We start from the raw sequence: 115,343 nt of genomic DNA on the forward strand, positions 1-115,343 counted from the left end.
GCTGCACCACGTGACCGGACTGTCGGGCATCGGCGGCACGGAGCGGCCCGGCATCGTGCATCGGCTTGATCGCGGCACGTCTGGCGTGATGGTGGTGGCGAAACACGACCGGGCCCATCGCGCATTGTCGGCGCAGTTTCACGATCGACTGGTGCGCAAGGAATACCTCGCGCTGGTGTGGCATGCGCCGCCAGTGGGGCTGCATATCGACGACCCGCTGGGGCGTGACCCCAACCATCGGCAGCGGATGTCAGGCCGGGCCAAACGGGGCCGCTCCGCCCTGACAGATGTGATCGCCGTGGAAGCGCTCCGGGGTGTCTCGCTCGTGCGCGTGTCGATCGGCACCGGGCGCACGCACCAGATTCGCGTGCACTTGAGTGAACATGGTTTTCCGCTGGTGGGCGACGCCCTTTATGGCGGCGTCCACAAGCGCCTGCCAACGCACCTCGCGGCGGTGGCGCGACTGACCCGGCCATTCCTGCACGCCGCGCGCCTGTCGTTTTCGCACCCGTCAGACGGACGCATGATGACGTTTGAGGCGCCATTGCCGCCCGACCTTCATAGTGTGATTACCGCCCTGCGCCACACCGCGGCCAGGGCGTGACGGAAGGGTACTGACAGTGGCAGCCGACAACCCTGTTGACGTGATGTTTCAAGGGCGTGTGATTCGCGTGGAGCGCGAGCAGGTCACGCTCGACAACGGCCGCACGGTAGCGATCGAGGCCGTGCGCCATCGGGGCTCTGTGGTGATCATTGCCCGGCCCGCGCCAGGCCACGTCGTGCTGATTCGCCAATACCGCCCGGTGATTGGGCAGTGGATCTGGGAACTGCCGGCCGGCAGCCTCGACGAGGGCGAATCACCCGACACGGCAGTGGTGCGTGAGTGCGAAGAAGAGATCGGCCTCACACCGGGGCGGGTCACCCTGCTCGCATCGTGGTACCCCACGCCGGGCTTCTGCGACGAGATCATGCACTTCTACCTGTGCGACGACCTGTCCGTCCCCGCCGGGCCGATTGCCCGGGATGAGGACGAACAGATTGAACCGGCGACGGTCAGCCTCGCCGACCTCCGGGCGATGATCGCCGACGGCCGCGTGAAAGACATGAAGACCGTCGTCGGCCTGTCGCTCGCAGACGCTAACGGCCTGGCCGATTCTTCGGCACGCTGACCGTCACCGACGTTTGCGTCGTCTGGCCCGCAACGTCCGTGGCAGTGATGGTCACGGTGTAGACGCGGCCTGCCCCGCCGCTCGCGCGCTCCGCACGCAGGAACACGATGTGGTTGGTCAAGACCAACCAGTCGGGCGACGTGTTCCCGTCCCCAGGGCCATTCACCGGCTCGTTACTGGTCACCGACAGGCTGGTGGTCACGGGACCGCACCCGTCAGTGGCCGTGTGACCCATCCACACGGGGATCAACCAGTGATTCGCGGGCCACAACACGGTTGAGCTGGCCCACACGCCGGAGATCGTCGGTGGGGCATTTACCACGGTCACGGTGGCTGTCGCCGAGTTGTTGTCAGGGATCAGGTCGCTCGTGTCGGAGGTGACCGATGCCGAGGTGTCAAGCGGAGTGCCGTTCGCCACCGCACAGCCGATCGTCGCGGTGAACGCAAACGACTCGGACGCACCCGCTGCAAGGGAGGCGAACGTCGTGACCGTGGCGTTGGCGGACACCGCGACGTTCTGCGCCAGGAACCCACCGTTGTTGGTCACAGTGACGGTGTACGTCACCACGTCCCCCGCAGACGGCGTCGGGACATCTGCCGAGATGGTCACCTCGAGGTCCGCAGTCGGCGGCGGGAATCTGAAGTACGCCACCGGCATGTCGTGGTCGGACGCCCCCTCGGGCCGCGTGGCATCGTCGGTGAACACAGGACCGCCCGGGAAGTCTGAGTTGCCCCGCGCAATGGCGTATCGCTGCAGATAGGAGGCGGCCACGGTATTGACCAGCACGTGATCGAGCGCCTGCGGCGTTCCCTCGAAGATGAAGCTGTACCGATCGGTCAGGGGCAGACTGTCGGTCAGGTTCAGGAAATCCGGCGTGACGAAATCCGGGCTGAGGTCGACCACGATCTGGTCGTCTGGTGTTGGCAGACCTTTGATGACGGCAATGGGATCCGTGTAGCCATCGTTGAACTCGTACGCGTTGTAGTCGCCCACCGAGATGACGGCCGTGCCTGGGTTTCCCACCTGGAGGCTCTGCAGCAACTGGGCGACCGATTCGGCCTGTGCCGTGCGTTTGGCGCGAACGCGGTCTCCCTCGGTTCCGATCAGGTCCACGTCGATAAACGATCGGAGGTGGTTGACGACCACGATCACCGGCCGTGGGTTCACGCTCAGGGGATCGACCGTGGCACGCAACACGAGTGGCGGACGGTCGTGCAACAGCGAGGACCCGCCGCCTGGCGGCGTGAACGTACCGGCCGGCTCCGCCGTGACCGAGTCAATCTGCACGCGAGACGTCTTGACCAGGAAACCGACGTTCTGTGACGAAGGCGTGACGCCATCGGCGAGCATGGCCACCACGAGCCGGGCCTGGTAACCAGGGTTCGGTTCGCCGGCTGCCACGGCGTCGGCGTTGACCTGATCCGCCAGTGCCTGTAGCGTCGGCTCGTCGAGAATCTCGATGTGGCCGATGACATCGGGCGACTGCATCAACTGGCGGATAGCGAGTGCCGCCTTCCGCCGCCGGGTCTCGTTGCCCGCGAAGTTTTCGATGTTGAAACCGGCCACTGTGAACTCGCCGGCCACAGGAACGGGCACCGACACGCCGGCCATGTTCGGTCCGGCCACAATCGGGGCCTCGGGCAACAGCTTGTAGGCTCCGAACGAATAGTCGAGTGGACCGACCACGCCGCCGATCGTCACGTTGGAGGTCACCAAGACCACGACCGAACCCACCAGACCATCGGTGTCGATGAAGATCCGCTCAGGGTTCCCGTCGAAGCGCGGGATACAGCAATCGACCAGACCCGTAGTCGGATCGGCTGGGACCGGGTCGGCGATAGGAATGCCCGGCTCACGCATCGGCCTCGTGACACCAGGCAGTACGGTGGCGATTTCGCCAAAGTCATCGGTCGGCGCGACCGAGACAAGTTCGGCCGCCTGCATCCGCATCCCTTCGAACGACTCGAGCTGGTCCGGTGCCCCATTCGGGTCGAGCATCGCGGTGGTCAGCGTCACTGGGGCAGGAAGGGGGTTTCCACTGGACTGCACCACCACATCGCCCGGCAGCGAACTCTCCAGCTGCGTGAGGCTGAAGAACTCGCCAGCTGTGCCCTGGACGATGACCGCATCTCCGGCTGCGACAGCGGGAACCGCGCCCGTGAACACAAACAGCGCCTGCGAGGTCGCCGCGTTGGCATCACCGTTGTCAGGTGTCTGCACAAAAAAGCCGTTCGACTTCCGGGCGGTCACGATACCGGTGGTGGTGACGTCAAGGCCCAGGTACGGTGTGACGGTGGAAGCGCCCTGAATGTCGTGGATCGCGGCGGGAGCGAAGGTGCAGCTTCTGGTTGGTGATGCGCTGTTGCGAGGGTTGGGGGCACCGCTCGCGAAGTCGACGTTGTTGTTGTTCGAGTCAAAGCACCCGCCGCGCTTGCGCAGGGACGCCAGCGTATTGCTGAGCGCAGAGGCCGGTCCCGCGCCTTCGTCGCACGTGGCCGTGGACCCGTAGCCGACCAGGTCCGCGGTACCGGTCAAAGGACATGATCCGGCAATCGGCGTGATGTTGGTCTGCAGCGCGACTTTGCCGGAGCCCGCCGCCATGGCAATGGTACCGGTCGCGTCCTGCGTGGGCAGCGGCGTTGATGGCGTTGTGCCGGCCGCCTGCTGAATCAGATAGTAGCCGCCCGGCGCAATGGTCCCGCTGAGCGGCGTCACCGCCCAGGTGCCGCTGCCCGTCGCCGACGCGTACTGCACCGACCATCCGGTCACGTTGATCGGCGCGGCGCTGCGATTGAACAATTCGACGAAGTCGTTGCTATATGGCGCACCGGAGTTGCCGCCTCCGCCATAGACCTGGCTGATGACGACATCCGAGGTCACGGGAGGCGGCGGCTCGTCGTTCGTGATGGTCCCCACGCCCTGGCCATCCGATACCGTCGCGCCAACCACATTGCTGAGCGCCACCGAGAACTGCTCGTTGGCCTCGAACGTGAGATCCCCGTTTACGACCACGGTGAACGTATAGGTGGTCTCGGCTGGAGGGATCGAGACCGCGAACTCCGAACGCGCCTGATAGTCGGCATCAAGAATCGTCGCGGTTCCGTCTGCGGTGGCGATATCAAACGTGACGCCGGAATGTACGCCCGTGACAGTGACCGTGAACGTCGCATCGACCGTACCGCCGCTGCCTTCAGTGACACTGACGTTATCGATGGCGATAGTTGGCCCCGTGATCCCGACAAACGACTGGCCGGTGTTCACGCCCCCTGGCGTGGCCGCCGCAGCCGCGCTCCAGGTGAAATCGCTGTACGTCGCGCCCGTCCCCACGAGCTGCATCGACTGGCCCACCGCACCGCTACCATTCTGCAAGACGCCAATGTCCGTGCTCGTCAGCCCATTCGCCGGACCGTTCGTGGCGGCGAAGGCGCCTTCGTAGCTGAGAAACTGAATGACCGTCGTGCCCTGCACGAGGGCCACGCCGTCGGGGGCGCCGTTCTGGATCCCGACGGTCGGGAACGAAATGGCGCCGAAGCCATTCTGCTGATCGGCGATCACGCCCGACAGCGGCACCGTGCCATAGCTGGCACCGCCAGACCCGTTGTACAGCACGATCGAGTAGCCCGTCAGATCAGTGCCGGCGGGTCCCGCTATCTCGACTAACTCGCCGGTGTCGGTGCCGGTGTTGTCGTAGTGAATCTCATTGATGAAGACGGTGGGGGCACCTTGAATACTGGAACTGACGGCGAACGCACACAGGACAGTCGCCAGCAGACACTTGAGGAGTCGGGTCATAGGGTGGAGTGTACGCGCAGGGTATGTCACTGGAGTCAGGTGTACGTAAATTCTTCGAGTCAGCCTGGCGCTGGCGCGATGCGAACTCCGGGCCTATAGTAAGCACCATGACGCACGACCATCCCGAAAACGAAAAGAAGCCGACCGACGCCGACTCGACCGACCAGATCGCGGAGATCGACCTGGAACGGGTCTCAGGCGGTGCCGGCATCCAGCCTCAGGAACTCAAGACGCCCACCAAGCTCAAAACGGAGTGGATCACCTCGATCAAGGGCGAGTAGAGCGCACTGCACAACGGCCGTAAAGCACGTCAGTGCTCTCTTCACCATGAAGATCCATGAAGGTCCATGAAGTTTTTTGACGGGCCGTCAGAAGCGCAGGCTTGGGGTGCCGCCTTCGCCTTCATGGATCTTCATGTTCTTCATGGTGATAGCACTGCCCATCACAACGGCGACAGATCCGGCACTATCGGGACTTCGGGTCGAGCTTTGCCGCGAGTTTGGCAAACCGCGGCGTCGGACCAGTCCAGCGCAGGTCGTCAACAGTATCGAACACGGGGATGTCGGTGCGCAGGGTGGCAAGATCGCGGAACAGGTAGGCGAGTTTTCGATCGCGTGACAGCGTTTCGGCCAGCCGCGCGGGGCTCGAGGCGTTGGCGTGCCATTCTTTCCAGTCATCGGGAATGGCTTCAAGCGTGCCGAAGCGGGCCAACACGGCCGCACTCGATTTCGCCCCCCATCCCGCCAGACCCGGATAGCCGTCAGCGGCATCACCAACGAGCGCCAGATAGTCGGGGATCGACGTGGGCGGCACACCAAATTTCTTCACGACCCCGGCTTCGTCGAGCGTCACGCGCGTGCGGCGATTCAACTGCACGACCCTGGTGCCGCGCACACACTGCGCCAGGTCCTTGTCTGGCGTGCAGATGATCACCTGCTCGACCGCCGGGTCCTGTGCGGCCCTGGCTGCGGCGGCGGCAAGGGCATCATCGGCTTCGAACTCCACCATCGGCCAGACCACCACGCCGAGGGCGGTCAGCGCGTCTTCAAGCACCGGGAATTGCGCCATCAGATCGCGTTCAACGCCGGCGCTTGTTTTGTATCCGCGCCACAGGCGGTTGCGGAAGGACTCAATCACATGATCGGTCGCCACCCCCACGTGGGTGGCGCCCTGGGTGATCATCCCCATGACGGAGCGCAACACGCCGCGAACCGCGGCCACCTCGCGCCCGTCTGCATCCACCGCCGATGGCAAGGCGTGGTAGTGCCGAAACAGTTCGTACGTACCGTCAACGAGGTGGACGACCATGGGACGGCCGCACACCGAAGTGACGCCGATACGTCGTCACGAAATGACTGAGGGAGCCGAATCCGACGCTGTAACAGGTTTCGGTCACGCCCGCGCCGTCACGAAGCCGGCGGCGCGCCTGCGCCAGCCTCACGTCCCGCAGCCGGCGATGCGGCGTCTGCCCTTCCAGTTCCTGAAAGACGCGGGCGAAGTGGTAGACGCTCATGCCGGCATCGCGCGCCAACCTCGACAGCGAAAGCGGCTCGGCGTAGTGAGACTCCATCAGTGCCTTCGCGCGATCGATCCGCGCGGCGTACCACGAGAGCTGATGGGCGCGAAACAGCGGCTTCGGCGTTCCTCCACCGGCGCCACCTTCGGCCCGCTCGCCTCGCATCGACCAATACAGCGCACCGGCAATGGCCTCCGAGCGCGCCTCATCGCCGGCGGCCGCGTCAGCCAGCTGCAGCCTGAGGTAGCCACGTCGATTCGTCAGCGGCGCCACCGGAGCTCCCGCCACGGCTGCGCCTTCGCGACGCAGGCTTTCAACGGCTTCATCGGTGTAACGAACAGACAGGCAGCAATCGTCGGGATACTCACTCTCGTGCGCGCACGAAAATTCCATGCCCGTTGATGTCACAAACATGTGGCGAGGCGTGACGTCCTGCCAGGCGCCGGCGACGCGTACGCGAAAAGCACCAGACTCCACAAAACTCAGCGCATGGCTCGACGCGCGCTCGACGTCAGGGTCGCGATGCGCGACATGAGGTTCATGGTCGAACCGCGCCAAGGCGATGGCCTCAGTGCGCACGAGCGGTGTCACGCGATTCACCTGCTGATTTTGGCACATTGCCAAAGTCGCAAGAAACCGCAAGTCTCTGCGCGGCTGGGCGTTCTACATTCCGTAAATGATGAATCAGGACGTATTGCCCCTGCGCGAGGCCGCGTGGCGGGCGTGGTTTTCCGGAGACGAGGCCGCGCTGCGGCGCATCCTTCCGCCAGACTTTATCGGCATCAGTGCCGACCCGGGGCCGCTGCTGTCGCGCGACATGGTGATTGCGCAGTCGCGCGCCTTCCGAGCCGCCGGTGGCCGGCTGGTAAGCCTCGAGTTTCCGGAGACACAATTCCAGTGCGACGGCGCCGTTGTGGTTCTCTACGGTCGATTTGAATCGGTCATCGAGTCGGGCGGTGCGCAGAAGACCAGCCGAGGCCGGTTGACCGAGATGTTCGTCACCCGCGACGGTGTGCTCGTGCACACCGGCTGGCACCTGGATGGCGTAGCACCGTAACGGCGGTGCCCGCGCCTACACCAGGCTGAGCTTCTTCGCCGTACCGGCCGGCGTCAGCGCGAGCGCCAGCACTTCGTCCACTTCGGTCACGAAGTGCACCGTCAGTCCGGTTCGGAGCTCATCGCTGAGATCCTCGCGCACATTGGTCTCATTCTGTTTGGGCACGATGACCCGGTGAATGCCATACCGCCGCGCGGCCAGGACCTTTTCCTTGATGCCGCCGACCGGCAACACACGCCCCGAGAGCGTAATCTCGCCCGTCATCGCCACATCGCCGCGCACCGGGCGACCTGACAGCGCCGACGCGATCGCCACCACCATCGTCACGCCCGCCGATGGACCATCTTTCGGGATGGCGCCAGACGGCACATGCAGATGGATCTCCGAATCCTTGTAGAACTGTGGATCCACGCCGTACGACGACGCGTGGGTGCGGAACCAGGACAAGGCGATGCGCGCAGACTCCTTCATGACGTCGCCGAGTGACCCCGTCAACGTCAACGCGCTGCCGCCGGCCATCCGCGAGGCTTCGATGAAGAGGACGTCGCCGCCGACCGGCGTCCACGCGAGGCCAATCGCCACGCCGGGGTCCTTGGTGCGATCCTCGAGCGCCTCATCAAGGTGCCGCGCTCCGCCCAGCAACTCCTCCACGACTTCGGGGGTGACGATCACGGGCGTCCGGTCCCCTTCCGCGTGGCGGCGGGCGATCTTGCGGCAGACCGAACCAATCTCACGCTCGAGGTTGCGCACGCCCGCCTCTCGTGTGTAGCCCCGCACGATGGACGCGAGCGCGGCGTCGGTAAAGCTGATGACCTGGCTGTCGAGGCCGTGATTGGTGACCTGACGGGCCACCAGGTGGTCCCGGGCGATGTCGAGCTTCTCGCGCTCGGTATAGCCCGCCAACTCGATCACTTCCATGCGGTCGCGCAACGGCGGCGGCACGGTGTCGAGCACGTTCGCCGTGGTGATGAACAGCACCTCGGACAGATCAAACGGCACATCGAGATAGTGATCACGGAATGTGTTGTTCTGCTCGGGGTCAAGCACCTCGAGCAGCGCCGACGCCGGGTCCCCACGGAAATCGTTTCCGAGTTTGTCGATTTCGTCGAGGATGAACACCGGGTTCCTCACACCGGCACGGCGGATGCCCTGGATGATCTGCCCTGGCAGCGCGCCGATATACGTGCGTCGATGGCCGCGGATCTCGGCCTCGTCGCGCATGCCACCAAGCGACACGCGCACAAACTTGCGGCCGATGGACTTGGCGATCGAACGCGCGAGCGAGGTCTTGCCCACGCCGGGGGGGCCGACAAAACACAGGATCGGCCCCTTCACATCCGGCTTCAGCTTGCGCACCGCCAGGTACTCAAGAATGCGGTCTTTGACCTTCTCGATGCCCGAATGATCCTCGTCGAGGATCGCCTTCGTGCGCGCGAGTTCAATCACGTCGTCGCTGTGGGCCGTCCACGGCACCGCCACGAGCCAGTCGATGTACGTGCGCGCCACGGTGTACTCGGCGGCCGCCGGGGGCATCTTCGAGAGCCGGTCCAGCTCGCGTCTGGCTTCCTTGCGCACGTCCTCGGGCATGCCCGCCGCCTCAATCTTGGCGGCAAGTTCGTCCACTTCCTTCGCCTGGTCGTCGCCCTCGCCCAGCTCGCGCTGAATCGCCTTCATCTGCTCGCGCAGGAAATACTCGCGCTGATTCCGGCCCACTTCGGACTCAACCTGCGACTGAATCTTCGACCCGACCTCGAGCACTTCAAGCTCCTTGGTCAGCACGCGATTGAGTGTCTCCATGCGGCTGCGCACATCGGTCGTCTCAAGCAGATCCTGCTTGACGTCCGTGGACACCGTGCTGAGGCTCGACGCGACGAAGTCGGTCAGCCGGCCGGGGTCGGTGATGTTGGCCACGACCGACGCCAGGTCCTCGGACAGTACCGGAGAGAGCTGGACAATCTGCTGGAGGTTCGCGCGAATGTTCCGGACGAGCGCATCGGTCTCGACCGACTCGGGGTCCGAGACCACGTCCAGCACTTCATGCACCTGCGCGCGCAGGTACGGCGTCGTCTGCGTCACACGATCCATGCCGATACGGGACATGCCTTGGACGATCAGGCGCAGGCTGCCATCGGGCAGCTTGAACATCTTGTGGATGTGCGCGAGCGTGCCGGTGGGAAACAACCCGTCCTGCCCCGGGTCTTCCTCGGACGCCGTGCGCTGGGTAAACACGCCAATCTGTTTGTCGCCCGCAATCGCCGCATCAATCAACGCGACTGAACTTTCGCGCGCCACGGCGAGGGGCATGAAGGAATTGGGGAACAGCACCGTGTCGCGCAGGGGCAACACCGGCACTTCTGCTGGCACCAGCGGCCGCTCTGCGACTGCCGTCACAGTCGTGTCTTGTTCTGCCATGGGACGCCTCCAAACGAATCAGGCCCCGCCTGACGGCGGAGCCTGCAAAGATACCGCGAACACACCGGCCCGGGGCCGGCCGGAAGGGTCAGTTCATGTCAAGCAGCAGGCCCGACGGCCGCCGCGAGGTGGACATGCGCTCACGCCGCTCTGCCAGCTCACGGGCTTCTTCGCAATCCTTGCAGCGGACGGCGAAGGGCAACGCGCGGAGCCGGCGCTCGGCAATTTCGTCGCCGCACTCGAAGCAGTTGCCGAACGTGCCTTCGTCGAGTCGCACCAGCGCTTCCTCGATGCGGTTCAACGTCTCGGACTTCATCTGAATCAGCGCAAACTCGATGTCGTCCTGAATGTCGGCTTCCGACGACTCGGCCGCATCCAGCACGCCCTGGCCTTCACCGATGCCACCCTCGGCCCGAACATCCCGCATCTTTTCCTGCACCTGGGCGAGAATCTCGCGGCGGCGCTCTTCGAGGATCCGCTTGAGTTCGACGTATCGCACCCGCGACGAATCGCTCTTGGCTCGTTTCTTTGAGGTGGTCACTTGTGCCTTCATGATTTTGCTCTCCCTATCCGCTCTGCCGTTGCAGGACGCCCTGTGCGGTTCTCGTCCTGCAAATAAAATGCCAATAATAACTCAACCCGGAACAATCGCAAAGAGCCAGCCCCGGCCTTTCGACCACACCGGAACCGGTAATTTTTACTACGCCGGAATCAGGTGTTCAGCTACACCTGGCAACCCGCTGGCCGATGGTAACTGCTTGAGGAAACGCGTGTTACACCGGCGTGGCGCCAGGCGGGACCATTTTGGTCCGCTTTTTCAAGTGATTAGACGATGGCAGGGGTGGTTTCGGTTCTCCACTCTTTTGGACTCCCGTTGTCACCTGGCGGTACCAGTGGGGTGAAGTGCTATACTTTGGGGTTTCGAGGGTAGATCATGGCAAAGCAGTGTGAAGTGTGCGGCAAGAAGCCCGTCGTCGGTCGGCAGGCCAGCCACGCCAATAACGTGACCGCGCGCCGGTTTGAACCGAATCTCCAGAAGATCCACGCGGTGGTTGATGGCGCCACCCGACGCGTGCGCGTGTGCACCCGCTGCATCCGCTCCAACAAGGTCACCAAGGCCGCCTGACGTGGGCGCCCCGCTGACGCCTGTTTCGACCCCGGACGCGCCAGGGGCGATCGGGCCCTACAGTCAGGCCATCAAGGCGGGCGGGTTTCTGTTCGCCTCCGGCCAGATTCCGCTCGATCCGACCACCGGCACCATTACGGAGGGCGGCATCACGGCCCAGGCCCACCAGGTACTCCAGAATCTTGGAGCGGTGCTGAGGGGTGCGGGGATTTCGTACGACCGTGTGGTAAAAACCACGGTGTATCTGGCGGACATGGCCGATTTTCCAGCGGTCAACGAGGTTTACGCCACGTATTTTCCGGCCCCGTCGCCGGCCAGAGCCACCATTCAGGCCGCCGGCCTGCCCCGCAACGTCCTGGTGGAAATCGACCTCGTCGCCTACCTCGACTAGGACGTCCTAGCGGTTTCCGCGCTCGACGGCCAGCACGCCATCAATCGACTTCAAGGCCTTGATCACCCGATCGAGGTGTTTCAGATCGACAATTTCCACCGTGATCCGGATGGACCCGCGGTGGTCTTCGTCGGTCGTGGCTTCCACATCTCGGATGTTCGTATTGATCCCGGCGATCCGTGTGCTGACGTCGGCGAGAATGCCTTTGCGATCCGCCACATGAATCTTCAGGCGGACGACGTACGGACTCGAATCCGCGCCTTTGTCCCACTCCACCTCCATCCGCCGTTCCGGATCGTAGAGCAGGTTCACGACATTCGGGCACGTCGCGGCGTGGACAGACACACCCTTGCCGCGGGTGATGTAGCCGACAATTTTTTCGCCGCGAATCGGATTGCAGCACCGCGCGCGGAAGACCATCAGGTCGTCCACGCCGCGCACTTTGATCTTCGCCTCGCCTGACCCGAGCACGCGCTTGACCACACTGGCGATTGCGCCATCGGGCGCACGTTCGCGCAGCGCATCCTGGCCCGCCAGGCGCGTCAACACCGCACGCGCGGTGGCCTTGCCGTAACCAATCGCGGCGTAGAGGTCATCGGTCTTCTGCGCGCCGTAGTCGGGCGCCACCTTCGCCAGTGCCTCGGGTGTGACCAGCGCCTTGTCGATGTTGAAACGGCGCACGTCTTTGTCAAACAGGCGTTTGCCCAGTTCGATGCTGCGCAGCTTCTCTTCGCTCTGGATGAAGTGTTTGATCTTGTTGCGCGCCCGCGTGGTGGCCACAAACGTGAGCCAATCGCGGCTCGGCGTATGCCCCGGCTGCCTGAGGATCTCGACGATATCGCCATTGGCCAAACGCGTCCGCAACGGCACCATGCGGCCGTTCACGCGCGCGCCCACGCACTGATGGCCCACATCGGTGTGCACGTCATAGGCGAAGTCCACAGCGGTCGACCCCTGCGGCAGCGATTTCACTTCGCCCTTCGGCGTGAAGAGATACACCTCATCCGGGTAAAGTTCGATGCGCAGGTTCCGCAGGAACTCGGCCGGGTCGCGCACGTCCTGTTGTGTATCGAGCAACTGGCGCAGCCAGTGGAAATACTGCTCGTCGCGGGCAGCGCCGACGCGACCTTCCTTGTACTTCCAGTGCGCGGCAATCCCCTCGTCCGCCACGCGGTGCATGTCTACGGTGCGAATCTGGATTTCGAAGGGGGTGCCGCGCTCGCTCACGACCGACGTGTGCAGCGACTGGTAGCCGTTCGGTCTGGGCATGGCGATGAAGTCTTTGAACCGGCCCGGCACCGGCGACCACGTCTGGTGCAGAATTCCCAGCACGCTGTAGCAGTCCTTGACCGACTGGGTCACCACGCGCAGGGCGATGAAGTCATACACCTGGTCCAGGCTGACCTTGCGCCGTTCGAGTTTCTGGTGAATCGACCACAGGCGCTTGATGCGGCCATCGATGGCGACCACGGGAATCTGCCCTTCCGCGAGTTTCAGGGCCAGTTTCTGTCGCAGTTCCTCCATCAGCCCTTCGGTCGCCTTGCGTTTGGCCTCCACTTCGGTCCGTAGCGCCTGATAGGCCTGCGGGTCCAGGTGACGGAACGCCAGTTCCTCGAGCTCGTTCTTGATCTTGCTCATGCCCAGCCGGTTCGCGATCGGGGCATAGATGTCGCGGGTTTCCTGGGCAATCCGCTGGCGCCGGTCCTCGGGCAGGTGCTGCAGGGTGCGCATGTTGTGGAGCCGGTCGGCCAGTTTCACCAGGATGACCCTGATGTCGTCCACCATCGCCAGCAGCATCTTCCGGAAGGTTTCAGCCTGCCGCTCCTCGCTGGACGCAAACTGGAGGGCAGACAGTTTGGTCACCCCCTCCACGACGTGGGCCACTTCCTCGCCAAAAAGCTCCCGAATCTTCTCAATCGTGTTCGGGGTGTCCTCCACGATGTCGTGGAGCAGGCCGGCGGCCACCGCCACCACGTCCAGGCGCATGTCGGCCAGCAGGTCGGCCACTTCCAGGGGGTGCACCAGATAGGGCTCCCCGGACCGGCGCACCTGGCCCTTATGTTCGTAGGCCGAAAAGACATAGGCCCGCCGCAGCAGCTCGGTATCTGCGTCCGGGGTGGCGCTCCGGATCTTGTCGATGAGATCTTCGAACCGAATCATGGTGCCGGTGTCTAACCTGAGAGGAAGGATACCGGAAACGGCCCCGCGCCTCCTTGACGGGCCTTTTTTGGGTTCACTATACTGGCGCCACATGAGGATCTACATGCACGCTCCCTTTAAGCTGATTCGTGTCGCCGCCCTGGTGCTGGCGGTCGGGTTGTCCACCACGGCCTGCGGTAAATACGAGATCGGCAATCTCCGATCCCTCATGGCGTTCAAGGAAGCCAACGAGGCGTACAAACGGCAGGAATTCCCCAAGGCGATCGAGGCCTACCAGCGGTCCATCGGCCACAACCCGGATTTCGGCATCTCCTATTTCTTCCTCGGCAATTCGTACGACAACATGTACAAGCCGTCGCGAAAGGGTGAGCCCGAGAACGACGGGTACCTGCTGAAGGCCGTCGAGAACTACACGAAGGCGACCGAGGTCATCAAGGACACCGACCCCCAGGGCGCCGAAATTCGCAAGCTGTCCTACGAATACCTGATTGCGGCGTATGGCGACGACAAGATCGGCGATTTCGCCAAGGCTGAACCCATCGCCCTCAAGCTGATTTCGCTCGAGCCCAACGAACCCGGCAACTACCACTCGCTCAGCAAGCTCTACGAGGACCAGGGGCGATACGAAGAGGCCGAGGCCATGGCCAACAAGGGAATCGAAGTTCGTCCGACCGAGCCCCTGGGCTACATGCTGCTCGCCGGTTTCCACAACCGCCAGGGCGACGCCGACAAGGCGTTGGAGGCCTGGGAAAAGCGGGCCAAGATCGAGCCGAACAACCCCGAGGCGCACCACACCATCGCGACTTATCTCTACGAGAGGGCGCTCAAGGACTTCCGCCTCTCGGCGGCCACCAAGCGCTCATTCGTCGAACGCGCCCTTGAAGCGGAGAACAGCGCCCTCGCGCTGCACGCCGACTACTTCGAGGCCCTGACCTACAAAAACATCATCCTGCGCCTGAAGGCCACCATGGAGCCCGACCTCAAGAAGCGCAAGGCGCTGATTGACGAGGCCGACGTCATCTACAAGCGCGCGATGGAGGTCCAGAAGAACCAGGCCTCGGGCGACGCGAAGAAGCCGGCCAAGTAGTTCCGGTCAGCCCCAGCCGGGGCCAACCAATCGTTTTCCTTCGGGCGCGGCCAGCAACACACTGGCCGCGCCCGTTGTCTTTGTACGGGTGCCCCTCAGGAGCGTCCTGAACCCGCCCACACGGGGTCGCCACTGAGCGCCAGGGGCGATGGTCTTCCTCCGCGACGTCGCCCGCTGACGGGCCGCCACGTGCGGCCTGCACCCCAAACCAAAACGACCTCTGAGACCAAAACGACCTCTGAGGTAATTGCCGGCAATTGCCGAACGGTAATGACCTCAGAGGTCGTTCTGCCCTACCCTGCGTACAAAGAAAAACGCGACCGGGTGACCCCGGTCGCGTTTTCCGTAGAACCTGTCGTGTCGACGGGCGGGTGTTACATGCCGCCGAGTGCGGCCTTGCGCATGCCGTCGGTGACAATCCCGACCTTGGTCACCCCGGCGCCCTGAGCGGCGTCAATGATTTCCACGATCTCGCCGTACCGGACCGACCCGTCGCCGATGACGAAGATCGTCTTGTCCTTGCGGGTCTCGTAGATGCCGCGCAGGTGCTCGAGCAGCCCCTGAATCGACACTTCCTGCTTGTTAACGGTCAACCGGCGGTCAGCTGAGTAGTCCACCACAATCTGGCTCAGGTCAATGGCAGCCGACGCGGCCTTGTTGACCTCCAGCGGCAGGTTGATATCCACACCCTTCTGCGTCAACGGCAGCGCAGCGATGAAGATGACCAGGAGCACGAGCAGGACGTCGATGAGCGGCGTCACGTTCATGTCCGACGACGCTTCAGCCTTGGAGACCTTGACGATCTTGTCTGCACCGTGGTGCATGTGTGCGTGAGACATTATTGATTCCCTCCCACGTTACCGCCCTTTTTCTCCGTAATGAGACCCACGGTCTCAATGCCGGCGCCGCGGAGCGCGTCCATCATCTGCATGATGGCGCGGTAGGGTGCGTCCTTGTCGCCCTTCAGGTAGACCGTCTTGTCCGCCGAGTTCTCCAGGATCCCCTGGAGCTTGGTGATGACATCGGCTTCGGTCACCGGCAGCGAGTTGACGTACAACCGGCTGTCGGGGCCGATATGCACCACCGTCTGGTCGGCGGTGTCGGGCTTGTCACCCGTGAACTCCGCCTCAGGCAGGGCAATGTCGACGCCCTTCTGCAGCATCGGCGCAATCAGCATGACGATGATCAGCAGCACGAGCATGACGTCGACGAGCGGCGTCACGTTGATGTCTGCTTTGAGGCCGCCTTTGGCGCCCCCGACGTCCATTGACATAGGACTAGTCCTTTTTGGTTACAACCGGCGTGGCCGTGTTACGCGGTCTTCTTGATGAAGAAGTCCACGAGTTCCGACGACGAGTTATCCATCTCGACGTTGAAGTACTCGAGGCTTCCCGAGAAGTAGTTGTAGAGCCAGACGGCGGGAATGGCCACGACCAGCCCGAGAGCCGTTTCGATGAGCGCTTCCGAAATACCGGCCGAGACGGCGCCGAGGCCGGCTGAACCGGTGCTGCCGATGCCGGCGAACGCGTTGATGACGCCGACGACCGTGCCAAGTAGACCCACGAACGGTGCCGTGGCGCCGATGGTGGCCAGGGCCGGGATGCCCTTCTTGAGGTCGTTGGCGGTCAGCGCGGTGGCGCGCTGAATGGCGCGGCGCACGGTGTCGACCATGTCATCGCGGGTCAGGTTGGCGCCCGAGTCCAGCTGGAACTGGTATTCCTGCAGGCCGGCGAGCACCACCTTCGCCAGATGGCTGTACTGATACGGCTTCGACTGCGAGACGGCCAGTGCGTCCTTCAGCCGATTGTCCTTGAGGTGCTTGGCCACCTGCGGCGCGTAGAGCTTGGACTGCTTTTTCGCCTGCGAGAAGGTGTAGTACCGCTCGATGGCCACACCAAACGACCACATCGACATAAAGACCAGAATGAACGCGACGGCCTTCGCAACGAAGCCCATCTGTTCCCACATGCGCACCAGATCCATCTCACCCATTACAGCCTCCGAAACACTTGACCAGCGAAAAAGTGACCACTACGTTTTAGGAAAACCAGCCGACCTTACCAGGGACTACCGCAGAGTGAAGTTCACCGTGACCGTCATGATGACCGGCACCGCCACGCCATTGAGCGTGGTCGGCGAGAACTTCCACTGCCTCACGGCATCAAGCGCCGCCTGATCGAGCAGCGCCACCGGACGAATGACGCGCGCATCCGTCACGCTGCCGTCAACACCAATCGTGGCTTCGATGATGACCACACCCGACACTCGCGCGGACTGCGCAATTGGCGGATAAATCGGCAGCACGTCCTTGATCTTGGTCGGCGGCTTGATGTTGCCGCCCACGCGTACGGGCGCCTGAGGCGGAGGAGGGGGGGCGGGAATGCCGCCCACGACGCCGCCCATGGTGCCGCCGGGAATACCGCCCGCCACACCACCCACGACACCGAACGAGCCCGTAGACGGGCGAGGTGGCGGCTCGGGCTTCACTTCAGGCGGGGCTTCCAGGGGCGCAGCCGCGGGATTCACATCAACCTGTGGGGTCGGTGGCGCCGGGGCAGAAGGTGGCGGGGGCGGCGGAGGCGGCGGGGGCGGCGGCGGGGGCACCGCCACAAACGCCATCACCGACTGCGGCGTGGGCAAAAGGTCAGACGCCAGCAGCGGCACAATCACCATGGCGCCGAGCAGGATCGTGTGAACCAGGATCGAGAGCGGCACGGTGTACCACTGCTTCGTTCCTAATTTCACTGACGGGTCGGTCACGTCGCTGAACATTTCACGCGGCACGTTTTGATCCTCCTGCCCTGAGCATCCTCGGGACCGAGATTATAGTCAGGGCCAAAAAATAGTGTCAACAAAACGGACACCTGCAGTGTTTGACACCGTTTCCGGGAAAACGGCCCCGCCTCGCCCCCGAGGCGCCATCATCTCCCGGACTCGCCCCCGGTGTCGAGTACCGAATGCGCATGGGCCCTGATCTTTGCGGGTAACCCCATCCCTCCGGTCAGAAAAACCCGCACACCCTGCTCCACGGTCATATCGGGGAACAACACCTGGGCCGGTCGGCAGACAATGACGTCGCCCAGATACAAATGGTTGGTGGGCACATACACCGCATACACGGGCTCGGGCCCTTTGCCGCGGTCCAGGGTGAACTCTTTCGTCAGAAATCCCAGCGCAAAGCCGCGCGCCTCCTGCTCCACCAGCACCACGCGTTTGAAGCCCGACTCGTTGTCGGGCGAAAACGCCACAATCAATTGCTTCACCGGCGCGTACACGGTGCGAAACACCGGCACCTGCATCAGAAACGCCTCGCCCCGGCCCAGCACGCGCCGCCCGATCACGTTTGTGGCCAACGCGCCAATCCCCAACACCACAATCGCCGTCGTCACCAACCCCAGACCGGGGGGATGCGCCTGGGTCCCGAGCCACCGCGCGTACATGCCATGGGTCAGGCCATCCACCACACGGAACATCCAGACGATGGCGGCCACCGACACCACGAGCGGGACCGTCACAAAAAAACCGGTGATGAACGACCGTCGCAGCCACTGCATCGGCAACACCCTTCCGCTCAGAGCCAGATGAGAATGGCCACGGCCACCGCAATGCGGTACCAGGCGAAGACATCAAGCCGGTGACTGACCAGGAACTTCAGCAGGTAGCTCACCGCCAGATAGCCCACCACGCCGGACGCGACGAACCCGACGCCGAACAGCGCCCAATCGTGCCCGGTCAACACCACATCCCGCAATTTGAGCCCCTCATGGGCCGCGGCCGCACCAATCGCGGGCACGCTCAGCAGGAACGTGAATCGCGCCGAGGCCAGCCGGCTGAGGCCCAGCAACATGCCGGCCGTGATCGTGGCCCCGGACCGTGACACCCCGGGCACCAGAGCCATCACCTGCGCCACACCGATGAGCACAGCGCCAACAAGGGTCAGGTTGGCTTCTGTCCCCGTGCGCGCTGAGAGCCGCTCCACCAGAAAGAGCAGGCCAGCCCCAGCCATCAGGGCGATGGCCGTCAACCGCGGCTGGTCGCGCGCCATCTCTACATAGTCACTCATCGTCAATCCCACGATGATGATGGGGAGCATCGCGGCCGCCAGCAGCCAGATGCGGCGTGCGGCGGCGTCAGGGTGCCGGGTGAAAGCCCTGGGGATGGACGCGAACATGGCGGAAATATCACGGGTGAAAAACGCGATGACCGCCACCAGAGTGCCCAGATGGCACGCCACGTCGAATGCGAGATTGAGTTCGCCGGCGTCCCATCCAAAGACGGCGCGCGCGAGGATGAGGTGGGCGGAACTCGAGATGGGCAGGAACTCGGTCAGTCCCTGCACCACGCCGAGCACCGCCCCCTCGAAGAGCGTCATTGTCTCCGGGGTCGCCAGGGCCTACGCCTTGGCGCGCGCCCGGCTCGCCCCGGTCGTCGCTGGCGCGGGGGTCTTCTTCGTCAACAGGATCGCAATCGCGGCCGCGATGAAAACCGTCGAGTAGGTGCCGCTGATGATGCCCACCAGAAGGGTGAAGGCAAACCCTTCGAGGACCTCGCCGCCAAACATGTAGAGGCCGAAGACGGCCAGGAACGTCGTGCCGGCGGTGATGACCGTGCGCGACAGGGTCTGGTTGACGCTGGTGTTCACCTGCACTTCCAGGTTGTCCTTGCGCAGCATGCGGGCGTTTTCACGCACGCGGTCGAAGACCACGATGGTGTCATTCACCGAGTAGCCGGTCATGGTCAGCAACGCCGCCACGATATTGAGCGAAAGCTCGTAGCCGAACCAGTTGAGAAAGACCAGGGTCACGACGACGTCGTGCAAGGTCGCGACAATGGCGCCAAACGCGAACGTAAATCGGAACCGGAATCCGATGTAGATCATGATTCCGGCGATGGCCGTCAACGTCGAATAGATCCCTTTGCGCTGCAAATCCTGGCCGACGACCGGGCCGACGATTTCCGTGCTCTGCCTGCTGAACGCGCCGATTCCGGCTTTGCGAATCAGCGCATCGACCTGTTCAGCCGCGTCATCAAGCGTGGTGCCTTCCTCAACCGCAACCAACTGCGGCAACCGGACGAGGACCTGGTTTTCGGAAGGCTGACCAAAACGCTGAACGGTTTTGGCACCCGGCATGCTCGCCAGCGCGTCCCGTACTGCGTCTTCGGTGACCGGTTGGTCGAACTTGAGGACCAGGGCCGTGCCGCCAGAGAAGTCGACGCCCAGCTTGGGCCCCCCCTGCGCGATAATCTGGCCCAGGCCGGCGACGATGATGACGGCTGAGACGGCAATCGCGTGCCACCGCCATTTAATGAAGTTGAAGTTGGTCGATCCAAGAATCTGCATGGTGCTCCGTCCGGCGAATCAGATGCTCAGGCGGGCCGTGCCGGGCCGCCGTGAGAGCGAAATTTCAAACAACGTGCGCGACACGAACACGGCCGTGAACACGTTGGAAATCAAACCAAAGAACAACGTCGTGGCAAATCCGCGGATGGGCCCGGTGCCGAACTGGAACAGGAACCCGGCGGCGATGAGTGACGCCACGTGTGTGTCAAGAATGGTGACAAAGACGCGGTCGAACCCGGCGGCCACGGCCTGTCGCGCGCCCTTCCCGTTGGCGATTTCTTCACGGATGCGCTCGTAAATGAGCACGTTGGAATCCACGCCCATGCCGATGGTCAGGATGAAGCCGGCGATGCCAGGCAACGTCATGACCGCGCCCATGTACGCCATGAAACCCATCAGGATCATGAGGTTGAGCGCGATGGAGAGCACGGCGTTGATGCCGGCCAGTTTGTAGTACGCGAGCATGAACAGGCCGACCAGGATGAGGCCGGCAATCGAGGCCCGTACGCCTGAGCGCACCGACGCTTCGCCCAGCGTGGCGCCGACCGAACGTTCTTCCATGTAGGTCAGCGACGCCGGCAGCGCGCCGGACCGGAGCACGAGCGACAGGTCCGCCACTTCCTGCTGGGAGAACGTGCCGGTGATTTGCGCATCCGCCTGGGTGATGGGTCCTTCAATGACGGGAGCCGACACCACCCGGTTGTCGAGGATGATCGCCAGGTAGCGGCCCACGTTCGCGGTGGTGACGCGGCTGAACTTCGTCACGCCATCACTCTTGAGCGAGAATCCGACGGCCGGCTGCCCAATCAGGTCGATCGTGGACTTGGCATTGCGCAGGTCGTTGCCGGTGATGACCGGCACGCGGCCCACGAGGTAAAACGAAGCGCCGGCCTGCCCCGCCACCGCCGCGCCCTGCACCACTTCCTGGCCCTCGGGCGCCTTGCCCCCGAACGGCGCAAGCAAGGTCGCTTCGTCGGGCGCCGGTCCGGATTCCACGAGCTTGAGTTCCAGCACCGCCGTGCTGCTGATGAGTTCCTTCGCGCGGGGGATGTCGGTCACACCCGGCAACAGCACCACGATCTGGTTGCCGGCGCTGCCGTACTCGGCCACTTCGGGCTCCGAGACGCCATATTCATTGACGCGGCGCTCGATGGTCTGGATGGCCTGCGTGACCGCCTCCCGCCGCCGATCGACATCGATGTTCGGCTTCATGCGGTAGATGTACGACCCGCCCACGCCGGTCTCGCGGTCAAAACTGAGGCCCACCTGATCCTGCGCCAGCTGCCGGAACTGCTGGTCGCGATCGGGCGGCACACCATCAACCTGGAATGTCGTATTGCTCGTCGCCCGCACACTACCGACCGTCACGCCGGCGTCCTTGAGCGCGACGCTCAACTGCTCCGAGCTGGTTTCGGTCTCAAGTTCCAACGCGTCCTGCGTGTTGACGCGCAGCACGAGATACACGCCGCCCTGAAGGTCCAACCCGAGCTTGATCTTGTCCTTGGGTGGATAAAACGACACCGCAGCCAAGATGGCCACGGCGACGATTGCGATCACTTTCCAACGAAGGTTCTTATACATGTTCTAAAGTCCGCCAGAGTCCTTGACCACCGGATCCTGCCCCTGATACCCGCCCACCGACGCTTTGGCCACCTCGATCTTGACCTTGTCGGCGATCTGGATCTGCACAGAGGCGTCCGAAAGCTTGGTCACCTGCCCATAGATGCCGCTGGTGGTAATGACCTTGTCCCCCACCTGAAGCGCGTTCTGGAACTCCTGAATCTTCTTCTGCCTGCGCCGCATTGGCAACAGGACGAGCAGGTAAAACACGCCCAGCATGAGGGCAAATGGGAAAAGCTGGACCCAGATGCTCGGCTGCCCCGCCTGGGGCGGAGAGGCCAGGGCAACGACGGTCGGGAGGGATAAAAAGTCAGTCATTTACATCACTTGTCGGCGGGAAAACGTCCGATGGAACTCTTGTCTGAATTTGTCAAAGGTTCCGAACTCAATAGCCTTCCTAATCGCCCTCATGGTGTCAAGGTAAAAGTGGAGATTGTGGACCGTATTCAGGGTGGCCGCCGTCATCTCGCCCACCATATATAGATGACGCAGATAGGCCCGTGAGTGGCGGCGGCAGGTCGGACATTCGCACTCGGGATCGGGCGGGTTCAGGTCCTCGGCGTATCGGGCGTTTTTGATCGAGATCAGGCCGTGGCGGGTCAGGAGCTGGCCGTTGCGCGCGTTGCGCGTGGGCAACACGCAGTCGAACATGTCGATGCCGCGCGCCACACATTCGACCAGGTCATCGGGCATGCCGGTGCCCATCAGGTACCTCGGCCGGTCTTCGGGCAACTGCGCCGCGGTGTGGCCGACCACCTCGTACATCAGATCGACGGGTTCGCCGACCGAGAGTCCACCAATCGCGTAGGCCTCGAAGTCCATCGCCACGGTGCCGGCAACGCTGCGGTCGCGCAGGTCCAGGTGTGTGCCGCCCTGGATGATGCCAAACTGCGCCTGCCCTGGTGTGGCGCGTGTCACGTCGGGGGCCTCGCCCGTCTGCACCGCCAGAAACCGATCGCGGCCGCGACGGGCCCACCGCAAGGTGCGCTCCATCGCCGCTTCCACCACGCCGCGATCGGCGGGCCATGGCGCGCACTCATCGAAGATCATGGCCACGTCGGACCCGAGCCGCGCCTGGATGTCGACCACGGACTCCGGCGTGAGCAGGTGCGCGCTGCCGTCAATGTGTGAACGAAACGCCGCGCCTTCCTCGGTGATCGTGCGCTGGCCGGTGAGGCTGAAGACCTGGTAGCCGCCTGAGTCGGTCAGGATGGGCCGCTCCCATCCCATGAACGCGTGCAACCCGCCGGCGCGGCTGATCAACTCGTCGCCGGGACGCAGGTGCAGGTGGTAGGTGTTGGCGAGGATGATCTCCGGGTCAAGCGCGATGATTTGATCGTGCGTGAGGCCCTTGACCGCCGCGCGCGTACCGACCGGCATGAACACCGGCGTCTCGATCTCGCCGTGCGCAAGGCGCACGCGGCCGCGGCGGGCGCGGCCATCGGTGGCGATTACGTGGAACCCGAAATCGGCTGGCACACCGATAGCCTATAATGGCCCTTCCGTGAAACGTCTTCGAATCGGCGTATTACATGGTGGACGATCGGGCGAACATGAAGTGTCGATCGCCTCTGCCGCCGCAGTGTTCGCGAACCTGGATCGCACGCGGTATGAACCCGTCGCCATTCGGATCGAGAAAGACGGCCGCTGGGTGCTCGCCGATCGGCCGCCCACGGCAGCGTCGGCCGCCGACGTCATCAGCCAGATGCGCGAGGCCGACGGCCCTTCGGGCGGACGCGAAGTGTTGATGCCGGCGCGCCCGGGCGACGACACGCTGCTGCTCGTGAACCAGGATCGGTCCGCCGTGACCGGCCTCGGACTGGACGTCATCTTCCCGGTGTTGCACGGCCCCTACGGCGAAGACGGCACCGTGCAGGGCCTGCTCGATCTCGCCAATGTCGCGTACGTGGGCTGCGGCGTGCTGGCCTCAGCCACCGGCATGGACAAGGACGTGGCGAAAACATTGGTTCAGGCGCGCGGCCTGCGCGTGGCGCCGTGGGTGGTGGTGCGTGCGGCGCAGTGGAACGCCGACCGCGACGCCGTGGCGCGCCGCGTCAACGACACACTCACCTACCCCGTCTTCGTCAAGCCCGCGAACCTGGGCTCGAGCCTCGGGATCTCGAAGGTGCAGACGCCGGACGGCCTTGGCGCCGCGATCGATCTCGCGGCAGGGTTTGATCCCAAAGTCGTGGTGGAGACCGGCGTCACCGGCGCGCGCGAAATTGAATGCGGCGTGCTCGGCAACGACGCACCCGAGGCATCGGTGCCGGGCGAGATCGTGCCCTCGGGTGAGTTCTACGACTTCGACGCGAAGTACTTGAGCGGCGCCTCCCGTGAAGTGATCCCGGCCGAGTTGCCGCGCGCGATCGCCGACGAAGTGCGCCGCCAGTCACTTGTGGCCTTTGACGCCATCGAAGGCACGGGTCTGGCGCGCGTGGACTTCCTGCTCGCCTCATCCGGCGAATTGTTTCTCAACGAGATCAACACGATGCCGGGCTTCACCACCATCAGCATGTACGCCAAGCTGTGGGCCGCAAGCGGCGTGACCTATCCCGCACTCATCGATCGCCTCGTGGCGCTCGCGCTTGAGCGCCACGCACGTCAGCAACAACGCCGCATCAGCGCGTTCTGACCCTCGCCGCGCACGTCCGCCGGCCAATCGCGAAGCGGCACACCCTGTCAAGTTTTGACAACAAATCGCATTTTGTGCTTGACAGAGTTTTCATCTCATCCATAATCTACATCTTGCGTGACGACGGACGGCTCAGCCCATCTATTGGGTACGGAGGGTCCGAGTTGAGCGACTTGAGAGACGAGATGCCAGGTGCGTGACGTTAACCGCGCCTGCCACGGAGCGAGGGGCACCCCACAGCGGGTCATGCGAGTCGAAAGACCGCGACGGCTGCGGTGAGGACGAGCCCACGCGATCCCTAATGAAGGGGGGGAAAACCACATGGCCAAGAAAGCAGCCAAGAAGGCAGCGAAGAAGGGCGGCAAGAAGCGCTAGTCGCTTTTTGCACCACAAAGGAAAAAGGGGGCGACTGTCGCCCCCTTTTTTTTTATCTGAGCTCTTTCCCGTCCCAGATGCGCACGCGGTCGATGACGTCGTGCAGCGAGAGTTGATCCACCAGCTCCATCCCCTTCACCACCTGGCCAAACACCGTGTAGCGACCGTCCAGATGCGGTTGTGGTGAATGCGTGATGAAGAACTGACTGCCCCCGGTGTCGCGCCCGGACAGCGCCATGCCCACCGTGCCCCGCAGAAATGGCAGCGAACTCAACTCGTCAGGAATCGAAAACCCCGGGCCGCCTGCGCCATCACCCCGTGGGTCGCCGGTCTGCACCACAAAGTTCGGCACCAGCCGGTGAATCTGCAATCCGTTGAAAAACCCTGCCTGCGCGAGCGCGACGAAGTTCAGAGTGGTAAGCGGCGCTTCAACCACGTTGAGGGCGATTTCAATGGTGCCGAGCCGCGTCTCGATCATCGCGACGGGCGTGACCGTCGGGTGCAGCAGCGCGGCCGACTCAAAAAACTCCGGCGCGTGGCGCAGGGGTGCGGGCCGGCTGGGCGCAGCCGTCGCGTCCCCCAACCCCTGCAGCAGTTCCGCCGCGCGCAGGCGCACCGGCCAGTCGCGATCCGCCAACGCCCGCGTGAGCACGGCCAGCGCCGGCTCCCCGCCGATCGCGCCAAGCGCGCCCAGCGTGGCCACGCGCGCATCCGTGGCCGCGTCGCTCAGGCTCCGGTCATAGGCCTTCGCGAGTGCGGCAGCCGACGCCGCGGTCTTGCGTTCGCCGATCAGGCGCGCCGCGGTGGCACGCACCACGTAGTCGGGGCTCTCAAGCGCGGCAACCAGCCGCGCATCAAGATCAGGCGCGCCGGCCCGCGCCAGCGCCGTCAGCGCCGGTCCGCGCACGCGCTGGTCCTGGTCCTCAGTCAGTTCGATGAGACCCGACCGCACGCGGTCCGGTTCAAGCGTGCCAAGCGCGGTGGCCAGCGCCGCCCTCACCCTCCACTCGCGATCGGCGCCGAGGCTCGATCCCACGAGGAGGAAGCGATCAGGGTCGATGCGCGCGGCGCCTGCGATCGCGGCGGCGCGCACGAGAGGGCGGGCATCGGCCAACCGATCGATCATGGCGTCGAAGCCGCTCGGGTCTTCAGTGGCGGCGAGCGCCGTCAACACTTCCAGGGTCATCATCAATGGGAATTTCGGCGTGGCGAGCAGGCGCAGCAACGCCGCGGCCGCCGGTGCCGACCCGCGGCGGCCAAGCGCACGAATCGCTGCCGTTCGCACACGCACGTCCACCGCAGGATCCAGCGCGAGTTTCTGTGCGAGCGCCAGTCCGTCCGGCGTCGCCGCCACACCGCGCAGCGCGAAGACCGGCGTATACACACCGGCGCTGTGGGCCAGCACCTCGAGCGCGGGCGCCGCGCGCGGGTCACCCACCCGCTGCAACGCATACGCCACCGGCCACCAGGCCGTGGCCGGCCGGCCGTCGGCCGTCAAGGCGACGCGCGCCAGCGCGTCGAAGTCGCGCAGACGCGCCAGCGCGAAGATGGCCAGACGGCACGCTTCCAGTTCGGGCGTTCTGGTATACGCCTCGTCATCGGGTGCGAGTGCGGCCATCTGCGGAATGCACGGAGCGAACGCGGCGGCGATGGCGGCCGCCGCGGGTGCGCGGAACGCGCTCGCCGCCGGGTCAGTCAGTTGTGCGCCGATGAGGCCCAGGCCCTCGGCGGCTCGACCACGCACCGTCGGGTCGGCATCAGCCAGAAGCCGTTGCAACGGCTCGGACGCTTCGGCACGACCAATGAGGCCCAGCGCAAACGCCGCCTGCCCGCGCACCGCGGGCTCGGCATCCAGCAACGCGGCCGCAAGCGCCGGTCCACCTTCGGCGATCCCCACGCGGCCTATGGCCAGTGCCGCGCGACCGCGCACCACCGGATCAAGATCAAACAGCAGCGACACCAGATCCGCCTGCCGCGCCGGCCGCGGCACCACCGGAGTCACCACGGCTTCGGCCGTCACACCCGGATCACGAAGCACACGCTGCGCCTCAAGTCGAAGCAGCCACGAAACCCGTTGATCGAGGGGCACCGGAGGCACGACTCGCTCGGGCGGAGCCACGACAGGCGCTGTGGCACACGACGCGGCGAACAACGACAACAGAAGGAAGTTGGCGATCTTCACCACCCTATCGTAGCCGCTCGCCGTAAACCCGGCTGGTATACTCCCGCACACCGTGGAGTTTCGCTACCTCGCGATTGAAGGACCGGTCGGGCTGGGCAAAACGAGCCTCGCCGATCGGCTGGGCGCGAGGCTCGACGCCACCGTCGTGCTCGACGAGGTCGAGAACCCCTTCCTGGCAGACTTTTATGCCGGCCGCGCCGGGGCCGCCTTCCAGACACAGCTCTTTTATTCGCTGGCCCGCCACCGCCAGCAAATGGATCTGCGGCAGGGCGATCTCTTCAGTCAGGTCACGGTCTCCGACTACATTTTTGACCGCGATCGCATCTACGCCCACCTGAACCTCGACGACAACGAGCTCTTTATTTACCAGCGCCTCTACGAACTCCTGGCGCGGGACCTGCCGCAGCCCGACCTGGTTGTCTTTCTGCAAAGCCCGACCGACGTGCTGCGCCGGCGTGTGCGCGGGCGCGCGCGCCATGCCGAAGACGACCCGGCGCCTCCGTCCGAACGTTATCTGTCGGAGCTGAACGAGGCCTACAACCACTTCTTCTTCCACTACACGGCCACTCCGCTCCTCGTGGTGGAAACATCCCAGTTTGACCTGTCGTGGGGTGACGACGCGATTGACGACCTGTTGCGTCAGATCAAGTCGATGTCCGGCGGCACGCGGTACTACGTGCCCCGCGGCTGACGCCCGGCGGCTGATGCTAGAGTGATCCTATGGCGTGGTTCAAGAAAACCCGGAAACCCATCGAGCCGCAGGGCGACAAGTCCAGCCGCGTGCCCGAAGGGCTCTGGGTCAAGTGTCCGTCCTGCAGTCAGGTGATCTACAACAAGGAACTGCTCGCCAATCAACAGGTCTGCCCCAAGTGCGCGCACCACTTCCGCATGAACGCCGCCGACCGCCTCGCGCTGCTGTTTGACGATGCGCGGTGGACCGAATACGACTCGGACCTGAAATCGACAGATCCCCTGAAGTTCACCGATACCAAGCCCTACCGCGATCGACTGGCTGCCAGCATCCGCGCCACCGGACGCAAGGACGCGGTGGTGACGGCCAGCGGCAACATCGACGGCCTGCCTGCGATGGTGGCCGCCATGGAATACAGCTTCATCGGCGGCAGCATGGGCGTGGTGGTGGGCGAGAAGATCACGCGCGCCATCGAACTCGCCATCACCCGCCGCGTCCCGGTCATCGTCATCTGCTGCTCGGGCGGCGCGCGCATGATGGAAGGCACGCTGTCGCTGATGCAGATGGCAAAGATCAGCGCGGCGCTGGGCCGGCTCGACCGCGCCAGTCTGCCGTTCATCTCGGTGATGACCGATCCCACCACCGGTGGCGTGACCGCCAGCTTCGCCATGCTCGGCGACCTCAACATCGCGGAGCCAAAGGCGCTGATCGGTTTTGCCGGCCCGCGAGTGATCGAGCAGACCATTCGCCAGAAACTGCCGGAAGGCTTCCAGCGCAGCGAGTTCCTCCTCGAAAAAGGCATGATCGACGTCATCGTCGATCGGCGCGACTTGAAAGCGGTGCTCGGGAATGCCCTCCGCATCATGTCGGGCATGGCACCGGGCGCCGAGCCCGCACCGGCGCAACTCGACGCCTGATTTGGCTGGTACCGTCCGCCACTGGCTGTTCGGCCTCGAGGCCGCTGGCACCATCACCCTGGGGTTGGCGCCGATTCGATCGCTCCTTGCCAGCCTGGGACATCCCGAACAGTCGTTCACGGCCATCACCATCGCCGGCACAAACGGCAAAGGTTCCGTGTCGGCCATGGTCGAACGTGGGCTTCGCGCCGCGGGCTGCCGAACCGGGCGCTACACATCGCCGCATCTCGTGGATGTGACCGAGCGGGTGGTCGTGGACGGGCGGCCCGTCTCCGACCAGGCGTTCGACCATGCCACGGCGATGGTGCGCGCGGCCGCGGCTTTAGAGCGCACGCCGCCAACCTTCTTCGAAGCCACCACCGCCATCGCGTTTGTCGCGTTCCGTGATGCCGGCGTTGATGTGGCGGTGCTCGAGGTGGGTCTGGGGGGCCGCCTTGACGCCACAAACGCCGTTGACGCGCCCCTTGTGGCCATCACCAACATCGGCCTTGATCATCAGGAGTATCTGGGGCACACCATCGAAGCCATTGCCGCAGAAAAGGCGGGGGTGATCAAGCCCGGCGCGTCGGCCATCCTGGGCCGCACCGGCCAGGCGGCGATCGACGTGCTGTCGCGCGCTGCCGAACGGGTTCATGCCTCCGTGACGTTGGCGCCGGACGGGGTCGTGGCGCACGCAGTCATCGGTCTGCGCGAAACCACATTGGACCTCACCACTCCGGCACGCGCATACGGACCGCTACGGCTCTCACTGCTGGGCCGGCATCAGGTGGACAACGCCGTGACGGCGGTCCGCACGCTGGAGGCGGCGCAGGCGCTTGGTATTGCGCCTGTGGGCGTTGACGCGGTGCGCGCGGCGCTGTCGGATGCGCGCTGGCCGGGACGGCTCGACTGGCGCACGTGGCGGGGCCACGACGTGCTGGTGGATGGCGCACACAATGCGGACGGTGCGCGCGCACTGGCCGCGTTCCTACGCGAAACCGTCCAAAGGCCCGTCCCCATCGTCATTGGCATCATGCGGGACAAAGCGATCGCGGACGTCATCGGCGCGCTGGCGCCGTCGGCGTCGGTGTTTGTGTGCACGACCTGTGCGGCTCCGCGCGCGGCAACGCCCGAACAACTCGCCGACGAAGCGGCTCGGGTGGCGCCGGGTGTGCCACGAGTGGTGGCCGCCAGGCCACTGGAAGCGCTTGCCGAAGCCGCCCGGCACACAGAGCCGATCGTGGTGGCCGGATCACTGTTTCTGGCAGGAGAGGTACTGCCGTTGCTCGCGTGATATTCTGGCCCACCGCATGTTTCGATCCCTCACTGTTTCGTGTCTGTTGGGTGCGGCGTTGGCGTGGTCAGCGCCCGCGGCCGCGCAGGTCACGATCGGTGGGTGCGTGCTGGTGTTCACGAGTGCTGATGAGGTGCAAGGCCGCCGGGAACTGCGCGGCCGGCCGGGCAATCCGGTGGAAATTACCTGTGGCGACCTCCTGCTGATTGCCGCCGAAGTTGACCATGTCGTTGCTGAAGACCGCCTCATCGCCCGGGGCAACGTCGTCTTTCAACAGGAAGGCACACGGATTGCCGCTGACCGCGGTGAAATGAACCTCAAGACGCGAACGGGCTTCTTCGAGAATGCCAACGGCACCCTGCAACTGACCGACCGGAAGATCGACAAGACACTCTTCGGGACGCAGGAACCCGAGGCAATTTTTTCGGCCAACCGCATCGAAAAGACCGGCCCCCGGACGTACAAACTGACCGGCGCCGTGTTTTCTGCGTGTGTGCAGCCCAACCGCCGCTGGGAACTGACGGCGAGCCACCTGACTTTCACCGTGGACAAGTACGCGATCCTGCGCGGCGCGGTGCTGAAGGTCAAGGAAGTGCCGATCCTGTACCTGCCGATTTTTTATTACCCGATCCAGGAAGACAATCGCGCCACGGGGTTCCTGATGCCTTCGTACGGTTCGTCGTCGTTCCGGGGCTTCACGTTGAGCAACGCGTTTTTCTGGGCGATCAACCGCAGCCACGACGCGACGATTTACCACGACTGGTTTGCCAGCAGCGGACAGCAGTTCGGCGCGGACTACCGGTACGTGGCCGGCGCCAACTCGCGGGGCGATGCGAGCGTGTCCACGATTCGCGAGAAAGAGCAGGTGGGGGTCAACGGCACGGTGACGTCTGCCGCGCGGCAGTCGTTTGCGGTGCGCGGCAACATTTCGCAGACACTGCCAGGCCGCATCCGGTTCCAGGCACGCGCCGACTACTTCACCGACGTGACCGCGCAGCAGTTGTACCAGGTGGACCTGGCCGCGTTCTCGAGGCGGTCGCGGTACTTCGGTGCTGACGCCAGCGGCAACTGGGGCCGCATCAGGTTTTATGCCCAGGCGGAACGCAGCGATGTGTTCTACGGCTCCTCAGCGGCCAGTAACCGCTTCAAGCCGCGGGCCAGCCTGAGCCTGTCCGAGGCGCCCATTGCGGGCACGCGGATCACGTTGGGCGGTTCGCTCGACACCATCAACGCCGAGCGGTTCGACGACCTGGACCGGCCCGAGACCCGGGTGGCGGTCAAACGCCATGACGGGCAGATGACGCTGCGCATCCCGCTGGCGATCGGATCGGCGCTGTCGTTCAACGGCAGCGTCATGGTGCGCCGCACGGAATGGAACACCTCGCGCGACCCGGTGACGGGCAAGTTCGTGGACATCCCATTGCGGCGCAACCTCGTCGAGATGCGGGCCCGGATGACGGGACCGAAGTTCACGCGGGTGTTCAACACGCCTGGGAACGGATACTCCGATCGTTTCAAACACGTCATTGAACCGTCGGTGACCGTCACGCGGACGTCGGCCTTCGATCAATTCAGCCAGGTGGTGCAGTTCGACCACGTGGACACGATCCTGGGTGGCGACACCAAGGTGACCTACGGCATCGTCAACCGCCTGTATGCCCGTGTGCGACAGGGTGAAGGACCGCGCGCGGCACACGAGATGATGAACGTCGAAGTCAGCCAGACGTACTACAGCAACTCGCTCGCGGCGTCGTACGATCAGAACTACCAGTCGAGCTTCGGGAATCTGTATTCCTACCAGCCGCCGCCCAGCAAGTTGTCTCCCCTGAGAGGCACCATCAACGTCATGCCGACCGCCGCCATGGGCGGAAAATTCACTGTGGAGTACGACACGCAGTATCGCGCGGTCCGCAATTACAGTGCGTCGGTGAATACGTCAGGTTCGGCCCTTGATCTGAACGCCAACTGGACGAAGCGGCAGGTCATCCCCGGGCTGGCGGGATACAGCAACCCGCTGAACGCCGACCACTTCATCTCGGTCTCCACGCGCGCGAGGAAGCCCAGTGGCGGCGCGTCGTTCGGCTACAGCATGACCTACGATGTCCTGCGCGAACGCATGCTGCAGCAGCGCATCGGCGTGGTCTACAACGCGCAATGCTGCGGCGTGGCGGTGGATTATGCCGTGACGAACCTGAAGCACCTGGGTCTGCGGAATGATCGGAAGTTCAGCTTGTCGCTGACGCTGGCCGGTGTCGGGTCGTTTTCGAACCTGCTGGGCGCGTTCGGGAATAATGAGATGGAGCGATGATTCGAGTGCTTGTCACCGGCGGCGCCGGTTTTATCGGTTCCAACTTTGTGCGATGGGCTCACAACGCCCACCCCGACTGGCACATCACGACGCTCGACAAACTGACGTATGCCGGCCGGCTCGAGAACCTCGCGGACGTCATCGATAGTCCCCGGCATCAGTTCGTGCACGGCGACATTGCCGACGCCGCTGTGGCCGCTCCTCTGGTCCGCGAGTCGGAACTTGTGGTGCACTTCGCCGCGGAAACGCACGTGGACCGCTCCATCCAGTCGGCGGCCGACTTCATTACGACCGATGTCATCGGCACGTTCGTGCTTCTCGAAGCCGCGCGGCAGGCGTCGGGGCTGCGCCGATTCATCCAAATCTCCACCGATGAGGTGTATGGCAGCGTGCCGGAAGGCGCCAGCACGGAAACCGACGAGCTCCGGCCGCGCAATCCGTATTCGGCCAGCAAGGCCGGTGCCGATCGGCTGGCGTACAGCTACTGGGCCACGTACGACGTGCCGGTCATTGTGACGCGCGCGTCGAACAACTACGGTCCCAACCAGTTTCCCGAAAAGGTCATCCCGCTCTTTGTGACCAACGCCATCGACAACATCGCCCTGCCCCTGTACGGCGATGGCCTGAACGTGCGCGACTGGCTCCACGTCGACGACCATTGCCGCGCCATCGACCTGGTGATGGCACAAGGCACCAACGGCGAGGTCTACAACATCGGTGGCGGCAATGAGGTCAGGAATGTGGATCTGACCAAACGCATCCTCGACCTGACGGGCCGACCCGGCTCGCTGATTCGGCCGGTGGCCGATCGTCCGGGTCACGACCGCCGCTATGCGCTCGACACCACAAAACTGCGCCGCCTCGGATGGGCTCCGGCGGTGGAGTTCGAAGAAGGCCTGGCCGCCACCGTGGATTGGTACCGCCGGAACGAATCGTGGTGGCGGCCAATCAAAGAGAAGGACCAGGCCTTCCGCGACTACTACAAGACCCAGTACGGCAACCGCGCAGGCGCCTGATTGGCGATGACGGGCCGGCCGACACTGGTGACCGGTGCCGCGGGATTTGCCGGGCGGCATCTGATCGCCCACCTCAACGTATCCACCCCCGAACGGCCGCTGCTCGCGTGGGGCCGTCGCCAGGTGGACATCACCGACAGAGATGCGGTGCGGAACGCCGTGGCCGACGCGCGGCCAGACCGCATCGTGCACCTGGCCGGCGCGCCGCACGTGGGCGACTCGTGGCGCAGTTCCCTGCTGCCTCTGCAGACCAACGTGCTTGGCACCCACTACCTCCTGGAGGCGGTGCGCCAGCACTGCCCCGATTGCCGAATCGTTGTTGTCACATCAGCCATGATCTACCGCACCTCAGATGCGGCGATTGACGAAGACGCCCCGCTCGAGCCGTCGAGCCCGTACGGGCTGTCGAAGCTGGCACAGGACCAGCTCGCGCTCATCGCGGCCCGGAATGACGGCCTGAATGTGGTGGTGGCGCGGCCGTTTAATCACATCGGGCCGTACCAGAATTCCAGCTTCGCGCTCTCGAGCTTTGCCCGTCAGATCGCACTCATCGAAGCCGGCCTGGTACCGCCGGAGATTCATGTGGGCAATCTCGACGCCGAGCGCGACTTCACCGATGTGCGCGACGTGGCGGATGCGTATGCGCGGCTCCTTGATGCCGGCCAGCCCGGACGCGTCTACAACATCTGCTCGGACACGCCCCATCGCATTGCGGATTTGCTCAACCGGCTGATTGCCATCGCCCACGTGCCGGTCACCCTGGCGACCGACCCCGCGCGGCTGCGCCCGAGTGACCAGCCGCGCATGGTGGGCAACAGCGCGCGGATTCGCACCGAACTGGGCTGGCGGCCACAATGGTCGATCGACGACACGCTGACCGATCTCCTGCAGTGGTGGCGCGGCGAAGTGGCGGCCGGCCGCGCCACGGCCTGACACAGCCACCGCATGGAAGTCAGCCGCCAGCTGGTGCACATCGGCGTCGGAGCGTTCGCGCTGCTGTTGCGCGACCTCACATGGCCCCAGGCCGTGGCACTGGCCTCGATCGCCATCCTGTTCAACGCCTTCGTGCTCCCCAGCCTGGCGCCGGGCGTCTTTCGCGACACCGACCGCGGCCGTCGCTGGACCTCGGGCATCGTTTTGTACCCAGTGGCCGTGCTGACATTGCTGCTGGCGTTTCCGGCCCGCCTTGATCTGGTGGCCACCACATGGGCGATTCTGGCGGCGGGAGACGGCATGGCGACGCTTGTCGGCGCGCACGTACGCACCCGCGCGCTGCCGTGGAATCGCGAGAAGTCGGTGGGCGGACTGGTGGCGTTCATTGTCTTTGGCAGCGCGGCCGCCGCGGGCATCACGTGGTGGTCGGCGTCGTCGGCCCCTGACGGCTGGCTCTTCGTGGCGCCAATTGCCGCGGCAGTCCTCGCCGGTTTCGCCGAGACCACGCCCATCACGCTTGATGACAACATCACGGTGCCGGCCGTGGCATCCGTGGTGCTCTGGAGCATGAGTGACATGACGCCCGAGGCGCTGCGCGATCACATGGCGGCGCACGGACCTGCGACGGTGGCCCTGGTGACGTTAAACGTAGCGGTCGCCGCCGCAGGCTGGGCCGCGCGCACCGTCACGGTCACGGGCGCAGTCACCGGCGCCTGCATCGGCGCAGTCATGATCCTGGGCAGCGGCGTTGCGGGATGGACCATGCTCATCGCGACGTTCGTGGCGGCATCGTTCGCCACGCGCGTGGGGCATGGGCGAAAGGTCCGAGCGGGCATCGCCGAAGATCGCGGGGGACGCCGCGGTCCAGGCAATGCCATCGCCAACACCGGCGTGGCGGCATGGGCCGCCTTTATCGCCGCCGGGTCGGCCAATCCCGCACTCGCGCACCTGGCACTGGTCGCCGCTCTGGCGACGGCCGGCAGTGACACCGTGGCGAGCGAGGTGGGCAAAGCGTGGGGACGCACCACGTGGCTGCTGACCTCACTGAAACGCGTGGCCCCGGGCACCACCGGCGCCATTTCCCTGGAAGGCACCGTCGCCGGCATCTTGTCTTCGGCGCTGCTTGCGGGGATTGGCGCCTGGGCCGGCCTCATCTCCGCCAGCGCCGTGCTGCCCGTGATTGTGGCGGCCAACGCGGCGTCGATCGTGGAAGGCGTGATCGGCGCCACGATGGAGGCTCGGGGTATGCTCACCAACGACGTCGTCAACTTCGTGAACTCCGCGATGGGCGCGGGCGTGGCGATGCTGATCTGGTCAAGTCTCTAACCTGCGATGGCGGATTGGCGCACCTATTCGGATCTGGCCCGGCCCTTCACGCTGGTGGCGCCCGCGCTGGGTTTTTTTTCTGGCGCGGTCACGGCAATCGGCGCCGCGCCCCAGGACGCGTGGAGCCTTGAAATACTGGTGCCGGCGATCACCGGTGCCGTCATGGCCGCGGTCTTCAACGCGGGCAGCAACGCGCTGAACCAGATCTACGACCTGGAGATCGATCGCGTCAACAAGCCCCGGCGCCCACTGACCTCGGGTCGCATGACCATGCGACAGGCGTGGTGGTTTACGGGAATCGCCTACGCCCTGACGCTGCTGCTGGCCTGGCTTGTGGCGCCTGGTGGACGCCACGAATGTTTCTGGATCGTGGCGGTCGCCGTGGTGGCGACGATCATTTACTCGGTGCCGCCCCTCCGCACCAAGCAGCGCGGCATGTGGGCCAACGTGACGATCGCCATTCCGCGCGGCGTCCTGCTCAAAGTGGCCGGCTGGACCGCCGTGAAGTCGGCCATGGGCCTGGAGCCGTGGTTTATCGGCGGCATTTTTGGACTGTTCCTGCTCGGCGCATCCACGACCAAGGACTTTGCCGACATGGCCGGCGACGCACGGGGCGGCTGCCGCACGTTGCCCATCATCCACGGCGCCAAAAAGGCCGCATGGCTGATCTCACCATCCTTCGTGCTGCCGTTTCTGATGATCAACCTTGGCACATGGATGGGCATCCTGACCGGCGAGGCCGTGTTGTTGCACGCCCTGGGGGCCGGAATGACGCTCTACGGCGCGTACGTCTTGTACCTCATGCTGCGACGGCCCGAAGAGCTCGCCACCGACGAAAACCACGTCTCGTGGGCGCACATGTATCGGATGATGTTCGCGCTCCAGATCGGCTTTGCGCTGGCCTATGTGCTCTGACAGGGTGCACATCATCCCAGCCATGCACATCGAGATTCGTCCCTACCGTTCCGACGACGATATCGACGAACTCACCGGCGTCATTCATCGCGCCTACGCAGCGCACTTGTCTACAGGCCTCCGCTACTGGGCGACACACCAGCCGGCCTCTGACACGGAAAAACGCCTTCGCGCGGGGCAAGGCCTGGTCCTCCTTGTCGATGGCGTCTACGCGGGCACCGCCACGGTTCGCCCTCCAATGCCGCACTCCCGTGTACCGATCTACCGCGAGTACAACGTCCGTGCGCTCTCACAGTTTTGTGTCGCGCCTGAGCACAGGGGCAAGGGCCTCGGCCTGCAGCTTCACCACCACGCGCTTCAGGTGGCGCGGCAGTCCGGTGCGGCGGTCATGGCGCTCGACACGGCGAAGCCAGCCACTGGCCTGATTCGGCTCTACGAAGCCTGGGGCTACAAGGTCGTGGGCGAGTGCGACTGGAGGCCAGATACCAACTACGAGAGTGTCGTCATGGCGAGGTCGCTTGCCGGGGGGCACCACGGAGGCACACCGTTTGAGAGTTGAGTTCTACCTGGTGGACGCGATGGAAGTGGCCAATTTCGCTCCCATCCTTCAGGCGCTCCGCGCAAAGGGCGTGGATGCGCGGATGGTGGCGGCGGACGCCGACATCAATACCGCGTCTTCTGGCTGGTTCGACGTGCAGAACGCGCGGGATCTTCTTGCAGGGCAGGGTCTGCCGTTTTCAACAGCGCCTGACTACGGTTCCGAGGCTGCCGTCACCACCCAGCGGTCCGTCCATCTTCGTGGGTACCGGGGCCGCAAGGTGCGGCTGATGTATACGATCGGGCCCTATGACAGCGAAAACCTGCAGGCATCGAGGGCGCAGGGCTTCGATGCTGTCTTGCTGCAGGGACCCTATGCCCGTCCGTTTCTCTCCCGCTGGCTCGATCCGTCTCGCGTGATCGTGACGGGCTTTCCCAAGTACGACGACTTCTTCGCGCACCGTGTCGACGCGTCTGCCGTCAGGCACGCCCTGAGGTTGAACCAGACGGATCAGGTCGTCGCCTACGTCCCAACCTGGGAGTCGAGATCGTCGATAGACCTCTTCTTTCAGTCGATCGAGGCACTGGCGGGAACGGACGGCATCCAGGTGTTGGTCAAGCCCCACCATTGCACGCCGCGCTTTGAGCCGGAGCGCTACGAGCGGCTGCAGCAGGCCGCCAACGCCCGGCTGCTGCCCGCCGGCTTTCCGAGTGCGGAACTGTTCAGCATCTGCGATCTGGCCATAGTCGACGCTCTCAGCGGCGCGCTCGGCGAGGCCATTCTGACGAATCCGGAACGCGCCCTGATCTGTCTCTGTCCGGATTCTGATCTGCTCAGATCCCAGCCGACCCCGCTCCCACAGGAGATCGGCCCCATGATGACGCACCCGCAGGAGCTGCCTGGTGTGGCGCGAGCGGTATTGGCAGGCGGTCGCTCACGCGCGGCACAGATCAGCGCCCGGCGCGCCCTGAGGGATCAGCTCTTTGCGCACACCGACGGCACGGCCGCCGCCCGGGCGGCGTCCGCGATCATCGATCTGATCACCGGCGACGCGTAGGCACCGCGCAGCCCCTCAGGACAGGAACATCGCCTCGGCTCTGGCGAGGTCGTCCGGGGTGTCGATCTCAGCCCATTTCCTGCCGGTGACATCAACAGCCGTCACGCGGACAGCGCCGGCGTGAATGCAGCGGCCGAGCGCGTCTTCGTAGAAGTGATTGAGTGCGCCCGCCTCGATGTATTCGCGCATGGCCGGCTCGAAGTGCTCGCACCACGTGGACCGAGAAAAGGAGGAGAGATTCACCGTCTTTCGCAGACTCGTTCGATCCTCGCCCGCCATGTGCGCCCCGAGGACAAGGCGCGTGACCTCGCCGTGGGCGGAGACCTCGACCCCCGTGCCGTTCATCTCTCCGGTGTAGGCGGACACAATCAACCGATCGGGCTCGACGAGTGGTTCCAGGACGGCTCGTTCCACGAACAGATCGCTCTCCAGCAGCATGAACGGCGGTGCGATCAGCTCACGGGCGAGCCAGAGCGAGTAGATGTTGTTGGTGGTCCGGTAGTCCGGGTTTTCGACGAAGCGAAACACCAGGCGCCGGTTCATGCGCCGAAGGTGATTGACCAGGACATCGTGAAGATGGCCGGTGACGACCACGAGCTCTTCGACGCCGATCGACTCCAGGATCTCGCACAGGTTATCCACGATCGGAGTCCCGGCAACCTCAGCCAGGCACTTGGGTCTGGAATCCATGCGCCGGCCGAGCCGCCTGCCCGCGCCCGCCGCCAGCAGAACGGCCTGCCTGCACGTCATCGTGGGCGCGGCGCCCACGGACTCGCCGGCGAAATTCACTGAAACTGCAAGCGCATGAGCGCGTCGACGCGCGCCTGGGTGGGCGGGTGGGTGGAGAACAGCGAACTGAACCCCTTGCCCGTCAGCGGCGACACGATGAACATGTGCGCTGTGGCCTGGTTGGCGTCCATCGGAATCTGCTTCGACCCGGCTTCGAGGCGCTTGAGGGCCTGGGCGAGGCCGACGGGCGACCCGGCGATTTGCGCGCCCGTGCGATCGGCCACAAACTCCCGCGACCTGGAGACAGCCATCTGAATCAGTGACGCGGCAATCGGCGCCAGCAGCATGGTGGCGATCAGTGCGATCGGGCTCGGCCCGTTCTCGCGGTCGCGGCCACCGCCGCCAAAAAACATCGCAAACTGCGCCAGCATGGTGATCGCAGCGCCGATTGTGGCCGCCACACTGCTGATCAGGATGTCGCGGTTCTTCACGTGGGCCAGTTCGTGGGCCATGACACCTTCGAGCTCGCTGTCAGACAGAAGCCGCATGATGCCTTCGGTGGCCGCGACGGCCGCGTGCTGCGGATTCCGGCCGGTGGCAAACGCGTTCGGAGACATGTCGGGGATCACGTAGACCTTGGGCATGGGCAGTTCCGCGCGGCGGGCCAGACGGGCGGTCATGTCGTACAACCGGTGCCCGGCCTGCACTTCCTGCGCGCGATACATCTTCAGCACGATCTTGTCGGAAAACCAGTAGCTGCCGATGTTCATCACCACCGCAATGCCAAACGCAATCACCAGGCCGGACTGTCCACCCAGCACCGTACCCACGGTCAGGAACAAGCCACTCAATGCGCCCAGCAACACGACCGTCTTCAAACCACTCATGTGTGCCACTCTCCAAGTTGGTGTAGAGCCTCAATTATGCCACGCGGACCAAACCGGTCCGAATGGCGTCTTGTTATACTGACGACTAATGCGGATGACACGTTTCATCGCCTGGGGTTGCGCGACTGTGTGTGTCGTGGCGGGCGAAGCGCGCATGGGCGCGCAGGTGCCGGTGCCGTTCCCGGGCGCCGGCCGTGGCGCCGCGCCGGTACAGACCGCTCCGGATCTGTCTGCGGGGGTGCCGCTCTATCCAGCCGCGCAGTTCCTTGAGACGTTTGATGCCGGCAAGGGCCAGCAATACCACCTGTATGGCACCGACGCGCCGTTCGGGGAGATCGTGACGTATTACAAGACCACGCTCAAGAACAGTGGCCGCGTGATCTTCCAGGGGCCGCTCATGCACCAGTTCGACCTGGGCCGCTTCCAGGAAGACACGATGGCGTATCCGCCGAGTGTGGTGGTGAAGGACTACACCTGGAACGGGCAGGCGGGCTACCTGCACGTATCAGGCACGACCAGCACCCGTTACAAAACGATCATCCAGATCGTCAAGCCGCCCGAGCGCTGACGCGGTTTTTGTTGGAGGTCGCGGGGGGCTGTCCGGGAACCGGCTTGGAGCCGGGAGCGCAGGACATCCGCCTGCGCCCCCGAAGCCGGCCGGACAACCCAGCCGCGAACACTGTAAGCATCTCCTGGCCGCATGACGTCCGGATGTCGGACCAGGAACACGCCGGTTAAATCAGAATCGCACCTTCACACCCAGCTGCACCTGCCGGGGGTCATATGTGGAGGTGATGGTGCCGAACCCCGCCGCGCTGCGATTGCCATTGGGCGCGCGGAAGTTTGCGCGGTTCATCAGGTTGAACACCTCCAGGCGGAACTCCATCTGGCTCGCCCGCCACGGCATCGTCACATTCTTCGACAGCGCCATGTCGATCTGCCACACGGCGGGTCCTCGCACGTTGTTGCGTGGAGCATTGCCGAACGGCTGGCTGGGGTCGGTGGGAATCACCACCGCGTCCTTGTTGAACCAGTTCGTGATGGACCGCTGGCCTTCAGGCGCCATCGGATCCCCCACCAGGTTCGGCCGATAGATGTTCGCCCCGCGGAAATCCTGCTGGATGCCCGACACCGCGAACGCCGTGCCGGCCGTGTACGTGAACGTCACCGGGTCGCCGGCATACACGCTGTTGATGGCCGCGAGCTGCCATCCACCGAGCAGCACATCCAGAGCCGGCGAGATGCCGCCCAGGAAGCGCCGGCCACGACCCACCGGCACTTCCCACACCAGACTGGTCGTGCTGTTGAACGGCTGGTGATACCCCGAGAGGCCGTAATCGGCGTCCATGTTGTAGAAGTCCTGCGGCGCCGGCGCGTTGCCATTGGCGTTCTCGAGCGACCCCGCGCCATTGTCCTTGCTCTCCGAGAGCGTCAGCGAGCTGAGGAACATCAGGCCACCGCGAGCACGCCATTCCAGCTTGGCCTGAAGGGCCTTGTACGCCGACTTGCCGCCGTTGAACGCGTACGTGATGTCCGCAAACTGCGGAATCGGCCTGCGCGCCTGCAGCGCAATCGTTCCAGCGGCGTTGTTGGGCGTGGCCTGGTTGTAGTTGGCGAACAGCAGCAGGCCGTCAGCCTTGTTGCCGACGTACGCGAGGTCCACCACCACGTTGCGGAACAATTCGCGCTGGACGGACACGTACCAGCTCTGCACGCGACTGGACCGGTAGTCCTCGGGCATGTAGGTAATGTTGGCGGCCAGCGGATTGAACTTGCTGGGGTCGGTCAGGTCGGCCGGGTAACCCTGCTGGGTGGTCCGGAACGTCGGGTCGAGAGGATTGCCCTGCACCACAACCGCGTTGACCACCTGCGGGCCGTTGATGGGCAGAATGTTGGCGCCGCCCGCGCGGTGAAAGTGCACGTAGCTGATGCCGTACCCGCCGCGGAACACCGTTTCAGGTGTGAGGGTGTACGCAAGACCCAGACGAGGCCCGAAGTTGTTCCGGTCGGGATTGATCGTGGACCGGTCCTTCAGGCTGCCGTCGCGGGCCATCACCATCTTCAACCCGGCGGGATCAAAATTCGAGAGCACGTTGTTCTTCTCCCACATCGGCGTGGCGTATTCGTACCTGAGCCCCAGGTTGACGGTCAGGCGGTCGCTGACGCGGATGTCATCCTGGGCGTACAGGAAGTGCATGTTCTGGCGCATGTCCGCCACCAGGATGTTGCTGAGGGCGAAGGTACCCCGCATCCCGAACATGAAGTCGGCCAGGTTGAACACGTTGTTGGCCGCCGCGCCGGTGGGACGCGAGAACTGGCTCGCGTACTGGTCGCGGCCGTAGAGCGGATTGACGTCCTGGACCTGCGTCTGGATGTGCTGGAATTCGTATCCGGCCTTCGCGGAGTGACGCCCCCAGCTGCGGGTGTAGTTGATCTTGGGATTAAAGACGGTCGGCCACTGCCACTGCGGATTGGTCGCCTGACGGCCAAGCGTGGTGTAGCCGGTAATGAGCTGTGAAGGCAGGCCGCCGGCGACCCTGGGGTCGGTCGGCAGGCCACTGATGCCGTACGCGTCAAGCGCGGACGCTGATCCCAGGGCCGGTGGATTCTTGCCGGCCTCAGTCCGCGACCACCCGAATCTGAACTCGAGGAGCGAACTGCTATCCACCACGTAGGTGGACCCCACGGCAATTTGGAGGTTGTCCGCGTAGGTGGTGCCGTTCCCGTCGCCTCCGGATGGCCCGGGTATTCCGGCCTGATCGAGAATCTCGGCCGATCGCCATCCGAACCGTCCAAACGACGTCCAGTTCGGGTTGATCACCACATCAATCTTGCCGCCGGCCTTGTTGCTCACCGTCTTCTGCGTCGTCAGCGCCACGTAGTTGTTGGCCGTGCCTGACGATGTGGGTTCGGGAAGATCTCGCAGGACCTTGGCCGCAAATGCCGACATCGGCACCGGAGTGCCGGCCGGATACACCTGGCCCGTCTGCGGATGGCGAACCGCCACGGTGAACACACCATTCCGCTGTTCCATGGTCGGAATCGTCGAGGTGGACACGGTGGTGCGGTTCTGACGCAACCCCTCAAAGTCCCCGAAGAAGAATGCCTTGTTGCGCGCCAGGGGCCCGCCGATGACGCCGCCGAACTGATTGCGGTCGAAGGTGGGCTCCTGTCCGGCTGTAGGTTTGAAATAGCCTTCGGACGTCAGGGAGCTGTCACGGAAAAATTCCCAGGCGCCCAGGTGAAACTGGTTGTTGCCGCTGCGATACGCGACATTGACGGTGGCGCCGGCCGCGCGGCCGTACTCCGCACTCATGTTGTTGGTCACCACCTGGAACTCGCCGACCGCGTCAGGTGCAGGCTGCATGACCTGGTTCGAGAATCCCTGGTTGCTGGTGCCGTACGCATTGTTGTCCACACCATCAATCAGGAAGTTGTTGAAGGTGCTGCGCAACCCGTTGACGTTGAACGACCCTTCCCGCGACGACGAGAGGGCCGAGGGGCGCACACCGGTCGTCAGGAGCGCAAGGGCGGAATACTCACGATTGATGACCGGAAGCTTTTGCAGGTCGCCGCCCCGAATCGTCTGGCCGCGCTGGCTGGTGTCGGTATCGAGGACGTCGGTGCCGGCGCTCACGGTCACCGTTTCAGTTAACGCGCCGATGGCCAGCGAGAGGTCCACGCGCCGCCGCGAGCCGATGCTGACTTGCACGTTGTCGGCCATCGCCAGGGAAAAGCCGGCCTTCTCTGCGGTCACCACGTAGGTGCCGATGCGCACCGTGAAAAATTCGTAGGTGCCTGACGCATCCGTCATGGTCGTGGCGCTCACGCCGGTTGCTGCATTCGTCAACGTCACTTTCGCAGCCGCCACCACCGCGCCGGACCCGTCGGACACGATACCTACCACGGCCGCGGTCTCGAACTGCGCGTACGCAGAGACCGGAAGGCACCACATCAAGACTGCACACACACTCAGACGAACCACTCGCTTCAACATGCTCATTCCTCCGCGAACGAAGCTAACGGGCGGGCGAGACGACCGTGTGAGGACGTTGCAGCATTCTGGTAACGACACGTGTCACGCGATTGTCATGACCGGCGGGTAGCGTGATCGCCATGAACGTTCGTACTCGCGTGATTTGCACAGTCCTCTTGTCTGCCACCTTCCTGGCGGTGAGCTCCGAGGCCCGCCAGCCGTGGATTACCAAACGCGTCGTCGCTCACCGCGGCGCGTCCTCTTACGCGCCGGAACACACGGCGGCCGCGTACAGGTTGGCGATGTCGCAAGGAGCCGACTATGTCGAACAGGATCTGGCGGTGACGAAGGACGGCGTGCTTGTGTGCCTCCACGACGACACGCTCGAACGCACCACGAATGTTGAAGAAGTGTTTCCGGATCGTTCGTCAACCGACGGGTCAGGCCGGACCCAATGGCTGGTCGCCGACTTCACCCTCGCCGAGATCAAGCAGTTGGACGCGGGCAGCTGGTTTGACCCGAAGTTCGCCGGTGAACGTGTGCTCACGTGGGACGAAGCCGTGGACCTGGTCTGGGACAAGGCCGGAATGTTTCCCGAACTCAAGGCGCCGTCGCTTTATCGCGAGCGTGGCGTCGACATCGTCGCGTTGTTTGCCTCGGCGGTGCGGCGACGGAATATGGATGTCCGGACGCCTGCAGGGTCAATGCCGAGACTGAGGGTGCAGTCGTTCGACGAGCAGGCGGTGCGGGAACTGGCCACTGCGCTTCCGAACATCCCAAGGACGTTCCTCTTTGGGCGCGGTGCGCTCGTAGAGCGGTGGTTGTCGTCCGTCGAGCGGGTGAAAGAAGTGGCGCAATTCGCGAGCGACCTCAGTCCCACCAAGGCCATCGTGGAAGCACAGCCCGCAGTGGTGGACTGGGCCCACGCCGCCGGGCTCACGGTCACGCCCTACACCTTTCGATCTGGCGCCACCGGCCGGTTCCCCAACGTTGAGGCCGAGATGCGGTACTTCCTGTATGAGTTGCGCGTGGACGCGCTGTTCACCGATAACCCGGACAAGTTTCCGCGGCGCTGAGTTCAGCCTTTCAGCACTGGTCGTCGACCGCCGAGGCCGGTAGCGGCTTCGATCACCCGAGCGACCACGAGCAGCCCCGCCTCGTCGTACAACCGGCCCGCAAGGGTAAACCCCGTCGGCGTGCCGTTGTCGCGGAACCCCGTGGGCACCGCGATGGCCGGGTGGCCCGTCAGACTCGTGATGGGGTTGAGGCTGGTGGGATCAAGCGTGACCGGACCTGAGACCATGACGTCCACGTCCTTTGTCGCGCGCGCGTAGGCTTCCATCAACCTCAGCCGCACGCGGTTTGCCTGCAGGTAGTCCACGGCCGTGACCAGGTGATACGCGCGCAAATCGTTGCGCACGCGCTGTGCGCGCAGGCCGGCATCGGCGCCGGTGGTCACCACCGTCTCAAAACCCGCCGCGCGCTCGGTGTATTCGATGAAGTACGTGAGGTCGCTCGTGGGCACCTTGACGGTGCGAATCTCGAGCCCGGCCGCGCGGAGCGCATCGAGCGCCCTCGTGTTGTTCGCGCGCACCGCAGGGTCCTTCTCGAGTTCGAGCATGCCTTCGACGACACCGACGACCCTGCCCTTGGCGGATTCGCGGCTGTCCCAGGCAAACGGCAGGCCTTCGGGCACGGAGAGGTCGTAGCCGTCGGGACCGGCGATGGCATGCAGCACGATCGCGCAGTCTTCGACCGTGCGGCAGATGGGGCCAATCTTGTCGAGCGTCCACCCGGCGGCCATGACGCCGCGCCGGCTGACGCGGCCGAAGGTGGGACGCAGGCCCACCACGCCGCACCGCACCGCGGGCGACAGGATCGATCCTCCGGTGTCGGTGCCAATCGCAAAAGCCACTAGCCCCGCCGCAGCCGCCGCGCCCGATCCGGCCGACGATCCGCTGGAGCCCTGCGCGGGATCCCAGGGATTGTTGGTGCGTCCGCCGAACCACTGATCCCCGAACGCGAACTCACCCGTGGTCAGCTTCGCCACGAGCACTGCGCCCTCGCGGGTCAACCGCTGCACCACCTCCGCGTCTTCATCGATGACCCGCCGCTCGAACGGCGCCGCGCCCCATGTGGTGGGCGCGCCTTTGGCCGCCACAATGTCTTTGACGCCCCAGGGGATGCCATGCAGAAGCCCGCGGTACTTCCCCCGCGCCAGTTCCCGATCGAGTTCACGCGCCTGCGCCATGGCGCGCTCGGCCGTCAGGTTCACCACGCAGTTCAGCGACGGGTTGTACCGTTCCAGCCGGCGCAGGTACATCTCGGTCAGTTCTTCAGACGACACCACGCGCCTTCGCACCAAATCCGCCAGTTGCGCGATTGAGCGAAACGCAAGGTCATCCAGATTCGATGGCCTTGTCTGCCGACCCGGCGCCGCCGGACGATGCACCCGCGCTGGTACGACCACGGGAAAACCCGGCACGCGAGGATTGAAGAGGATGGGTGATGGGACGTCGTTCTCGGGCGGCGCCAGATGCAGTTCTTCCGCGCGCGTCAGAATCCGATTCAGCGACGCGACCATGCCTTGCTGCTCGGCTTCGCTGTACTTCAGTCCGGCCAGCTGCACGGCCTCGCGGACCATGGCCGCGGTGACGCGTGATTGCGGCGCCTGAGCCGCCTGTGCGAAGAGCGCGCGCGCGAACGGCTCGGAACCAATGCCGATCGCCGCCAGCGCTGCAAAAAACTGCCGCCGGTTTGGTATGTCGCTCATCTACTTCCCCCCAGCCCGCGCCCGCAGTTCGTCGAACCAGTGGGTAATCACGGTAATCGTCGGGCGCTCGGTGCTGTTGGCGGTGACGGGAATGATCGCCAGGAAGCGACGGCCGTCGGCGGAGATGTCGAAGGGGCGCCCGACGATGGCGCCGCCCCATCTGCTGGTGTCGAGCGCCTGCGCGGGTGTGCCGTAGACAAAGTCCGGGCGGCCGGGAGTGGCCTGCACCGGCACGGTCATCAAACGACTGCGATCGATCGTGCGGAAGAAGAGTTCCTTGCCGTCCCTCGACCACATGGGGATTCGGCCGCCCCCGGACGAGATCTGCCAATGTCCGCCGCCGGCATTCGGAAACGGCCGAACGTGGATCTCGTCCACCGTGCTCCCCTCCGGCGACTGATACGCGATCCAGCGACCATCGGGCGAAATCTCGGCGCTACCCACTTGCCGGGAAGACCCGGGAATAAGTGGTGTCGCGATGCCGTCACCACCGGGTGTGTGCACGTAGAGGAACGACGCTCCGCCGTCAGCGGACAGTGCGAGCACCCGGAGGTCCTTCAGCACCTGAAACGGTGTGTCGAATGTCCGTGGCGTTGTCGTCACCTGCTCCGCAGCACCGGTACCGTCGGCCATGCGACGGAAGATGTCGCCCTGAGCACCCTCGGTGATTCTGTAGAGCACCTGGCGACTCTCTGGCGTCCAGACAGGGTAGTTGTCCTGGTCTAGCCCAGACGTCAGCCGGCTCATCGTTTTGCGTGCGAAATCCCAGATCCAAATGTCCTGTTCGCCATCCGAGGCACCCGCGGCCACACGGGTACCATCGGGTGAGATTCTGGGGTATGTGTATGCGCGCGACGGAGCGCCCGACTTTTCCTCGCGACCTTCTCGATCGACCCACACGAGGTCGCTCACGGGATCGCCCGTGCCTGACAGAAACGCAATCATGCCGTTGTCTGACACCGCGAACTTCCCGGCACCGGTAGCAGCTGTAGAATCCACGCCCTCGACGACGGGCACGGGCCCGCCCGAGAGTTGCGCCGATGCGCTCGCCGGTTGTGCAAAGAGCGTGTTGTCCCGCACCCAGAGCAGGTGACCGCTCGACACCAGCCGCCCGTCAGCACCGCCGTGCACCAGCACACGCCGCGCGCCGCCGCCGATCGGTTGAATCACGATCTGGCCGTCGTTGAAAAGGGTTCCCGGTTGGCGCACCGAATAGATAAGGTCCTTGCCTCCGTTCACCACTTGGGGCCGAGCCATCTGCTCGTTGCTGTCCTCTGTGGCTTCCACCAGCGCTTCGACGGTTCCCCCGGTATCGGCCACTGACAGAATCCGTTGGCCCTGACTGGAGACGATACGGCCGCCGCTCCAATGGAGACCGAAGGTCGGGGTGGTCTCACAGATCGTGACGGGCGCGCCGCCGGTCACGGCAATCTTCTTGACGAGGCCCAACCCCACACCGGTGCCTCCTGACTCCGTCGTCGCGAACGCGATCGACTGACTGTCTGGCGAAAAGACGAGGTCCCGTGGATCGATGTCCGAGCCGCGTAGGGGCTGCGCCTCGAGTTCGCCCATCCGGCGGATGTAGATCTGACTGTTGGCGGTGAACGCGATCATCGTTCCATCGGGCGACAGCGCAAGGTTCTGCCGGCCCGTCCGCGTGAACTCGACGCCTTCGGGCAACGTGTAGAAAAAGCGCGCCTGGACGTTGGGGACGACGGTGGCGGTTCGCCAGGGTGCCCACAGGACGACGGCGGCACCGAGGCTGGCCGCGGTTAGCGCCCAGGGCAGGAGGCGCTGCCATCGCGGGATCGGTGGCGCCGATGCGGCCCGAGCGGAGTCGAAAGCGCCGGCGCCTGGCTGCGCGTCCGTGTCGGGTGTCGCGATCGCCGGATCTTCGAGCACCAGCCGCGCCTCGCCGATGTCGCGCAGCCTCCGACGCGGGTCCTTCTCCAGGCAGCGCCCGAGCAGTTCCCGCACCCGCCGCGGTGTCGTCCCCGGCAGCGTCGTCAGATCCACCGGACGCGTCATCACGTGCGCCAGCGTTTCGGGAATCGTCTCGGCGACAAACAGCGAGCGCCCTGTCAACATTTCGTAGAGCACGACGCCGAACGAAAAGATGTCGGCGCGCTTATCGACCGGCTTGCCTTTGGCCTGCTCGGGGGCCATGTAGGCGGCCGTGCCGAGGATGACGCCCATCTGCGTCATGCGCGCGGTCAGCGTCGGCGAGTTCATCGGGTCCAGGATCCCGGGTCCAGAGTCCAGGGTTCGATCGATCGCCTTCGCCAGCCCGAAGTCCAGCACCTTCACCATGCCATCCGCGCGCACCTTCACGTTGGCCGGCTTCAGGTCGCGATGGATGATCCCCTGTTCGTGCGCGGCTTCGAGCGCGGTGGCGATCTGGCGCGCGATGGCAAGCGCGTCTTCGAGCGGCAGGGCGCCATTCCCAATCAACTCCGACAGGTCCTGCCCCTCGACCAGTTCCATGGCCAGATACGCGCCGCGCTCGAACGAGCCCGCGTCGTAGATGTGTGCGATGTTCGGGTGGTTGAGGGACGCGAGCGTTTTGGCTTCGCGTTCAAACCGCGCCACGCGGTCGGGGTCGCCGGCAAACACGTCCGGCAGAATCTTGAGCGCGACGTCGCGATCGAGCTTGCCGTCTCGGGCGCGATACACCTCGCCCATTCCGCCTCTGCCCAGTTCGGCAAGGATTTCGTACGCGCCAAGGCGCGTTCCGGGAGACAAACCACTCATGTCAGACACGGCGACATTGTGGCCCAGATCGGCTCACAGCCAAGCGCCCAGCTCCCCAGTTCCCCAGTTCCTAAGTTCCCCATCTCCCCAGTTCCTCACTTCACCATTTTCATGAGTGAGGTCCAATTCGTGACCACCGTCAGCGGAATGGCCGGCGCGAAATTGCCGAGACCACCGGGAGCCACCGACAGCAGGATGCGCTGGCCGTCTGAAGATACGTCGTATTGGTACGCGCCAGTGGCCCCGGGCTGCACAGTGCCATTCAACCCGAACAACGGCCTTGCGGTGCCGGGCACCAAGCCCGGATTCACAGTCACTGGCACGGCGACCAACATCGCGCCGTTGAGATAAAACAGCTCTCGCCCGTCCCGGCGCCACCGCGGGTACGCACCACCGCCCGCGGAGATCGGCCACTTCCCTCCCGACGGATCCGGGAACGTCTGCACCACTACCTCGTAGTTGCCGGACTCGTTGGTCGTGTAGGCCAGCCACCGGCCATCGCGCGAGAGCGAGGCATGAGGATGATCGAAGCCGTCTGCGAGGTAAGGCACCACCTTGTTGTCAGCTTTCGACAACACGTACAGACCTCGAATGCCGGAATCCGTTCGCGCAAATACCACGCGCGTGCCGTCACTGGATTCGTCGAGTGCCGAAAGATCCTGGCCGGCCTCGCGGTGCAGCGTGGTCATCGCCGTGGCACCATTCGCCAGTCGTTGCGCAATCTCGAAACGGCCGTCGTCGGCCTCCGATCCGAATATCAGGCGCGTGCTGTCATCCGACCACGTCGGGCTGCCGGCCCGGCGGTTCGTCGTCAGCGGTGCTTTGACGTTGCGGCCGAGGTCCGCCACCCACAACTGACGGCCGGTCACGCTGGCCATCAGCTCCAGCAGCGCGACACGAGCGCCATCGGGAGAGAGCCGGAGGGTGAACGCGGATACTGGTGGCCCGACCGTCTCCACGGGCTTGCCGCTGCGATCGACCCACGTCAGCCGCCGGTCCACCATCCCCACGGCCCCCTGGTCGGGGTTGCTGCTGAAGGCCAGGACACCTGCGTCCGACACCGTGAATCCCGCACGGCCATTCCCAATCAAGCTGGCCAGACCCGGAGCGACCACCACGGGGTCGCCAGTCAGTTGCCGCGTCCGCATGTCCATCGTCTGCGCCAGCAGATTGTCGCCCTTGGAATAGAGCAACAGGTTCGGCGCAGCGAATCTCGCGTAGTCCGATTGCACTACTTTGTGTCGATCCGGCGAATCTATGGAACCCGCGAAGATGGCCCAGTCGCCGCGCGCCGCTGTCTGCGCCTGATAGATGAAGTGGCGGCCATCGGGCAGGAACTGCGGCCACAGATGCGCCACTTCGCTCGTTGATGCGTCAAGCGTGGTCACCTGCGTTGGCACGCCGCCGGTGGCAGAGACGCGCTGAACACCTTTGGTGCCCTGCGAAGAGACCACCAACACGCCTTGGGCATTCCAGCTTCCGCTGGCGTTGTTTGAGGGCAGTTCGCAAATCGTCCGCACGGCGCCACCCGTGACGTCCACCGTCTGCAATCGACTGCCGCGCGACAGGCCCCCCCCTGTCATCCCACCGGTCTGCATCAAGAACGCGAGGTGCCGGCTGTCAGGAGACCAGAAGGGTGACTGAGGCGCCGTGGCGTCTGGTGTGCTCTGCGTACCCGAGACGGCGACCGCCTCCATTGCGTCGAGCCGCCGAATCCAGAGCTGGTCCTGCTCCGCGGCCTTCGACGTGGCCGCAAAGGCCAGCATCTTGCCGTCCGGGGAGATCGCCATGCGCGGCGTCCCACCGATGAATTGCCCTTGACCTGGGGGGCTCACCGAAAAACGCGCCATCAGGAGCGCGGCTTCGTTCTTCGTCCCGGACGACATCGCGAACACGACTGCCGCCACGGTGGCGACGACCGCGAGTGTCGCCCAGATCGCGCGCTCCCATCGACCGACGCCCGAGCGCGGGGCCGCGACTAGGGCCGCGACGGGAGGCGCCTCCGATGGCGATGCGGCTTCGTCGAGTTCGAGCCGGGCACCACTGATCGCGCCAAGCCGGCGCTTGGGATCTTTCTCGAGGCATCGGCGAAGCAGGCGACGGATGGGCGCGGGCAGGTCCGGCGGCAACGCATCAAACGTCGGCGTCTCTTTGATGACGTTCGCGAGCGTGACGCTGATGTCCTCGCCTTCAAAGGCGCGTCGCCCCGTGAGCATCTCGTAGAACACCACGCCGAACGCCCAGATGTCCGCGCGCCGATCGACGGCGCGACCGCGCGCCTGTTCAGGCGCCATGTAGGCGGCGGTGCCGATGACCATGCCCATCTGCGTCGCCCGCGCGGTGAGTGTGGGCGAATTATTGGAGTCCTGGGGTCCCGAGGTCCCGGAGTCCATCGCCTTCGCCAGGCCGAAGTCCAGCACCTTCACGGTGCCGTCCTCGCGCACCTTGATGTTCTGCGGCTTGAGGTCGCGATGCACGATGCCCTGCTCGTGCGCGGCTTCGAGCGCATCGATGATCTGGCGCCCGATGGCGATGGCGTCTTCCGTACGTAGGGCGCCCTGTTCGCCAAGGGCGCCACGGCCGATCAACTCCGACAGGTCCTGCCCTTCGACCAGTTCCATGACAAGCGCGCGGGAAACGACCTCAGAGGTCGGTCCGGCACCACTCACACCGCGACCGACCTCTGAGGTCGTTTCCGCTATCCCGTAGATCTGCGCGATGTTCGGATGGTTGAGCGACGCGAGCACTTGTGCTTCGCGCGTGAAGCGCGCGAGGCGATCCGCATCGAGCGCGAAGGCCTCGGGCAGCACCTTGATCGCGACGTCACGATTGAGCCTCGTATCGCGCGCGCGATACACCTCGCCCATTCCGCCCTCGCCAAGCTTTGAGACGACCTGATAAGAACCTATGGACTGACCAATCATCTCGCCCCTCCGCGCCAGTTGAGCAGCAGCGTAATCGGCGCTGTGACGCCCGCGTTCTGGGCCCTCGCAGTGTTGATCAGAAACCGTCCGCGCCGATCGACCGCGTACTGCGCGCGTGAGTTCCGCTGCGCGAACTGCTGGTCGAAGAGCTTGACGGGTGGCGTAAAGCCGAACGAACCGCCGCTCGGGCGAACGGTGGCAGCCATCATCGTGGAGTCAGAGATGAAATACAACTCCTTGCCGTCGGGGCCCCATTGAGGCGAGTGCCCACCGCCGGCAGACACTTGCCACTTGCCGTTGGCCTTCGGGAACGCCTGCACCATCACTTCGTCGCGGCCTGATTCCGAGGTGGTGTACGCCACCCACGCACCATCGGGTGAGATCGCTGGCTGGTTTTCGGCAAACGGTGTCGTCGCAAGTGGCGATGGCGTCTGGGTGCCGCCCACGGGCAGCGGCATGGCCCAAAGATCTCCACTGTTTTCTGCATCGAAGTAGACGAGCCACTTGCCGTCCGGGGAGATCTCATGCGGCCACTGATTGCCCTGCCGTTCCAGCCAGACTTCCTCAACGCCGGCGCCGTTGGCCGACTTCGCGTAAATGTCGAACCCGTTCTTGCGGCCGCTCTCGAACACGATGGTGCGGCTATCCGGCGACCACGCGGGGAACCCATCGACGGCAACATCGAACGTGAGCCGGGTGAGGCCGCCACCGGCCAGGTCTTTGATCCAGATGTCGCGATTGCCGTTGATGGTGGCATCCACCGCGAGGCGCGTGCCATCGGGTGAAAACACGGCGCTACTCACTGGACCATCCATATCGAGGAGCGTGCCCGCTGGCGCACCTGTGCGATCGAACCAGACCAGATGTGCACCCGGCCGCTCCGTTTGGGGGCGATACGCGATGAGGCCGTTCCTCGAAATCGAGAACCCCCCGTGCCCCACCGTACTGCCCTGACCATCCGCGAGGGTCCGGGAAGGTCCCATGAGCGCTCGTTTGTCCAGATCGATCTCGCGTACGACGAGCACTCCCTGTGCCACGAAGGCGATCGAGCGTGGCGGCAGCCAACGGCCGGTCGAGTCGGCTGGAGCCAGGAACGTCGATGTCCCGTCCAGCGATCCGAGATAGAGACCCGAACTTTCGCCGTTTCCCGTGTATTGGAAATAGACGAAGGTGCGTCCGTCAGGAAGGAACTGCGGTGCCTGAGGCGCCAGTCCCAGCACGCCTTTGGTGACCATCTCAAGTCCGCCTCCGCCGGCGTTCACACGCATCAGCCCGCTGGCCGTCCTGAACAGGATCACATCGTCAAGCCCCCAGGCGCCTCCCTGCGAAAAACCAGCGAACCCGGTCACTCTGGTTGACGTACCGCCAGCGGCCTCGATCCGCTTGATATTGCCGCCCGCGAAGTAGCCGATGGTCTTCGAGTCCGGAGACCAGAAGGGCTGTCGCGCGTCCTCGGTGCCGGTCAGCATCTGTGCCGCGGCCTGGTCGAGGCGGCGGAGCCAGAGGTGCAGCACGCCCTTCTCGTTCGGCGCCACGAAGGCAATGCTGCTGCCGTCGGGCGAGAGTTCGAAGTCGGAGACCCACGGCGTTGACGGAGTGGTGATGTCCACGCGCATCTCGGGAGGAGGCGCCGGCGGTGTTTCGCCGAAGTGCATGGCCGCCAGAGCCACGGTTGCCACCACCAGTGCGCCGCATGCGACGAGGAGTGGGAGCGACCAGCGCGACCGTGCGGTCGCGGTCGGCGCGGCTCCCGCTGCCGATATGGCTGCCGACGCGGGTTGGTCGAGCATGTAGCGGACGACGGAGAAGTCCGGGATGCGCGCCTTGCGATCCTTGACGAGGCAGCGCGTGAGGATCGTGCGGATGTTGGCCGGCAGATCCGCTGGCAGCGCCGTCCAGTCCGGCTCGGTCTTCATCACCGCCGAGATCATTTCGGTGACGTCTTCTCCGTCGAACGCTTTGCGGCCTGAGAGCATCTCGAACAACACACAGCCGAATGCCCACACGTCCGTGCGCTTGTCCACTGGGCGGCCCCGCGCCTGCTCGGGCGACATGTACGCAGCGGTACCGAGGATCATTCCCATCTGGGTGGCACGGGCCGTCAAGGTCGGCGAATTCGCAGCGTCCTGAGTCCCGGGTCCCGAGGTCCCGGAGTCCATGGCCTTCGCCAACCCGAAGTCCAGCACCTTCACGGTGCCGTCGTCCCGGACCTTGATGTTCTGCGGCTTCAGATCTCGATGGATGATGCCCTGCTCGTGCGCAGCTTCGAGCGCGTCGATGATCTGGCGCGCGATTTGTAGGGCGGCCTGGACCTCAAGGCCGCCGATCATCTCCGAGAGGTCCTGCCCCTCGACCAGTTCCATCACGAGTGCTCGGGAAAAGACGTCGGGTGTCTTTTCCGAGAGGGCGGAACCGGAAAAGACACCCGACGTCTTTTCCCGGAACTCCTCGATCCCATAGATGCCCGCGATGTTCGGGTGATTGAGCGACGCCAGCGTCTTCGCCTCGCGCGTGAAGCGCGCCACGCGATCGGCGTCAGCCGCGAATGACTCGGGCAGCACTTTGATCGCGACGTCCCGGTCGAGTTTCGTATCGCGCGCGCGATACACCTCGCCCATTCCGCCTCTGCCCAGCTCGGCGAGGATCTGGTACGGACCCAACGTTTGGCCGATCATGACAAGACCCTCGCTCCCTGCGGAGTAACCACTACTTCGCCGGCCTGACGCGCGCCCGCAGTTCCTCGATCCAGTTGACGACCACGCGGTACTCCACGCCGCTGCCGTCGCTACCGGACTTGATCACCGCGAAACGCTTACCGTCGGGCGCCAGGTCGTAGTTCATGGTTTGATCCGATCCGATGAGGGTGAAGAGTTCTTCAGGTTTCCCGGCCTTGAAGTCGGGCGACGTGGTGACGTTCACACGGAAGTACTTCCCGCCGTTGCGATAAAAAATCGCGCGGCCGTCGATCGACCAGACCGGTGATGTGCCGCCGCCCGCCGACGCTTGATACTTCTCACGAGCGGTCTCCGGATACGGCCGGACGTGAATCTCGGGAGGCCCCTGTTCGTTCGTTCCGTACGCGAGCCAGCGCCCGTCAGGTGAAATGGCCGGTCGCCGTTCGTCAAAGCGCGACGTGACGAGCGCCCGCGTTGTCCGGTCGCCGGTCATCGGCAACGCCCAGATGTCGTTACTGTTCTGTGGGTTCTGCTCAACGAAGAACAACGTCTGCCCGTCCCTGGACCATGAGAACGGTACCCGCAGATTCGGGCCAGTCGTCAGCTGCTCCTCTTCGCCGGAGCCGTCGGCCGCCCGCCAGTAAATGCTGGACTGGCCTCCCGTCCGGGACGCGTTGTACGCGATGCGCCTGCTGTCGGGCGACCAGATGGGCGACGTTTCGCCGCCGGCTTCCTTGGTCAGCCGGATCTTCGAGTTCCGCGCCCAGTCCAGGACGAAGATATCCCGGTCGGCGCCCGAGGACGCGGTGTACGCGACGCGCGTGCCGTCCGGTGAGACGCGCAGGTACTGATAGGCGCCTTTCTCCGACGTGATCGGCTGCTGCGCGCCTTTTATGTCCACCCACACCAGTTCCGCGTTGTCGTCGGCCGAGCCGGACACGTACACGAGAGCGCCGGTGGCAGAGACGGCGAAGTGAGCGATCGCTGCGCCCACGTTCGCTCGCACCCCGCCCAGGAGGGACACCGGTGTGCCGGTGACTTTGAGGGCCGCGAGGTCGATCGGCACTCCAAGGATCTCTCCCGAGCGGCTGTACACCAGGTACCCGCCGTCCGAAGCCAGATAACGTCCGTCCATCCCGCCCCTCAGTAACACCGTGCGCGACTTCGTCCCGATCTGCTCCACGATGATCTCGCCGTCGTTGCTAGACCCGACGTTGGCTTTTGTATAGAGCACGGCCTGCCCACCCGGCAGGAGCTGGGGACCGGTCAACTGCTCCGACCCCTCGCGCGTTACGATGAGCTCCGGCGTCCCGCCGGTCGCGGGCACGCGATAGATGCCTTTGGTATCGCCGAACACGATCGTGTCCCCGGTCCAACTGGCGCCATTGGGCAGGACGGAATCACAGAGCGGTTGAGGGGCGCCGCCGGAGAGCGCCACCTTCAGCAACCTCCCTGCGGAGAAGTAGGCGATCGAGGCGCCGTCCGGGGAGAAGACCGGCTCGGCGGGATCGGCCACGCTCACCACGGCAACAGCTTCGAACTGATCGAGCCTGCGAACGAAGAGCTTGCTGTCAGCGACGTAGGCTACGTGCGTGCCGTCTGGCGAGATCGCGATCAGGTGCCGGCCGGCGCGTGTCCATTGCATGCCAGTGGGCAGCGTCACAGCGAAGCGCGTGACGGCCGGCTGCGTCGGGACCGCCCCCGGCTTGAGCCACCAGGTCAGACCGGCCGCAACGATCGCCACGCCGATCGCTCCTGCGGTCACCGCAGGTCGCGAGCGACGACTGGGCACCGCCGGCGGCGCGGCGGTGGGCGCGGCCGCAGCGGGCTCTCCGGCGATCGCCTCTTCGATCTCCAGCCGCGCGACCGCCATCGAGTCGAGCCGCTTCGCGCGGTCTTTCTCCAGGCAGCGCCGCAGCAGTCTCCTGATTGACGACGGCACGTCCTCTGGCAGCGACGCCATCGACGGCGTGTCTTTCAGTACCGACGCCAGCGTCTCCGACACGTCGTCTCCCGCGAACGCGCGCCGGCCCGTCAGCATTTCGTAGAGCACGACGCCAAACGCCCACACGTCGGCGCGCTTGTCCACGGCCTTGCCCTTCGCCTGCTCGGGGGCCATGTACGCCGCCGTGCCGATGATCATGCCCATCTGGGTCGCGCGCGCGGTCATGGTGGGCGAGTTATCGGAGTCCTGGAGTCCTGGGGTCCCGGGGTCCATCGCTTTCGCCAAGCCGAAGTCCAACACCTTCACCGTGCCGTCCTCGCGCACCTTGATGTTCTGGGGCTTGAGGTCACGATGCACGATGCCCTGTTCGTGCGCGGCTTCAAGGGCATAGGCGATCTGTTTCGCGATCGGCAGGGCTTCAGACAGGGGAATCGCGCCGCGAGCCATCGGGGCCGACAAGTCCTCGCCCTCGACCAGTTCCATGACCAGGGCACGGGAAACGACCTCAGAGGTCGGTCCGGCACCACTCATCCCGCGACCGACCTCTGAGGTCGTTTCCTCTATCCCGTAGATCTGCGCGATGTTCGGGTGATTGAGCGACGCGAGCGTCTTCGCTTCGCGGGTGAATCGCGCGACGCGGTCGGCGTCGGCCGCGAAGGACTCTGGCAGCACTTTGATCGCCACATCGCGGTCGAGCTTGGTATCGCGGGCGCGATACACCTCGCCCATTCCGCCTGCGCCGAGCTTGGAAAGGACCTGATATGGACCTATCGTTTGACCAATCATCGGCAGATCCTTGCCTGGGCGACGGCGGCGTAGAATGAGTTCATGACACCCTCGCAAACGAAGGCCATTGCCAGCGTGCTGGATGCCGATGCGCGGATTGCGTACGGCCTCGTGTTTGGGTCGACTGGCCGCGGTGATGCGCATACCGGCAGCGATCTGGATGTGGCGATTGGGCTCGCACCGGACGCGGAATTCGACGCGCTCGGCCTTGGCCGTCTTGTGAGCGACCTCGAACGGGCGTCAGGCCAGACGATTGATCTGGTGCTGCTGCACGAGGCCTCGCCGGCGCTCGCCTACCGTGTGTTCCGGGATGGCGTCGTGGTGTGCGTCCGCGATCGGCCGGCACTGGTCGAACGCCGCGTCCGGGCAATTCTGGATTACCTCGACTATCGTCCGTTCGAGTCCGCCTTTGTGCGGGGAGTGCTGCAGGCTCGTGGTTGACGCAGCCGTACTCGCGTGGAAGGTGGCGGCCATTCGCGATGCCGTCGGCCGCATCCGCGAGGTGTTGCCCGAGACGCCGCAGGCCTTTCTTGCCGACCGCACCGCACGCGAAGTCGTCACGTTCAACCTGTTCTTGGCCCTTCAGGACACCATCGCGTTGGCGACGCATTGGCTGGCTGACGAGGGAGTGGCGGTGCCTGACACCTACGGCGACATCTTTTCGACTCTGGCGGGGCGCGGCGTCATCGATACCGCGCTGGGTGATCGGTTGCGCGCCGCCGCAGGCCTGCGCAATCTCGTCGCGCACCAGTACGGCGTGTTGGACTTTACACGTGTCCATGCGGTGGCCCGGGCCGAACTCGACGACCTGCTGACGTTCTGCGACGAATTGGCCACACGCGTGCGCTTCTGACCCGCTCATCGCTCCTTCTCCGTCTTCTTCAGTAGACTCGGCCAGTTTGCAATCACCGTCATGGGTGACTGCCCGGGGCCGTCTTTGAGAAGCACGAGCGCGAACGACTGCCCATCAGGTGCCACGTCGAAGTGCCCGGAATATGGGCCGGGCCCCGCCCAGTTGCCGCGCCGTTCATTGGTGAACAACGCCGTCGGCGTCCCGATCCGAAGCGTCGGGCCTGGTGTGATCGGCACCACGTAGACGGTTGGGCCCGCGACGTAGAACAACTCGCGCCCGTCGGCCCTCCAGCGCGGCATCTCGCCGCCTCCGATCGACACCATCCGGCGCATCTTGTCGTCAAGAGTGGACTGGACGTACACCTCGCGCCGACCCGAGTCCTGCGACATGTAGGCCACCCACTTGCCATCGGGCGAGTAGCGGCCGTGGACGTCAGGCGCCGGGGTCGAGACGACCGATAGGGTGCTTTTGCGAACGACATCAAACGCGTCGATCTCCGAGCCGAAGCCAGGCCGTGAGGTCGTGAACAGCACCTGCGCGCCGTCGGGTGACACGTCGTAGGGGAAGCCCGAACGGGTCAGCGTGGTGAGGAGTTCGGCGGGCGTCGTCGCATTGACGCGCTGTCGATAGAGTCCCCACCCGTCTTTGGCCGGAGCGCCAAAGACGATCAACTGGCTGTCTCTTGACCACGCCGAAGACGCGTCGGTCGGCACACTGGGCGCCAGAGGCGCAGCTGCCCGCCGTTCGAGGTCGTACACCCAGATCCCCGTGTCGCCCTTCGTGCGCTCGAACCGATCGACGGCGATCGACCGCCCATCCGGTGAGAACACCGGATTCACGTACGTCTGTCCATCGTCAACAACCGACCGGGTCACCACGCCGCGCCGATCCACAAGGACGAGTTGAGAGGGCTGCATGCTGATCGCCTGATACTCGACAAGGCCGGTCTGAGACGCTGAAAACAGACTGGGAGGACGCTGTATCGACGAGCGCGCGAAATCGTTGGCAACGATACGGGAGGAGCCAATCATTGCGGGGCGCTCGAGGTCAAACGCCTGCGCCTCGAGGTGGCCATCAATCGCAAACAGCAGGTAGTCGTTGGCATAGGTCGCGTGGGAATCCACGTCGCGCAGGTAGACCGGCTCGCCGCCATCGAGCGATGCCACCATCAGCCGCGTAGCCAGAGAAGCATTCGTGCGGAGACCGTAGAGGAAGTGCCGGCCGTCTGGCAGGAAATCAGGCAGCCCGAGGCTGTACTCACCCCGCGACGGATCGGGCTCACGGACCACCGTCGGCTCACCTCCATTCGCGGACAGGCGCATGAGGCGGCGGCCATTCGGGCCGTTGAGTCCAATGACGATGTCCCCGTGCTGATTCCAGGTGCCTCGGTGACCACCGGTGCCGACCTTGGCGATCGTCCTGATGGCTCCGCCATCAGACGCGACGGCTCGCAACTCATCCTGATAGATGAACGCGATCGACTGACTGTCCGGCGACCAGAATGGCCACGAGGCGCCGAGGGTTCCTTCAAGCGGCTTCGACTCGAGCGTGTCCAGCCGCCGAAGCCAGAGCGTCCGTACCGCATTGTCACCGATGGCATTCACGTCCAGGCCGTCTGTTCCGGTTGCCACGCCGTAGACCAGCATCCGGCCGTCGGGCGAGAGCATGGGTGCCGCGTCGGTGCCGCCGGCCGACGCGAGCCGGCCGCCTGCGGGAGGCGAGACCGTGAAGCGTATCGGCGCCAGTGAGTCGGTGTTGGAACCGGATCCCGATCGGTAGAGCGACACGCCGAGCGCCCCGGCAGCGACGACCGACACCGCCGCGACGGCCCAGGCCACACGCGCGCTGATGCGCGAGCGGTCCGGCGCTGCGGCTGCGCCTGCTGCTCCAGGCTGCGGCGATCCACTCATCGTCTGTGGATTGCTCAGGAGCAGTCGCGCCTCGCCGATGTCGCGCAGCCGTTGTTTCGGATCGCGCTCGAGGCAGCGGCGCACCCGGCTCGCCACCGCGGGCGGCGTATTCGCGGGCAACGCCGTGAAGTCCGGCTCCCGCATCAACACGGCGGCCAGTGTCGTTGAAATATCCTCGCCGTCGAAACAGCGGCGGCCTGTGAGCATCTCGTAGAGCACGACGCCGTACGCCCAGATGTCCGCGCGCTTATCGACCGGTTTGCCCTTCGCCTGCTCCGGCGCCATGTACGCGGCCGTGCCGATGATCATGCCCATCTGGGTCGCGCGTGCGGTCATCGTGGGCGAGTGGGATGGGTCCAGGGTCCCGGGTCCAGGGTCCAGGGTTCGGGCGAGCCCAAAGTCCAGCACCTTCACCGTGCCGTCTTCGCGGACCTTGATGTTCTGCGGCTTGAGATCGCGATGGACGATGCCCTGCTCATGCGCGGCTTCGAGCGCGTCGGCGATTTGTCGCGCGATGGCGATCGCGTCGGTGAGGGGGATTCCTCCGGCCGCAATGATCTCCGACAGATCCCGCCCCTCGACCAGTTCCATGACAAGGGCACGGGAAACGACCTCAGAGGTCGGTCCGGCACCACTCACCCCGCGACCGACCTCTGAGGTCGTTTCCTCTATCCCATAGATCGCAGCAATGTTTGGGTGGTTCAGCGACGCCAGCACCTGCGCTTCGCGCGTGAAGCGGGCGAGGCGATCCGGGTCGGCCGCGAACGCCTCCGGCAGTACTTTGATCGCGACGTCGCGATTGAGCTTCGTATCGCGCGCGCGATACACCTCGCCCATCCCGCCTTCGCCCAGTTTAGCCACGACCTCGTACGATCCAATTCTTCGCCCGATCATGGTCGTGGCCTCTTCTGGGCTACGGCGAGGCCTCGCCATAGCTGCGACCGAAGGTCGCGTTCAGCGGAGGCGGGTCCGCCAGCTCCGAGGGCGCCGACGATTTCATATGAGCCGAGGCGGGCACCTGGGACGAGTGTCACTTCCTCACCTCCCCAGTTCCCCAGTTCCCCAGTTCTGCAAGTGGCCGAAAATCGCTCACACCCTACACGGCGACAGCCGAGCCGGGATTGGCTCACGGCCGGGTTAGAATTTCAGCCCGTGGGCGGCGATGTCACCGAATTGCTACAGCGTTGGGCCGAAGGCGACGAAGAGGCCTTCCGCTCGCTGACCCCGCTCGTCTACGACGAAATGCGCAAGCTCGCCTCGGCGCAACTGAAAGACGAACGCACGAACCACACCCTGGAACCCACAGGGCTGGTGCACGAGGCGTACATGCGTCTGGTCCATCGCCAGACCGGAAACTGGAGGAGCCGGGCGCAATTCTACTCCGTCGCGAGCCTGGTGATTCGCCGGATTCTTGTGGAACACGCCCGCGCCCGCCTTCGGCTGAAACGCGGTGGCGGCACCATCAGCATCTTTCTTGATGCCACAGTGGACTGGCCCATCGAGCGATCGGTGCAACTGACAAATCTCGACGATGCGCTGGACGCGCTCGCGAAGCTGGATGAGTCGCAAAGCCGCATTGTGGAACTGCGGTTTTTCACTGGACTCTCCATCGAAGAAACCGCAACCGTGCTGGAACTCTCACCGGCCACGGTCAAGCGGCGCTGGGCGTCGGCGCGCGCCTGGCTCCTGCTCGAACTCGGCGCACCACCTGTGAGCACTGACGCTGCCGGGGACGCGCCGGCGGAGCCCACCAGCGCATGACGCCTGAGCGCTGGCGGCGCATTCGCGACGTGCTGGAACCCGCGCTCGAACTCGACCCTGCGGAAGCGTCGGCGTGGCTCGACGCACACTGCGAGGCCGAACTGCGCGCAGAGGTGGAGGCGCTCGTGGCCGCCGGCCAGACCGAATCATCGTTCATTGATCGCCCTGTGCCGCTGGCCGAAGCGATCCTGCCGCCCGGCGCCACGATTGGTCCGTACGTGGTGGAGAGCGCGATCGGCGCCGGCGGCATGGGCGTGGTCTATCGCGCCCGCGATTCGCGGCTGGGTCGCACAGTGGCCATCAAACTGCTGCCCTTCGGCGCGCGCACCACGGCGGCATTGGCCGAAGCCCGCGCCGTCTCCTCGCTCAACCACCCCAACATCGTCACGCTGCATGACGTGATCGAACATGACGGCGCGACGGCGCTGGTCATGGAGTGCGTGGAGGGGCGCACGCTGCAGGAGTTGATCGGCGCCCTTGAAAACCAGGGCGCCCTACGTACGGACGCGCTTTCGTACGCGAGGCAGATTGCGAGTGCGCTGGCCGCGTCGCACGCGGCGGGTGTGTTGCATCGCGACCTGAAGCCGTCGAATGTGATGGTGCGGCCCGACGGCACGGTCAAGGTGCTGGACTTCGGCATCGCGCAGTCGATTGACGCTGCCGCGATGGCGGAAGGGCCCGCGGGCACAGCCGCGTACATGTCGCCCGAGCAGGCGGCGGGCCGTCCGCTTGATGCGCGGTCGGACGTCTATGCGTTCGGCGTGGTATTTCGTGAGATGTTCACGGGCCGCGATCCGGCGGGCGCTTCGCGCATCCCGGCGCGATGGCGGCGCGTCATCGATCGGTGCGTGGCCGCTGATCCGGCCGCGCGCTTTCAGTCGATGGAACAGGTGGGCGCAGTGCTCGACCGGCCGGCCCTGTTCGCGCGTCCGGCATGGTGGGCCGCTGCGGCCTTGATTGTGGCGGTCGCCGCGCTCCTGATGGCACTGCGGTCCAAACCCGTCACGCCTGACTCCGGCGGCTTCGTCGCCCACCGGGTGACCGGCGCCGCCGCCTCGGCCGCCTTCCCCGCCATGTCACCAGACGGAACTCGACTGGCCTATTCGGTGACGAGCCAGGGAACGTCGCGCCTGTTCGTGCACGGCCGCACCGACATGACGCCGCTCGACCTGCGTCAGGAGGGTCGCCAGCCGACGTGGTCACCAGACGGCCGTGAGATTGCCTTCCGATCGGATCGGGATGGGGGCGGGCTGTTCGTGATCAACCTCAGCTCGTCCGACGTGCGGCAGGTCGCGCGTCACGGCCACCTGCCGGCGTGGTCGCCGGATGGCTCGCAACTCGCGTATTCCACCAGCGAGTTCACCCGGGTCGAGGAGCGGCCGACCACCAACAGCCAACTGCGGGTGGTGCATCTGGTCACCGGCGCAGACGAGCCCGTGCCCGTCGAAGGCCCCATGCTCGACGCCATCCAGCCCGCATGGTCACCTGATGGCGCACGCCTCGCGTTCTGGTCTGTGGACGACGGTGGCCGCCGGCGCGTGTGGACGGTGGCGTCAAACGGTGGACGCCCTGTGGCCGTCACTGACGGCGCGTCGACGGAGTGGAATCCTGTGTGGTCGCCGGACGGCTGGCTGTGCTGGGCGTCGGACCGGAGCGGCGTGATGAACGCCTGGCGCGCGCGCGTCGATCCGAACTCGGGACGGGTTCTTGGCGCAGCCGAAGCGATGGACCTGCCAGCCACCTACGCCGGGTCGTTCACGTTTTCGCGCGACGGCGCCATTGCCTACGCCACACGCCAGCCCACCTCGTCGATCTGGCGGGTGAGTCTCAATCCTCTCGGCGCACCTCAGCGCATCACACCGCCTGCCCTCCGGGTGCGCTATCCGTCGGTGTCACCAGATGGCCTGTGGATCGTGGCGTTCGAGCAGGAGCGCTCCGAAAACCTCGTCGTCTTCCGCACCGACGGATCGGATCTGCGGAAGCTGACGACGGGCGATGTGCGTGATCGCGGGCCGAGTTGGTCTCCCGATGGGCAGCGCATTGCGTTTGGCTCCAACCGGGGAGGCGACTATCAATTGTGGACTGTGCGGCCCGATGGCCGGGACGTCCAGTTGTTTGTCTCGCATCCCACCGGCGCGTTCTCGCCGGTATGGTCTCCCGACGGCACACACCTGGCGTGGTTCACGCGCGGCTTCGCGCCGTTCGTCTCAACCGGCGGCAACCAACGGGCGATTCCTCCCCCGTCGCAGGGCGAGGGATTCCGTCCCGCCGACTGGGCGGGCGATCTGATCGTGGGGCTCGTGCGCAGTTCCGACGGCGGACGGGTGGGGACGGCGGTGTATTCGTTGACGTCGGGCACCTACCAGCGGCTTTCACACCCCTGTGACTGGGTGCGGTTCGTGCCCCATACCCGCACGCTCATCTGTGGCGAGGCCCGGCGGCTTTCCCGCGTGGACCTTGCGACGGGCCTGCGCAGTGACCTGCTTACACTCCCCGAAGACCTGTCCGACCAGTTCGCCGTCAGCCCCGACGGCAAGGCGCTCTATCTTTCGCTCGCCGAGACCGAAACAGAGATCTGGACTGCCGTGCGGAGGTGAGTGCGGGTGGGGTACTGCCCCTTCAGCCCTTCATGCCTCGTGTCGAATCCGCCTTGGCGACCTGGCGCAAATACTCCTCGGCCTTGCCCGCGAGGCCCAGCGTCCGCGCCTCTTCCACGTCCACCGCCTGCGCGTCAGCGAAGTCGCGAATCTGCTGCGTGATCTCCATGCTGCAGAACTTCGGTCCGCACATCGAACAGAAGTGCGCCACTTTCGCGCCATCGGACGGCAGCGTTTCGTCGTGAAACGCGCGAGCGGTCACCGGATCGAGGGCAAGGTTGAACTGGTCTTCCCACCGGAATTCAAACCGCGCCTTTGACAACGCATCGTCCCACACCTGCGCGCCGGGGTGGCCTTTAGCGAGGTCGGCGGCGTGGGCGGCAATCTTGTACGTGATGACGCCGGCCTTCACATCATCGCGATTCGGCAGGCCCAGGTGCTCCTTGGGCGTCACGTAGCAGAGCATCGCCGTGCCGTACCAGCCGATCATCGCGGCGCCAATGGCCGACGTGATGTGGTCGTAGCCGGGCGCGATGTCGGTGGTCAGCGGCCCCAGCGTGTAGAACGGCGCCTCGTCGCACCACTCCAGCTGCTTCTCCATGTTTTCGCGGATCAGGTGCATCGGCACGTGGCCGGGGCCCTCGTTCATCACCTGCACGTCGTACTCCCAGGCGATCTTCGTCAGTTCGCCCTGGGTTTTGAGTTCCGCGAACTGCGCCTCGTCATTGGCGTCGGCAATCGAGCCCGGGCGCAGGCCATCACCGAGGGAAAACGACACGTCGTAGGCCTGCATGATTTCGCAGATTTCACGAAAGTGCGTGTACAGGAAACTCTCCTGATGGTGCGCCAGGCACCATTTGGCGATGATCGATCCGCCACGGGAGACGATACCGGTCAGCCGGCGCGCCGTCATCGGGATGTAGCGCAGCAACACACCCGCGTGGACCGTGAAGTAGTCCACGCCCTGTTCGGCCTGCTCGATGAGGGTGTCGCGATACACCTCCCAGCTCAGGTCTTCGGGGCGGCCGCCGACCTTCTCGAGCGCCTGATACAGCGGCACCGTGCCAATCGGCACGGGCGAGTTGCGCATGATCCACTCGCGCGTCTCGTGAATGTTCTTGCCCGTGGACAAGTCCATGACGGTATCGGCGCCCCAGAGCGTGGACCACCGAAGCTTGTCCACCTCTTCAACGATGGACGATGAGACGGCGGAGTTACCGATGTTGGCGTTGATCTTCACCAGGAAGTTGCGCCCGATGATCATGGGCTCCAGTTCCGGATGGTTGATGTTTGCCGGAATGATGGCGCGCCCGCGCGCCACCTCGGCGCGCACAAACTCTGCGGGCAGGCCTTCGCGCAGCGCGATGAACTCCATTTCCGGCGTGACCTCGCCGCGCCGGGCATAGTGGAGTTGCGACACGCCCTTGCCGTCGCGCGCCTTCAGAATCCGTCCGCGGCCGGTCTCGGCCACGTCGCCCCTCGACACGATCCAGTCGCGGCGCAGCGCCGGGAGCCCGACATGCGCGTCGAACCCTCTCGGCCCACTCGAGTCGTACACGCGCAGCGGCGGTTCACCGGCGGCCAGGCCAATCTCGCGCATAGGCACACGCACGCCTCCGGGCCCGGGCACATACACTTTGCGCGAACCGGGAAAAGCGCGGTCGAAATCTTCTTCGGTCAGGGGCTCGTACGTGGTGCGACTCATGTCCGGACTATACCTCGGGAGGGTCTAGAGCTTCCGGACGACGAAACACTTCAAATAGGCCGTCTCCGGCACACCCAGCAACACGGGGTGATCGCGGGCCTGCAGGCGCTTCTCGACCAGCGCCACCGACGCATGGGCATCGATCGCCGCGTGCAGCAGCATGTCCTCAAACAGCGCCTCGCCCACATGATAGGAACAGCTGCAGGTGATCAGGATTCCACCGGGCTTGAGCAGTTTCAGCGCCCGCAGGTTGATCTCTTTATACCCACCGAGCGCCTTCGCCAGCGTGGCCTTGTTCTTGGCAAACGCCGGCGGATCCAGCACGATCGTGTCGAAACGCTCCTTGGCGATTTCCAGTTCCCGGAGTTCGTCGAACACATTGGCGAGCCGGGCCTCGATGTTGGTCAGGCCGTTTCGGCGCGCATTGTCGGCCACCGCCGCCACGGCCAGCTCCGATCCGTCGATCGACAGCACCGACTCGCACCGGCGCGCCATCTGCAGTGCGAATCCGCCGTTGTAGGAAAACGCGTCGAGCGCGCGTCCGCGGGCGTACTGGCCGGCCGCCAGGTGGTTTTCGCGCTGGTCGAGGAACAGCCCGGTCTTCTGTCCGTGCCGCACGTCCACTCGATGCGTAATGTCGCCCTCGCGGATGTCGATGAGGTCCGGCACCTCGCCGGCCACCACCTCCACCACCTCGGGCAAGTCCTCGAGGCGCCTGATCTTGGCGTCATTGCGGGCCAGGATGCCTTTGGGCTTCAGGGCCTCGCTCAGCAGCTCCACGATCAGGTTCAGTCGCCGGTCGATGGCCTGGCAAAGCGTCTGCACCACCAGATAGTCGCCATAGCGATCAACGATGAGCGCGGGCAGGCCATCGGCTTCCGCGCTGACCAACCGGTAGGCGTTCCCGTCGGGCGAGAGCGCGTCTCGATACGCCAGCGCCGCCCGCAACCGGTCACCAAACAGCACGCGCTCGTCGCGCGGCCCTTCCCCCAGCATCCGCAGCGTGATTTGGGACGTGCTGCTGAAAAACGCGAGTCCCAGGGGCCGGCCACGTTCGGTGCGGACCTCCACGAGATCACCGGGCTCGGCCTCAGCCGTCATCACGTCCGAGCGATAGATCCAGGGATGCCCTGCACGCCAACGTTCCACACCCCGGACGGAGATCACTGCAATGGGAAGCACACTCGATTGTAGACCCTTCCGACTATACTCAGAAGCGATGCGCATCGCGATTGGCGCCGATCATGCGGGAGTCACGCTCAAGGACGAACTGGCCCTCCTGCTTGAGGCTCGAGGACTGGCGTACACCGACTTCGGCACACACGGCCCCGAATCAGTGGACTATCCCGACATTGCCGCCGACGTGTCGCGTGCCGTGGCGTCGGGCGCGTACGACCGCGGCGTGCTCGTGTGCGGCTCGGGTATCGGCATGGCGATCGCCGCCAACAAGATCGCGGGCATCCGCGCCGCATCCGTCACCGACCTCGAAGCCGCCAGACTCAGCCGCAGCCACAACGACGCCAACGTGCTCACGCTCGGCGCCAGGCTGACGCCGTTGGCACTGGCCCAGCAGATCGTGACAACCTTTCTCGAGACTCCATTCGAAGGCGGCCGGCACGAGCGCCGCGTCAACAAACTGACCCAACTGGATGGCGCCGCGCCAAAAAGAAACCACCTGGATTGACCGTGACACACCTGCACGCGACCGACCCCGACATCGCCGCCGCCATTCACCAGGAGCTGGGGCGCCAGCGAGAAGGCCTGGAACTCATCGCTTCCGAAAACTTCGTCAGCCCGGCCGTTCTCGAAGCGGTCGGGTCGATCATGACCAACAAGTACGCCGAAGGTTACCCCGGCAAGCGGTACTACGGCGGCTGTGAGTTCGTCGATGTCGCGGAAACACTGGCCATCGACAGAGCCAAGGCCCTCTTCGGCGCCGACCACGCCAACGTGCAGCCGCACTCCGGCGCCCAGGCCAACACGGCGGTCTACCTCGCCATGCTGAAACCTGGCGACACCATTCTCGGCATGAACCTGGCCCATGGCGGCCACCTCACCCACGGCCATCCGCTCAATTTCTCCGGCAAGTACTTCACGATCATTCCTTACGGCGTCAGGCAAGACGACGAGCGGCTCGACTACGACGAGCTGGAACGGTTGGCGCGCGAACACGGGCCAAAGATGATCGTCGTGGGCGCCAGCGCCTACGCCCGCACCTTCGACTACGCGCGTATCCGCGCGGTCGCCACCGAAGTCGGCGCACTCGTCATGACCGACATGGCGCACATCGCCGGCCTTGTGGCCGCGGGCCTGCATCCGAGTCCGGTGCCGCATTCCGACTTCGTCACCACCACCACACACAAAACCCTGCGTGGGCCGCGCGGCGGACTCATCCTGTGCCGTGCGGAGTTCGCAAAGGACATCGATCGCGCCGTGTTCCCCGGCGTTCAGGGCGGTCCGTTGATGCACGTCATTGCCGGTAAGGCTGTCTGCTTCAAGGAAGCGCAAAGCGACGTATTCCGTCTCTACCAGCGACAGGTCATCACCAACGCTGCGCGCCTGGCCGACGGACTCGCTGCCGCCGGCTTCCGCATCGTCAGTGGCGGCACCGACAACCATCTCGTGCTCGTGGATGTGTTCTCCAAAGGCCTGACTGGCAAGGTGGCTGAAGCCGCATTGGGCCGGGCCGCGATTACCGTCAACAAGAACGCCATTCCCTTCGATCAGCAGCCCCCGATGACCGCCAGCGGCATTCGTCTGGGCACACCCGCCGTCACCACTCGCGGACTCGGCGAAGCCGAGATGGACCTTGTCACCCAGTTCATCGCGCGGGTGCTCGCCTCGCCCGACGACGAATCGGTTTCGCGAGCCGTCCGATCGGAAGTCGAAGCCCTGTGCCGGAAGTTCCCGCTGTACCCCACGCTCGGACACTGACCGCCCGCGTCGCCGACGTCTTTGCCGACAACGGCCCGCTGGCCCGAAGCGACGACGCGTTCGAAGCACGTCCGGGACAGCGCGAACTGGCCGCGCGCGTGGCCGATACGTTCGAAAACGGCGGCATCCTCATTGCCGAAGCGGGAACGGGCACCGGCAAGACGCTGGCGTATCTCGTTCCGGCTGTACTCTCTGGCCGCCGCGTACTGGTGTCCACCGGTACGCGCAACCTGCAGGACCAGATCTTCTACAAGGACATTCCCGCGCTGGCGCGGGCGCTTGGCGTGGAGCTGCGTGCGGCCTACATGAAAGGCCGGGCCAACTACCTGTGTCGCCACCGCTACGACCGCCTGCAGGAAGTGCGCGCCTCGCTGGGTGAGGAGGAACAGCGATGGCTCGATACGCTGGCCGAGTGGTTGCCGGAAACGCAGACCGGCGATCGCGCGGAGCTGACGGATATGCCCGACAGTTTTCCGTTCTGGACGGAGTTGACGGCGACCAGTGACCAGTGCCTGGGCCGCGAGTGTCCGCAATACGCCGACTGTTTCATTACGCGCATGCGCGAGCGCGCCGACGAGGCCAACGTGATCGTCGTCAACCACCACCTGTTGTGCGCGGACGCATCGGTGCGGCAAGGCGACTTCGGCGCGGTGATTCCGGCGTGCGATCTCGCGGTGATCGACGAAGCCCACCAGCTCGAAGATGTGGTGACGCAATATTTCGGGCTGGTGTTCAGCACACATCGGCTCGACGAATTCGTACGAGACGCCACGCAGGCGGTGGCGTCCATCCCGGCCGAACAGGGCAAAAGCGCCGTCGGGGTCCACCACGCCATCGGGGATGTGGAGCGTGCGGGACGCCGGCTCTTTGATCGCGCGCGCCTGGAGGCGACGCGTGATCGGGGCGGCGACCGTACCACGCTGACGCCCGACTCGGCGGCTCGACTGGATCACGAAGGCACGGTGATGCGGGAAGAACTGCAGCGCCTGTGTGGCGCCGCGGCCGCCTGCGAGCCGGTCCCCGAAGACCTGAAGGCCATCATGGCCCGTGCGGTCGCCATGCGCGAGGACCTGCGCGTGTTGCTGGCGGTGGACGACCCGGCGTTTGTCCACTTCCTCGAAGCGCGAGGGCGTGGCCTGGCGCTGCGCGCCGCGCCGATCGACGTGGCTGCGCTGGTGCGCGAAAAGGTCATCGGCGAGCGAAGCGCGACGGTGCTGACCTCGGCCACGCTCACCGTGGCCGGCTCGTTCGACTACGTGCAGGGCCGGCTCGGCCTGACGACGGCCCGCAACGTCCGCCTCCCTTCCGAGTTCGACTTCCGGACGCAAGCCTTGCTCTATCTGCCGCCGGACATGCCCGATCCGCGGTCGCCCGACTTCAATCGCGCCGCCGCCGGCGTGGTGGCGGAACTGCTGGAGCGGTCGCGTGGGCGGGCGTTTGTGCTGTTCACGTCCTACGCCGCCATGCGCGATGTCTACGAGCAGGTGGCGCCCCACGTGCCATGGCCCCTGCTGTTGCAGGGCACGGCGCCGCGGCCCGCGCTCTTGCGCGACTTCAGGAACACACCGAATGCCGTGCTGTTTGCCACCGCCAGCTTCTGGCAGGGCGTGGATGTGGCAGGCGAGGCCCTCAGCTGCGTGATCATCGATCGCCTGCCATTTGCCTCACCGGGCGACCCCCTGGTCGCAGCGAGAATCGCTGCCATCGAAGCCGCAGGGGGGCATCCCTTCCACGACTATCAGGTCCCGCTCGCCACTCTCGCCCTGCTCCAGGGCATGGGCCGGCTCATCCGCACCCAATCGGATCGTGGTGTGCTTGCGGTTCTCGACCCGCGGCTCAGCCGCATGGCCTATGGCCGCCGCTTCCTGGCCTCGTTTCCGCCAGTGCCCGTCACCCGGGACCTCGACGCGGTGAGCCGGATGTTCCTGCCCTGACGGCCCGATCGAATCACGTATAAAATAGAACACGGAGGACGCCCATGGTTCGTCAGTCAGTTCGTCGCGGTTGGATGGTGAGCGCCATCGCTCTTGTGTTGCTGGTTTCAGCTACTTCTGCCTATGGACAGGCGCAGGGGTCGCTGCGCGGACTGGTCACAGACGAGGCGGGCAAAGGTGTGCCCGAAGCCGAAATCGTCATGAACTACGTCGGCGACGTGGAAATCACCGTCAGCCTCAAGACCAACATCCGCGGCGAGTTCACCCGCGCCGGTCTGCGCACCGGCGAATGGAAGATGACGGCGACCAAGGGTGAACTGACGGGCGTGCAGACGGTGCACGTCAAGATCAATGAAATGATCCGCGTCGCCACGCTCATCATCAAGGTGCCCACCAAGGGTGCGGGCACGGATACGACGGGCATGACCGACAAGGACATCGAGGCCCGCAACAAGCTGATGGCCACGATGCAGGCCGAGTTTGATGCCGGCGTGGCCGCCATTGCCACGGCGCCCGATGATGCCATCGCCAAGCTCCTCGTGGTGGCGGGACAGATTCCGAATTGCGCCATCTGCCACGCGAAGATTGGCGACGCGCACACCAAAAAAGGCGACCAGGTCGCCGCAGAGGCCTCCTACAAAGAGGCCATCAAGCTGGACCCGAAGCTGGCCGACCCGTACGCCGCCCTGGCCATCCTCTACAACCAGCAGAAGAAGTTCGACGAAGCGAGCGCGATGAGCACCAAGGCCAACGAACTGCTGGGTGCCTCGGCCACCGGCGGAGACCCGGCGGCTCTCTACAACCAGGGCATCATCCTGTGGAACGCCGGCAAGTTCCCCGAAGCCAAGGTGGAGTTTGAGAAGGTCATCAAGCTCGATCCGAAGATGGCCGAAGCCCACTTCCGTCTCGGCATGGCGAACCTCAATTTGGGCCAGCTGCCCGACGCGGCAAAGGCCTTTGAGGAATACCTGAAGATTGCGCCGGCCGGCGAAAACGCCGAAATGGCGAAGGCGATTCTCAAACAGATCAAGTAGCATGTCCGGCCCTGCGCTGGACGCCGAGATCGCTCTCAATCTGGACACGGTGCGCCGCCGCCTTGAAGGCGCGGCGCACCGCGCCCATCGTTCCCCCAATAGCCTTCGGCTGATTGCCGTCTCGAAAACCTTCCCCGTTGAAGCCGTGTTTGCCGCCGCCCGAGCCGGTCAGCGCGACTTCGGCGAGAATCGCGTGCAGGAAGGCCTCGATAAAGTGGCCGCCACCGCGGCGCTGGGGCTGACGTGGCACCTGATCGGTCACCTCCAATCCAACAAGGCAAAAAAGGCCGCAGCGGCGTTTCACTGGATTCACTCCATCGATTCGATCGACCTCCTGAAGAAGGTGGATGCCGGGGCCGTCGACGCCGGTACGCGTCCGCAGATCCTGCTCCAGGTGGATCTCGCCGAGGAAGCCACCAAGTTTGGCGCCGACCGCAACGGCGTGGAAGATCTGGCGCGGGCCGCACTCGCGTGTCGCGCCGTTGAACTGCGCGGCCTCATGACCGTGCCACCGATCGCGGATGACCCCGAGGAGGCGCGCACGTGGTTCCGGCAATTGCGCGACCTTCGTGACGCGCTCATCGCGCGTGGACTGCCGGCCGCGGCCCTGGCGGAACTCTCCATGGGCATGAGCCACGACTGCGAAGTGGCCGTGGACGAGGGCGCCACCCTGGTACGCGTGGGCACCGCCATCTTCGGACGTCGGCCGCCGCCTGTCACGCCCGCATGAGCGTGCTGGCACTGGGCATCCATCGGCGTGGTGTCCGCCTGGAAACGCGCGTCACCCCCCGGGCCTCGCGCACGGCCATTGAAGGCATCAGAGAAGGACGCCTCCTCGTGAAGGTGACCGCCCCACCGGTGGACAGCGCCGCCAATGCCGCCGTCATCGCGATCGTCAGTGAGGCGCTCGACCTGCCCAGGCGCGATGTCACGATTGTGGGCGGCGAGCAGTCTCGTTCGAAGTCGCTGGCCATCGCAGGCCTCACCGCTGATCAGGTGCGGCAGCGCCTCTCCGTTATACTCGGTCAGCAGGCGTGACCACTCTCCTTCTTGAACATCTCGACCAGCTCTATACCGTGGCCGGTGACGGACCGCGCGCGGGCGGACGACAGGGCGACATAACGCCGGTGGCCGATGGCGCGGTCGCGTGTGACGGGGCCACCATCGTGGCGACCGGCACCACTGCCGAGGTGCGCGCACAGATCACGCTCGACCCGCACGCCATGGTCGTGGACGGCCGCGGCAAGTCACTCGTACCCGGGTTTGTGGATCCGCACACGCACGTGGTGTTCGCCGGTGACCGCCGTGACGAACTCCGCCGGCGGCTCGGCGGTGCGACGTACTCCGAGATTGCGGCGGCCGGCGGCGGCATCCTGTCCACGGTGCGAGCCACACGCGCGGCATCAGAAGATGACCTCGCAGCCCAGACCGCGGTGCGATTGGCCGAGATGCTGCGCCAGGGCACGACGACCGCTGAAGCCAAGAGCGGCTATGGCCTCGATACCGCCACCGAAGTCCGTATGCTCCGCGTGGTCGCACACCTCAACACCACGCAGCCCATGGAACTCGTCCCGACCTTTATCGGCGCGCACGAAATTCCGCCAGAGTTCCGCGGCCGCCAGGCCGACTATGTGCGGCTCGTGATCGACGAGATGATTCCCGCCGCTGCACCTCACGCGGAATGGTGCGACGTGTTCTGCGATCGCGGGTTCTTCACGCCCGAAGAGTCCACGGCCATTCTCGAGGCCGGCGTACGGGCCGGAATGAAGCCACGTATCCACGCCGACGAACTTGCCGCAAGCGGGGGGCCACAGGTGGCCGCCGCCGTGGGCGCGCGGTCGGCCGACCATCTGGTGCGCGTGGACGCGAACGGCATCGAGGCTCTGCGCGCCGGTGGCGTCATCGCCACCCTGCTGCCGTGCGCGGCCTTCCACCTGAAACTGGGCCAGTTTGCGCCGGCGCGCGATCTGATTGCAGCCGGGGTTCCCGTGGCCCTCGCGACCGACGTCAACCCCGGGGGCGGGTTTTCGCCGTCCATGCCATTTGCGATCGCGCTCGCCTGTTTTGCGATGCACATGACATTCGAGGAAGCGCTGGTCGCGGCCACGATCAATGCGGCCGCATCCCTCGATCGCCACCATGTGGTGGGCAGCCTCGAACCGGGCAAACAATTCGACGCGGTGCTGGTCCACGGCCCCGCCGTCAATCTCCTGCGCGTGAATGCCGCGCCGATCGCCGGCGTCTACAAGAAGGGTGTCTTATGTTGATCGATCGCACTATCACCAGTTTGCTTGAAGCCATCAGCGCCGCCGACCCAACGCCGGGCGGAGGGTCGGCCGCCGCCCTGGTCGGCGCCACCGGCACGGCGCTGCTCGTCATGGTCACCGGCATGCCCAAGTCGCGCACCAACGCGATCGCGGAACGCGAAGCCCTCGACTCCGCGCATACAGAATTGCTCGCGCTGCGCGATGAGCTGGCATCGCTGGTGGATCGCGACGCGTCGGCATACGACCTCGTAGTGGCGGCCTTCCGGAAGCCCAAGGCGACCGACACAGAGAAGCTTGAACGCAAGGCGGCGATTCAGGACGCCACACGCGTCGCCACCGAAGTGCCGCTCGAAACCATTCGGGCGTGCGTGCGCGCAATGCAGGAAGGCCGCGCGGCGGCCGCGTACGGCAACCCCTCGGCAGCCAGCGACGTGAAGGTCGGCTACCGGTTGCTGCTGGCCGCCGCCGAGGGCGCGCTCGACAACGTGGACATCAATCTGGGTGGGCTGACCGACACGGAGCTGCAGACGGCCATTCGCGAAGAGTCGGCGAAGCTCATGCGCGACGCACGCACGCTCCTCACCACGGTCATTCCCGTGGGATGACTATTTGACGGAATCGAACAGGCGCTCGAATCGCGTGCCCTGCAGCATCTGCGTCAGCGACCCGCCCTCTTCGAACGAGAAGTAGATGAACAGCGCGCGGCCTTTGACGTAGTGCGCAGGCAGGAAGCCCCAGTACCGGCTGTCCTGCGAATTGTCGCGGTTGTCGCCCATCATGAAGTACTGCGAGGGCGGCACGGTCACCGGGCCGTAGAACTCACGCAGATCCTGCGTCACTCCGGCAGACTCCGACGGTGGCTCCGAGAGGTGCGCGTAGCTCTCGGCCAGCGGCTTCCCGTTGATATACATCGTCTTACGGCGCAGTTCCAGGCGGTCGCCCGGCAGGCCGATCACCCGCTTGATGAAGTCGCGCTCGGGTTCGTCCGGGTACTTGAACACCACGATGTCGCCGCGACGAATCTCTCGACCGGGTACCACCAGTCGCTCGAGGCCGGTCGCCGACGGGGCGAAGATCATCTTGTTGACGATGAGGTGGTCGCCGATGAGCAGGTTCGGCTCCATGGAGCCCGTGGGAATCTTGAACGCCTGGAAGACCCAGGTGCGCACAAACAGCGCCAGGACGACCGCGATGATCAAGGACTCCGAGTACTCGCGCGCCACGGACTTCTTCATCACTCGGTCCCGACCTTGAGCACCGCCAGAAACGCTTCCTGCGGGATCTCGACGCGGCCCACCCGCTTCATGCGCTTCTTGCCTTCCTTCTGCTTCTCGAGCAACTTGCGCTTGCGCGAAATGTCGCCGCCGTAACACTTGGCCAGCACGTTCTTGCGAAGCGCCCGTACGCTTTCACGTGCCACGATCCGGCTGCCGATCGCCGCCTGAATCGCAATGTCGAACATCTGTCTGGGAATCAGCTCCCGCATCTTCGCGGCCAGCAGTCGGCCACGGCTGTAGGCGGAGTCGGCGTGCAGCACGGTGGACAACGCGTCCACGGGCTCGCCATTCACCAGGATGTCGAGCCTGACGAGCGACGCTTCCTGGTAGCCGATGACGTGATAGTCGAGCGACGCGTACCCGCGCGACACCGTCTTGAGCCGGTCATAAAAATCGAGCACCACTTCGTTAAAGGGCAACTCGTAGGTGATGACGACGCGGTCCGACTTGAGGTATTCCATCCCCTTCTGGACGCCGCGTTTTTCCTGACACAGTTCCAGGATCGCGCCCACATGCGCGGCCGGGGTCAGCATCGTGGCCTTGATGATCGGCTCTTCGAATTTCTGGATGCGACCCGGGTCCGGCAGCTTCGAAGGACTGTCGATTTCCTGGACGACCCCGTCGGTGGTGGTCACGCGATAGAGCACGCCTGGCGCGGTGGTGACCAGGTCCATGTTGTATTCGCGCTCAAGGCGCTCCTGCACAATCTCCATGTGCAGCAACCCCAGGAACCCGCACCGGAAACCAAAGCCCAGGGCGACCGAGGTTTCGGGCTCGAAGAAAAACGCCGAGTCGTTCAGGCGCAGCTTCTCCATCGCCTCGCGCAGTTCCGAATATTGCGAACTCTCCACCGGGTACAGCCCGGCGAACACCATCGGTTTGAGTTCCTTGAATCCGGGAAACGGCGTGGCCGCCGGAACGGCAGCGTCGGTGATGGTGTCGCCCACCTTGGCTTCCGCCACGTTCTTGATGTTGGCCACCACGAAGCCCGCCTCACCGACTCCGAGCGACAACACCGGGACGGGCTTTGGTGAGAACGCGCCCAGTTCGTCAATCTGCAGGTCGATGCCGGCATTCATCAGGCGGATCTTCTGGCCGGGCTTCATCGTGCCGTCGATGACGCGCGTCAGGATGACCACGCCGCGGTAGGCGTCGTACCACGAGTCAAAAATCAGGGCTTTGAGCGGCGCATCGGGGTTGCCCGCCGGTGGAGGCAGGCGATGCACGATGGCTTCGAGGATTTCATGGACGCCCAGGCCCTGCTTGGCGCTGGCCAGGATTGCGCCGTCGGCATCCAGGCCGATGATCTCCTCGATCTGGCGCTTCGCTTCTTCGGGCTGGGCGCCAGGCAGGTCGATCTTGTTGATGACCGGGATGATCTCGAGGTTGTTCTCGATGGCCAGATACGCGTTGGCCAGCGTCTGCGCTTCCACGCCCTGCGAGGCGTCCACCAGCAGCAGTGCGCCTTCGCAGGCGGCCAGCGAACGGGTGACCTCGTACGAAAAGTCGACGTGGCCGGGCGTGTCGATCAGGTTCAGCACGTACGCCTGGCCGTTGTCGGCGGTGTAGTTCAGGCGGACGGCGTGGGCCTTGATCGTGATGCCGCGCTCGCGCTCAAGGTCCATCGAGTCCAGCACCTGGGCTTCCATCTCGCGGGCCTGGAGCGCACCGGTGGCCTCGAGAAAGCGGTCCGCCAGCGTGGACTTGCCGTGATCGATGTGCGCGATGATCGAAAAATTGCGAATGAAGCGTTGATCCATGTGGTGCGGTCGTATCAGCGGGCGTTAACGCTGATCAAGCGGCAACACCTGTTGCGGATACGCCGGGCCGATGTACTCGGTCCTCGGACGAATGAGCCTGTTGTTCGCGTATTGTTCCAGCACGTGCGCGGTCCAGCCGCTGATGCGGCTGACGGCGAAGATCGGGGTATACAGCGCGATGGGAATGCCGAGCGAGTAGAACATGGACGCCGAATAAAAATCCACGTTCGGATTCAGGCCCTTGTCGCCCTTGACGACCTGCTCGATCCGCTCCGACATCGCGAACCACTGCGGCTGTCCGGCTTTCTCGCCAATCGACTTGGAAAAGCGGCGCAGGTGCGTGGCGCGGGGATCTTCCGTGTGGTACACGCGGTGCCCGAAGCCGGAAATCTTTTCCTTGCGGGCGAGTTTCGCGCGCACATATTCACCGGCACGCTCCACTCCGGCGTCCTGGCCGATGTCGAGCAGCATCTTCATGACTTCGGCGTTGGCGCCGCCGTGCAGCGGTCCCTTGAGCGCACCAATCGCGCCGACGATGGCCGAGTGCAGGTCGGTGAGCGTGGCGGCCGAGACGCGGGCCGCAAACGTGGACGCATTCAGCTCGTGGTCGGCATGCAGCACCAGTGACACGTCAAACGCACGCGCGGCAAGCGCTGATGGGCGCGTGCCCGTGAGCATGTACAGGAAGTTGGCCGCGTGGCCCAGCGCCGGATCGGGGTCAATGGCGCCGCCTCCCGCCGCCATTCGGCCCCAGGTGGCCACGAGGGACCCGATCTGGCCGGTCAGGCGCACGGCCTTGCGGTAGTTGGCCTGGGGTGTGTGGACGGCGGCGTCCTGGTCGTAGTGCCCCAGCATGGACGTGAGCGTGCGAAGCGCGTCCATGCCATCTCCGGCCGGCAGCGACTTCATCGCGCGCAGGATCGGCTCGGGCAGGCGTCGCGCTGCGTCGAGTTGTGTCTGCAGGTCGCCCAGTTCGGCCCGGTTCGGCAACCGGCGGTGCCAGAGGAGAAAGCAGGTTTCCTCAAACGACACGCCGTGGTCCATATCGGCGAGGTCGTGGATGTCGTAGCCACAGTACGACAACACGCCCCGGTCGCCATCGATATAACAAATAGCCGACTCGCCGGCGACCACATCTTCCAGGCCGGCCTTGGCCTTCACTTCACTGACGGTACTCATGATCCATCCCGACTGTTACCCAGGTGCCTTAGTCTGCAATCTTCGGCGCCTTCACCATCACACCATCACCGAGCTGCTGCAGGATCGAGGTGAGCCCCACATACAGGAAGCCGAACTGGAACAGCAGGAGGAACGGCAGTGTGCCGTAAATGCCGTGGGCCAGTGCGTACACCACCGTCGCCGAAAAGTAGAGGCCCAGCGCCAGCTCGATGATGGGCTGCACCGACATGGCCTGATGGTATTTCTTGTTCTGCCATCCATCTTTGGAGGTCGAGATGCCGTATTTCGCCGTCCGGGTAAATTCCCCGGGCGCGCCGAACAACGCTTCGAAAACCGCTTTCGTGTTGTTGACCGCAAGCCCGATACCGATGGCCATCACGACGGGCAGGTACTTCACGCGCGTCACCCAGTCGGTATACAGCTCGCGTTGTGACACCAGATAGAAATTGAATACCGAAGCCGTGGCGACAAAGAACAGCGGCACGTCGATGAGCAGCATCTCGGTCCAGCCCATGTTGTAACGCACGACCATGGCCGGGAACATCAGCACCGACAACAGGCACATCAGCAGGTAGTTGAAGTTCGCGGTGAGATGGAAAAAGGCCTCGATCTTCACCTTGCGCGGCAGGTTGGAGGCCAGAATCGCGGGCAACACCTTGCGGCACGTCTGGATGCTCCCCTTCGCCCAGCGGTGCTGCTGCGACTTGAACGCATTCATTTCCACCGGCACTTCGGCCGGCGTCACGAGGTGGGGCAGGAAAAGGAAACGCCAGCCGCGCAACTGCGCCCGGTAACTGAGGTCCAGATCTTCCGTGAGCGTGTCGTGCTGCCAGCCGCCGGCATCACCAATCGCCGTCCGGCGCCACACGCCCGCCGTGCCGTTGAAGTTGAAGAAGCACCCGGCGCGATTGCGCCCGCCGTGTTCCAGCACGAAGTGGCCGTCGAGCAGGATGGCCTGGATCTTCGTGAGCAGGGAATAGTTCTGGTTGATGTGTCCCCAGCGCGCCTGGACGAGCGCCACCTTCGGGTCCTGGAAATACCCGACGGTCTTCATCAGGAAGTCGGCGGTCGGCACGAAGTCCGCGTCAAAAATCGCCACGAACTCGCCGCGCGCCACCTTCAACGCTTCATCGAGTGCGCCGGCCTTGTACCCCACGCGGTTCGTCCGGTGCAGATACTTGATATCGAATCCAAGTGCCGCCTGGCGCTCCACAGCCATCGCGGCAATTTCGCGGGTCTCGTCGGTGGAATCGTCGAGCACCTGAATCTCGAGCTTGTCTTTCGGGTAGTCGATGTCGCAGACCGAGTCGATCAGACGATCGGCCACGTACATCTCATTGAAGATCGGGAGCTGGATGGTCACGACCGGCAGGTCCTTCATGGGCGGCGGAGGCCCAGGGACCCGGTCTTTGTTCTTCATGTACTCGTACACCAGGTAGTACCGGTGCCATCCGTAAATGCCCAGGATGCTCAGGACAAAAAAATACGCGACGAGAATGAGTGTTTCGTATGGCTGCATGGACTGGAACCTGGTCGCGGGGTCTGATCCTTCATTTTACGGACGTGTCAGGCACTGAGTCAAACAAAACGGCGCGACAAAAACGTCAGAATCCGCCGCCTCGCCCACCTCCGGGCGCCGCCGCCGGCACCACGTAGTCTCTGGGGGGCTCAGCGTCGAGCAGGTGCCTCACGAAGTAGTCCCAGCGCCGCCGCATCACATAGTTGCCGGCGGCCGCGAACCCGTGCCCCGCATTCGGGATCATCAACAGGTCGAATTCCTTGTTGGCCCTGATCAGCGCGTCGGCCACCAGATAGGTGTTGTACGGTGGCACGTTGTTGTCCATCGTGCCGTGGATCAGGAACAGACGCCCCTTGAGGCCAGCCGCATGCGTCTGGTTGGCCTCGACCGTGTAATTGTCGGTGCCGTCCGGGTTCTTGACGAGCGCGCCCTGGTACCGCTCGCCCCAATCGTCTTCGTACTGGCGCTGATCGTGATTGCCCGACTCGGCGATGCCCACCTTGAAGAAATCGTTATACGGCGCCACCAGCAGCGCGCCGGCGGTGATGAACCCGCCGCCCGAGTGGCCCCACATCGCCGCCTTGTCGATATCGATCCACGGATACCGCGTGGCCAGCTCCTTCATGCCGGCCACCTGATCGGGCAGCGTGTTGTGACGTCCCATCGCGCCGTAGTACGCATCGGTAAACGACTTCGATCGGTTCGGCGTGCCGGTGCCGTCGATGCTCACGACGACGAAGCCCAGTTCGGCGAGCGCCTGCCGATCGCCGCGCGCGGCCGAGAACGCGCGTGAGCCCACGCTTCCCGACTGCGGTCCGGGGTAGGCCTGATTGATGATCGGGTATTTCTTCGTCGGGTCGAAGTTCGTCGGCCGGAACAACACGCCGTAGATGTCGTGTTTGCCGTCGGCCGAACGCATTTTGATCTGCATCGGCGGCTTCCAGCCGGTGGCCAGCAGCTTCGAGATGTCGGCCTTCTCGAGCGGCATGATGAGCGCGCCCGTCGCCCCATCCCGCAGCGTCGTCTCGGGCGCCACGTCCGGCTGCGAGAACGTGTCAATCACGTACTTGCCGTCGGGCGAAATCTGCGTCGTGTGGGTGCCGTTGTCGGGTGTCAGCGATACATTGTTCCTGCCGTCGAGCCCCACCTTGTAGAGGTGCGTGTAGTACGGGTCCTGCCCCGGCTCCTTCCCCACCGCTTCGTACCACATCGTGCGCGTCGCTTCGTCGAGGCGCACAATATTCGTGATCGGGCCCACGCCGCTGGTGATGCGATTCTTCAGCTGGCCCGTGTTCAGGTCGTAAAGGTACATCTGCGCGGTGTCTTCGCGCTGGGAGTACCAGAGCACTTCACTCGACTTCCAGAGAATCCGCCACTGCACGCGTGTCTGCACGTGCGTCTTTTCCGTTTCGGTGAAAAGCGTCCGGACTTCCCCGGTCGTGACGTCCGCGAGCTTGGCCGTGGAGTTCTTGTGGAACCGATCCGTGGAGACAAGGCCGACCTTCGTACTGTCGGGGCTCCAGAGGTACTCGGACATGTCGAGGTCGTCCTCGTCCATGGCGCGATGGAAGTCCTGCGGCATCAGGAGGGGCGTGACCTTGCCCGTGTCCACATCGATGATGACGCGCGTGATCATGGCCACCACCGGATCACCCGCGAGCGGATACTTCCACGCCCGCAGCACAGGATGCCCGCCGTTGACCGGCGTCTGCACCAGGTACATGTCGCCGACGTTCCGTTCGTCCTGATGCTGCGTCGCGATCTTCTTGCCGTCGGGCGACCACGACAGCGACGGCGCGGCGCTCGTGGTCCACCCCGCGTTGCTGGTGGCGTAGCCGAAGTCCTTCACACCGTCGGTTGTGAGTTGGCGATCCTGCCCCGTCTTGACATCACGAACCCAGAGGTTCCAGTCACAGATGAACACCGCCCTCGTGCCATCGGGCGACATGGATGCAGGCGGCGGACCGCTGAGGCCGGTGACATTGGTGCCGCACGTCTTGTTGGTGATCTGCATGCCGCCGCGGCCACCTCGACCGCCGCCACCACCGCCGCGCCCGGCCGCGGCCGGTGGTGTCTGGCCTCCGGCCGGCGGGGTGGCCACCACTTCGCGCGTGCGCCTGACCGGATCGACCACCACGTTCTCGGTGCCTGTCAGGGTCGTCCGCTGGTAGGAGAACCGGCCGTCGGGCAGCCACGTCGCGTTCACGGTGCCTCCCACGACCAGCCCAGCCAGGGCGGGTGCGAGCATCTTCGTGGCGCGATCGTAGTCGGCGGCTGTTAACGCGCGGCGGTTCTGCGCCAGGGCCGCGGACGTGAAAACAACAAACAGGATGACGACACGGGCAATCGAACGGGCCATGGGAGGGACTCCTGGAGGACGCAGTCTCAAGTACCGCTCGATAGTGAGCGATGAGCGTCGCACAGGCAACCCATTTTTCGACCGTGGCACCGCTTGGCCCGGCACGGGGCCAGCCGCTTATCGGAGGAAGCGAATCGAACCCACCACCCTGCGGAAGGTGGCGTCATACGACGAGAAGCGGTCCTGCGGCGCGATGCCGAGCGCGTAGAACAGCGTCCCGTCTTCGAGCAGGAGGGAAAAGACCGCGATGCGTTCGTCGTTGTTTGTGTTTGGGTTGGTCCCTGCCGACCGATTGGAGAGCGTAGTGCGAAGCCACTCGCGACCGCCCAGCGACGCGCGCGTGTATCCGGTGTCTCGACGTAAGCTCGGGTTGCTCGAGGCCAACGAGGCGATGAACGCCTCAGTGGCCGCAGCGATGTCACGCGACTCGCCCGCCTGCGCCGAGATGATCATGCCGTGTGTCACCACACCCTGGCCCTGCACCTCGCCGACCGCACCGTCCGGCGCAAACGTCACCGAATCATTCCCGGGCAGTTCGCGCCAGTTCGACGGCACGCTCACACTGAACAAGTCGCCCTGGGTGTACGAGGTGGACGATGTGGCGGGCGCGGCCACGCGGCCCGGATCGAGGGTCCCCCCGGTCGTGCCGCCTCCGCCCGTGCCCCCACCCGATGCTCCGCCGTCGGTTCTGGGCGCGGGCGCCGGCGCCAGCCCGCTCAGCCGGGTGCGCGCCGCCTGATAGGCGCGCGTATCGCGCACCGGGTTTTCGATACGCAGCAACGCGGCCTCCTTGGCGATCGCGTCGGATCGATTACCTGGATCGGGATGGCTGCTCAGCCATTCCGGTCCTCCTGACGAGCCTTGCGACTGGATGATCTTGAACATGCTGGCCATCTCGCGGGGGTCATACCCGGCCGCGGCCATCAGATGTGACCCGAGCAGGTCGGCCTGTCGTTCATACTCGCGGCTGAACTTCAGGAAATGGGTGCCGAGCGCGATTTCCGAGCCCTGCGCGACAACCCCGCCCCACTTGCCGCCGATGATCGACCCCAGCACCGCGCCCGCGAGAGTGCCAATCTCGTACTTGGTGGCCTTCGTGGCCTGCGCCGTGCCGTGCCTGAGCGCGACGTGACTGATCTCGTGGGCCAGCACACTCACGGCTTCGCCCTGGGTGCGCGACTGCGAAATCATGCCCCGGTTGACGAACGAGGGACCGCCGGGCAACGCAAACGCGTTGATCTCACCGGCGTTCACCACCTTGAAGGAATAGCGGAACTCCGAATGCCGGAACTTCGCCGGAATCTTCGCGACCAGTCGTCCGCCGACCGACTCGAGCCAGGACGTCACGTCCGCCTCGCGCAAGATCGGCAGTTGCTGTTCCACCTGGACTGCGGCCTCCCGGCCCAGTTGGACATCCTCGGCTGGCGTGTACTTGTTGTCGGGCGCCACGATCACGGTCTGCGCACCGAGCGCCACAGCGCCGAGCAACAGTGTCAGGCCCACCACCGACATCCGTCGCGAAAGGTGCCACGCCATCAGTCCCTACCGCCTTCCGGAGAGCAGGTGCAGGAGCGCCACAAACAGCGCCCCACCGATGATCGACCAGAGGACAGGAAACGATTCTCCAGCCACTTGCAGCATCATCGGCTCGGCGAGGCCGAGTTGCCCGGCGATCCACGGTCCCACCAGGGCGCCGATGAACCCCACGACGATGGATGTGATGAGACCGCCGCGGGCGCCGCCGGCCAGCGCCTTGCCGACGGCACCGCACACCCAGGCGATGACGAGCAGGATGAGAAGACCTGGGAGTGTGATCGTCATGGCGACGTTTACCTCTTCGCCTTGTGTGACGATTCGAGCAACACGAGACCGGCCGCGATGCCCGGAGGCAGCTTCAGCGCGTCACTGAGCGAACCAAAGTTGAAGCCCTCGCGGACCCGACCCTTGACCGAGACTCGCGCCGTTCGGCGAGGCACACCCACCTCAGACACGATCCACAACTCGCCCGTGCCGTCGTCGATCCGGTAGGCGCCACGGTTGGCCACGGAAAAGCTGTCAACCACTTCGCCAGAGACCTGAACCGTGCGGTTCCGGTAACGGGCCGGGTCGGCCAGGAGTTCGTTGATGGATTTTGTCGAAGCGCAGGCGCCGGTGGCCAGGGCGCCTGCGGCCAGGAGGGTCAGTGCGGCAAGTTTCGCAAGTCGGGACATGTATCGGTTCTCCAAGGTCAGCGGGGGCGCACGTAGTAGGCGATGCCGATGCTGAAATAGTGCCGCGAGTCGTCGTTGAGCGCCAGACCGAACTCCGACACGAAGTCGATATTCGAGTTGACCTTGTACTCAATGCCCGGCACCAGGTGCAGCGTGTTGAAACTGAAGTTAGCGTTGTCGATGGACACCCGGGAAAAGTCCAGGCCGCCGTACAACTCCAGGCGATCGGCGATCTTTCCGCTGGCCAGGCCCGTCAGGTCAAAGCCCTTCGCATTGGCACCGTCGCCGCGGTCCAGATGGAAGCCGCCGATCAGCGACACATTCACCGGCCCGGTGTTCACCAACCAGTATTCCGCGTCGGCACCGAAGAACGTATCGGTGTCGAAGAGGGCCACTTTGGCCTCGACATCGAACCGGCTGCCGAATCCGTACCCGCCGACCAGCGCCACACCGATTTCGTTGTCGGCGTTTCCCTTGCCGAAAACCACGATCGGGTTCGCCATCAGCTTGACGTTGCCCTTGTTGATGGTCTCAGCCGAATTCATGACACCAAAGTCCTGCCCTGCGGCCACAACCGGAAGGATCAGACCACACACCGCTAATGCGGCAACACGAAGAATACGCACGATTCACCTGCCTTGTTGGAGAGAACGACTCATTGACCGTAGCAGATCGACGCAAATGGTCGGTGTCTCGTCTTGCACATCCCTGCGAGATCCGAAGGCCTAGCATGGATGACATGTCCTTCCCTCTTCGATTCACGTCATCAATCGTCTTGTTGTCTTTCGCGGCCGCGTGCGGTCAACCCTCGGCGGTGGACGTAGAGAAGGTCCCGATTGGGGCCGAAGTGGCGGTCACCAAGGAAGACGGCGGCGTTGTGCAGGGCACACTGGCCGAGCGTGACCCGCAAAACGTCAGGGTCAACGTGGGCCGATCGGTGCGGTCGGTGCCCCGTGAGGCGATCGCAGAAGTCCAGGTGGTGACCGAGGCGAAGCCTGTCGTGCTGCCGCCGGCCGCCAGGTACCGGGAATACACCGTGCCCGAAGGCGCCACACTGCATGTGCGGCTGGAGACCAGTGTTGACTCCGGCACCAGCAAAGTTGAAGACACCGTCGAAGGCCGCCTGACGGAGGCGCTGGTCGTGGACGGCATGACCCTGGCGCCGGTGGGAAGCCGGGTCAAGGGTGACGTCACGGCGGTTGAACCGTCCCCCAAAAAGGGCCGTGCCAGTCTCGCGTTCCGTTTCCGTACCCTGACCATCACCGGCCATGACGACCCGTACGCCATCGTCGCGGGCATCAGCCGCGTGGCACCCAGTGAAAAGAAGGACGACATCATCACGATCGGCGCCCCGGCAGCCGTGGGCGCAGTCGTTGGCGGCATCCTCGGCGGCAAGAAGGGCGCCATCATCGGCACGGTCATCGGAGGCGGCGCAGGCACTGCCGTGGTACTGACCACCACGGGCAAGGAGGTCAGCCTGCCCTCCGGCACGGAGGTCACCATGACGCTCAAGGCTCCCGTCGACATTCGAGTGCCCCTCACCATCGAAAAAACGCTGACGCGATAGGCGGCCCGTGACGCCGCCAACGAAATGGCTCCGGCGCGTGCCGGCGGTGGAACCACCGCTGCGCGCCGAGCTGCTGAGCATCGACCGCATTGAGGACCGCGCCAGGGTTCTTGCGGCCGGCCTGCTCCTTGATCCGAATCCACGACGCCGGCCGCGCGATACGTTCCCGCGGTTCGAAGACAACGTGCGCCTGCTGCGCGCCACCTATCGCACGCTGGCCGACGACGTGCGGGCCGGACGATTTGTGGCGCCGGCCGCCGACTGGCTCATCGACAACTTTCCGCTGGTCATCGCCGAGATCACGGAGATTCGCCGGAACCTGCCGCGCCGGTACTCGCGCACGCTGCCGACGGTCGCGACCGGCGAACACGACGGCCAGGCCCGCATGTACGTGCTGGCGCTTGAACTGGTGCGCCACAGCGACAGCCGCCTGGACCGCCAGCAGCTGTTGCAGTTCCTGCACAGTTACCAGCGCATCGCGCCGCTGACCATCGGTGAGCTCTGGGCCTGGCCGAGCATGCTGAAGCTCGTCCTGATTGAAAACCTCCGGCGGCTTGCCGAGGCGCTGATTGTGGATCGCACGGCCAGGCTGGCGGCCGACACCTACGTGTCGCAAATGACCGAGGCCGACGACCCGATCGACGATCTCGTGGCACTGCCGGAGGCGTTCGCCCCGACGTTCATCGTGCAGTTGCTGCATCGGTTCCGTGAGTACGGCCTCCGGATTCCGTCGATGCGCCTCACGCTTGATGACGACCTCGCCCTGCTCCATACAACGGCGGAAGAAACCATCCGCGTCGAACACCAGCGGCAAGGCGTGGCGCAGGTCTCGGTGGCAAATGCCGTCACCAGCCTGCGGCTGTGCGCCTCGATGGATTGGCGGGAATATGTCGAGGCCGTCAGCCTGGTGGAACAAGTCCTGCAGTGCGACCCGGCCAACGTCTACGCCCGGATGGACTTCCTGAGCCGCGACGCCCAGCGACGCGCGATTGAGTCCATGGCGAAGCCGTGCGGCGAAGACCAGCGGCGCGTCGCATGGCGCGCCATCACACTCGCCAGGGAGGCCGCCGCCAGCGGATCCGTGGCTGACGCGGCGGCGCATGTCGGGTACTACCTCGTTGACCGAGGGCGCCCCACACTCGAAGCCGATCTGGGCTACCGGGCTCCGGTCCGGACCCGCGTGCGTCAGCGGTTGGCGCGCCATGCCCCTCTGTTGTTCCTGGGCTCCCTCACAGTCGGCACCGGCCTGCTCGTGGCAGGTGCGGTGGCCTACGCCGCCAGCGCCGGTGGCCCTGCGTGGTGGGTGCTCGCCGCGCTGCTGGTGCTGGTGCCCGCCAGCGACGTCGCGCTGGCCGCGATTCAGCATCTCGTCACGCGCCTGGTCCTGCCCAGGCGGCTGTCACGCCTGGAACTGGCCGACGGCGTGCCCGAGTCCGCCTGCACGATGGTCATCGTGCCGACGCTCCTGACGTCGGTGGCACGCGTCGATGAGCTCATCGATCACATGGAAGTGCTGGCGCTCGGGAATCTCGACCGGTGCATTCACTTCGCGATCCTCAGTGACTTCTCCGACACCACCGCACAGGAGACACCGGGGGACCAGGCCATCCTGGATCGGGCCCGCCTGGGGGTGGAAGGCCTGAACGTGAAGCTCGGCCCCGATCATGCCGATCGGTTTTTCCTCTTCCATCGCGATCGCCAATGGAATGCCGCCGAGCACTCGTGGATGGGCTGGGAGCGCAAGCGCGGCAAGATCGAAGAATTTAATCGCCTGTTGCGCGGTGCCACCGACACCACGTTTTCGACCCAGGTGGGCGCGCTGGACGTGTTGCCCCGGGTCCGCTACTGCATCACGCTTGATTCAGACACCCGCCTGCCGCGCGATGCCGCCAGGGAACTCATCGGCATCATTTCCCATCCGCTGAATCAACCGCGGTTCGATCGCCGGCTTGGCCGCGTGACCCGTGGCTACGGCATCCTGCAGCCGAGGGTGAGCGTGACCATGGCCAGCGCAGCCGGATCGCTCTTTGCGCGCACCTACGCCGGTCACACGGGCGTGGACCCGTACACCACGGCGGTGTCGGACGTGTACCAGGACCTCTTCAGCGAGGGCATCTTCACCGGCAAGGGCCTGTATGACGTGGACGCCTTCGCCGCAGCCCTCGAAGGCCGCGTGCCCGAGAACACGCTGCTCTCGCACGATCTGTTTGAGGGCCTCTACGCGCGAACCGGGCTCGTCACCGACGTCGAAGTGGTCGATGAGTATCCGTCGAGTGTGCTGGCACACGCGCGTCGGCAGCATCGCTGGGTGCGCGGCGACTGGCAGATCCTGGGATGGTTGCTGCCGTGGGTGCGGTCACGCAAGGGCTGGACGCGCAATCACCTGCCGATCATCTCGCGCTGGAAAATTCTCGACAATCTGCGCCGCAGCGTTGTCCCTCCCACCACGCTGATACTGCTGGTGGCCGGATGGACCATCCTGCCGGGCTCGCCTCTAGCCTGGACCGCGATGGCCCTGCTGCCGCTGGTCTTTCCATGCGTGGCCAGCATCCTGGCACTGGTCCGCGGGCCGCGCGCCGGGCAGTCGTGGCACGTCTTCATGCGCACCCGGTCTGACGACGTGGACACGGCCCTCGCGCGCGTCGGCCTGCAAATCGCCTTCCTGGCCCATGACGCGGCCGAGCGCCTGCACGCCATTGTCGTCACCCTGGCGCGGATCGTGATCACGCACCGGCGCCTGCTCGAGTGGGAGACGGCGGCGGACAGCGCGGCTCGCGTCAACACCACGCGCCTGCGCACGTTCACCACCGACATGCGGGCCAGCCCGATGATCGCGTTTGGTGTGTTGATCGCCGTGATGGGCCTGCGGCCTCAGGCCCTGCCGGTAGCCGCCGTCTTTCTGGCGCTCTGGTTTGTCGCGCCGGTGATTGCCTTCCGCCTGAGCCAGCCGACGCCACGGCGTCGCGCCACGCTGCCGCCCGAGGACCGCGAGTACCTGCTGGCCATCGCCCGCAAGACCTGGGGATACTTCGAGACCTTCGTCGGCGACACGGACCAGCACCTGCCGCCCGACAACGTCCAGGTGCAACCGGCAACCACAATCGCGCACCGGACGTCGCCCACCAACATCGGGCTCGGGCTCCTCGCCACGCTCTCCGCCTTCGACCTGAAGTTCATCGATGCGGACACGTGCCTGCGTCGCATCAATGCGACGCTCGATACCGTCGAGCGCCTTCAGCGGTACGAAGGACACCTCCTCAACTGGTACAACACGCAGACGCTGGAGCCCCTGTCGCCCCGGTACGTGTCCACAGTGGACAGCGGCAATCTCGCGGGTTCGCTCGTCACCATCGCCGCAGGACTGCGCGACATCGCGCCCAGCCTTGCGGCCCGCGCGACGGCCTTGTTTGACGCGATGGATTTCCGGTTCCTGTACGACCCGAAGCGCCGGCTCTTCGCCATCGGGTATCGCCTGGCCGATGCGGACCATCCTGGGACGTCTCGACACAGCGTCCTATGACCTGCTGGCGTCTGAAGCGCGGCTGGCCAGCTTCATGGCGATCGCCAAGGGCGATGTGCCCGAAAAGCACTGGTTCCATCTCGGCCGTCCCACCACGAGCCTGCGCGGATCACCGGTGCTGCTCTCGTGGAGCGCGACCCTGTTCGAGTACCTCATGCCCCTGCTGCTGATGCGGTCCTCGCCGGAAACGCTGCTGGACGACTCGTGCCGGCTTGTCGTGCGGCGCCAGCGCGCCTACGCCGATGCCATCGGCGTGCCGTGGGGCATTTCGGAATCCGCCTACAACCTCGTCGATCGACTCGGCCAGTACCAGTACAAGGCGTTCGGTATTCCGGGGCTTGGCATGAAACGCGGGCTCGGCGACGAAGTGGTGGTGGCCCCGTATGCGTCGGCGCTGGCCCTCGCGATTGACCCGATTGCCAGCACCGACAACCTGCGCCGCCTCGGCAGGGACGGCCTCGAGGGCGAGTACGGATTCGTCGACGCCATCGACTACACCAGGCGTGGCGCCGATCGCCCGGACGCCGGCCACCCGGTGACATCCACGGTCGGCGTGGTGGTGCACACGTATATGGCGCACCACCAGGGGATGATCCTGCTCGCGATCACCAACGCGCTCGGGGGCGACCGCATGATCGAGCGCTTCCATTCCGACGCCCGCGTGAAGGCGACCGAACTGCTGCTGCAGGAGCGCGTCCCCCGCGATGCGGCGACGATAGTGCCGCGCCCGAACGAGGAAGTGCGGCCCATCGTCCCGCTCGTCTCGATCCCGGTCCGTCGGTTCCCAACGCCGTTTACCGAGGTCCCCCATACACAGTTCCTGTCGAACGGCCACTACGTCACCTCGATTACCAATGCCGGCGGGGGCGGCAGCGCGTGGAATGGCCTCCCGGTCACTCGATGGGGCCCGGACGCCACGTGCGACGCCGACGGCCAGTTCATCTACCTTCGCGATGTGCGCAGCGACCAGGTCTGGTCAGCTGCCTATCAACCCACTCGCGTCACACCAGAGGACTACTCCGTCACGTTTTCGCCCGACCGTGTCGGCATCCGCAGGCGCGACGACGGATTGTCGACACATCTGGAGATCGCGGTCTCGACCGAAGACGACGTGGAAGTGCGGCGCCTCACCATGCGTAACCACGGCAATCGCATGCGGGAGATCGACGTCACCAGTTATGCGGAGATCGTGCTGACCTCCGCGCAAAACGACCATGCGCACCCGGCCTTTGGCAAACTCTTCGTCGAGACCGAGTACCACGCGAACAGCAGCGCGCTCGTGTGCCACCGGCGCCGCCGTGATCCGCGCGACGCCGAGGCCTGGGCGTTTCACGCCCTGAGTCTCGAAGGCCGTCCGCAGGGGCCGCTGGAGTGGGAAACCGATCGCGCACGGTTCCTGGGCCGCGGCCGCACGCCGCACAATCCGCAGGCGCTCGACGGACGCACGTTGTCGGGCACCACGGGCATTGTGCTGGATCCGATTGTCAGCCTGCGCCAGCGCATCCGGTTGCCACCCGGCGGCACGGCGCGTCTGTGTTACTCCACGGGCATGGCATCCGACCGGGCGACGGTCGAGGCACTGGCCCGCAAGTATCACGACCTCGCCGCCTCCGCCCGGACGTTCACGCTGGCCCGAACACGCGCGGAAAGCGCCCTCGGGCACCTGGGAGTTTCCGGTGACGAGGCGCTGCTCTTTGAGCGACTGGTGTCGCGCGTGCTTGGCACCGACGGATCCATGCGGGCCGATGCGCACGTGATCAGCACAAACACGCTGGGGCAACCCGGGCTCTGGCCACACGCGATTTCGGGAGACTACCCCATCCTGCTCGTCCGCATGGTCGGCGCCGCGAGCGTGACACTCGTGCGTCAGGTGCTGCAGGCTCAGGAGTACTGGCGCCTCAAGGGCCTGATGGCTGATGTCGTGATCATCAACGAACATCCGATCGGCTATCAGGACGACCTGCACGCCGCGCTCACGGCCGTCCTCAACGAAGGCCCGTGGACGACGTGGCAAGCCAAGCCAGGCGGCGCATACCTGCTCCGCTCTGACGGCATGTCAGACGCCGAGCGGGGCGTGCTCGAAGCGGTGGCCAGCGCCGTGCTCCGCGGAGACGACGGCGACCTGCGCACCCAGCTCGACAAGGCGACGCCCGTCACGGCGGCGCCGGTGGCCCTCGTGACGTCGAGACCGGCACAGGAGGTGTTCGCGGACACACCGGTCGAGATCCCGGTGCTCGACCATGCCAATGGGCGCGGCGGTTTTGCCGACAACGACCGCGCCTACGCCATCGTCCTCGAAGGCGACGAAGAGACGCCGATGCCCTGGGCGAACGTGATCGCCAATCCGGGTTTCGGCACGATCGTGACTGCCTCGGGAGCCGCGCAGACCTGGTCGGGGAACAGCCGCGAGAACCGCCTGACACCATTCGCCAACGACCCCGTCAGCGACCCCACCGGCGAAGCGATTTACATCAGGGACGACGAAACCGGAGACGCGTGGACCCCAACGCCCGGCCCCATGATCCGCAGCGCCCGCAGCGGCCGATGTGTCATCACGCACTCAGCGGGCCTGACGCGATTCGCCCGAGCGACGCACGGCATCACCCATGAACTGGATGTGTTCGTCGACGCCGACGACCCGGTGAAGTTCTCACTGCTGACGTTGACCAACACCGGGGATCGAGTGAGGACGCTGAGCGTCATCGCGTACAACGAATGGGTGCTGGGCCCCCCGAGGGAAGGACACCACCTTCAGGTGGTGACCGAACTCGATTCGAAGAATGGTTCGGTCGTCGCCAGGAACGCCTACAACCCCGACTTTGCAAATCATGTCGCGTTCCTGCACGCGAGCGAGCCGGCGGTGTCGGTGACCGGAGATCGCACGTCGTTCATTGGCAGACAGGGACACTTGTCGCGGCCGGCAGCACTGCAGGACGCGACGCTCTCGGGCCGACTGGGCGCCGGGCTGGACCCGTGCGCCGCCGTGCACCTCCGATGCGAGGTGCCGCCCGGGGGGCAATGCCGCCTGGTGTTCCTGCTTGGCGAAGGCGCCGATCTGTCGGAGGCGCGGGCACTGATTACGCGGCACGCCGGTGTGGCCGCGGCCGTCCTGGCTCGCGACCGGGCGCAGGCCTCCTGGAACACGACGCTTTCGACGGTGCAGGTGCGTACGCCGGACGATTCGCTCGACGCCATGCTGAACGGATGGTTGCTGTATCAGGCCATCAGCTGCCGCCTGTGGACGCGGAGCGGCTACTACCAGCCCGGGGGCGCGTACGGCTTTCGCGATCAGCTGCAGGACGTGATGGCGCTGGTATTCGCGCGACCAGACCTGGCGCGCGCGCATCTGCTGCGCGCGGCCGGGCGACAGTTCGTGGAGGGCGACGTCCAGCATTGGTGGCACGAACCCGCCGGACGCGGCATCCGCACGCGGTGTTCCGACGACATGTTGTGGCTGCCCCACGTGGTGGCCGAGTACGTCCGCTGCACGGGCGACACGGGCGTGCTGGACGAACAAGTGCCGTACCTGACGGCCCCGCCTCTGGCGAGCGGCCAGGAGGACATGTACGCGGCGCCCGCAGTGGCGTCCCACCACGGCACGTTGTTCGAACATTGCGTGCGCGCGATTGATCGCGGCCACACCGCCGGGCTCCATGGCCTTCCGTTGTTTGGCAGTGGCGACTGGAACGACGGCATGAACCGGGTGGGCCATGGCGGCAAGGGCGAAAGCACATGGCTGGGATTTTTCCTCCACGGCGTGCTCGTGGACTTTGCGACCCTGTGTGACGCGCGGCACGAGCCCGATCGGGCGCGCCGCTACCGGACCGGCGCCCAACGGCTGTCCTCACAACTGGCACTGACCTGGGATGGCGAGTGGTATCGACGCGGGTATTACGATGACGGCTCGCCGCTCGGCTCGGCGCAGAACGACGAATGCCGCGTGGATTCGATCGCGCAGTCGTGGGCCGTGCTCTCGGGCGCCGTCCCGCTGCGGTATGCCGAGCGCGCGATGGACGCCGTCCGCGCGCACCTCATCGCACGCGGCCCCAAGCTGGTCTTGCTCTTCGAGCCGCCCTTTGACACCTCCGCCCAGGACCCCGGCTACATCAAGGGCTACCCGCCTGGTGTGCGGGAAAACGGCGGGCAGTATACGCACGCCGCTATCTGGGTGGTGATGGCTCTGGCGAAACTCGGATGTGGAGACGAAGCAGCGGAGCTGTTCCACATGCTCAACCCCATCAACCACTCCCGTACTGCGGCCGAGGTCACCCGCTACAAGGCGGAACCTTATGTGGTGGCTGGTGACGTCTACGGCCGGGCGCCGCACGCGGGCCGCGGCGGCTGGAGCTGGTATACCGGGTCGGCGGCGTGGTTGTACCGCGCGGGCATCGAAAGCATGCTGGGGCTGCGGCGGCGAGGCGGCGTCTTCATGGTGGACCCGTGCATCCCTGCGTCGTGGCCTGAATACACCATCACGTGGACGCTGCCCGGCGCGACCTACGTCATCGTCGTCCTCAACCCGGACAAACACAGTCGAGGTGTGCTGAACGCGACACTCGACGACCAGCCGGTGGACGCGAGCGCGATTCCAATCCTCCAGGATGGCCTCACGCACCACGTTCGAGTCGTCCTCGGACGTTCGTAACACCTGTACCCAAGTGTACAGCCGAGCGATAGCGCGCCCCCCTAGGATGAATGCGCGGACTGTCTCGTCCGCCTTGAAAGGATTTGCTCATGCGCCGGATGTTGTTCGCTCTCCTCTTGCTGCTGGCCTCGATTACGAGCGCGGCCGCCCAAACGGCGACGGCGCAGTCGCAGGACGCCAGACCCGTCTCCGACACGCGCCCTGCCACCGTCTCGGTGAGTGGCGACACCGGCCTCTGGTTCCTGCCCACGGCGGAGATCCTGCCTCACGGCAAGTGGTCGCTCAGCCTGTATCGCGCCAACGCCGACTTCGGTCAGGGCTTCACCGACGTGTCGAACTTCCCGCTCTCGTTCGCCGTTGGCGTCCGTGACCGCGTGGAAGTGTTCGGCAGCTGGACGACGCTCACCCGGATCGACCGCGATGCCCGGCCCCTGTTCTTCGCTCCGGCGGATCCCGGATCGGGCGGGGGCATCACGAACGACAACCCGCTCGTGCGACAGCAGTGGACCGGATCGAGCCGGGGCGACCTGCGCGTGGGCGCCAAAATCAACCTGATGTCGCAGGCCGACAACCGGCCAATGGCGTTGGCGGTCAGGGGCAGCGTGAAGTTGCCCATGGGCAATGAAGACACGGGCGCGTCGAGCGGCAAGGCCGACTACACCGTGGACCTCGTCGCCAGCGGCGAGGCGCGTCTGGTGGAACTGACGGCCACGGCCGGCCTGATCATGCGCGGCGATCCCGATGGGTTCGAGCTGAGCAACGGCATCCGCTGGGGCATCGGCGCCGCGGTGTTCAGCCGCTCGCCCATTCGCCTGACCGCAGAACTGCACGGAGAGCGGTATGGCGACAGTGTCCTGACGGCCCCCGCAGGGTTCGTGGCCGAGGATGGATCGATTGCGCCGATTAGTTCGACGGTCAAGAATCCGATGTACGCGGCCCTGGGCCTCACGTGGCAGTCTTCCAGCGGGTTCTTTGCCGGCGGCGGATTGAACTGGTCCAGCGCGGTTGAGGATCGGATCGTTGGCAACAACGGCTTCCGCGACAAGCTCGGCATCCAGGCGCGCATTGGCTACCACCCTGGTGTTCGCAAGTACACGGCGATCGCGCCACCGCCGCCCGTCGAAGCGGCAGCCATCGTGATGGCCCCCGCCGCAGCGCCGGTGAATCGGCCGCCCACCGTTCGCGCCACCTGCGACCCCTGCACCGTGGAAGTGGGCAAGACGTCAACCATCACCGGCATTGGCGCGGATCCCGATGGTGACGCGCTGACCTATCGCTGGGTCACCAATGCAGGTTCGCTGGCGAACCCGGCCTCGGCGCAGACGATTTGGACGGCACCGATGGTCGTCGGGCCCGTGCCGATGACCGTCACCGTGACGGACCCGGGCGGACTCACGGCCAGCGCGGACGTGACCGTGCAGGTCGTCCGGCCGGCCGTCAAGGAATACACCTTCGAGGACGTGCACTTCGACTACGACAAGAACATGCTGCGTCCCGACGCCCTGGCCGTGCTTGACGGCGCCATCACCGCGATGAAGGAATCGCCCGAACTGAAACTGCAGGTGGAAGGCCACACGTGCAACATCGGCACGTCGGAATACAACATGGCCCTCGCCAACCGTCGCGCTGAAGCGGTGCGCGACTATCTCGTCTCGCGCGGCGTGAGCGGCGACCGCCTCACCGTGGTCAGTTTTGGTGAAGAGCGTCCCAGGCACGACAACGAACGTGAAGAGACTCGCCGGCTCAACCGCCGCGCAGCCCTTGTCGTGTCGGTGGTGCGTTAACCATGTCTCACTACAGGAGCACTCAGATGCGTCTACTTAACACGATTGCGGCCGGGGTGATTGCGCTTGGCGCAGGGAGCGTGTGGGCGCAGACCACGTCCACGGCGACGCTGGGCACCGTGCGTCTCACGCATGCGGTGAAGGCCGACGGGCAGGCCCTGCCCGCCGGCACCTATCAGGTCAGGCTCAGCACAGCGAGCGTCACGCCGGTGGTGGGCCAGGGGCCCGAGGCCGAACGTTGGGTGGAGTTCGTCAAGGGGGGCACCGTCGCGGGCCGTGAGCTGGCAAGCGTGGTGTCCGCCGAGGACATGCGCACGATGGCCAAGATGCCACGCAAGACCGCCGCGGTGCGTGTGGAGCCGCTCAAGGGCGGCGACTACTTGCGCGTGTGGCTGGTGCACGGCGGCAATCACTACCTGATCAACCTGCCGACCGGTGGAAAGTAGGGACGCGATGTTTGATGACGCGGAACGCGCCCGGGAGACCGCCGAACATACCCGGCAGGACCGGGAGCGATTGAGGGAGTTGGCGGAACTCGCGCGCACGGCCGGTGAGGGGGCGCGGGTGTCTGCTGAGGCGGCGCGCCACGCCACGGTAGAGGCCGTTCGCGCGACCGCCGAAACCCTCAAGGTCACGCTTGAGCACATGAAGGTGGTCGAGGAAATGCGGCGAACACTGCACGAAATCCAGGCCGTGAACAAACGCGACAGCCACTGACCGCAGGGAGATTCCGACATGACCATGACGAAGATTCGATCTGCGGCGTTGCGACAGATGCTCCTGGACCACAGACGTGAGCGACAGGTGGAAGTGGAAGGCCGTGTCCGTGAGGGCCGGGCCCCGCGTGCGCGCGACGTGGGCGACTCACTCGACACGTCGGATGCCGACATCCAGAACAGTCTGGAATTCGCGTTGCTCCAGATGCGGGCTGCCACGCTGGCCAAAATCGAGGAGGCGCTCGTACGGCTCGACTCGGGCCACTACGGCACCTGCGCTGACTGCGGGGATGACATCGCGGAACGGCGCCTTCGGGCGTTGCCGTTTGCGGTGCGCTGCCACGACTGCGAAGACCAGCGGGAAACCGAACATGCCCCGACCGCACACGCCGCCCAGCACCGCGGCCGGACCACACTCTTCCCCGACAGCGCGGGGACGTAGAACCGATTCACTCGTCACTCAAAGGAGACCGCTATGCTCTCGACCATCGTCATCGTCCTTCTCGTCCTCTGGCTCCTCGGCGCGTTCGTGGTACCCGTGGGAGGCTCCCTGATTCACCTCCTGCTGGTGATCGCGGTGATCGTCATCTTGATCCGCGTCATCCAGGGCCGCGACCCCCTGCGCGGCTGACCGGCACAAGGCCTGCCCCCTCAGCACCCCCCGAGTGCCATAATGCGCGCGGGAGGACACATGGCGCGCAAACAGAAGGCCGTCGTCGGCTCGGCCACGCTTGCGGGCTTTGCTGTTGAACCGTACCTCGCCGCCGCTGGCGGGATACGGAAGGTCATCCAGGTCAAGAAGGGACAGGTCATCTTTTCCCAGGGCGACTCGGCCGCGGATGTCCGCTACCTCCAAAAAGGGGTGGTCAAAGTCTCGGTCCTTTCGCACATCGGCAAAGAAGCGGTTGTGGCGATGCTGACCGAGGGCGACTTCTTTGGTGAAGGCATCATGGCCGGCCAGTCGGTGCGCATGGCCACCGCCACCGCAGCGACCGCGTGTTCGGTGATGATCCTCGACAAGGCGACAATGGACCGCCTGCTGCTTGAGGAGCCCACGTTTGGCGCGAGATTCCTGGCGCACATGTTGTCCAGGAATATCCGCATTGAGGCGGATCTGGTGGACCAGCTCTTTAATTCGAGCGAGAAGCGGCTGGCGCGCACGCTGCTGCTGCTGGCACGGTATGGGCAGGTCCACCCGACCCACACCGTGCCACGGGTGTCTCAGGAGACGCTGGCCGAAATGATCGGCACCACCCGATCGCGCGTGAACTTCTTCATGAACAAGTTCCGCAAGCTCGGCCTCATCGAGTACAACGGCACGCTCAAGATCAAACCCTCGCTGATCAGCGTCGTCCTGCACGACTGACCGGTCGCGGGGTCGACTCAGTCCTGTCCGGCCAGGGGCCGGCTTCAGTCAATGAGCAGGAGCACGATAATGAGGATGAGCAGCGCCGTGGTGGTGGAAATCACGATGGTGCTGGCGCCACCAGCCAGTTGCGTGGAGAGTTCACGCGCCGGTCCCGCCAACTGATCAAGTTCCGTATCCGACAGCGTGCTGATCGCGCTGTCCGCGCGCGTGACGCTCAGGCCAAGCCGAGCCGCAACGGCGCGCACCTGCGAATCCTTCAGCACGGTGCGAAGGGTCTCGCGCGTCTGCTGCCGGGCCGCGGCACTCTGGGCCACAGCCTGACGCATGTCGGAAGGCGTGACGACGTGACGCTGCTGCGCCAGCGCCGGGGAACTCACCAACAATGTGGACAGGAACAGACAAATAACAGACACGGACCGAAATCGCATACACACCTCGCAAAAAACGTTTAGAGCTGGCCCCGGCCAGCAGGCAAGAGAATATAGCGTGACGTGCGATAATTGAAGGCTCCCCGGGTGACCGGGGCCCCTACCATGCAACCCGCTGTCCTGAAGGCGCTGGAGTTCGACCGTATTCGCGAGGCGCTGGCGCGCGAGACGCTGACGCCCCTCGGCCGCGCTCGCGCCCTGTCGCTCGAGCCCTCCACGGACGCCGGCCAGGTGCGGCATCGGCTTGACGCCACGTCTGAGGCCGTGGCGCTCATCACGACGGGCAACGGCATGGACATCTCCGCGCCCGAGGGCCTGCTCGATCTCCTGGACGCCCTGCAGGTGGGCGGACAACCACTCGAACCCCTGGGCCTGATCGGTCTGGCCGACTTCGTCGATTCGGTGGACCGCGTGTGTGGTGTCATACGGCGCGCCCGCAGCACCGCGCCACTGCTCGCCGGCGTGGCGGCATCAGCCGCCTCGTTCGCCGACGAGGCCACCGCCACGCGGCGTGCCATCGCGCCAACCGGCGATGTCACCGACAACGCGAGCCCTGCCCTGCGCGCCATTCGCGACTCGCTGCGCCGGCAACGCGCGCAGTTGCGCACCACGCTTGAGCGACTGACGCGCGGCCGCGACACAGCCAAGTACCTGCAGGACCAGATCGTCGCCGACCGCGGCGGACGCTACGTGCTCGTGGTTCGAACCGAACACCAGGGGGCCATCCCCGGCATCGTCCACGGCAGTTCCTCCAGTGGCGCGAGCCTCTACCTGGAACCGATTGCGACGGTGCAGACCAACAACGAAATTGTCGCGCTGGCCGACCGGGAAAAGGCGGAGGTCTACCGGATCCTGCTCGAACTCACGGATGGATATCGATCGCGTGCCGATGAACTCGACGCCACGTTGCACGTGGCCAGCGAGCTGGACTTGTTGCAGGCCAAGGCGCGCCTCGCCGCGCGCATGCGCGCCATCGCGCCGGCCCTCGCCACCGACGGCCGCCTCGAACTCCGCGGCGCGCGCCACCCGCTGCTTGGGCGGGCCCCCCACCTAAAACGACCTCAGAGGTCGTTTTTTTTCCCCCTCTCATAAAAAAAACGACCTCAGAGGTCGTTTTCCGTCGTCGCCAACGACATCCTGATCACTCCGCCGGTCAGGGCGCTCGTGATCTCGGGCCCCAACACCGGCGGCAAGACCGTGGCCCTCAAGGCCGCGGGGCTCCTGCCGCTGATGGCGCAGGCCGGGCTCCATATCCCGGTGGACCCGGGCAGTACGCTGACGCCGTTCGCATCGATCTTCGCCGACATCGGCGACGACCAATCCATCGCCGCCAGCCTCTCCACCTTCTCCGCCCGCATCGCACACATCGTGGAAATGGAACGCGCCCTGGTGCTGCCCGCGCTCGTGCTGCTCGACGAGGTCGGTGGCGGCACTGACCCCGTGGAAGGTGGCGCCCTGGGCGCCGCGGTCATCGAACACTTCCGCCAGCGCGGCGCCACCCTCGTGGCGACGACGCATGATGATGCGCTGAAGTCGTACGCGGCGACGACGGACGGCATTGTGGCGGCCGCGATGGGGTTTGTGCCCGAGACGTACGCGCCGACATTCCGGCTCGTGTACGGCGCGCCGGGACGGAGCCTTGCGCTGGAAATTGCTGAACGCCTCGGGATGCCCGCGTCCGTGATCGCGGCCGCGCGCAGCAGGCGCTCGAATCGCGAGAGCCAGTTGGTGGCGCACCTCGCGCGCGTCGATCAGGAACTGGCGGCGCTGGACCAGGAACGCCAGACGGTGGCCCATGAGCGTCAGCGTGTGGCCGAGGAACGACAGGCGCTGACATCGCGCGAATCCCAGGTGACCGAACGCGAGGCAGTGCTGCGCAAGCGCCTGGATGACCGCGTCAACGAAAAGCTGCGCGAGGCCCGCGCCGAGATCGATCGCGTGGTGGCGCAGGTCAAGACCAAGGCGCAGACGCTGGTGCACTCCGCCGAGCAGCGAGGCGCCGCCGGCACCGCGCCCGTATCGACGGGTGAGATCGGCCAACTGCGCGTGCAGGGACGATCCGCACTTGAGTCGCTCGCCAAGGCCGGCGACGCGTCTGAGGCGAGTGACGCGAGTCCTGCGCTCTCCACCGTACCGGCGGCGGGCGACCGCGTGTTCGTCCCCGCCTTCGGTGCGAATGGCGTGGTGACGGGCGTGTCGGGCAAACTCGCCGAGGTGGACATTCGCGGCAAGCGAATGAAGGTGGCGTGGCGCGGCCTGCGCCAGGCAAGTAAGTCGGCCACACCCGAGACACCGGCCACCGGCGGTGTGCGCACGCCAGCGCCGTCAGATATGGTGAGCGCGGTGCGCGAGCTCATGATCATCGGCAAGACCGTGGACCAGGCCACCGACGCGGCTGAAAAGTTCCTGGACGCGGCGCTGCTCAGCGATACCCGGCGGCTTCGCGTGGTACACGGACACGGTACCGGGCGGCTGCGCGAGGCGATGGCGAAGTTCTTTCGCGAGCACCCGTTGGTGGCCAGCGTCGGCCCTGCCCCTGATAACGAAGGTGGGGCGGGCGCGACCATTGTGGAGTTGAAGGACTGATGGCCCTGTTTCCACAGACCTTCCTTGACGACCTCAAGGCCCAAACCGACATCGTTGCCATCATTGGCGACGTGACGCCGCTCAAGAAGGCCGGCGCCAGCTGGAAGGGCCTGTGCCCGTTCCACACCGAAAAATCGCCCTCCTTCACCGTCAGCCAGGACAAGGGCTTCTTCAAGTGTTTTGGCTGCGACGCCAAGGGCGACGTGGTGAAGTTCGTGGAGCTGCACCAGAAAATCACCTTCCCTGAAGCCATCCGGTACCTGGCCCAGCGGGCCAGCATGACCATCCCTGAGGTTGTGGACGGGCAGGAAGACCGGGTGGCGTCTGCCGAGCGCGAGGCGCTCGTCAAACTGCACGAAGACGCGCAGGTTTTTTACCTGGAACAGCTGGCCGGACCGGCCGGCGTGCGGGCGCGGCGGGAGCTCGAAACCCGCGGCCTGACCGAAGCCACGATCGGGATGTTTGGGTATGGATATGCCCCGGCGGCAGGGCGCGACACGCTCCACAGCCTGTTTGCGGGCAGAAAAGTGCCCCTGGGCCTGCAAATCAAGACCGGGCTGGTCATGGAGCGAGACGACGGCCGGGTGGCGGACAGGTTCAGGCACCGGCTGATGATTCCGATTCGCCGGGATACTGGGGCGCTGATTGGTTTTGGCGGGCGGGCCCTGGATGATGGGCAAGTGCCCAAGTACCTGAATTCGCCGGAAACGCCAATTTATACAAAAGGTCGGACTTTGTACGGGTTGGACGTGACGAAAGGGGCCATTCGGAAGCACAATTACTGTGTGCTCGTCGAAGGCTACTTCGACTTGGCTCAGGTCTGGCAGGCTGGAATGACTCCGGTTGTGGCCTCGAGCGGCACGGCGTTGACGGTGTCCCAGGCCAAGCTGCTGAAACGGTTTGCCGGGAAAATCGTCCTTAGTTTTGATCCGGACGCGGCTGGTCAGGGGGCAGCGGTGCGGTCTTCCGAGCTCCTCGTGGCTGAAGGGTTCCAGGTCAATGTGGCCCTGCTGCCGGAAGGCAGCGACCCCGATACGTACATCCGGAAGGCCGGTGGGCGCGCGTATACCGAGCGCCTGAAGGCGTCGCGGCCGTATCTGGAGTTTCTGCTGGATCGCGCGGCCGAGCGGCTCGACTTGAACCGGCCCGAGGGCCGCCGGATGTTCATCGGGCAGATGTTGTCGGTGGCCGCGACCATTCCCGACGCGGCGGCGCGCGATCAGTTCGCGGATCGGCTGGCGCACAAGGCGCGCATCACCGAAGCCGTGGTGCGGGATGAAATCCGGAAAGCCGCGGCGCAGCGGAAGACCGAAGCGCCGGCCATCGCGGTTCCGGTCACGGTGCGGTTGCTGGCCGCGGAGCAGGGGTTGTTGTGGACGCTGGTGCATCAGCCGGTGGAAGGGCTTGCGGCGCTGGCGCACCTCGAGCCCGGCGATTTGGATGGCCTGATGTCGGCGCCGGTGTTCCTGATGGCGCAGAGTTTGGCCGAGATGCCGGCCGACGTGCTGCCTGATCTGCTGCAGGAGCGGCTGAACGAGGGCGAGCGGGCGTTGCTGGCGCGCGCGGCGTCCACCGAAGCGGCGGCGCCGCCGACCGAGTGTGTGAACGCCCTGAAGCGGCGGCGATTGGAACGGGAACGGTCCGAGGTGCAGGAACAGATCGATCGCCTGCAGGCATCATCGGGCACAGGAAACAACCCGCAGTTTGCGGAACTGTGGGCACGGAAGTTGGAGCTGCTGCAGCGGCTCGAGAGTTTGAACGGTTAACGCGACGCCAGGAGAGATACCTTGTCCATTGAGGAAAAGTACGACGAAATCAAAGCGCTCATTGCCATGGGCAAAGAGAAGGGCTACCTGCTCTATGAGGAAATCAACGAGCTGTTGCCCGCCGATGTGACGTCGGCTGAAGAACTCGACGACCTGTTCAGCGCTTTTGGCGCGGCCGGCATCGAGATTGTGGATTCTGAAAAGACGTACCGCGACGAAAAGGTCGGCGGCGAGGAGACCGAGGGCGGCGGCAGCGAGCTGGACCTGACGCCCGGCGCACTCGACAAGACCAACGACCCGGTGCGCATGTACCTGCGCGAGATGGGCACGGTGCCGCTGCTGACCCGCGAGGGTGAAGTGGCGATCGCCAAACGGATCGAACGCGGCAAGCTCACGGTCATCAAGCTCATTTCCCGCACCTCCAAGGTGACGCAGGAAGTGGTGGAGATGGGCGAGCAGCTCAAGCGAGGCGAACGCACCATCCGCGAGCTGGTGGTCTTCAACGAAGAAGAAATCACGGACGAAAAACTTGAACGCCGGCGCAAGCAGCTTGAGAAGCAGCTGGATGCCGTGCGCCTGGCGCAGGAGAACGCGGTCAAGGTTGAGGAAAAGGTCGGCGACGTTCCCAAGGCCGAGAAGCGGAAGTACCGCAAGGCCCGCTGGAAGATTCTGCGCGCCAAGGTGGCCACGTCACGCGCCATCCGCAAGATCGAGTTCACCGAGCTGGTCAAACGCCGGCTGATCGAAGGCCTGAAGTCGGCCGTCGAAGACATCCAGTGGAAGCAGAAGGAAGTCCGGCAGATCGATCAGAAGCTGGAACCCAAGGGCAAGCAGAAGAAGCTGCGCGAGGAAGAAAAGAAGATCCTGCTCAAGCACAAGGAAGAGCTGCGCAAGGAAATCAAGGTCATGGCGCTGAAGCTTGAACAGCCCACCGATGACCTCACGCTCATGCTGCGCACCATCCTCGAGGGCGAAGCGCAGGCTGAGCAGGCGAAGAAGGAACTCGTCGAAGCGAACCTGCGCCTCGTGGTGTCCATCGCGAAGAAATACACCAACCGCGGCCTGCAGTTCCTGGACCTCATCCAGGAAGGCAACATCGGCCTGATGAAGGCCGTGGACAAGTTCGAGTACCGGCGCGGCTACAAGTTCTCCACGTACGCCACGTGGTGGATCCGGCAGGCGATCACGCGTGCCATTGCCGACCAGGCGCGCACCATCCGCATCCCGGTGCACATGATCGAGACCATCAACAAGCTCATCCGCACGTCGCGGGCGCTGGTGCAGGAGTTGGGCCGCGAGCCGACCTCGGAAGAGATCGCGCAGCGCATGGACATCCCGGTGTCGAAGGTCCGCAAGGTCCTGAAGATTGCGCAGGAACCCATCTCGCTCGAAACGCCGATTGGTGAAGAGGAAGATTCGCATCTGGGCGACTTCATCCCCGACACCAACGTGTTGTCTCCGGCCGAGTCGGTGATCAACCTCAACCTGAAGGAGCAGACCGACTCCGTGCTGCGCACCCTGACACCGCGCGAAGAGCGGGTCATCAAGATGCGCTTCGGCGTCGGCGAAGGCTCAGAACACACACTCGAAGAAGTCGGCCAGAGCTTCGCAGTCACGCGTGAGAGGATTCGGCAGATCGAAGCGAAAGCGCTTCGGAAGCTGCGCCACCCTTCGCGGAGCCGAAGGCTGAAGCCATTTCTCGAGGGTCGTTAGCCTCGGGCGCGGCGGTGTCCGAGACACTAAGCCATTTCCGGCACATTTCGCCATTTGTGGCATTTCGGCCATTTCGCCATTTGAATGTGGGCCCTTAGCTCAATGGTTAGAGCGGCCGGCTCATAACCGGTTGGTTCCAGGTTCGAGTCCTGGAGGGCCCACTTAGGAATGGCGAAATGGGCGAAATGCCACAAATGGCGAAATGCGCCGGAAGGGGCGAAATGCCACAAATGGCGAAATGGGCCGGAAGTGGCGAAATGTCGGGGAGGTAAGATAGTCGTTCATGCTTGAGGCCCTCACTTCCCTGATTGCGCTGCAGGCGCTCGATACGGCCGCCGATGCGGCGCGCAGGCGAATCAACGACATGCCCGCCGCGGAACGGGCTCTTGATACGGCGGTGGCCGCCGCCAAGGCCCTGGTGGACGAGGCCAGGGCAAAGGTCGAAGCAAACGCCGCGGCACGCCGCACACTCGAAAAAGACGTGGCCACCATCGACGGGCGCATGGCCAAGTTCGAGGAACACAAAGCCGCCGTCAAAACCAACCAGGAATTCCAGGCGCTGAACCACGAAATCGAAGTGGCCCAGACCACCAAGTCCACGCTTGAGGATCAGATTCTCGCGTTGATGGACGAGGCTGATGCGTTCAACAGTGCCTTGAAAGATGCCGAGGGCGTGCTCGCCGATCGGCGCCGCGCCGCAGACGCCGAACGCGCCGCAATGAACGTGGACCGCAAGGCCCTGGACGCTGAACTGGCGCAACTAGCGAGCCAGCGCGCTGCCGCGACGCCCGCCGTGCCGGCCGCGATGCTGGCGAAGTACGATCAGATCCTCAAGAGCCGCAAAGGCCTGGCCGTGGCCGCAATGGTGGCCGGGCACTGCACCGCGTGTCACGTGCGGTTGCGTCCCCACGTTGAGCAGCAGGTGCGTCGCAACGACAGCATCCTGCCGTGCGACAGCTGCCAGCGCATCCTCTACTACGTGGCCCCGCCGGCAACCGACGTGCCGGCCGACCCCGCGCCGCCCGCAACCATCTGACGACGGGCCGGCCGAGCGGCGATCAGATCTGCCGCGCGCTCGGCGATGGCCATCACGGCCGCCTGTGCGTGTCCAGCCACGGTGGTCGGCATCACCGACGCATCGGCCACGCGCAATCCGCTGACACCGATCACACGTAACTCCGTATCCACCACCGCATCGGGATCCATCCCAAGCCGGCACGTGCCCACCGGATGAAACGCCGTGTCGGCATGGTCGCGCAGGTATTCACCGACGTCGCCCGCGCCGGGCTGCATCTCATCACCCACGCCGGCGCGCCGGCATGGCTGGCTGTCGCCGATGGCGCGCGCAAGGGCGATGCCGCGTGCCAGAATCGCCGCGTCCTGGGGCGCCGACAAATACCCCGGGTCCACGGCCACAGGGCTCTCGGGGTCGCGCGACGTGAGCGTCAATCGCCCCTGACTTCGCGGATCGATGAGGCCAACCTCGAAGTCCACCGCAGCCCGATGCCCCTGGCTGGGCGCCCTCCAGTGCGGAATGATCCGCACTTGTGGCACCGCGGCATCGGCGTCGAGTCGTACGATCGCGGCGGCGTCGCACACATTCGAGGTCAGCAGGCCGCGCCGTGCGAGCGCGTACTCCACACCGGCGCGCGCAAGCCGACCGGGACTGGTCGGGTTGGCGCCGCCAAACGCACGTAACACCGGCACGCGCACATGGTCCTGCAGATTGGCGCCCACCGAGGGCCGATCGGCCACCACGGGAATGTCGAGCCGCCCAAGCGCGTCAGCGGCCCCGATGCCCGACAGCAGCAGGATCTGCGCCGAACGCAGCGTGCCCGCACACAGAACCACTTCCTGCCGCGCGCGGATAAACACGGTCGCACCGCCGACGCGGGCCTCGACGCCGGTGGCGCGGTCGCGCTCAAACGTCAGGCGCGTCACCGACGTTCGCAGGTGCACCGACACCCGGGGGCCGCCCGGCGTGCGCTCGAGATACTCCGCGGCACTCGATCGCCGGCCCGCGCGCTGCGTCAACTGGCAGTACCCGGCGCCCTCGGGCTGGGCCCCGCTGAAGTCGTCGGTGGCCGGAATGCCCACCTCGTGGCAGCCGGCGACAAACGCGCCGGCGAGTTCGATCAGGTGCCGCGATTCTGAGACGGCAACGGGCCCGTCCACGCCGTGCCACTGCGAGAGGCCCCGCTCACGATCTTCGGCGCGTTTGAAGTACGGCAGAAGGGCCTCGTACGTCCACATGGGCCCCGCCACGTTGGACCACCGGTCGTAACTGGCCCGGTGGCCCCGGTTGTAGATCATCGCGTTGACCGCTGAACTGCCACCGATCAAACGTCCCGCCGGCCAGTTCACTCGTCTGCCACCGAGCGCCGGCTGGGGCACCGTCAGATCCTGGAAACAGTAACGCCGCGGGAATTTCAACCACGCCCATAACCCGAGCAGCGGCACATCGAGGACGCGACGAGGCGGGCCTCCAGCCTCGAGCAGCGCCACCGAGACGTCCGGATCTTCCGCCAGGCGCGCCGCGAGCACGCAACCGGCCGTGCCCCCGCCCACCACAACATAGTCAAAGACCCTGGCGGCATTGCTGACGATCGGCACAGCAGTGATAGTATCCCGCGGTAGTGCACCTGCCGCTGCGGATCGCCCTTGTCGGCTGTGGCGAGGTCTCCGAGCACAAACATCTTCCCGCTCTTGCCCGCGTCAAGGGAGCGCGGGTCGTCGCGCTGGTGGACCCGAATCCCGCGCGCCTGTCGCACGTCGCCAATCGCTTCAACGTGCCGCATCGGTTCAGTGGTGCCGATGCGCTCCTCGATGCCAACGTCGCCGACATCGTGGGAGTGTTGACGCCGCCCGCCCACCACGCCGACATTTTGCTGGCGTCGCTGCGCGCGGGCTGCCACGTGCTCGTCGAGAAACCCCTGGCGCTCAGCATGGACGAGGCTGACGCGATGGTGGCCGCGGCGGCCGGCACCCGCGGGCGCGTGCTGATGGGATTTCACATGCGTTGGCACCGGCTCATCGAACGGGCCCGCCACGCCATTCGCGAAGGCGTCGTCGGCACGCCCGAGTCCATTCGGGGAATGTGGAACAGCCCGCGGGGCGATGCCGGCCTCCCCGACTGGAAAGCCACACGTGCCACCGGCGGCGGCGCACTCGTCGAACTCGGCGTCCACCTTTTTGACCTCTGGCGCTTTCTGTTCGATACCGAAGTGGTCGAAGTCTCCGCGCGGTGCCGTCACGGCCGGCGGCACGACGAGAGCGCCACGGTCACCGGCGTCCTGGCCAACGGCGCCATCGCCACAGCCCAGATGTCCGAGCGCACGAGTCATGAGATCGAGCTTGAGATCTTCGGCGACCGCGGGCGCCTTCGCGTCTCCTGCCAGCGCTTCGATGGATTCGAGCAATACGGCGTCGGGGAAACCCGCGGCATGATGGGGCCGCGCCTGCGCGGCCTGCTCCGTACCGCGCGTGAGTTGCCCAGGGGCCTCGCCACCATGCGCCGCCTCGGCGACTATGGCGACTCCTACCGCAGAGAGTGGCAGCACCTCGTGGATGCGATTCGGCACAACACCCCGCTGGCCTCCACACTTGAAGATGGGCGAGCCGCGCTTCGTGTGGTCCAGGCCGCCGCCGCGTCGGCCAGCCGGGGCGAAGTTGTGCAAATCGCCACCGCGCCCCGAGTAATCACGGCCCCCACCACCCATGGCTGACGTCCGCCCCGTGCCTGATTCCCCACCGGCAATCGCCGTGGTCATCGCGACGCGCGGCCGGCCCGCCGACGCCGCGCGGGCCGTGCGCTGTCTGCTCCAGACACCAGGCGTGAGCGAGGTCTGTGTCATCGACCAGAGCGACGATGGCGCGACCCTGCAGTCGCTGGCGGACATCGCGCCAGACCCGCGCATGAGCGTCACGCACTGTCCGCCTGACGGCCTCGGCGCAGCGCGGAACCGCGGCATGCGCCGCTGCACCGCTCCCCTTGTGGCCTTTACCGATGACGACTGCGACCCCGATCCGGGATGGGCGGTGGCTGCGGCCAGCGCCTTCGAGAGCGACCCCCGGATTGGCCTGGTGTTTGGCGCCGTTCAGGCGCTGCCGTACGACCGCTCGGCCGGTTTCATTCCCGCGTACCCGTCACCGCGTGCCTACACCGGGCGCGATGTGCGGGACAAACCGCGCATCGAGGGCATGGGCGCGTGCATGGCGGTGCGGCGATCGGTCTGGGAACGACTCGGCGGTTTTGATGAGACGTTCGGCGCCGGTGGGTTCTTCCGTTCGGGTGAAGACACCGACTTCGCCATCCGGACACTGGCGTTTGGTTACTGGGTCGCTGAAACGCCCGACGCCATCGTGATCCATCGGGGGTTTCGAACGTGGCAGCAAGGGACCACGCTCGTTGAGTCGTACATGTTCGGGCTGGGCGCCGCCAATGCCAAGCTGCTTCGCCTGCGCGGATGGAAGGCACTCGCCCCGATTGCGGCACTCGGACGCCGGTGGCTGACCGGCCACCCGGTCGTCGATCTCAATCACCTGCCGCCGCGCCTGCTGCGGCTGCGCGCGTTCCTGCGCGGCGCCTGGACCGCAATGCGAATGCCGATCGACCCTGCAACCGGGTTGTTTGTTGCGCCCCCCCGCTAGGCCAGGCGAATCGCGGCCACCATCCGGCCGGTCGCCGGTCCCTCGGCGCGGTGTGAGAAGCAGCGATCCAGGTGATCCGCCGTGCACACGCGGGCGACGTGAATCGCGTCTTGGCGCATCCCCGCGCGGATCAGTTGATCGACGTTGGCCTGCCACAGGTCGAGTTTCCAGCGCTCCACCCCGTCTTCAACCATCCACGCCGCTGCATCCGGCGTCATGGCCAGAAACGAATGGCGGACACGGCCATCCACCTGGTAGCAGCACGGACCAATGCTTGGACCAATGGCGGCCACGAGATCCTCGGGCGCCACGCCGAGCGCCGCGATCGCCTCAACCGTCGCGTCGGCAATCGCCGCGCAGGTCCCTTTCCACCCGGCATGCACGGCGGCCACAACACGGTGGTGACGGTCGGCGATGAGCACCGGCACACAATCCGCAACGCGAACGGAGATCACCCGAGAGGGGTCTGTGGAAATGATGGCGTCGGCCTCAATGCTGTTCAGGACATCCTCTCCAGGCCGGACGTGGACGATGGCGCGGCCGTGCACCTGGGTGACGCGCACGACATCCCCGGCGCTGCGGTCAAAGGAGCGCGCCAGCGCGGCGTAGTCGGCTTCGGCCTGCGCGCGGAAGTTCAGCGCACGACTGGTCATCACGTGGGCCGCAACCGCGCCCAGCGCGTCGTGCTGCAGCCCCTCGCCCCAGGGCTCATCGCGCCAGTGCCACCCGTCTTCGCGTGTGTCAACCACGGTAGTCACTCTCCATCAGTCACGCCACGGCCCCCAGTGGTACGTCGCGCCGAACCTCCACTCTATCTGAGGGTTACGCCGACGCGGCGACCGGCCTGCCGCTGGCCGCCAACTTGCTCTCGAACCGTGACGAGGAGTTGACCATGACTGTGAAGTTTGTTCCGAACGACAAAGGCAATCCGGCTGGCAAGCTGGCAGACGCAGAACTGCATTTTTCGGGCGGTCCGCTCAACGGACTGCGGCTGGTGGGGTTCAGCGTGTGGGAGCGCAAACAGGGCGGCCGCAACGTGACCTTTCCTGCCCGGCAATACTCGGTCAACGGTGAGCGCCGCAGTTACTCGCTGTTGCGCCCCATCCTCGACGCCACGTCGCAAGACGCCTTGCGCGACTTGATCCTCGAGGCGTACAAGGAACACGAAGTCGCCTTCGCCGAAGCGGTCTAGCCGAACGGACTCGGGATCTCGGACTCTGGACTCTGGACCCTGGACCCTGGACCCTGAACTCGCCTTGGCTGGATGGTCTGCTCGGCGCGCAGGCTTTTCTGGAGCTCCGTGCGGAAGAAGCTCTCCTTCAGCCCGCCGTCGATGATCTGCCACGGCAGGAAGGCGTCGGCTTCGCGGTTGCGATAGAGGTAGGCGTCGGCGTCGAGGCCGGCGTCGGCCACGGCCGCACGCCACTGGCCGCCGTTCTGCTCGGCGCGTTCGATGACGTCGGCCACCCGGCGGTCGCCCAGCGACAGCAGGCCCTGATAGTAGGAATGCCGTTCCGACTTGATGTTGAAGTACACGTTGTCGATGTCCGCCACCAGGTGACGCAGCCGCTTGCTCTTCTGCTCGATGGTCGCCGTGTCAGTCATCGGCATCCACTGATACGTGGTGCCGGGCTTGGGCACCAGCGGATTGACCGACGCCACGATGCGCCCCACGGTGCCGCGGACTTTGGCGTGCGCCATCATGCGATCCCGCATCGCCACTGTCAGGTCCCGAATGGCCACCAGGTCATCGTCTTCCTCGGTGGGGATGCCGATCATGTAGTAGAGCTTGAGGTTCTGGATGCCGCTCGCAAAAATGAGCTCGGTGCGCGTGAGGATTTCGTCGTTGGTCACCGTTTTGTTGATGACACGGCGCAGGCGGTCGGACCCGGTTTCGGGCGCGATGGTGATGGACTTTTCCCCGCTCTCGCGCAGGAGGCGCACGATGGGTTCGGTCAGGTCGTCCATGCGCAGCGACGCCGGGGTGATGCCGTATCCCATCGCGAGCAGTTTCTCGAGGATCGGCACGATGTCGGGGTGGTCACAGAGGGCGATTGAGACCAGACCCACGCGGGTGGCGTGCGGACGCGCGGCCTCGGCCAGGGCCAGAATCCTGGCGGTGTCGAACGGGCGCACCGGCAGGTAGTTGTACCCCGCCCAGCAGAACCGGCACATGTTGGCGCAACCGCGCACCACCTCGATGAGGAACCTGGCGCCGAACTCCGTGTCGGGCGTGAAGATGCAGGTGGAAGGCGGGTCCACGTGATCGGTCGCGCGCACCGCCGCCTTGTGCACCACCGGCGGCGCGCCGGTGCCGGCCCTGGGAGTGATGGCGGCCACACGCCCGGGACCATCGTAGGTCACGTCGTAGAACGAGGGGATGTAGAACCCACGCTCGCGCGCGAGCAGGCCGAGCAGTTCGTCCCGGGACCCGGCGCGATGCCAGGCGTCGACCAGGGCGGGCACGAGTACTTCGCCCTCACCGGCGGCGATGACATCAGCGAACGGCGCGAGCGGCTCGGGGTTGACGAACGTGACCGCGCCACCCACCACGATCAGCGGGTCGCGATGATGCCGGTCAGTGGCGCGGGCCTTCAACCCCGCCAGCCGCAGCATGGTCAGTACATTGGTGTAGTCCCATTCAAACGAGACGGAGAAGGCGAAAATATCGAAGTCGCCCACCGGCGTCTGCGACTCGATGGTGACGAAAGGGTCGTGGCGGCCACGGTCATCGCCCAGGTCCTGTTTGCCGGGCAGGAACACGCGCTCACACACCACGCGGTCATCGGCGTTGAGCAGCCGGTACACGGTCTGCAGGCCAAGGTTCGACATCCCCACGAAGTAGGTATTCGGAAACGCCAGCGCCACCCGCAGTCGTCCTCCATGTGGCTTGCGGACGTACCCGACTTCCCTCTCCAGCGTCGCGAGCGCATCGGCGCGCCGATGCCCCGGCCCCTGGCCTGCGCCGGGGCGACCGCCGTACTTGCGAGGAACGAGTCTCTTGGGCATTCAGAAGGGCCGTGGCTACTGGAGCCCCGCCTGACGCGGCGGCGGGGAAAGGGAACGGGACTCTTTCGATTGTACCTGCGAATGGAGGATTGAGGATTTGGGGGTCCAGGGTCCAGGGTCCAGGGTCCGGGGTCCCTGAGCCCCTGCGCAGTTCCTCAGTTCCTCAGTTCCCCAGTTCCCCAGTTCCCCAGTTCCTTACGCGTCCTTGCGGCGGAGAAATGCCGGCACATCGAGCGGCGACGGCCCGTCGTCGTCATCACTATCAGGGCCGCTGAACGAGCGCTCGATCAGCGGCAGGTCGAGTCCCGGTCGCCGCGTGAGTGCGACCCGGGTGGTGCTGAGCGGAGACCCGTTCACCACCAGACGTTCCTCGTCGAAGATGCGTTGCGCGCTGTATGCCGTCATGTCGATTGGTGTGGGGATGGACGATTGCACAGCCGGCATCGTCTGGGTGCGGGCGTGGTCGAAGCCCGTGGCGATGACCGTGATCTTGACCTGGCCTTCCATCGCCTGGTCCACCACGGCGCCGAAGATGATGTTCGCGTCTTCGTGCGCGGCGTTGTAGATGATCTCGGACGCTTCGCTGACTTCGGCCAGCGTGAGATCGGGACCGCCCGTGATGTTGATGATGACGCCGCGGGCGCCGCTGACGGTGGCGTCCTCAAGCAGCGGGCTCGAGACCGCCGCAGTGGCGGCCACCTTCGCGCGATCGGCGCCCGACGCGATGCCGGTGCCCATGATGGCCAGCCCCATCCGCGACATGATCGTGCGCACGTCGGCGAAGTCGAGGTTAATGATGCCGGGCACCAGGATGAGATCCGAAATGCCCTGAATCGCCTGGCGCAGCACATCATCCGCCGTCACAAAGGCGGCCGACATGCTGGTCTCGCGGTTCACGGTGGTCAGCAGGCGCTCGTTGGGAATGGTGATGAGCGTGTCCACGCACTCCTGCAGTTCCTTGAGGCCGCGGTCGGCCTGCGTCGCCCGCTTGCGGCCCTCGAACTTGAAGGGCTTGGTGACCACCGCGATGGTGAGCGCGCCAATCTGGTTCGCGAGGCTGGCGATGACCGGCGCGGCGCCGGTGCCCGTGCCGCCGCCCAGGCCCGTCGTCACAAAGACCATGTCGGCCCCTGCCAGTGCCTCAAGAATGTGCTCGGTGTCCTCAAGCGCCGCCTCTCGGCCGACGTTCGGATCCGCGCCGGCGCCCAGGCCCTTGGTCAGCAGCCGCCCCAGCTGAATCTTCACCGGCGCCGCGCTTTGCGCCAGCGCCTGCTGGTCGGTGTTGGCCACGATGAACTCGACGCCGGTCACACCCGATGTGACCATCCGGTTCACCGCGTTGCCGCCGCCGCCGCCAACGCCAATCACCTTGATGCGTGCGCCGGTGCGTCTGCCTTCCTCCTCAAGCAGGATGCGAAGCGAGTCGGATCTCTCTGTCGTCAGATTCAGTGGGTTCATCTCGGCTCTCTCCTTGGCGACTAAAAGAATTCCTTGAACAGCGTGCGCAACCGTCCGGTCAATTTCCCGATCGTGCCGCCGCCCACGCGCACGGGCTCCAACTGGAGGTTGCGATGCGCATACATGACCAGTCCCACCGACGTGGCGAACGCGGGACTGTTGACGTGATCGGCCAACCCGCCCACGCCTTCCGGCTCACCCCTCCGAACTGGCAGGTCGAAGATCTGCTCGGCGATCTCCACCATGCCTTCGAGCATGCTGCCCCCGCCGGTCAGCACGATGCCGGAGTTGAGCGACTTCTCGAAGCCGGCTTTGCGGATTTCGTCCCACAGCAGGTGGCAGATTTCCTCGGCGCGCGGCTGCAGAATCTCCGACACCACGCGGCGCGACATGACACGCGCGCGACGGCCGGCAATGCTCGCCACTTCCATCGTTTCGTCTTCGGGCACAAGCGAGGTCAGTGCACAACCCGACCGGCGCTTGAGCTTTTCGGCTTCCGGGATGGGCATGCGCAGACCGACGGCGATGTCGTTGGTGAAGTGGTCGCCGCCCACCGGCACCACACCGGTATGCCAGAGGCTGCCGCGCTCGAACACTGAGAAGTCCGTCGTCCCGCCGCCGATGTCCACCACGGCCACACCCAGTTCCTTTTCGTCGGCGGTCAGCACGGCCTCGCTCGACGCCAGCTGCTCCAGCACCGTGTCGCCCACTTCCACGCCGGCGCGGTTCACACACGCCACCATGTTCTGCATCGATGACGAGTTACCCGTGACCACGTGCACGTTCACTTCGAGGCGCGACCCGGTCATGCCGACGGGCACCGCAATGCCGTCCTGGTCATCCACCACGAAGTCCTGGGGCAACACGTGCAGGATCTCGCGGCCGGCCGGCAGCGCCACCGCGCGCGCCGCATCAATCGCGCGCTTGACGTCGTCTCGCGTGATTTCGCGGTTGCGACCCGCCACCGCCACCACGCCGCGGCTGTTGAACGCCTTGACGTGGGCCCCCGACAGCGCGAGATGCACCGTGTCGATCTCGACGCCCGCGGTCAGTTCCGCTTCGTCAAGCGCCTTCTTGATCGCCTCGGCCGCCGAGTCCACGTTGTTGACCACGCCGCGGCGAATGCCCTTGGAGTCGGCCAGGCCGATGCCGATGATGTCGAGCGTGCCGTCGTCCATCATCTCGCCGACAATCGCCGACACCTTGGAGGTGCCCACATCGAGCCCCACCAGATAGCGTTCTTTTCGTGCCATTCACACCTCTCCTGCGGCCGGTTCGCCCGGTCGTTTCTTGTTCTTCACAACGACCCGTTGGCCGAACCGCAAATCCACCGACTCCACGTCGTCCATCCGTTCGTTGAGCGTCGGCCGGATCTCCAGGTACGTCCGGAGGCGCTCCACAAACTGGTCATCACCCAGATACAACAGCGCGGTGTCGTCATTGAGCAGTACCACGACGTTGGCCTCGCGCGAGACGTCGATCTGCGAAATCGAGCGCTTGAGTTCCGGCCGAGTGGCCAGGGCGCCCAGGAATCGAGTGACGAGCTGGGCAC

General features: G+C 65.2%; 91 protein-coding genes, 1 tRNA gene and 1 pseudogene (2 of these 93 running past the window's edge). 49 read left to right on the forward strand and 44 right to left on the reverse strand.

The features are described 5' to 3' along the window. Positions 1-604 carry the 3' portion of an RluA family pseudouridine synthase gene (locus IPL75_17705; protein ID MBK9242033.1) on the forward strand. The gene continues 347 nt to the left of window position 1, outside the view, so only the last 604 of its 951 coding nucleotides appear in the window; the start codon falls outside the window, past its left edge; it ends in the stop codon at positions 602-604. Positions 605-620: 16 nt separating this feature from the next. Further along, positions 621-1,169 carry an NUDIX hydrolase gene (locus IPL75_17710; protein ID MBK9242034.1) on the forward strand — a complete coding sequence of 183 codons (549 nt, stop codon included), beginning with the start codon at positions 621-623 and terminating at the stop codon, positions 1,167-1,169. On the opposite strand, the gene IPL75_17715 is transcribed toward IPL75_17710, so the two are convergent. After that, the gene (locus tag IPL75_17715; GenBank protein MBK9242035.1) at positions 1,138-4,962 is read right to left on the reverse strand and encodes a lamin tail domain-containing protein; all 3,825 of its coding nucleotides are present in this window, start codon (positions 4,960-4,962) and stop codon (positions 1,138-1,140) included. The two genes, IPL75_17710 and IPL75_17715, sit on opposite strands and share 32 nt — an antisense overlap. Before the next feature lie 107 nt (positions 4,963-5,069). Between IPL75_17715 and IPL75_17720 the strand changes: the two genes are divergently transcribed. Further along, positions 5,070-5,243 carry a hypothetical protein gene (locus IPL75_17720; protein MBK9242036.1) on the forward strand — a complete coding sequence of 58 codons (174 nt, stop codon included), beginning with the start codon at positions 5,070-5,072 and terminating at the stop codon, positions 5,241-5,243. 184 nt (positions 5,244-5,427) lie between these two features. Here the strand turns inward: IPL75_17720 and IPL75_17725 are convergent, their stop codons facing one another. Together IPL75_17725 and IPL75_17730 are read right to left on the reverse strand one after the other, a co-directional pair. Next, positions 5,428-6,270, reverse strand: coding sequence for a flap endonuclease (locus IPL75_17725; GenBank protein MBK9242037.1), 843 nt, complete (start codon positions 6,268-6,270; stop codon positions 5,428-5,430). Further along, positions 6,251-7,078 carry a helix-turn-helix transcriptional regulator gene (locus IPL75_17730; GenBank protein ID MBK9242038.1) on the reverse strand — a complete coding sequence of 276 codons (828 nt, stop codon included), beginning with the start codon at positions 7,076-7,078 and terminating at the stop codon, positions 6,251-6,253. Before IPL75_17730 ends, IPL75_17725 begins: the two co-directional genes overlap by 20 nt. A gap of 76 nt (positions 7,079-7,154) precedes the next feature. On the opposite strand from IPL75_17730, the gene IPL75_17735 reads away from it, so the two are divergent. Beyond that, positions 7,155-7,535 (forward strand): nuclear transport factor 2 family protein, encoded by a 381-nt coding sequence (locus IPL75_17735; GenBank protein ID MBK9242039.1) that lies wholly within the window; start codon positions 7,155-7,157, stop codon positions 7,533-7,535. A 15-nt stretch (positions 7,536-7,550) separates the two neighbouring features. On the opposite strand, the gene lon is transcribed toward IPL75_17735, so the two are convergent. Beyond that, positions 7,551-9,947: an endopeptidase La gene (gene lon, locus IPL75_17740; GenBank protein MBK9242040.1), complete on the reverse strand. Its 2,397-nt coding sequence runs from the start codon at positions 9,945-9,947 to the stop codon at positions 7,551-7,553. An 88-nt stretch (positions 9,948-10,035) separates the two neighbouring features. Next, complete coding sequence (locus tag IPL75_17745; protein ID MBK9242041.1) at positions 10,036-10,500, reverse strand: TraR/DksA family transcriptional regulator; 465 nt, start codon at positions 10,498-10,500, stop codon at positions 10,036-10,038. Positions 10,501-10,881: 381 nt separating this feature from the next. On the opposite strand from IPL75_17745, the gene IPL75_17750 reads away from it, so the two are divergent. Together IPL75_17750 and IPL75_17755 are read left to right on the forward strand one after the other, a co-directional pair. Then, on the forward strand, positions 10,882-11,073 hold the full coding sequence (locus IPL75_17750; protein MBK9242042.1) for a 50S ribosomal protein L28: 192 nt from the start codon (positions 10,882-10,884) through the stop codon (positions 11,071-11,073). Next, entirely contained in the window at positions 11,003-11,464 is a 462-nt protein-coding gene (locus IPL75_17755) for a RidA family protein (GenBank protein ID MBK9242043.1), read from the forward strand. Before IPL75_17750 ends, IPL75_17755 begins: the two co-directional genes overlap by 71 nt. A 6-nt stretch (positions 11,465-11,470) precedes the next feature. Here the strand turns inward: IPL75_17755 and IPL75_17760 are convergent, their stop codons facing one another. Beyond that, positions 11,471-13,624 carry a bifunctional (p)ppGpp synthetase/guanosine-3',5'-bis(diphosphate) 3'-pyrophosphohydrolase gene (locus IPL75_17760; protein MBK9242044.1) on the reverse strand — a complete coding sequence of 718 codons (2,154 nt, stop codon included), beginning with the start codon at positions 13,622-13,624 and terminating at the stop codon, positions 11,471-11,473. Positions 13,625-13,727: 103 nt separating this feature from the next. On the opposite strand from IPL75_17760, the gene IPL75_17765 reads away from it, so the two are divergent. Further along, complete coding sequence (locus tag IPL75_17765) at positions 13,728-14,711, forward strand: tetratricopeptide repeat protein (GenBank protein MBK9242045.1); 984 nt, start codon at positions 13,728-13,730, stop codon at positions 14,709-14,711. Positions 14,712-15,085: 374 nt separating this feature from the next. On the opposite strand, the gene IPL75_17770 is transcribed toward IPL75_17765, so the two are convergent. The 10 genes from IPL75_17770 to tgt all read right to left on the reverse strand — a co-directional run bounded on the left by IPL75_17770 (position 15,086) and on the right by tgt (position 23,151). After that, positions 15,086-15,550 (reverse strand): biopolymer transporter ExbD, encoded by a 465-nt coding sequence (locus tag IPL75_17770; GenBank protein MBK9242046.1) that lies wholly within the window; start codon positions 15,548-15,550, stop codon positions 15,086-15,088. Next, positions 15,550-15,984: a biopolymer transporter ExbD gene (locus IPL75_17775; protein MBK9242047.1), complete on the reverse strand. Its 435-nt coding sequence runs from the start codon at positions 15,982-15,984 to the stop codon at positions 15,550-15,552. The genes IPL75_17770 and IPL75_17775 overlap by 1 nt, the downstream gene beginning before the upstream one ends. 38 nt (positions 15,985-16,022) lie before the next feature. Next, complete coding sequence (locus tag IPL75_17780; GenBank protein ID MBK9242048.1) at positions 16,023-16,667, reverse strand: MotA/TolQ/ExbB proton channel family protein; 645 nt, start codon at positions 16,665-16,667, stop codon at positions 16,023-16,025. Between the two features lie 111 nt (positions 16,668-16,778). Continuing rightward, the gene (locus tag IPL75_17785) at positions 16,779-17,495 is read right to left on the reverse strand and encodes a TonB family protein (protein MBK9242049.1); all 717 of its coding nucleotides are present in this window, start codon (positions 17,493-17,495) and stop codon (positions 16,779-16,781) included. 137 nt (positions 17,496-17,632) lie between these two features. Next, positions 17,633-18,265, reverse strand: coding sequence for a DUF502 domain-containing protein (locus IPL75_17790; GenBank protein MBK9242050.1), 633 nt, complete (start codon positions 18,263-18,265; stop codon positions 17,633-17,635). Between the two features lie 17 nt (positions 18,266-18,282). Next, a complete protein-coding gene (gene uppP / locus IPL75_17795; protein MBK9242051.1) occupies positions 18,283-19,083 on the reverse strand; it encodes an undecaprenyl-diphosphatase UppP in 801 nt (266 codons plus the stop codon). A gap of 21 nt (positions 19,084-19,104) precedes the next feature. Continuing rightward, complete coding sequence (gene secF, locus IPL75_17800) at positions 19,105-20,052, reverse strand: protein translocase subunit SecF (GenBank protein MBK9242052.1); 948 nt, start codon at positions 20,050-20,052, stop codon at positions 19,105-19,107. A gap of 18 nt (positions 20,053-20,070) precedes the next feature. After that, positions 20,071-21,633 (reverse strand): protein translocase subunit SecD, encoded by a 1,563-nt coding sequence (gene secD / locus IPL75_17805; GenBank protein ID MBK9242053.1) that lies wholly within the window; start codon positions 21,631-21,633, stop codon positions 20,071-20,073. Between the two features lie 3 nt (positions 21,634-21,636). Continuing rightward, positions 21,637-21,990 carry a preprotein translocase subunit YajC gene (gene yajC / locus IPL75_17810; protein ID MBK9242054.1) on the reverse strand — a complete coding sequence of 118 codons (354 nt, stop codon included), beginning with the start codon at positions 21,988-21,990 and terminating at the stop codon, positions 21,637-21,639. Further along, a complete protein-coding gene (gene tgt / locus IPL75_17815; GenBank protein ID MBK9242055.1) occupies positions 21,991-23,151 on the reverse strand; it encodes a tRNA guanosine(34) transglycosylase Tgt in 1,161 nt (386 codons plus the stop codon). Here tgt and IPL75_17820 point away from each other — a divergent pair. Further along, positions 23,051-24,304, forward strand: coding sequence for a D-alanine--D-alanine ligase (locus IPL75_17820; GenBank protein ID MBK9242056.1), 1,254 nt, complete (start codon positions 23,051-23,053; stop codon positions 24,302-24,304). The two genes, tgt and IPL75_17820, sit on opposite strands and share 101 nt — an antisense overlap. Before the next feature lie 427 nt (positions 24,305-24,731). Here the strand turns inward: IPL75_17820 and IPL75_17825 are convergent, their stop codons facing one another. Further along, positions 24,732-26,861 (reverse strand): peptidylprolyl isomerase, encoded by a 2,130-nt coding sequence (locus IPL75_17825; protein ID MBK9242057.1) that lies wholly within the window; start codon positions 26,859-26,861, stop codon positions 24,732-24,734. 52 nt (positions 26,862-26,913) lie between these two features. Here IPL75_17825 and IPL75_17830 point away from each other — a divergent pair, with 52 nt between their 5' ends. Genes IPL75_17830 through IPL75_17875 form a run of 10 tightly spaced genes read left to right on the forward strand, consistent with a single transcriptional unit; the run spans position 26,914 to position 37,835 of the window. Continuing rightward, a complete protein-coding gene (locus tag IPL75_17830; GenBank protein ID MBK9242058.1) occupies positions 26,914-27,552 on the forward strand; it encodes a deoxynucleoside kinase in 639 nt (212 codons plus the stop codon). A gap of 29 nt (positions 27,553-27,581) precedes the next feature. After that, positions 27,582-28,469, forward strand: a complete 888-nt coding sequence (locus tag IPL75_17835) for an acetyl-CoA carboxylase carboxyltransferase subunit beta (GenBank protein MBK9242059.1) — start codon at positions 27,582-27,584, stop codon at positions 28,467-28,469. Between the two features lies 1 nt (position 28,470). Beyond that, complete coding sequence (locus IPL75_17840; GenBank protein ID MBK9242060.1) at positions 28,471-29,742, forward strand: bifunctional folylpolyglutamate synthase/dihydrofolate synthase; 1,272 nt, start codon at positions 28,471-28,473, stop codon at positions 29,740-29,742. Positions 29,743-29,758: 16 nt separating this feature from the next. After that, complete coding sequence (locus tag IPL75_17845) at positions 29,759-32,050, forward strand: LPS-assembly protein LptD (GenBank protein MBK9242061.1); 2,292 nt, start codon at positions 29,759-29,761, stop codon at positions 32,048-32,050. After that, positions 32,050-33,066: a dTDP-glucose 4,6-dehydratase gene (gene rfbB, locus IPL75_17850; protein ID MBK9242062.1), complete on the forward strand. Its 1,017-nt coding sequence runs from the start codon at positions 32,050-32,052 to the stop codon at positions 33,064-33,066. Before IPL75_17845 ends, rfbB begins: the two co-directional genes overlap by 1 nt. A gap of 6 nt (positions 33,067-33,072) precedes the next feature. Continuing rightward, the gene (locus IPL75_17855; protein ID MBK9242063.1) at positions 33,073-33,999 is read left to right on the forward strand and encodes a GDP-mannose 4,6-dehydratase; all 927 of its coding nucleotides are present in this window, start codon (positions 33,073-33,075) and stop codon (positions 33,997-33,999) included. Positions 34,000-34,011: 12 nt separating this feature from the next. After that, positions 34,012-35,325 carry a DUF92 domain-containing protein gene (locus tag IPL75_17860; GenBank protein MBK9242064.1) on the forward strand — a complete coding sequence of 438 codons (1,314 nt, stop codon included), beginning with the start codon at positions 34,012-34,014 and terminating at the stop codon, positions 35,323-35,325. A gap of 6 nt (positions 35,326-35,331) precedes the next feature. Next, entirely contained in the window at positions 35,332-36,240 is a 909-nt protein-coding gene (locus IPL75_17865) for a UbiA family prenyltransferase (GenBank protein MBK9242065.1), read from the forward strand. A 22-nt stretch (positions 36,241-36,262) separates the two neighbouring features. Continuing rightward, positions 36,263-36,799, forward strand: coding sequence for a GNAT family N-acetyltransferase (locus IPL75_17870; protein ID MBK9242066.1), 537 nt, complete (start codon positions 36,263-36,265; stop codon positions 36,797-36,799). Further along, a complete protein-coding gene (locus tag IPL75_17875; GenBank protein MBK9242067.1) occupies positions 36,789-37,835 on the forward strand; it encodes a CDP-glycerol glycerophosphotransferase family protein in 1,047 nt (348 codons plus the stop codon). Before IPL75_17870 ends, IPL75_17875 begins: the two co-directional genes overlap by 11 nt. Positions 37,836-37,850: 15 nt before the next feature. On the opposite strand, the gene IPL75_17880 is transcribed toward IPL75_17875, so the two are convergent. Together IPL75_17880 and htpX are read right to left on the reverse strand one after the other, a co-directional pair. Next, positions 37,851-38,624, reverse strand: a complete 774-nt coding sequence (locus IPL75_17880) for a phosphocholine cytidylyltransferase family protein (protein ID MBK9242068.1) — start codon at positions 38,622-38,624, stop codon at positions 37,851-37,853. After that, the gene (gene htpX, locus IPL75_17885) at positions 38,621-39,451 is read right to left on the reverse strand and encodes a zinc metalloprotease HtpX (protein MBK9242069.1); all 831 of its coding nucleotides are present in this window, start codon (positions 39,449-39,451) and stop codon (positions 38,621-38,623) included. The genes IPL75_17880 and htpX overlap by 4 nt, the downstream gene beginning before the upstream one ends. A gap of 88 nt (positions 39,452-39,539) precedes the next feature. Here htpX and IPL75_17890 point away from each other — a divergent pair, with 88 nt between their 5' ends. Continuing rightward, entirely contained in the window at positions 39,540-40,019 is a 480-nt protein-coding gene (locus IPL75_17890) for a hypothetical protein (GenBank protein MBK9242070.1), read from the forward strand. A 171-nt stretch (positions 40,020-40,190) separates the two neighbouring features. Here the strand turns inward: IPL75_17890 and IPL75_17895 are convergent, their stop codons facing one another. Then, positions 40,191-43,448, reverse strand: coding sequence for a TonB-dependent receptor (locus IPL75_17895; GenBank protein ID MBK9242071.1), 3,258 nt, complete (start codon positions 43,446-43,448; stop codon positions 40,191-40,193). 119 nt (positions 43,449-43,567) lie between these two features. Between IPL75_17895 and IPL75_17900 the strand changes: the two genes are divergently transcribed. After that, the gene (locus IPL75_17900) at positions 43,568-44,503 is read left to right on the forward strand and encodes a glycerophosphodiester phosphodiesterase (GenBank protein MBK9242072.1); all 936 of its coding nucleotides are present in this window, start codon (positions 43,568-43,570) and stop codon (positions 44,501-44,503) included. Between the two features lie 2 nt (positions 44,504-44,505). Here IPL75_17900 and IPL75_17905 read toward each other — a convergent pair whose 3' ends face one another. The 5 genes from IPL75_17905 to IPL75_17925 form a co-directional block, all read right to left on the reverse strand. After that, a complete protein-coding gene (locus IPL75_17905) occupies positions 44,506-46,200 on the reverse strand; it encodes an amidase (GenBank protein MBK9242073.1) in 1,695 nt (564 codons plus the stop codon). Then, positions 46,201-48,960, reverse strand: a complete 2,760-nt coding sequence (locus IPL75_17910; GenBank protein ID MBK9242074.1) for a serine/threonine-protein kinase — start codon at positions 48,958-48,960, stop codon at positions 46,201-46,203. It abuts the gene before it with no gap. Positions 48,961-49,046: 86 nt separating this feature from the next. Next, positions 49,047-51,875: a serine/threonine-protein kinase gene (locus tag IPL75_17915; protein MBK9242075.1), complete on the reverse strand. Its 2,829-nt coding sequence runs from the start codon at positions 51,873-51,875 to the stop codon at positions 49,047-49,049. Then, positions 51,872-54,550, reverse strand: a complete 2,679-nt coding sequence (locus tag IPL75_17920; protein ID MBK9242076.1) for a serine/threonine-protein kinase — start codon at positions 54,548-54,550, stop codon at positions 51,872-51,874. The genes IPL75_17915 and IPL75_17920 overlap by 4 nt, the downstream gene beginning before the upstream one ends. Positions 54,551-54,581: 31 nt before the next feature. Continuing rightward, positions 54,582-57,281 (reverse strand): protein kinase, encoded by a 2,700-nt coding sequence (locus IPL75_17925; GenBank protein MBK9242077.1) that lies wholly within the window; start codon positions 57,279-57,281, stop codon positions 54,582-54,584. Between the two features lie 42 nt (positions 57,282-57,323). Between IPL75_17925 and IPL75_17930 the strand changes: the two genes are divergently transcribed. Beyond that, entirely contained in the window at positions 57,324-57,722 is a 399-nt protein-coding gene (locus tag IPL75_17930) for a nucleotidyltransferase domain-containing protein (GenBank protein MBK9242078.1), read from the forward strand. Then, positions 57,715-58,134, forward strand: a complete 420-nt coding sequence (locus IPL75_17935; GenBank protein ID MBK9242079.1) for a DUF86 domain-containing protein — start codon at positions 57,715-57,717, stop codon at positions 58,132-58,134. The genes IPL75_17930 and IPL75_17935 overlap by 8 nt, the downstream gene beginning before the upstream one ends. Positions 58,135-58,139: 5 nt before the next feature. On the opposite strand, the gene IPL75_17940 is transcribed toward IPL75_17935, so the two are convergent. After that, a complete protein-coding gene (locus IPL75_17940) occupies positions 58,140-60,905 on the reverse strand; it encodes a serine/threonine-protein kinase (protein MBK9242080.1) in 2,766 nt (921 codons plus the stop codon). 291 nt (positions 60,906-61,196) lie between these two features. Here IPL75_17940 and IPL75_17945 point away from each other — a divergent pair, with 291 nt between their 5' ends. Continuing rightward, positions 61,197-61,805, forward strand: a complete 609-nt coding sequence (locus IPL75_17945; GenBank protein ID MBK9242081.1) for a sigma-70 family RNA polymerase sigma factor — start codon at positions 61,197-61,199, stop codon at positions 61,803-61,805. Further along, a complete protein-coding gene (locus tag IPL75_17950) occupies positions 61,802-64,402 on the forward strand; it encodes a PD40 domain-containing protein (protein ID MBK9242082.1) in 2,601 nt (866 codons plus the stop codon). Before IPL75_17945 ends, IPL75_17950 begins: the two co-directional genes overlap by 4 nt. 22 nt (positions 64,403-64,424) lie before the next feature. Here IPL75_17950 and thiC read toward each other — a convergent pair whose 3' ends face one another. Continuing rightward, positions 64,425-66,107, reverse strand: coding sequence for a phosphomethylpyrimidine synthase ThiC (thiC, locus tag IPL75_17955; GenBank protein ID MBK9242083.1), 1,683 nt, complete (start codon positions 66,105-66,107; stop codon positions 64,425-64,427). Between the two features lie 24 nt (positions 66,108-66,131). Further along, the gene (locus IPL75_17960) at positions 66,132-67,334 is read right to left on the reverse strand and encodes a class I SAM-dependent rRNA methyltransferase (GenBank protein ID MBK9242084.1); all 1,203 of its coding nucleotides are present in this window, start codon (positions 67,332-67,334) and stop codon (positions 66,132-66,134) included. On the opposite strand from IPL75_17960, the gene rpiB reads away from it, so the two are divergent. From rpiB to IPL75_18000, 8 genes are read left to right on the forward strand one after another with little or no spacing between them, the layout of a single operon-like run. Beyond that, entirely contained in the window at positions 67,327-67,791 is a 465-nt protein-coding gene (gene rpiB / locus IPL75_17965) for a ribose 5-phosphate isomerase B (GenBank protein MBK9242085.1), read from the forward strand. The two genes, IPL75_17960 and rpiB, sit on opposite strands and share 8 nt — an antisense overlap. A gap of 2 nt (positions 67,792-67,793) precedes the next feature. Continuing rightward, positions 67,794-69,041, forward strand: coding sequence for a serine hydroxymethyltransferase (locus IPL75_17970; GenBank protein MBK9242086.1), 1,248 nt, complete (start codon positions 67,794-67,796; stop codon positions 69,039-69,041). Next, on the forward strand, positions 69,002-70,975 hold the full coding sequence (locus IPL75_17975; protein ID MBK9242087.1) for an ATP-dependent DNA helicase: 1,974 nt from the start codon (positions 69,002-69,004) through the stop codon (positions 70,973-70,975). The genes IPL75_17970 and IPL75_17975 overlap by 40 nt, the downstream gene beginning before the upstream one ends. Positions 70,976-71,019: 44 nt before the next feature. Further along, positions 71,020-72,009 carry a tetratricopeptide repeat protein gene (locus IPL75_17980; protein MBK9242088.1) on the forward strand — a complete coding sequence of 330 codons (990 nt, stop codon included), beginning with the start codon at positions 71,020-71,022 and terminating at the stop codon, positions 72,007-72,009. Position 72,010: 1 nt separating this feature from the next. Continuing rightward, positions 72,011-72,739, forward strand: coding sequence for a YggS family pyridoxal phosphate-dependent enzyme (locus IPL75_17985; GenBank protein MBK9242089.1), 729 nt, complete (start codon positions 72,011-72,013; stop codon positions 72,737-72,739). Next, positions 72,736-73,047: a DUF167 domain-containing protein gene (locus IPL75_17990; protein ID MBK9242090.1), complete on the forward strand. Its 312-nt coding sequence runs from the start codon at positions 72,736-72,738 to the stop codon at positions 73,045-73,047. The genes IPL75_17985 and IPL75_17990 overlap by 4 nt, the downstream gene beginning before the upstream one ends. After that, positions 73,044-74,276 (forward strand): imidazolonepropionase, encoded by a 1,233-nt coding sequence (locus IPL75_17995; protein MBK9242091.1) that lies wholly within the window; start codon positions 73,044-73,046, stop codon positions 74,274-74,276. The genes IPL75_17990 and IPL75_17995 overlap by 4 nt, the downstream gene beginning before the upstream one ends. Beyond that, positions 74,270-74,881 carry a cyclodeaminase/cyclohydrolase family protein gene (locus tag IPL75_18000; GenBank protein MBK9242092.1) on the forward strand — a complete coding sequence of 204 codons (612 nt, stop codon included), beginning with the start codon at positions 74,270-74,272 and terminating at the stop codon, positions 74,879-74,881. Before IPL75_17995 ends, IPL75_18000 begins: the two co-directional genes overlap by 7 nt. Here IPL75_18000 and lepB read toward each other — a convergent pair whose 3' ends face one another. The 9 genes from lepB to IPL75_18045 all read right to left on the reverse strand — a co-directional run bounded on the left by lepB (position 74,882) and on the right by IPL75_18045 (position 85,206). Further along, positions 74,882-75,511: a signal peptidase I gene (lepB, locus tag IPL75_18005; protein ID MBK9242093.1), complete on the reverse strand. Its 630-nt coding sequence runs from the start codon at positions 75,509-75,511 to the stop codon at positions 74,882-74,884. It lies immediately after the preceding gene. Then, positions 75,511-77,313 carry an elongation factor 4 gene (gene lepA, locus IPL75_18010; GenBank protein MBK9242094.1) on the reverse strand — a complete coding sequence of 601 codons (1,803 nt, stop codon included), beginning with the start codon at positions 77,311-77,313 and terminating at the stop codon, positions 75,511-75,513. The genes lepB and lepA overlap by 1 nt, the downstream gene beginning before the upstream one ends. 24 nt (positions 77,314-77,337) lie before the next feature. After that, positions 77,338-78,492 (reverse strand): citrate synthase, encoded by a 1,155-nt coding sequence (locus IPL75_18015; GenBank protein ID MBK9242095.1) that lies wholly within the window; start codon positions 78,490-78,492, stop codon positions 77,338-77,340. Between the two features lie 28 nt (positions 78,493-78,520). Then, on the reverse strand, positions 78,521-80,011 hold the full coding sequence (locus IPL75_18020) for a glycosyltransferase (protein ID MBK9242096.1): 1,491 nt from the start codon (positions 80,009-80,011) through the stop codon (positions 78,521-78,523). Positions 80,012-80,096: 85 nt separating this feature from the next. Then, positions 80,097-82,370 (reverse strand): DPP IV N-terminal domain-containing protein, encoded by a 2,274-nt coding sequence (locus IPL75_18025; protein ID MBK9242097.1) that lies wholly within the window; start codon positions 82,368-82,370, stop codon positions 80,097-80,099. A gap of 117 nt (positions 82,371-82,487) precedes the next feature. Next, the gene (locus tag IPL75_18030) at positions 82,488-83,906 is read right to left on the reverse strand and encodes a M48 family metalloprotease (protein ID MBK9242098.1); all 1,419 of its coding nucleotides are present in this window, start codon (positions 83,904-83,906) and stop codon (positions 82,488-82,490) included. Positions 83,907-83,912: 6 nt separating this feature from the next. Then, positions 83,913-84,185 (reverse strand): hypothetical protein, encoded by a 273-nt coding sequence (locus IPL75_18035; GenBank protein MBK9242099.1) that lies wholly within the window; start codon positions 84,183-84,185, stop codon positions 83,913-83,915. Positions 84,186-84,199: 14 nt separating this feature from the next. Next, positions 84,200-84,580, reverse strand: a complete 381-nt coding sequence (locus tag IPL75_18040) for a hypothetical protein (protein MBK9242100.1) — start codon at positions 84,578-84,580, stop codon at positions 84,200-84,202. 17 nt (positions 84,581-84,597) lie between these two features. Further along, entirely contained in the window at positions 84,598-85,206 is a 609-nt protein-coding gene (locus IPL75_18045; protein ID MBK9242101.1) for a hypothetical protein, read from the reverse strand. Between the two features lie 113 nt (positions 85,207-85,319). On the opposite strand from IPL75_18045, the gene IPL75_18050 reads away from it, so the two are divergent. From IPL75_18050 to IPL75_18085, 8 genes and pseudogenes are all read left to right on the forward strand, one after another. After that, positions 85,320-86,147 carry a hypothetical protein gene (locus IPL75_18050; protein MBK9242102.1) on the forward strand — a complete coding sequence of 276 codons (828 nt, stop codon included), beginning with the start codon at positions 85,320-85,322 and terminating at the stop codon, positions 86,145-86,147. A gap of 7 nt (positions 86,148-86,154) precedes the next feature. Then, a pseudogene (locus IPL75_18055) lies at positions 86,155-94,312 on the forward strand (carbohydrate-binding protein). An 89-nt stretch (positions 94,313-94,401) separates the two neighbouring features. After that, positions 94,402-96,096, forward strand: coding sequence for an OmpA family protein (locus tag IPL75_18060; GenBank protein MBK9242103.1), 1,695 nt, complete (start codon positions 94,402-94,404; stop codon positions 96,094-96,096). A 26-nt stretch (positions 96,097-96,122) separates the two neighbouring features. Further along, complete coding sequence (locus tag IPL75_18065; GenBank protein ID MBK9242104.1) at positions 96,123-96,542, forward strand: hypothetical protein; 420 nt, start codon at positions 96,123-96,125, stop codon at positions 96,540-96,542. A gap of 7 nt (positions 96,543-96,549) precedes the next feature. Further along, positions 96,550-96,813: a hypothetical protein gene (locus IPL75_18070; protein MBK9242105.1), complete on the forward strand. Its 264-nt coding sequence runs from the start codon at positions 96,550-96,552 to the stop codon at positions 96,811-96,813. An 18-nt stretch (positions 96,814-96,831) separates the two neighbouring features. Then, positions 96,832-97,254 carry a TraR/DksA C4-type zinc finger protein gene (locus tag IPL75_18075; GenBank protein MBK9242106.1) on the forward strand — a complete coding sequence of 141 codons (423 nt, stop codon included), beginning with the start codon at positions 96,832-96,834 and terminating at the stop codon, positions 97,252-97,254. Between the two features lie 33 nt (positions 97,255-97,287). Then, on the forward strand, positions 97,288-97,443 hold the full coding sequence (locus tag IPL75_18080; protein ID MBK9242107.1) for a lmo0937 family membrane protein: 156 nt from the start codon (positions 97,288-97,290) through the stop codon (positions 97,441-97,443). Between the two features lie 60 nt (positions 97,444-97,503). Further along, the gene (locus IPL75_18085; protein MBK9242108.1) at positions 97,504-98,178 is read left to right on the forward strand and encodes a Crp/Fnr family transcriptional regulator; all 675 of its coding nucleotides are present in this window, start codon (positions 97,504-97,506) and stop codon (positions 98,176-98,178) included. A 44-nt stretch (positions 98,179-98,222) separates the two neighbouring features. Here the strand turns inward: IPL75_18085 and IPL75_18090 are convergent, their stop codons facing one another. Next, entirely contained in the window at positions 98,223-98,594 is a 372-nt protein-coding gene (locus IPL75_18090) for a PA2779 family protein (GenBank protein ID MBK9242109.1), read from the reverse strand. Positions 98,595-98,696: 102 nt separating this feature from the next. On the opposite strand from IPL75_18090, the gene IPL75_18095 reads away from it, so the two are divergent. The 6 genes from IPL75_18095 (at position 98,697) to IPL75_18120 (ending at position 105,710) form a co-directional block, all read left to right on the forward strand. Continuing rightward, positions 98,697-99,701 (forward strand): hypothetical protein, encoded by a 1,005-nt coding sequence (locus IPL75_18095; protein MBK9242110.1) that lies wholly within the window; start codon positions 98,697-98,699, stop codon positions 99,699-99,701. Positions 99,702-99,773: 72 nt separating this feature from the next. Further along, a complete protein-coding gene (locus IPL75_18100) occupies positions 99,774-101,195 on the forward strand; it encodes a Smr/MutS family protein (GenBank protein ID MBK9242111.1) in 1,422 nt (473 codons plus the stop codon). Then, entirely contained in the window at positions 101,195-102,961 is a 1,767-nt protein-coding gene (locus tag IPL75_18105) for a DNA primase (GenBank protein MBK9242112.1), read from the forward strand. The genes IPL75_18100 and IPL75_18105 overlap by 1 nt, the downstream gene beginning before the upstream one ends. Positions 102,962-102,982: 21 nt before the next feature. After that, the gene (gene rpoD / locus IPL75_18110) at positions 102,983-104,674 is read left to right on the forward strand and encodes an RNA polymerase sigma factor RpoD (GenBank protein ID MBK9242113.1); all 1,692 of its coding nucleotides are present in this window, start codon (positions 102,983-102,985) and stop codon (positions 104,672-104,674) included. Positions 104,675-104,762: 88 nt separating this feature from the next. After that, positions 104,763-104,835 (forward strand) — tRNA-Ile (locus IPL75_18115). 122 nt (positions 104,836-104,957) lie between these two features. Then, positions 104,958-105,710, forward strand: coding sequence for a hypothetical protein (locus IPL75_18120; protein ID MBK9242114.1), 753 nt, complete (start codon positions 104,958-104,960; stop codon positions 105,708-105,710). Here the strand turns inward: IPL75_18120 and IPL75_18125 are convergent. Then, positions 105,650-107,287, reverse strand: coding sequence for a GMC family oxidoreductase N-terminal domain-containing protein (locus IPL75_18125; GenBank protein ID MBK9242115.1), 1,638 nt, complete (start codon positions 107,285-107,287; stop codon positions 105,650-105,652). The two genes, IPL75_18120 and IPL75_18125, sit on opposite strands and share 61 nt — an antisense overlap. A gap of 23 nt (positions 107,288-107,310) precedes the next feature. On the opposite strand from IPL75_18125, the gene IPL75_18130 reads away from it, so the two are divergent. Both IPL75_18130 and IPL75_18135 read left to right on the forward strand, forming a co-directional pair. Continuing rightward, on the forward strand, positions 107,311-108,399 hold the full coding sequence (locus IPL75_18130; protein MBK9242116.1) for a Gfo/Idh/MocA family oxidoreductase: 1,089 nt from the start codon (positions 107,311-107,313) through the stop codon (positions 108,397-108,399). Next, positions 108,392-109,324 carry a glycosyltransferase gene (locus IPL75_18135; GenBank protein ID MBK9242117.1) on the forward strand — a complete coding sequence of 311 codons (933 nt, stop codon included), beginning with the start codon at positions 108,392-108,394 and terminating at the stop codon, positions 109,322-109,324. Before IPL75_18130 ends, IPL75_18135 begins: the two co-directional genes overlap by 8 nt. On the opposite strand, the gene pgeF is transcribed toward IPL75_18135, so the two are convergent. Beyond that, complete coding sequence (gene pgeF, locus IPL75_18140; GenBank protein ID MBK9242118.1) at positions 109,321-110,073, reverse strand: peptidoglycan editing factor PgeF; 753 nt, start codon at positions 110,071-110,073, stop codon at positions 109,321-109,323. The two genes, IPL75_18135 and pgeF, sit on opposite strands and share 4 nt — an antisense overlap. A gap of 143 nt (positions 110,074-110,216) precedes the next feature. On the opposite strand from pgeF, the gene IPL75_18145 reads away from it, so the two are divergent. Next, a complete protein-coding gene (locus tag IPL75_18145; GenBank protein MBK9242119.1) occupies positions 110,217-110,516 on the forward strand; it encodes a hypothetical protein in 300 nt (99 codons plus the stop codon). Here the strand turns inward: IPL75_18145 and IPL75_18150 are convergent. The 4 genes from IPL75_18150 to IPL75_18165 all read right to left on the reverse strand — a co-directional run. Then, positions 110,513-112,333: a radical SAM protein gene (locus IPL75_18150; protein MBK9242120.1), complete on the reverse strand. Its 1,821-nt coding sequence runs from the start codon at positions 112,331-112,333 to the stop codon at positions 110,513-110,515. The genes IPL75_18145 and IPL75_18150 overlap by 4 nt on opposite strands. A 195-nt stretch (positions 112,334-112,528) precedes the next feature. Next, positions 112,529-113,791 carry a cell division protein FtsZ gene (gene ftsZ, locus IPL75_18155; protein MBK9242121.1) on the reverse strand — a complete coding sequence of 421 codons (1,263 nt, stop codon included), beginning with the start codon at positions 113,789-113,791 and terminating at the stop codon, positions 112,529-112,531. Positions 113,792-113,811: 20 nt separating this feature from the next. Continuing rightward, on the reverse strand, positions 113,812-115,044 hold the full coding sequence (ftsA, locus tag IPL75_18160; GenBank protein ID MBK9242122.1) for a cell division protein FtsA: 1,233 nt from the start codon (positions 115,042-115,044) through the stop codon (positions 113,812-113,814). After that, positions 115,045-115,343: the 3' portion of an FtsQ-type POTRA domain-containing protein gene (locus tag IPL75_18165; protein MBK9242123.1), read on the reverse strand. It continues 574 nt past the right edge of the window; only the last 299 of its 873 coding nucleotides appear in the window; its start codon lies off the right edge, out of view; it ends in the stop codon at positions 115,045-115,047. It abuts the gene before it with no gap.

It is taken from the genome of Acidobacteriota bacterium, from assembly GCA_016716905.1.
GTDB lineage: Bacteria > Acidobacteriota > Vicinamibacteria > Vicinamibacterales > SCN-69-37 > SYFT01.

Bases quoted from the DNA above. Each gene is read 5' to 3' on its own strand.
- IPL75_17715 (MBK9242035.1), bottom strand. From the start codon at position 4,962: ATGACCCGACTCCTCAAGTGTCTGCTGGCGACTGTCCTGTGTGCGTTC.
- IPL75_17720 (MBK9242036.1), top strand. From the start codon at position 5,070: ATGACGCACGACCATCCCGAAAACGAAAAGAAGCCGACCGACGCCGAC.
- IPL75_17725 (MBK9242037.1), bottom strand. From the start codon at position 6,270: ATGGTCGTCCACCTCGTTGACGGTACGTACGAACTGTTTCGGCACTAC.
- IPL75_17735 (MBK9242039.1), top strand. From the start codon at position 7,155: ATGATGAATCAGGACGTATTGCCCCTGCGCGAGGCCGCGTGGCGGGCG.
- lon (MBK9242040.1), bottom strand. From the start codon at position 9,947: ATGGCAGAACAAGACACGACTGTGACGGCAGTCGCAGAGCGGCCGCTG.
- IPL75_17745 (MBK9242041.1), bottom strand. From the start codon at position 10,500: ATGAAGGCACAAGTGACCACCTCAAAGAAACGAGCCAAGAGCGATTCG.
- IPL75_17750 (MBK9242042.1), top strand. From the start codon at position 10,882: ATGGCAAAGCAGTGTGAAGTGTGCGGCAAGAAGCCCGTCGTCGGTCGG.
- IPL75_17755 (MBK9242043.1), top strand. From the start codon at position 11,003: ATGGCGCCACCCGACGCGTGCGCGTGTGCACCCGCTGCATCCGCTCCA.
- IPL75_17760 (MBK9242044.1), bottom strand. From the start codon at position 13,624: ATGATTCGGTTCGAAGATCTCATCGACAAGATCCGGAGCGCCACCCCG.
- IPL75_17765 (MBK9242045.1), top strand. From the start codon at position 13,728: ATGCACGCTCCCTTTAAGCTGATTCGTGTCGCCGCCCTGGTGCTGGCG.
- IPL75_17770 (MBK9242046.1), bottom strand. From the start codon at position 15,550: ATGTCTCACGCACACATGCACCACGGTGCAGACAAGATCGTCAAGGTC.
- IPL75_17775 (MBK9242047.1), bottom strand. From the start codon at position 15,984: ATGTCAATGGACGTCGGGGGCGCCAAAGGCGGCCTCAAAGCAGACATC.
- IPL75_17780 (MBK9242048.1), bottom strand. From the start codon at position 16,667: ATGGGCTTCGTTGCGAAGGCCGTCGCGTTCATTCTGGTCTTTATGTCG.
- IPL75_17790 (MBK9242050.1), bottom strand. From the start codon at position 18,265: ATGCAGTGGCTGCGACGGTCGTTCATCACCGGTTTTTTTGTGACGGTC.
- uppP (MBK9242051.1), bottom strand. From the start codon at position 19,083: ATGACGCTCTTCGAGGGGGCGGTGCTCGGCGTGGTGCAGGGACTGACC.
- secF (MBK9242052.1), bottom strand. From the start codon at position 20,052: ATGCAGATTCTTGGATCGACCAACTTCAACTTCATTAAATGGCGGTGG.
- secD (MBK9242053.1), bottom strand. From the start codon at position 21,633: ATGTATAAGAACCTTCGTTGGAAAGTGATCGCAATCGTCGCCGTGGCC.
- yajC (MBK9242054.1), bottom strand. From the start codon at position 21,990: ATGACTGACTTTTTATCCCTCCCGACCGTCGTTGCCCTGGCCTCTCCG.
- IPL75_17820 (MBK9242056.1), top strand. From the start codon at position 23,051: ATGAACACCGGCGTCTCGATCTCGCCGTGCGCAAGGCGCACGCGGCCG.
- IPL75_17835 (MBK9242059.1), top strand. From the start codon at position 27,582: ATGGCGTGGTTCAAGAAAACCCGGAAACCCATCGAGCCGCAGGGCGAC.
- IPL75_17845 (MBK9242061.1), top strand. From the start codon at position 29,759: ATGTTTCGATCCCTCACTGTTTCGTGTCTGTTGGGTGCGGCGTTGGCG.
- IPL75_17855 (MBK9242063.1), top strand. From the start codon at position 33,073: ATGACGGGCCGGCCGACACTGGTGACCGGTGCCGCGGGATTTGCCGGG.
- IPL75_17860 (MBK9242064.1), top strand. From the start codon at position 34,012: ATGGAAGTCAGCCGCCAGCTGGTGCACATCGGCGTCGGAGCGTTCGCG.
- IPL75_17865 (MBK9242065.1), top strand. From the start codon at position 35,332: ATGGCGGATTGGCGCACCTATTCGGATCTGGCCCGGCCCTTCACGCTG.
- IPL75_17870 (MBK9242066.1), top strand. From the start codon at position 36,263: ATGCACATCGAGATTCGTCCCTACCGTTCCGACGACGATATCGACGAA.
- htpX (MBK9242069.1), bottom strand. From the start codon at position 39,451: ATGAGTGGTTTGAAGACGGTCGTGTTGCTGGGCGCATTGAGTGGCTTG.
- IPL75_17890 (MBK9242070.1), top strand. From the start codon at position 39,540: ATGCGGATGACACGTTTCATCGCCTGGGGTTGCGCGACTGTGTGTGTC.
- IPL75_17895 (MBK9242071.1), bottom strand. From the start codon at position 43,448: ATGTTGAAGCGAGTGGTTCGTCTGAGTGTGTGTGCAGTCTTGATGTGG.
- IPL75_17900 (MBK9242072.1), top strand. From the start codon at position 43,568: ATGAACGTTCGTACTCGCGTGATTTGCACAGTCCTCTTGTCTGCCACC.
- IPL75_17905 (MBK9242073.1), bottom strand. From the start codon at position 46,200: ATGAGCGACATACCAAACCGGCGGCAGTTTTTTGCAGCGCTGGCGGCG.
- IPL75_17915 (MBK9242075.1), bottom strand. From the start codon at position 51,875: ATGATTGGTCAGTCCATAGGTTCTTATCAGGTCGTCTCAAAGCTTGGC.
- IPL75_17920 (MBK9242076.1), bottom strand. From the start codon at position 54,550: ATGATCGGCCAAACGTTGGGTCCGTACCAGATCCTCGCCGAGCTGGGC.
- IPL75_17925 (MBK9242077.1), bottom strand. From the start codon at position 57,281: ATGATTGGTCAAACGATAGGTCCATATCAGGTCCTTTCCAAGCTCGGC.
- IPL75_17930 (MBK9242078.1), top strand. From the start codon at position 57,324: ATGACACCCTCGCAAACGAAGGCCATTGCCAGCGTGCTGGATGCCGAT.
- IPL75_17950 (MBK9242082.1), top strand. From the start codon at position 61,802: ATGACGCCTGAGCGCTGGCGGCGCATTCGCGACGTGCTGGAACCCGCG.
- thiC (MBK9242083.1), bottom strand. From the start codon at position 66,107: ATGAGTCGCACCACGTACGAGCCCCTGACCGAAGAAGATTTCGACCGC.
- rpiB (MBK9242085.1), top strand. From the start codon at position 67,327: ATGCGCATCGCGATTGGCGCCGATCATGCGGGAGTCACGCTCAAGGAC.
- IPL75_17960 (MBK9242084.1), bottom strand. From the start codon at position 67,334: ATGCGCATCGCTTCTGAGTATAGTCGGAAGGGTCTACAATCGAGTGTG.
- IPL75_17980 (MBK9242088.1), top strand. From the start codon at position 71,020: ATGGTTCGTCAGTCAGTTCGTCGCGGTTGGATGGTGAGCGCCATCGCT.
- IPL75_17985 (MBK9242089.1), top strand. From the start codon at position 72,011: ATGTCCGGCCCTGCGCTGGACGCCGAGATCGCTCTCAATCTGGACACG.
- IPL75_17990 (MBK9242090.1), top strand. From the start codon at position 72,736: ATGAGCGTGCTGGCACTGGGCATCCATCGGCGTGGTGTCCGCCTGGAA.
- IPL75_18000 (MBK9242092.1), top strand. From the start codon at position 74,270: ATGTTGATCGATCGCACTATCACCAGTTTGCTTGAAGCCATCAGCGCC.
- lepB (MBK9242093.1), bottom strand. From the start codon at position 75,511: ATGAAGAAGTCCGTGGCGCGCGAGTACTCGGAGTCCTTGATCATCGCG.
- lepA (MBK9242094.1), bottom strand. From the start codon at position 77,313: ATGGATCAACGCTTCATTCGCAATTTTTCGATCATCGCGCACATCGAT.
- IPL75_18015 (MBK9242095.1), bottom strand. From the start codon at position 78,492: ATGAGTACCGTCAGTGAAGTGAAGGCCAAGGCCGGCCTGGAAGATGTG.
- IPL75_18020 (MBK9242096.1), bottom strand. From the start codon at position 80,011: ATGCAGCCATACGAAACACTCATTCTCGTCGCGTATTTTTTTGTCCTG.
- IPL75_18025 (MBK9242097.1), bottom strand. From the start codon at position 82,370: ATGGCCCGTTCGATTGCCCGTGTCGTCATCCTGTTTGTTGTTTTCACG.
- IPL75_18030 (MBK9242098.1), bottom strand. From the start codon at position 83,906: ATGGCGTGGCACCTTTCGCGACGGATGTCGGTGGTGGGCCTGACACTG.
- IPL75_18040 (MBK9242100.1), bottom strand. From the start codon at position 84,580: ATGTCCCGACTTGCGAAACTTGCCGCACTGACCCTCCTGGCCGCAGGC.
- IPL75_18050 (MBK9242102.1), top strand. From the start codon at position 85,320: ATGTCCTTCCCTCTTCGATTCACGTCATCAATCGTCTTGTTGTCTTTC.
- IPL75_18060 (MBK9242103.1), top strand. From the start codon at position 94,402: ATGCGCCGGATGTTGTTCGCTCTCCTCTTGCTGCTGGCCTCGATTACG.
- IPL75_18065 (MBK9242104.1), top strand. From the start codon at position 96,123: ATGCGTCTACTTAACACGATTGCGGCCGGGGTGATTGCGCTTGGCGCA.
- IPL75_18070 (MBK9242105.1), top strand. From the start codon at position 96,550: ATGTTTGATGACGCGGAACGCGCCCGGGAGACCGCCGAACATACCCGG.
- IPL75_18075 (MBK9242106.1), top strand. From the start codon at position 96,832: ATGACCATGACGAAGATTCGATCTGCGGCGTTGCGACAGATGCTCCTG.
- IPL75_18080 (MBK9242107.1), top strand. From the start codon at position 97,288: ATGCTCTCGACCATCGTCATCGTCCTTCTCGTCCTCTGGCTCCTCGGC.
- IPL75_18085 (MBK9242108.1), top strand. From the start codon at position 97,504: ATGGCGCGCAAACAGAAGGCCGTCGTCGGCTCGGCCACGCTTGCGGGC.
- IPL75_18105 (MBK9242112.1), top strand. From the start codon at position 101,195: ATGGCCCTGTTTCCACAGACCTTCCTTGACGACCTCAAGGCCCAAACC.
- IPL75_18120 (MBK9242114.1), top strand. From the start codon at position 104,958: ATGCTTGAGGCCCTCACTTCCCTGATTGCGCTGCAGGCGCTCGATACG.
- IPL75_18135 (MBK9242117.1), top strand. From the start codon at position 108,392: ATGGCTGACGTCCGCCCCGTGCCTGATTCCCCACCGGCAATCGCCGTG.
- IPL75_18145 (MBK9242119.1), top strand. From the start codon at position 110,217: ATGACTGTGAAGTTTGTTCCGAACGACAAAGGCAATCCGGCTGGCAAG.
- IPL75_18150 (MBK9242120.1), bottom strand. From the start codon at position 112,333: ATGCCCAAGAGACTCGTTCCTCGCAAGTACGGCGGTCGCCCCGGCGCA.
- ftsZ (MBK9242121.1), bottom strand. From the start codon at position 113,791: ATGAACCCACTGAATCTGACGACAGAGAGATCCGACTCGCTTCGCATC.
- ftsA (MBK9242122.1), bottom strand. From the start codon at position 115,044: ATGGCACGAAAAGAACGCTATCTGGTGGGGCTCGATGTGGGCACCTCC.